Source organism: Mycobacterium sp. pUA109, assembly GCF_041287095.1.
Lineage (GTDB): Bacteria > Actinomycetota > Actinomycetes > Mycobacteriales > Mycobacteriaceae > Mycobacterium.
The window spans coordinates 1-87,936 of sequence record NZ_JBGGKS010000025.1 but is presented as its reverse complement, the minus strand read 5'-3'; the positions used below and the strand labels follow the sequence as shown (position 1 = coordinate 87,936).

Here is an 87,936-nt window from a genome sequence, read left to right as displayed (position 1 = left end):
CGCGGCGCTCACCAGACACCACCGCCCCAAGATTTGCCAGAACCTCCCCACGTTGCACTAACCACTTGACAATGCGTCGAACTTCTCCTGCGTGAGCGCACTTTCGCCGCTTGGCCGGGGGATTTTTCGGACCAGGGTGCGCAGTTGTACGCCGCAACGCCGCAAAACCCGTACAACTGCGCACGTTCGCGGCCCGGCGGGACGCCCCCTAGCGGGACGGCCCCCTAGCGCGGCAGGCCGAGCACCCGCTGGGCGATGATGTTGCGCTGGATCTCCGAGGTGCCGCCGGCGATGGTGCCGGAAAAGCTGCGCAGGTAGCGGTCGAACCAGCTGCCGGTGGCGTGGTCTTCGTTGAGCGGCATGTAGGTTCCGGAGCTGGCCGGGTGCACAAGGCCGGCCGCGCTCGCGCTGTCCAAGGCGTGCTCGGCGGCGCTTTGCACGGCCTCGGAGCCCAACAGTTTGAGCACCGACAACCCGGGCACGTCCTGGTCGCCGCGGGCGGCTTGGGCCAACGCCACCGAGCCGAGCAGCCGCAGCGCCTGGTTATCCATCAGCAGGGTGGCGTACTGGTCGCGTTGCAGCGGCCCGACCGGGCGGAAGTCGTGGATCAGGTCCCGCAACCGGTCGGCGAAACTCATCCACAGCAGCGTGCGCTCGTGCCCGAGCGACCCGTTGGCGACCCCCCACCCGCCGTTGAGCGGGCCCACCAGATTCTCGGCCGGCACCCGGACGTCGGTGAAAAAGACCTCGTTGAAGTCGATGTCGTCGTGGTCGCACGCCGAGGCGAACGGACGACGCACCACGCCCTCGGCGTCGGTGGGGATCAGCAGCACGGAAATCCCCTTGTGCTTGGGGGCGTCGGGATCGGTGCGCACGAAGGTCAGCAGCACATCGGCGTCGTGGGCGCCCGAGGTCCACACCTTCTGCCCGTTGACGACGAAGTGGTCACCCTCGAGCACCGCCCGGGTCTGCAACGAGGCCAAATCCGACCCGGCGCCCGGCTCGCTCATCCCCAACGATGCGGTGATGTCGGCCCGCAGGATCGGCGCCGCCCACCGGTGCTTTTGCTCGTCGGTACCGAACGACAGCAACGAGGCCGCGATGATGCCGACCCCCTGCGGGTTGAAGCTTTGGTAGATCCGCCGCCGCGACAACTCCTCTTGGTGCACGTACTGCTGCAAGATGGTGGCGTTGCGGCCGCCGAATTCCGGCGGGTTGCCCGGCAGCAACCAGCCGTGGTCGAACAGCAGCCGCTGCCACCGTCGGGCCCATTCCGGGACGTGCGAACACGACCGGGGACGCTCGGCGGCTTCGGCGGCGCTGGGCAGGTGCTCGTCGAGGAACGCCGCGAACTCGGCCCGAAAAGCCTCGACATCGGCATCAAAGGTGAGCTGCACGGCACTCCTCGCCAGTTCGTATTCCCACAGGTCCGCACCGCGGCAGCCGGTTCTCGGCGGCGGACCGGAAAAACTTCGTGGCCCGTCTCAGTCCATTCCGCTTCCCCGGACGCGATCATGAGAATACTATTCTCATGACTGGAAAGTTACAATCTCTGACACACTGTCTGCGAGGGGGTCTAGGACCACAATGGCACGACGTTCTCCGGTACAGTTCAATCATGTTCTCCCCGCCCCGCACGGATCCGAGCCCCCGGTGACCAGCCCGAGCGAAGAGCCGGCCTGGAAGCAGCGCGCCGTCGAGCGCTCCATCAAAACCGCGAAACTGCGGGCCGCCCAGCGGGTTCAGCGGTTCCTCGATGCCGCCCAGGCGATCATCATCGAAAAGGGCAGCACCGACTTCACCGTCCAAGAGGTCGTCGACCGGTCCCGCCAGTCACTGCGCAGCTTCTACCTGCAGTTCGACGGTAAACACGAGCTGCTGCTGGCACTGTTCGAGGACGCCCTGAGCCGCTCGGCCGACCAGATCCGGGCCGCCACCGCCAATCATTCCGATCCGCTGGAACGACTCAAGATCGCCGTGCAGTTGCTGTTCGAGTCCTCCCGGCCCGACCCGGCGGCCAGACGTCCGCTGTTCACCGACTTCGCGCCGACGCTGCTGGTATCACACCCCGCCGAAGTCAAGGTCGCGCACGCCCCGCTGGTGGCCCTGCTCACCGAGTTGATGGAGGAGGCCAGCGCCGCCGGTCAACTCCGCGCCGAGGTCAATCCCCGACGGATGGCCGCCATGACCATGCAGACGGTGATGTTCAACGCGCAGTCCAGTCCCAACTCCGAGGACCCGGCCGCGCACCCGCTCACCGCCGACGAAGTGTGGGATTTCTGCGCCAACGGCTTCGCCGGCCGCTAACCGAGAGCTAGCCTCTCGTCATCGAAGAGCCCGCCTCGCGGGCTATGGATAACCGTTCTTCTCCCCGGCCCCGCGCGGCGGCACAGACCCCTGCGATCGCCCGATCGCCGGGCGCGCGTCGCTGGGTTACCCGTCGCGATCCGCCGCGCCGTCCGGCGCCACGCAACCCGTTGAAGAATAATATTCTCATTTTTGAAGAGTGTAAGCTGCCATAAATCGATTGCGGCATTGACACCCGCTGGGCGCGGGTGCCAGAGTCGTGACGAAACGATATGCAGCCCTGCGGAGAACGTGATTCCGGCGAGAGGTATACCCGTGACAGTCAGCGCGACCAGCGACGTCCACTTCGATCCGTACGACGTCGAGATCAACGCCGATCCTTACCCGATGTTCCGGCGCCTGCGGGACGAAGCACCGCTGTACTACAACGAGCAGCATGACTTCTACGCGCTGAGCCGGTTCGCCGACGTCAACAAGGCCCTCGTCGACTACCAAACGTTCAGCTCGTCTCGGGGCGCCATCCTCGAGTTGATCAAGGCCAACACCCCGATTCCGCCGGGGCTGATCCTGTTCGAGGACCCGCCGGTGCATGACATTCATCGCAAGTTGCTGGCCCGGATGTTCACCCCCCGCAAGATCAACGAACTCGAATCCAAGATCCGGGACTACTGCGCGCGCAGCCTCGACCCGTTGGTCGGCACCGGGCGCCTCGACTTCGTGGCCGACCTGGGGGCGCAGATGCCGATGCGGGTGATCGGCATGTTGGTCGGCATCCCCGAGGAGGACCAGGAGGCCATCCGCGACCGGTCCAACGACAACATGCGCACCGAAGCCGGCAAGCCGATGACGATCGCGTCGGAGGGCTTCGACGACGGATCGATCTTCGCCGACTACATCGATTGGCGGGTGAAGAATCCGTCCGACGACATCATGACCGAGTTGCTCAACGTCGAGTTCGAAGACGAGTCCGGCACCACTCGGCGGCTGACCCGCGACGAGTTGCTGATGTACGTCATGCTGGTGGCCGGGGCCGGCAACGAAACCACCACCCGGCTGATCGGCTGGACCGGCAAGGTGCTGGCCGAGCATCCCGACCAGCGCCGCGAGTTGGTCGCCAACCCCGCGCTGGTTCCGCAGGCGATCGAGGAACTGCTGCGCTTCGAGCCGCCGGCGCCGCACGTGGCCCGGTACGTCACCCGCGACGTCGAGTTTTACGGCCAGACGGTGCCCGAGGGCAGCGCGATGATGATGCTGATCGGTGCCGCGAATCGGGATCACCGCCAATTCCCGCCCGACGGCGACGTTTTCGACATTCACCGGGAGGCCCGTCAACATTTGACCTTCAGCGTCGGCACGCATTACTGCCTGGGTTCGGCCCTGGCGCGGCTGGAGGGACGGATCGCGTTGGAGGAGATTCTCAAACGCTTCCCGGACTGGGAGGTCGACCTGCAGAACGCGACGCTGTCTCCGACATCCACCGTCCGCGGGTGGGAATCTATGCCCGCCGTGGTCGGATAGATCAGTTACGAGTGAGGAATTGAGGTATTGATGGCCGGGCGAGTTGAGGGCAAGGTTGCATTCATCACCGGGGCGGCACGCGGCCAAGGCCGTAGCCACGCGGTGCGATTGGCGCAGGAGGGCGCCGACATCATCGCGATCGACATCTGTAAGCCGATCGACGAGGGCATGCTGATTCCGGCGTCCACGCCGGAGGATCTGGCCGAGACTGCCGATCTGGTCAAGGGTCTCAACCGTCGCGTCGTGACGGCCGAGGTCGATGTGCGTGATTTTGACGCGCTCAAGGCCGCGGTCGATTCCGGCGTCGAGCAGCTGGGTCGGCTGGACATCATCGTGGCCAACGCCGGGATCGGCAACGGTGGCGACACGCTGGACAAGACCACCGAAAAAGACTGGCAGGACATGATCGACATCAACCTGTCCGGGGTGTGGAAGAGCGTGAAGGCCGGTGTCCCCCACCTGTTGGCCGGCGGTCGCGGCGGCTCGATCGTGCTGACCAGCTCGGTCGGCGGGCTCAAGGCCTACCCGCATTGCGGCAACTACGTCGCCGCCAAGCACGGCGTGGTGGGCCTGATGCGGTCCTTCGCGGTCGAGTTGGGCCAGCACATGATTCGGGTCAACTCGGTGCACCCCACGCACGTCAACACCCCGATGGTGATGAACGACGGCACCTTCAAAATGTTCCGGCCCGACCTGGAGAACCCGGGTCCCGACGACATGGCCCCGATCTGCCAGCTGTTCCACACCCTGCCGATTCCGTGGGTGGAGCCCGAGGACATCAGCAACGCGGTGCTGTTCTTGGCCTCCGAGGAGTCGCGCTACATCACCGGTCTGACCCTTCCCGTCGACGCGGGCAGCTGCTTGAAGTAGCCGCGTCGGGCGTTGATTCTGCGTCCACCAAACGAAAGTGTGAGAGGACCCCGGGGTGGACGCAGAGTCATCGACGGCGACGGCAGGCCGCGCTGCTATGCAGCTAGGGTTCATCGGCCTGGGTCACATGGGTGCCGCGATCGCGCGCCGGCTGCACGACTTGGGGCATCAGCTCGTGGTGTTCGACCTGCGCGACGAGATGGTCGACGCATTCGTGGAACTCGGTGCCCGGGCCGCGTCCTCGCCGAAAGAGGTGGCCGACCGCGTCGACACCGTGCTGGCGAGCCTGCCGTCGTTGGCGGCGTCGGTGGACGTCGCCACCGGCGCGGACGGGGTGATCCACGGCTCCCAGGTCAAACGGTTTGTCGACCTGTCCACCGTGGGCAGCCGGGTGGCGACCCAGATCCACGACCAGCTCGCCGAACGCGACATCGCGTCGATCGACAGCCCGGTCAGCGGCGGCATCCGCGCCGCGCGCAACGGCACCCTGGCCGTGATGATCTCCGGGGCGCCGCGTGAGGTCGAGGCGGTCAAGCCGATCCTCAAAACGATCGGACGCACCTTCTATCTCGGGGACAAACCGGGCCTGGCGCAGACCATGAAGCTGGCCAACAACATGTTGTCGGCGACCGGCCTGGCCGCGACCGCCGAAGTGGTCACCATGGGCGTCAAATCCGGTTTGGACGCCGCGGCGATGATCGAGGTGCTCAACGCCGGGTCCGGGGCGTCCATCGCCAGCCGGGACAAGTTTCCGCGCGCGATTCTGCCGCGCACCTTCGACTTCGGGTTCGCCACCGGGCTGATGGTCAAGGATGTGCGGTTGTTCGTCGACGAGGCCAAGGAGCTGGGCCTGTCGATGGAGATCGCCGAAGCGGTGGCGCGGCTGTGGGAGGTGGTGCTGCGGGACGCGGGCCCGGAGTCGGATTTCACCTCGGTGATCAAACCCATCGAGCGGGCGGCCGGCGTCATCGTCGGCGAGTCGTCGCAGGCCGCCGGTTAGCCCGGCCCCAACCGGAATTCGCCGCTGGTGGGGTGGCGATACCAGCCGCCGGCGGCGTGGCTGCCGCCGTCGACGTGGATGGTCTGCCCGGTGATGTACGCCGCCATCTCGGAGGCGAGGAACACCGCCGCCCCGGCGATCTCGTCGACGGTGCCGACGCGTCCCATCGGGACCCCGTCCCCGGCGGTGGCCAACCCATCCGGCGACAGCCGCCGCAGGCCTTCGGTCGCGGTGATGTCGGGGGCCAGCGCGTTGACCCGGATGCGGTGCGGGGCCAGCTCCACCGCGGCGGTCTTGGTGTAGTTGATCACCCCGGCTTTGGCCGCGGCGTAGGCGGCGTACCCCGGTGCGGCGCGCACCCCTTCGATCGAGGTCACGGTGATGATGCTGCCCGGTGCCCCGGCCGCGACCAACTGGCGCGCCACCCGCTGGCTGCACAGCAGCACATGCCGCAGATTGGCCTTGTACAAGGCGTCCCAGCCGTTTTCGCTGGTCTCCAGCAGCGGTGAGGAGAACGTGCCGCCGGCGTTGTTGACCAGGATGCTCACCGGCCCCAGTTCGGCGGTGGTGCGCTGCAGCGCGGTGTCGACCTGGGCGGCGTCCCGCACATCGGTGACGACGCCCAGCGCGCCGATCGCGTCGGCGGCCGCGGCGCAGCTGTCCGGGTCCCGCTCCCAGATCGCGACGTTCGCGCCGAAGGCGGCCAGGCCGGCGGCGATGCCGCGGCCGATGCCCGCGCCGCCGCCGGTGACCACCGCGACGCGGCCGGTCAGCAGGATGTCGGATGGATCGATGCCCATGGCTGCCTACCGGGTGGCCGCCGGCTTCGGCTGGTAGCCAGCCGGTGCGCTGCCGATCACGCCGTCGGTTTCCAGCTCGGCGATCTCGGCGGCGCTCAGCCCCAGCTCGGCCAGCAGCTCGTGGTTGTGCTGCCCGAGCAGCGGCGCGGGTGCGCGGTGGAAGCGGTCGGCGCCGCCCGACAGCCGCATCGGTACGGTGCTGTGTGGGGCGGTGGCGTTGACCGGGTGGTCGACGTTTTCGAAGAAGCCGCGGAAGGTCAGCTGTTCGAGCTCGGTTTGGCGGTGCGGCTGCAGCACCTTCGCGACCGGCACGCCGGCGGGCCACAGCGTGTCGACGATTTCGTCGCGGCTGCGCCCCGCGCACCAGGCCGCCAGTTGCTCGTCGATGAGATCGTGGTGTGCGCGCCGCCCGTCGGCGCCGGCCAGGCGTGGATCGGTGGCCCAGCCCGGCCGGCCCAGCGCCGCAACGAGGCCGGACCACTGGGCGTCGGTCGCCACCGCGATCGCGACCCAGCTGTCTAGCCGGCCGAACTCGTCGACGTCGGCGCTGCGGTACAGGTTCTGCGGCGCGGCCGTCGGTCCGCGGTTGCCGTCGCGTTCCAGCAGCGCACCGTAGGCGGAGTGTTCGACGATCTGTTCGGCCGCCACGTTGAGTGCGGCGTCGACCATGGCCGCCTCCACCAGCGTGCCCTCGCCGGTGCGGCGCCGGTGCTCCAGCGCCAGCAGCAGCGCGTTGACGGCGTGGATCCCGGCGTTGGGGTCGCCGACCGAATACGGGTCGCAGGGGTTGCGGTCCGGGTAGCCGGTCAGCCAGGCCAGCCCGGCGGCGGATTCGATGACATAGGCGAACGCCGGGTTGTCGCGCCACGGGCCGTCCAGGCCGAAGCCGGGCATCCGCATCAGGATCGCGTCGGGCCGGATCGCCTGCACCGCCGCGAAATCCAGCCCGATCTGGTCGAGCACCCGGGGCGTGAAGTTTTCCACCACCACGTCGCAGCTGGCGATCAGCCGCGACAACACCTCCCGTCCGCGCGGGTGGTGCAGGTCCAGGGTCAGGCCCTTCTTGTTGGTGTTGAGTGCGGAAAAGATCGGCGAGCGCTCCCACCACTGGTCCACGTCGACCGGGATGCCGGCGATCAGCCGGGTGCCGTCGGGTTTGCGGGTGGACTCCACGTGGACGACGTCGGCGCCCAGCATCGCCAGGAAATGAGTGCAGGACGGGCCGGCCCAGAACGTGGTCATGTCCAGCACCCGTAACCCGGTGAACGGCAACGTCCGCGCCGCGGCGTCCGGGCGGGGTCGGGCGGGCGGCGGCGCCTGCCGGTAGACGGCGGTGTGCTCCCCCAGCCGCGGCGCCGGCTGCGGTGGCCGCAGCCGATCCGGGTGCAGCCGGTAGGGCGGCGCGGGCTGCAGGAACCCGTCGCGGGGGTTGGTCACAAAGGAGCCGCGATCGCGGAAATGGTCGAGGGTGGCCAGGTTGGCGCCGTTGCCGACCGGGGCGTTGGGGATGCGGAACGCGGTGGCCAGGTCCCGGATCTCCGCGACGCTGTGCTCCCGCATCCAGGCGTAGAGGTCCGCGGCCCGCTCGTTGGCCTGTTCGGTGATCGACAGCGGCGAGTTTTCGTCGATCCACTCGTCGTGACCGGTCATCGCGCACAGGTCGAACCACTGTTGGGCGGTGCCGCAACCGATGTCGATCAGGCCGTCGCGGGCGCGGGCCACCCCGGGCACGGTCGGTCGCCGCGCATCGCGCCACGGCCGCCCCAGCATCTCGAAAAAGGTGACCGGATAGTAGGTCAGGCCCAGGATCTGGGTTTCCAGCATGGACAGGTCGACCAGCTCGGCGCCGCCGCCGCACCGGGACGCCAATGTCGCCGCGCTGGCGTACGCGCCGGTCAGGTACTCCCCGACCTGGCCGCCCACGAAAACCGGTGCCCGATCCGGTGTTCCGCGGCCCAGCCCGACGATGCCGCCGGACCAGGCCTGCAAGGTGAACTCGGTGGCCGGGCGGTCGTGCCACGGCCCGTCCAGCCCGAACGGGGTGATCGCGGTGACGGTCAAGTGCGGGTGGCGGCGGTGGATCTGCCCTGGGGCGAAGGCCTCCCGCTCGGCCAGGCCCGGCCCCCGCGACCACACCACGGCGTCGGCCCCGGCCAACAGCGTCTCGACGAACGCGGCGTCGGCGTCGGGGTCGGCGACGACGCTGCGCTTGGAGCAGGCCAAAAAGCTGAACAGCGCGCCGTCTTCGGTGATCGGCGCACCGGAGGCCGACCAGCGCCGCAGCGGATCGCCCTGCGGCGGTTCGACCTTGATGACCTGCGCGCCGCCGTCGGCGAGCAGCTTGGTGCAGTAGCCGCCGGCGATGCCACTGGACAGGTCAACGACGATGAAACCGTCTAGCGGTGCCACCGGCTAGCCGTCCTGCTCCCGGCTGGACTTGCTCAACCGGAAGTCGGGGGGAAATCTGCTGTCGTTGTCCTTGACGGCGTTGTTGAGTCCGCTGTCGATGGCCGCGTCGAGCATCAGGTCGTCGGTGTCGGGCGCCACCCCGCTGCCCATCGACTCGAAGAAGGCGGACAGCAGGCTGCCCATGTATTCGCCCTGGTGCTGCTTGTACACCTCGAAGAACACCTTTTGCATGAATACCGTGTCGACCGGCCGGTTCCGGGCGCAGGCCAACGCGTACTTGTCCACCTCGGCTTCGAGTTGCTCCCGCGGCACCACCTTGTTGAGGAAGTTGCATTTCTCCATGTCGGCGGCGGTAAACGGGCGCCCGGTGAACACCATCTCGGAGAACTTGCGCAGCCCCATCATCTGCACCCAGGTCCACATCCGCGGGCCCCAGCCGTAGTAGCGGAACGACGGATGCCCGAACAGCGTGTCGTCGCTGGCGATGACCAGGTCGGCGTCGGCGGCCTGGTAGAAATGCCAGCCGTAGCAATAGCCTTTGGCCTCCACGATGCTGATCTTCTTGAGCTCTTGCAGCGGGCGGTTGCCGGCCTGCACGTTGGCGTACCAGGCGCTGATGGTGGCACCGTTGCGGAAGGTGCCCTTGGGCGGATAGGTGACGTCGGCGCCCTCCAGGCGCAACTCGGCCAGCCGCAGCTCCGGGGAGTCGACGCCCTCCATGAACTCGGGAAGGTCGGCGCCGCTGCCCAAATCGTCGCCGACCCCGCGGATCACCACCACTTTGACGTCGTTGTCGACGCTCGCCCCGCGCAGCAGGTCGGCGTAGCGCAACCGGGCCGCGGAGGTCGGCGCGTTGAGGTAGTCGGGGCGATTGAACGTGATCGTCGCGATCTTGGTGGCCGGATCCTTGTGGTAGAGGATGATCTCCTCCGGCGACGGGCGGTCCGAACCGGCCATCTCAGTTCCCCTCCCAGGACGGGCTGCTGGTCAACACCTCGTGCCCGTCGTCGGTGATGAGCACCGCTTCGCGGCCGAACACCGCGCCCACGCCGTGTTCCCACACGTAGCCGGTGACGGCGAGCACCATACCGGGTTCCAGCCGCTCGCCGGCGGCGGTCTGCGGCAGGTCCGCCGAGACCACCGGCGGGTCGAATCCCATCCCCAGGCCGCGGGCCACCGGCATCGGCGGCAACGCCTCCCCGTGGTAGGCGTCCAACAGATCGCTGGCCGGCACCCCGGGTCGGCACGCGGCGGACAGCTTGGCCCACAGCGCATCCCAGCGTCGGTACAGCCCCGCAGCGCCCGCCGGCGAACCCACCGGCCAGGTGCGGCCCACCTCGCCGGCGTAGCCGCCGCCGAGCACCCCGGCGGACAGCGCCACCAAATCGCCGGGCTGCACGACGCCGTCGGTGTTGCCGCGGCGCCACGGATGCTCCCGCGAGGTCACCCACGCCACGTCCTGGGTGGACGGGGTGCTCACGCCGCCGGCGGCCATGGCCTCCAGCAGCACCCCGGCCAGCGCCTGCTCGGTCACCCCGGGCCGCAGCTCGGCCACCGCGGCGGCCAACCCGGCTTCGGCGATCCGGATCGCCTCCCGCATGGCGGCCACCTCGTCGTCGGTCTTGATCCGCCGCGCGGCCCGCATCGCCTGCTCACCGTCAACCAATTCGGCGTTGGGGAACACCAGCGGCAGCAGCTGAGCGAAGCCCGGTGACAGCGCGTCGGTGCCGACGCGCTGTGCGGCCGCCAGCCCCTCGATGCCTTGCAGTTTGGCGATGGTGTTCATCGGGTTCCAGGAGATCCCGTACAGGTTCTCGTGCGGAATGTCGTCGGGCACCCCCTCGTCCCAGGTGGACAGCAGGTGAATCGCCCCGGTTTCGCGGATCACGATGCAGGTCGGTCCGAACGGCCGGGTGCCGGCCACCCACAGCTGCGGTGTGCCCGAGACGTACCGCACGTTGGCTTGCCGGCCCAGCACCAGCACGTCGAGATCGTGGGCGGCCATCTGAGCCAGCGCGCGCTCCCGGCGCCCCAACCGCAGCGCCCGATCGTCGGGCAGAACCTCAGTACTCATAGGGCGCATAGGGGTAGTCGGTCAACGGGATCCAGCCTTCCTCGGTGATGACGATGATTTCTTCGCTGCGATAGCCGCCGGTGCCGTCCTCCCAGACCACCGGCTCCAGCACCAGCACCATGCCCGGCTCGAACACGAAGTTCTCGTCGAACTCGGCCCCCAAATCGGTGCCGATCATGGGTGTTTCGGCGGCGTTGACGCCGATACCGTGCCCCAGGTAGAAGTGCGGCAGCCACGGCTGGGTGCCGCCGTTGGCCTTGGTTGCCGCCCGGCCCAGGTCGGCCGCGGTGGCGCCGGCCCGGGTCACCTGCAGCACCGCGGCCATGATGTCGCGCCACTGGTGGAACTGGGCCTGCTGGCGCGGGGTCGGGTCGGCGCCCACCACCCAGGTGCGGCCGAAATCCGAACAGTAACCCTGATACGTGATGGACACATCGGTCCACAACACGTCCCCGGCGACCAGTTCGCGCTCGGTGGACAGCAGCGGCAACGCCAAATCGCCGTGCGTGGTCCACACCCCGTCGGCTTTGCGCTTTGGCATCACCTGCCAGATCGGTTCGAGCATGCTGGCCATCGCGCCCAGTTCGAACGCGCGGCGCATGAAGCTCGCCGACAGGTCGACCTGGCGGATGCCCGGCGCCAACGCGGCCTGCACGTCGACCATCGCCGCGTCGGTGATCCGGCAGGCGGTGCGGATACAGGCCAGTTCGTCCACCGTTTTCACCAGCTTGGCCGCGCCGATCACCTGGGCGGCGTCGGCGGGCCGGCCCCCGGGAAACAGGCGCTGCTGTGCCCGGCGCATGGCCCCGGTGAATTCGTCGACCGCCACCGCCTTTCCGGCGCCGATCAGCTCGGCCAGCGTCGCCGCGAAGTTCTCCACCCCTTCGTCGAACTCCAGGTAGACCGCGCCGTGCAGATGGTCGGCGGGAATGCCGGATTCCGATGCCGCGCCCTCGCGGAACGGCAGGAACAGGTGCGGGTGCGGGTCCTCGGCGAGCACCACCGCCACCGGCCGCTCGACATAGGACAACCCGGCGTCGCCCAGCGGCCAGCTGGCCCCGGTCGCATAGACCACGTTGTTGTTGCCCAGCAGGATCAACGCGTCGATGCCGCGCTCGGCCATCGCCGAGCGCAGCCGCGCCCCGGTTTCGGCGCGCATCCGGGTCAGGTCCGGGCGGTCCGGGATATCGAGGCCGGCCGCTGCCGGCTGTACAAATGTCGTCATCTACACGCCCAAGAATTCGGTGATGTTGCGGTTGACGATCTTGACGGCGTTCTCCGGGCCCACCGCGGCCACCACCGCGGCCAGCGACTTCTCCGAATAGCCGAACGTGCTCTCGTTGTGCGGGTAGTCCGACGACCAGAACACCTTGTCGACACCGATCTGGTCAATCAGCCGCAGCCCCAACGGATCCACCATGAACGAGGCGCTCATGTGGGTGTTCCAGTAGTAGCGGATGTCGTGGGCCAGCTGGTGGCTGAACATGTGCCGGTACGACGCCAGCAGGTGCTCGGCGTCCTGAAGCGCGGTCGGCACCCAGGCGATGCCGCCCTCGAACCAGCCGACCCGCAGCCCGGGGTGGCGGTCCAGGATGCCGGAGAAGATGTACTTGGCGAACTGTTCCCGAAACGAGTCGACGTTGACCATCATCCCCACCACGACGCTGTTGACCTCGCACGGGGTTTTCGGTGGGGTTTCGCCGATGTGGTGGGTGATCGGCAGGCCGGCCTGTTCGATCTCGTCCCACACCGGGTCCATCGCCGCGCTGCCGAAGTCGATGATGTTGCCGTCGTCGTCTTTACCCGGGTTCAGCGGCAGCAGGAAGGTTTTCAGGCCCAGCGACTTCAGCTCGTCGAGGGTGCGTCGTGTCCCCGCCGGGTCCCACCAGTTGATCAGGCCGACGCCGTAGAAGTGGCCGCCGGAGCGTTCCTGCAGCTCGGCCATGTACTCGTTGTAGATGCGAAAGACCCGTTCCCGCAGCTCTTTATCCGGGAAGTGGAACAGGGCCAGCACCGCGTTGGGGAAGGCCAGCTCTCGGTCGACGCCGTCCTCGTGCAGTTCGCGGATGCGTGCCTCGATGTTCTTGCTGGCCGCCCCGGCGAGGTCGTCGTATTGCATCAACACCGCGGAAAAATCGCCGGGCAAAAACGACTGTCCCTTGCGGCCGACCATGTAGGCGCCGTCTTCGTACCAGATCCGCGGCGCCTTGTCCTTGAGGTCGTCGGGGAAGCGTTGGTAGAAGATGTCATCGGCGATCGAGATGTGGTTGTCGGCGGAGAAAACCTCGGTGCCGGCCGGCAGGCCGACATCGACTCCGGCGTGGCCACGCCGGTCTTTCGGTGCGCCGTAGCCTTCCGGCGGGTAGAGCATGGTGCTGGATTGACTGGTCATCGTTGACTCCGTGACGTGGTTACCAGGTGACCGGCAGTTCGTACACGCCGTAGGCGAGCCGGTCGTTTTTGAACGGGATTTCCTCGAATCCGACGGCGAGTTTCAGGGTGGGGATCCGCCGGAACAGGGTGTGGAACACCATCTGCAGCTCGACCCGGGCCAGCTGCTGGCCGACGCACTGGTGCGGTCCGAAGCCGAATGCGAGGTGTTGGCGGGCCGGCCGGTTCAGGTCGAGCACCTCGGGGTCCGGGAACTCCGCGGGATCCCAGTTCGCCGGCGCCAAATCGATGATGATGCCCTCGCCGGCGCGGATCACCTCACCGCCGATCTCGATGTCCTCCGCGGCGACCCGGCGCTGGCCGTTTTGGATGATCGACAGGTAGCGCAGCAGTTCTTCGACCGCGTTGGCGATCACCGTCTCGTCGTCGCTGTCCCGGATCACGGCCAGCTTCTCGGGTTCTTGCAGCAGCGCCAGAATGCCCAAACCGATCATGTTCGCGGTGGTTTCGTGGCCGGCGATCAGCATCCCGGTGCCCAGCTGGGTGGCCTCCTTGAGGCTGAGCTCACCGGATTTCACTCGCTCCCCCAGATCCGACACCATGTCCTCGGTGGGTTCGGCCATCCGGGCCTCCAGCAGCCGAATCAGATACTTCGACAGCTCCGTCGCCCCGGCGGCGGTGTCCTTGGCCGTCGCATACCGGGAGACCCCCATCGTCGCGTGTTCCTGGAAGAAGCCGTGGTCTTCGTAGGGCACCCCGAGCAGTTCGCTGATCACCAGCGACGGGATGGGCAGCGCCAGCGCGGTGACCAGCTCGGCGGGTTGCGGACCGGCCAGGATCGCGTCGAGGTGTTCGTCGATGATCTGCTGGATCGCCGGTCGCATGGCCTCGACCCGGCGAGAGGTCAACGGGCGGGACAACATCCGCCGAAACCGGATGTGCTCGGCGCCGTCGGCGGTGAACACCGACCGGGGCCGCTTGTCCACCGTGGCCAGCATGCCCTCGTTCCAGTGCGGGAAACCGTCGCGGCGGTCGTCGACACTGACCCGCGGGTCGCCGAACAGCGTCCGCGCCGCCTCGTAGCCGGTGATCAGCCAGGGCGTGGAACCGTCCCAGATCCGCACCCGGCTCAACGGCTTGTCGGCGGCCAACGCCATCACCCCCGGCGGCGGCGCGAACGGGCAGGCCGACGCCCGCTCCATCGGGTACTCCGGGATTGCGGCGGAGGCCTCGGCCTCGGTGTCGGTCAGCGTGTCGGACACTCTCACTCCTCGATGTGGATGGCTCGGGTCGGGCAGCCCGCTTCGGCGCGGCGGACCTGGTCGGCGAATTCGGCCGAGGGCTCCTCGGTGAGCAGCACGACGACCCCGTCCTCGTCGCGTTGGTCGAACACCTCCGGCGCGTGCATCACGCAGTTCCCCGACGAGGCGCACACGTCTTGGTTCACAGTCACTTTCATTTGCGGCTCAGCTCCGATGTGACGGGCGCCAGCCACAGTCCAACGATCGCGTCGATGAGGTTGGCGCCGGCGATCTGCCAATTGGTTTTGCGCGCCGAACCGCCGGCGGCCAGCGTGCGTTCCCAGTCGGCGCAGGTGTGCATGAGCAGGTTGCGCCCCATGGCGTTGCGCGCCGAGCGGATCTCGGCCGGCAGCTCCGGCAGGCAGCGGTCGATCCGGTTGATCACCTCGACCAGCGACGGTGAGCTCAGCGCGTCTTTGACCACGATGTCGTGGTAGGCGGGATCGGTCATCACCTGCGCGGCGAACCGCGCGTACCAGGTGGGGTTGCCCAGCTCGGCGAGGTGATCGGTGAGCGGACGCACCAGGCACGCCACCCAATCCCGCATGTCGGCGGTGGCGTCGGCGGTCAGGACGTCGGCGACCATCTGCTCCCGCAGCCGCTCGATGGGCGCCCGATGCTTTTGTTCGATCGCCCGCACCAGGTCGGTCTTGGTGCCGAAGTGGTAGCCGACCGCCGCGTTGTTGCCCTGGCCGGCGGCCTCACTGACCTGCCGGTTGGACACCGCGAAGACGCCGTGCTCGGCGTAGAGCCGCTCGGCGGCGGCCAGGATGGCCTCCCGCGTGGAGTTGGCCCGCTCGGTGCGCGCGTCCTTGCTCGCGGTGGTCACCCGCCCAGTCAACGCCCCACTCCCGTTTAAGTCAAGTGATTGATTTAATTCTTGGCGCTTTTGCGCCGGATCGCCTTGCCCGCCGACGTACCGCCGTCGACCGGCAGCACCGTGCCGGTGACATAGCGGGAGCGGTCCCCGGCGAGATACAGGGCGGCCTCGGCGACGTCGTCGGGAGTGCCCTCCCGCTGCAGCGGCCGGTCGGCGCGCATCGTCTCGCGGAGCGCGGCCTCGTAGCGGGCGACGGCCTCGTGGTCCATATTCGCCGCCGAGGACGCCAGGATTGGGGTGGGGATATTCCCCGGCGCGATGGCGTTGACCCGAATGTCGTAGTAGGCCAGTTCGATTGCCGCGGACTTGGTGAACTGGATGACCGCCGCCTTGGAGGCCCGGTAGGTCATCACCCCGCCGCCGGCCTGGATCCCGCCGATCGAGGTGAGGTTGATGATCGACCCGCCGCCGTGCTTGGCCATGTGCCGGGCCGCATCTCGGGTGCCGGCCATCACGCCGAGCACGTTGACCGACATGACCCGGTGGAAGTCGGCCAGGTCGTCGTCGAGGAACCGGCGGTGCATGGTGCCCGAGACGCCGGCGTTGTTGACCATGACGTGCAGCCCGCCGAACTGCTCGACGGCGGCGTCGACCAGGGCGCCCAGCTGCTCTGGATCGGCGACGTCGGCGGCCTGGAACAGCGCGTCGTCGCCCAGTTGCGCGGCCAGTTCCGCGCCGCGATCGGGGTCGACGTCGGCGATCACCACCCGGGCGCCCTCGGCGACAAACCGCTCGGCCAGGCCCCGGCCGATCCCGGACGCGCCGCCGGTAACGATTGCGACCTTGCCCGTTAGCTCGTTGACCATCTACGCCCTTCCGTCCGGCCGCCCGACGCGACACGTCGACTCAACCCGCTGCGCCCGCGTTCAGTCAAGCGACTGCTTTAACTGACCCTGGACATCCGGTGGTCGGCGGCATAACCTACCCATGCGAATGGCGTTTCCGGATTACGAGAAGGTGATTTCTATGACGGTGCAGGATGTGTTGGAGGAGATCCGTAAGGTCCCCGGCACCGGTGACGTGATTCCGATCATCGATCCGGCTACCGAAGAACAGCTCACCGAGTTCACCGACTGCGGACCGGAAGCCGTCGACGAGGCGGTGGCCCGCGCGAAAGCGACCGCCGAGTCGGGGGTGTGGTCGGGTATGGCCGACTATGACCGGGCGAAGGTGCTGTGGCGGGTCGCCGACCTGATCGACGAAAACGCCGAGGTCCTCGCCGAACTCGAATCCGTCAACGCCGGCATCCCGCCGTCGCAGGCCGAGATCATCACCAAGGTCGGCTCGGAGTGGTTCCGCTACTACGCCGGCTGGTGTACCAAGATCGACGGCATCGCCCGCGATGTCAACACCGGCGGGTTGACCGGCATCGAATCGCATCAGCACGTCTACACGCTGCGCGAGCCCTACGGCGTGGTGGGGCTGATCTTCCCGTGGAACGGCCCGGTGTTCAACTTCTGCGCCAAGCTGGCGCCGTCGCTGGCCGCCGGCTGCAGCAGCGTGGTCAAACCCGCCGAAGAGACCCCGCTGTCGGCGCTGGTGCTGGACCGCATCCTGGCCGAGGCCGGCGTCCCGGAGGGGGTCGTCAACCTGCTGCTGGGCTACGGGCACACCGCCGGCGCGGCGATCACCGCGCACCCCGACGTGGAGAAGGTGGCCTTCACCGGGTCGACCGAGGTCGGCCGGGAGATCGTGAAAGCCTCGGCCGCAAGCAATCTCAACAAGGTCACGCTGGAGCTCGGCGGCAAATCGCCGGTGTTGATCTACGACGACGCCAACCTGGACCTGGCCATCCCGATGGCGGCGTTCGGCACCTTCGTCCACTCCGGCCAGGCCTGTGTGTGCGGGTCGCGGATCTTCGCCCAGCGCGGCGTCTACGAGCGGGTGGTGGAGGGCATCGCCAACATGGCCAACAGCATGTTGCTGGGCGGTCCCACCGATGAGGGCGCCATGGTCGGACCGCTGATCAGCCAAAAGCAGCTCAACCGGGTGTTGGGCTACCTGGAGCAGGGCCGCGCCGACGGCGTCGAGCTGGTCACCGGTGGGCAGCGCCTGGACCGCAAGGGCTACTTCGTGCACCCGACCGTGGTCACCAACGTCGACCCCGATTCCAGCCGGCTGTTCCAGGAGGAGATCTTCGGGCCGGTGGTCACGATTCTGCCGTTCGACGACGACGACGAAGCCATCGCGTTGGCCAACAACAGCACCTACGGTCTGGCCGCCACCGCCTGGACCAGCGACCTGGGTCGCGCGCACCGGCTGGCCAAGCGGCTCAAGGCCGGAACCGTCGGGCTGAACTGCCAGATGCAGTTCGACCACTCCATGCCGTTCGGCGGCTACAAGCAGTCCGGCTGGGGTTACGAGTCGGGTAAAGCCGGCATCGAGACCTACCTGCAAACCAAGATCGTCTGGGCCCAGATGTAGGGGGTGCCTTCTGGCGCGAGCGTGCCCCTTCGGCGCGAGCGTGCGTGTCCCCGGTCGACACGCCGTGCGAATCACCGGGTTTGCGCACGCTCGCGCCGAGGCCGTCGGCGAGACAACCCCTTCGGCGGGCGCACCTCGCTGACTCTGCGTGTACCAGGCAAAAGTGCGGGTAGACCGCGTGGTACACGCAGAGTCAACGCGAAGACAGAAACTCCAGCAGCAGTTCGTTGACGGCCGCCGGCTGTTCGATCTGCGGGCAGTGTCCCGCATCCTCAACCACGGCCGAGCGCGCACCGGGGATCTGGTCGGCGATCTGCTTGGCCCACCCAACCGGTAGCAGCTTGTCACCGCCGCCCTCGATCACCAAGGTCGGCACCGAGATCCGGTGGTAGGCGCGCTGACTCGACGCGGCCGCCGGCGGCTCCAAGCCGGGCCGACGAAACCGGGCCGCGGCCAACGCCTCCCACGCCCCGGGCGCGACACTGGACTCGTAGCGGCGCCGCACATACTCCTCGTCGGCGGGATAGGCGGGGTCGTAAAACAACGCCTCGACGATGCGCTGCATGGCGGGAAGCGTGGCGTCATAGTCGTAGAGCGCTTCCATGTACCGGTTGCGCTGGATCTCCCCACCGCCGCAGATCGTCACCATGCTGCGCACCGGCAGCCGCGGCGCTTCGGCGGTGGCGTCGACGAGCAGGTTGATCGCCCCCATCGAGTTGCCGACGAAATGCGCCGCCTCGACGCCCAGCACCGCGCAGAACCGGGCGATGTGCCGGATCCGCATGCCGCGGCCGTCGGTGAAGTCGATGACCTTGGCCGACTGGCCGAACCCCAACATGTCCGGGGCCAGCACCCGGTAGTGCTGCGCCAACGCGGGAATGGTTTGCTCCCAGCCGAGTTCGGCGCTGGCGCCGAACTCCCCGCCGTGCAACAGCACCACCGGATCCCCCTGGCCGGCTTCCAAATAGCTGGTGGTCAGGCCGTCGACGTCAACGCTGCGGCGATACATCCGATCCGCCTAGATCGTCACGCTGTGCGAGCGGGCAAAGGTCAGCACCTGTGTGGCCAGCAGGTCCAGTTGGTCGCTCACCGTGGTGTCGATGAGTTCCCCGGCGTGATCCCAGATGCGGTCCGCCGAGTTGATCGCCACCCCCAGCGGTGTGGGCCAGGCCCGCAGCGCGTGCCCGATCACCCGCAGCTGGCCCAGGGTGCCCACCGCGGCCTGCCAGCCGTAGGCGCAGCTGATGCAGCCCCACGGCTTGTTGTCCAGGTAGACGCGGGAATCCTCGCGCATGTCCTCGATGTAATCCAACGCGTTCTTAACCAGCCCGGAGATGGCGCCGTGGTATCCGGGCGAGCCGACGACGACAGCGTCGGCTCGCCGCAGCGCGTCGATCAACCGCGTTGCCCGCTCGGTGCGGGCCGGCTCGTGCGGGTTGTACATCGGCAACTCGATGTCTTCCCCGCTGAACAGTTGGGTGCGCCCGCCGCGCCGCTCCACGGCCGCCAGGCAATGCCGCAGCGCCCGTTCGGTTGACGAATCTGCCCGCAGGGTGCCGCCGAGGGCCACCACCAGCGGACCGGTTTGTTCAGTCATCACGCTCTTCCTCACTTGATGGCAATGGGATTGACCGGGGACCCGACCGCGCCGATAACGCGCAGTGGTGGGGCCACCAGCTGAAACTCGTAGACCCCGTCGGCGGCGCAGTCGGCGGCCAGCGCGGTGAGGTCCCAGAATTCGCCGAGCATCAAACCCATGTCGCGCAGGCACAGCATGTGCATCGGCAAGAAGGTGCCCTCGACCCCGGACACCGGGTCTTCGACCATCAGGTTATCGGCGGCGACCGCGGCGATGTCGTGGTCGTGCAGCCAGGCGGCGCACCGCCAATCCAAGCCCGCGCCCGGCTCGGCACCGTCGCCGGTGCTCAAAAACCGCGCCCACCAGCCGGTTCGGATCAGCACGATGTCGCCGCGGCCGATCGCCACGCCCTGCGCCCGGGCGACGTCGTCGAGTTCCTCGGGGGTGATCGGGGTGCCGTGTTCCACAAAGACGTCCACGCCGCGATGCCGCACCACATCCAGCAGCACCCCGCGCGAGGTGATGCCCTTGCCGTCCACCTTGTCGATGCCGCAGTGGTAGGCGCCCAGGCTGGTCACCGAGCTCGCCGGGAAGCCGTTGTACAGCTGGTCGTCGTAGTACACGTGCGACAACGCGTCCCATTGGGTGGCGGCCTGCAACGACATGATGATCATGTCGTCGTTGAACCGAAACGGGTTGTCCACGAAGAACTCGCTCAGCTGCTGGGCCACCGAGTTGCGGGCCCACTCCGGACCGTAGCGGGCCAGCGTGTTGACGTCGCCGCCGTCCACCGTCATCACGTGCATCGGGTTGTGCCGGAACTGGAAGGCGCCCTGCGGGCCCGACGAGCCGAAGTCCACCCCGAGCGGAAACACCTTGCCGTGCCGGACCAGGCTGGCGGCGTGGGCGACCTTGTCCGCGGTGATGAAGTTCAGGGTGCCGAGTTCGTCGGTGTCCCCCCACCGCCCCCAGTTGCGCACATCTTTGGCGACGCGCCGAAAATCGGTCAGGCTGGCCACGGCGCCCGCTCCAGCTCGCGGGCGGCGAGCGCGCCCAGATTGCCGCCGTCAACCCACACCACCTGGCCCGAGATGTAGCTGGCGGCACCGCTGTTCAGAAACGCCAGTACGGCGGCCTGTTCGGCGGGCTCGGCGTCCCGGCCCAGGGGTTTGTCGATGTCGTCGAGGAACCGCTGCCCGTAGGCGGACCGCAGCTGGTCGAGGATCGGGGTGTCGGTGACGCCCGGCCCGGTGCAGTTGATCCGGATCCCCCGGGCGCCCAGCGGTGCCGCCTTGACCATGGTGTACAGGATGATCGCTTCCTTGGACAGCCGGTAGCCCCCGTCGGCCAGCGCCTCGGGGTGCCGCTGACACCACGCGACGCCGTCGGCCAGGCTCGGCGTGTGCAGCAGCCCGGCCACCCGCTGTTGATTCTCGCGGTAGCCGGCCGCCGCCAGCGACGACACGCTCACCACCGACGACCCGGCCGGCATCACCGGCAGCACCGCGTCGGTGAACTGGCGCAGGCCCAGGAAGTTGATGGTGACGACCAGCAGCGGGTCACCGATTCCCGACGACACCCCGGCCACGTTGAACAGGGCATCGACCGGGCCGCCCAACGCGGCCACGGCACGGTCGATCGAGGCGGCGTCGGCCAGATCAACGTGATGGAACTCGGCGAGCTCGACTTCCGGGGCGCACCGATCCAAGCCGACGACGTGCGCGCCCAGTTCGGTGAGCTGGCGCACCAGCTGCGCGCCGATGCCCGACGCGCACCCGGTCACCACCGCGCGGCGCCCGTCGTACCGCCACAACCGGTCGATTTGGCCCATGGCTAGTTGGCTCCCCGGCTCAGCCCCGCTGCTCCTTGTCGCGTTGCGCGGCCTGCACGCGTCCCTCGTTCATTTCCGCCATCGCCTCGGGAATCTCGCTGGCGGTGAACTTCCCGCCCCGGCCGGTGGGCAGCCCGCCGAACGAGTAGCTTTCGTCGAAGGCCGGCGCCGACGATTGCGGCCGGCGCGCCTCCACCTTCTCGATCACCGGCGCCAGCCGCTTGGCCTTGTCGGCCACCGCTTTCGCGTCGCGCTCGATGAACTCCGGCAGCACTTCCTTACCCATCAACTCGATGGATTCCATGGTGCCTTCGTGGCTGCGCGGGTTGAGCAGCAGGATGATCTCGTCGACCCCGCTTTCCTCGTAGCCGCGCAGGAATTCCCGCACGGTGGCCGGCGAGCCGATCGCGCCGCGGCCGGGTCCGTAGGCCAGCGTCGGGTCCTTGGCCACCTCCTCGAGGTAGCGGTCCCACACCCCGGTCCGACCCGGGGTGTGCACCCCGGTCATGTAGTAGTGCATGATCCCAAACGAGAAGAAGCCGCCGCCCTGGCCCAGCCGTTGCAGCGCCTGCTCATCGGTGGGGGCCACCATCATCGACAGATCGCCGCCGATCGCCAGGATGTTCGGGTTGATCTGCGGGGTCACCGGAACACCGGTTTCCTCGAACTGCTTGTAGTAGCCGTTTACCCGCTCGGTCAGCGGGCCGGGGCCGGTGTAGGCGAAGCTCAGTGCGCCGATGCATTTTTCGGCGGCCATCTGCACCGACGACGGCCGGGTGCAGGCCACCCACACCGGCGGGTGCGGTTTCTGCAGCGGTTTGGGGATGACGTTGCGGGCCGGCATCTGAACGTGCTTGCCGTCAAAGCCGGTGAACGGCTCCTCCACCATGCAGCGGATCGCGACCTCCAACGCCTCTTCCCACTGGGCCCGTTTGTCGGCGGGGTCGATGTTGAAGCCGCCGAGTTCACCGACCGAGGAGGATTCACCGGTGCCGAATTCGACGCGGCCGTTGGAGATCAGGTCCAGGGTGGCGATGCGCTCGGCGACCCGGGCCGGGTGGTTGACGACGGGCGGCAGGTGCATGATGCCGAAGCCCAGCCGAATGTTCTTGGTGCGCTGGCTGGCCGCCGCCAAAAACATCTCCGGGGCGGTGGAATGACAGTACTCCTCCAGGAAGTGGTGCTCGGTCAGCCACACCGTGGAAAAGCCCGCCTTGTCGGCCGCCTCCACCTCGTCCAGGCAGTCGGCCAGCAGCTCCCGCTCATCGTCCGGCGCCCAGGGCCGCGGCAGCGCGAACTCGTAGAAAAGTGAAATCTTCACCGGTTACCTCCCATAGAAGTGGTGTGAGTCGGATCAGGAAGCGTGCCGGCGAGGTGCTTCGCCGCCACGTAGCCGAAGGTCATGGCCGGCCCGATGGTGGCGCCGGCGCCGGCGTAGCTGCGCCCCATCACCGGCGCCGAGACGTTGCCCACCGCGTACAGCCCGCCGACCACGGTGTCGTCGGCGCGCAGCACCCGGGCGCATTCGTCGGTGCGCAACCCGCCGGAGGTACCCAGATCCCCGAGGATGATCTGGAAGGCGTAGTACGGCGGCTTGCCCAGCGGGTGCAGATTGGGGTTGGGCAGGGTCGGGTCGCCGTAGTAGTTGTCGTATGCGCTGTCGCCGCGACCGAAGTCGTCGTCGTGGCCGCCGCGGGCCAGCTCGTTGAACCGTTGCGCGGTGCGCTCCAGTTCTCCGGGGGGCACGTCGATTTGGGTGGCGAGCTCGGTCAGCGAAGCCGCGGCCTTCACCACGCCGGACTCCAGCCACGCGGCCGGCAGCTTGCGCCCGGTGGGCACCGGGGCACCCGGGATCTTCGGCAGCGGCAGGTGCCCGGCCACGACGTAGCGGTTGAACGACCGGTGGTCGGTGATCAACCAGCACGGGATGTGGGTCACCCCGGACTTTTGGCCGTCGATCATGGCGTGGGCGAAGTCCATGTACGGGCAGGCCTCGTTGATGAACCGTTTGCCCTCACCGTTGACGATGAACTGCGACGGCATCATCCGCTCGTTGAGCATGAACTGCAGCCGGCCGTCCGGCCAGCAGATGGCCGGGAACCACCACGCCTCGTCGAGCAGTTCGGTGGTGCCGCCGACCTTTTCGCCGACGCGGATCCCGTCGCCGGTGGCCGCCGGGTTGCCGAAGCTCCAATCGTGCTCGAGCACCGGCTGGTATTGCTGGCGCCAGGCCAGGTCGTGGTCGAAACCGCCGCTGGCCAGGATGACACCGCGCCGCGCGCGGATCTGCTGCGGCGCACCGTCGCGCTCGACCACCGCGCCGATGACGGTCCCGTCGTCGGCGGTGAGCAGTTCGGTCATCGGGGTGTTCAGCCACAGCGGGATGTCGCGGTCGCGCATCGCCAGCCGCAGCCGCGCCGCCAGCGACTGGCCGATCGCGGCCATCCGGTCCCCGAACACCCGGGCCCGAAACATCCGCCACAGCAGCTTGACCAGCACCGCCTTGCCCCGCCACGACTGGCGGATCTGGTAGAACAGCCGAAGGTCTTTGGGCCCCAGCCAGATCCCCTTCGGCGCCAACGCCAACGGCGCCAGCAGGTGCTGTTCTTCCTCGCCGAGTGTGCGCAGGTCGATGGCGGGGACGTTGATGGTGCTGCCCAGCTCGGATCCCCCGGGGACCTCCGGGTAGTAGTCGGCGTAGCCCGGTTTCCAGACGAACTCGAACCACGGGCTGAGCTGCTCGAGGAACTCCATCATCGCCGGCGCGGCGTCCACGTATTGCTGTAGCCGGGCGTCGCTGACCAGGCCGCCGGTGATCTGGCGCAGGTATGCGACGACGTCGTCGGGGTCCGGGACGTAGCCTGCCCGCCGCTGCGCCGGTGCACCCGGAACCCAGATGCCACCGCCGGACAGCGCGGTGGAACCCCCGAACTGCGCGGCCTTTTCGATCACCAGGGTGTCCAGCCCGGCGGCGTCGGCGGCCAGGGCGGCGGTCATGCCGCCACCGCCGGAGCCGACCACCAACACGTCCACCACGTGCTCGCCCGTCATGCCGGCACCGCCGTTCGCACCGCGAAGCCGGCGATCAGCTCGGCCGCCGTCCGGTAGTAGCGCAGCACGGTCCGGTAGCCGCCGCTGGCCGCGAGCGCGGCGAAAGCGGCTACCCAGCTGCGGATTTCGTGCGCGGAGTTGCCGCCCTCCTGCGCGATGAAGGAGTTGGACCACTGGTCTAGGTCGGCGAGCTGCCCATTGTCGATGATGGAAAGGAATCGCTGATCCCAGTCGGGGTTCAGCGGGCGTTGCGGGCCGCGTCCGGCGGCCAGGTCCCGGGCGGCGTCGATGACCACGGTCTGCCGGGCCAGCCGTTGCTCGGCGGTCATCGGCCGCCCGCCCACGATGCGCTCCAGCACTTGCGGCGGGGCGGTCTCGCGGGTCGGGATCGGCGGATCATGGGACAGCCCGCCCGATCCCAATAGCAGCACCCGCTTGTCCAGGCCGGCCAGGTAGGTGCCCACCGCGGTACCCAACGCCCGGGCACGCCGTAGCGGGCCGAGCGGCGCGGCGACCGCGTTGAGGAAGATCGGCACCACCGGGTGGGCGGTGGCCGCACCGAACAGCTTCTCCAGCGGCTGCACGGTGCCGTGGTCAACGTCCATGCCGGCCGAGATCGCGACGTCGACGTCGTTGTCCAGCACGGCTTTTGCGCAGTCGGTGGCGATGTCGGCGGCTACGTCGAGCGGGCCGGCGTGGGTGCCGTAGTCACCGATCCCGGTGGCGGCGGTGCCGATGCAAAACGGCGGCATCAGCTTGTAGAAGAAGCCGTTGTAGTGATCGGGCGCGAAGGTGACGATCAGCTCCGGGTCGAAGTCGGCGACGAACTCCCGGGCCTTTTCCAGCGCGGCGTTCACGTCCTGCAGCACCTCAGCCGACGGTCCCGGCAGATTCAGCAGTGGGCTGTGCGACATACAGCACAGGGCTAGCGCCATCGTGGGATTCACCGCCTTCCGGGGTCAGGGCCAGCGCGTGCAGCAGCGCGGCGCTCAGCTCGGGGGCCAACTGGGCGATCCCGGCGCCGGCGATGCACCGGTCGGGCCGCAGGAACAGCACGGACTCGGCGTGGGCGTCGAACCAGGATTTCAGCTCGCCGATGGCGTCGCCGACCACCACCACGTCGGGGTCGTCGTGCCCGGCCCAGTGCAGCTGGGTGCGCGGCCGCAGCTCGATGAACCGCGCGCCCAACGCCTTCCAGCGCGCGAACGCGTCATCCCCGAGCAGGCGGCGCGGGTTGTTGTTCCAGGACACCACGGCGAACCAAGTGCCCAGCACGTCGTCGAGCAACACGTTGGTGCGGTCGCGGGTGTCGACGCGGGGCTGGATGAACAAGGTGCCCACCGGCGAGTCGTCGCGACGCGGCTGCGGGTGCACCACCGCGCCCTGCTCGTAGCGCGGCATCGGTTTGAACCGCATCTCCAGCACATACTGTTTGAGCGTGGGCACCACCGAGGCGGCGCGGATCGCGAGGTCGCGGATCGCGGCAACTCGGCGATTGGTCGGCGAAATGACCCGCCCCACCAGGGTGGACAGGTCGATCATCGCGCGGGCGTGTTTGCGGCGTTCGACGTCGTAGCTGTCCAGCAGTGCATCACCGGCCCGGCCGGTGACTACCGCGGCCAGTTTCCAGCCCAGGTTCGCCGCGTCGCGGATCCCGCTGTTGTATCCCTGGCCTTGCCACACCGGCATCAGGTGCGCGGCGTCGCCGGCCAGCAGCAGCCTTCCGCGCCTGAAGGCGCCGGCAATGCGAGAGTGGTGGGTGTAGACCCGGTGCCGGATCACATCGACCCGGTCCGGGTTGGGCACCAACGGCGCCAGCATGCGGGCCAGGAACTCCGGCTGCTGCACCTGCTCGTCGGACTCGTCGGCGTGAATCATGAACTCGAAGCGCCGGATTCCGTGCGCGATCGAGATCGAGGCGTAGGGACGTTCGGGGTCGGCGCCGACCTCACTGTTGGGGTGGCCGAGCGGGTCGGTGGCGATGTCGACGACCAGCCAGCGGGTCGAGGAGGTGGTGCCGTCGAAGGAGACGCCCATCAGCCGCCGGGTGGTGCTGCGGCCGCCGTCGCAGCCCACCACGTAGCGGGCCGCGACGCTGGCGTGGTCCGGCAACTGCACCGTCACCGCGTCGGCGGATTCGGTGCAGGAGGCCATCGGGGTGCCCCAGCGCACCTCGACGTGCTCGAACCGGTCCAGGCCGCGCAGTAACTCGGCGTCGACCAGGGGTTGGACGAACCCGTTGCGACGCGGCCAGCCGAACGGGGCCCCGACCGGCGCCATCTCGGCCAGCAGCCGACGTTTGGCGTCGACGAACCGCAGGATCTGGTTCGGGACGGTATGCGGCAGCACACCGTCGATCAGGCCGATGCCCTGGAAGGTGCGTAGCGACTCATCGTCGAGGCCGACCCCGCGCGGATAGTCGATCAGGGTGTCGCGCTCCTCGAGCACCACGGTCCGAACACCCTGCAAGCCCAGGATATTGGCCAGCGTCAACCCCACCGGGCCGGCACCGACGATGACGACGTCGGCCTCGGACTGGCTGGCGGACACGGTCAACGTCCCAGCAGGAAGTCGAGGTGCAGCCGGTCGAACGTCGCGGCGTCCTCGTACTGCGGCCAGTGCCCGCAGCCGGGCATCACCTCGAACCGCGCCCCGGGGATCATCGAGGCGATGCGCCGACCCTCGGCCACGTCCGCGGTCGGGTCGTCGCTGGTCCACAGCACCAGGGTCGGCGCGGTGATCGCGCCGTATTCGGCCGGACCCAACAGGTTACGGGCCCGGATATCCGGATCCTGCAGCGCCATAATGTCTTTCATCGCTCCGACGAATCCGGGTTGCCGGTACACCCGTTGCCGGCTGGCGACCAGGTCGTCGTAGTCCTTGGATTTGTCCGCCATCAGCCACTTGATCCGCGCCTGCACGGTCTCCCAGGTCGGGTTCTCCGCGGCCGCCATGGACAGCGTGATAATCCGCTGCATCACCGCGGGGTCGGCCTGGGAGCCACCGGCGGTGTTGAGCACCAACTTCTCGATGCGGTCCGGGTGGTCGACGGCGGCGCGGGCCGCCACCCAGCCCCCCAGCGACTCGCCCGACACGCTGGCCCGTTGCGCACCGATGACGTCCATCACCGTCATCAGGTGCTCGACGTAGTGGCCGACCTCCAGCGGGTGGCCCGGCTTGTCGGTGTAGCCGTGCCCCAGCATGTCGATCGACCAGGTCCAGAAATGCTCGCTGTGCGCCGCCAGGTTGCGCACGTAAGCCTCGGCGTGGCCGCCGGATCCGTGCAGCAGCAACAACACCGGCTGGTCCGGGTCGCCGGCGCGCAGGTATCGGGTGCGCACGCCCCGGGCGTCGAGGTAGCCCTGCTCGAACGCCACACCCTGCAGATCGCTCCAGACGCTCTCGTGCTCCGGCACCGGATTCCTTTCTGGCCTCAACAGCGGAAATGCCGCTCTCGTATTGAACCAATCGTGTGTGCTAAAATCGCACATTGATGTGCACTATGTATAGAGCATCACTCTCGGAGGGGCGTATGTCAAGGCATCTGCCCACGCCATGACCGGTTCCCAGACGTTGGCGCGGGGGCTGGCGGCGCTGCAATCGGTGGCGGCCGCGCCGGCCGGTTTGTCGGCGCAGCAGGTCGCCGACCAGGTCGGGGTGCATCGGACCATCGCGTATCGACTGCTGGCCACGCTGGCCGAGTTCCGGTTCGTGGCCAAGGGGGACGACGGCCGGTACCGCCCGGCCGCCGGTCTGGCGGTGCTCGGCGCCTCATTCGACCGCAACCTGCGCCAGTTGAGCCTGCCGACCCTGCAGGCCCTGGCCGACGAGCTCGGTACCACGGTGTCGCTGCTGGTCGCCGAGGGGGATCAGCAGGTGGCGGTCGCGGTCATCGTGCCCACCCAGGTCGCCTATCAGCTGGCCTTCCATGAAGGCAGTCGGCACCCGTTGAGCCGCGGCGCGGCCGGGGTCGCCCTGCTGGCCAGCATGCCGCCGCAACCGCAGGAACGGGACCTGGTCAGCCGCGCCCGACACCAGGGCTGGGTGATCACCCACGGCGAGATCGAACCCAACACCTACGGCCTGGCGGTGCCGGTGCACCGCGACCCGCCGTCGCCTCCGACCTGCATCAACCTGATCTCGCACCGCGAGGACGTCGTACGACGCGGCAAGGATGCAGTTCTCCAGGCCGCCAAGCAATTATCGGCGATTCTCAGCTGAGCATCGCGATCGCAGAGAGGACCTTGCCTATGCCTTCTTGGGACCACGAAGTCGATGTCGTCGTATGCGGCAGCGGCGCTGCCGGCCTCACCGCCGCCCTGACCGCCGCCGCCCACGGCGCCTCGGTCGCGCTCTACGAGCGGGCCGCGACCGTCGGCGGCACCACCGCGGTCTCCGGTGGCATCGCCTGGATTCCCGCGCACCACCGCCTGCCGGGGGCGGAACTCGGGGTGCACGACGCGCTGGCCTACCTGCGGGCGCAGTCGTTCGGCGCGATGGACGACGCGCTGGTCGACACGTTCGTGCGCACCGGAGAGTCGATGCTGGACTTCGTTGAGGCGCACAGCGGGCTGCGGTTCGAAGTCGCCGCCGGCTTTCCCGACTACAAGCCGGAGCTACCCGGCGGTCAACCCGGCGGCGGCCGGTCGCACAGCCCGGTGCCCTACCAGCTGAGCCGGCTCGGCGAATGGGCCGACCGGATCACCGCGTTTCCCGCGGACTGGTCCAATGTCGGCTTCGACGCCGAGACCCGAGCCCGGTTGCACGCCGACGTCGACGACGGCTCCGGCGAGCTCTGCGTGGCCGGCACCGCGTTGGTCGCCGGGCTGCTGGAAGGCCTGCTCGAGGCGGGGGTGGTGCCGCAGACCCGCTGCCGCGCCGTCGAACTCGTCACCACCGCGGGCGCGGTGACCGGTGTCCGGGTCGAGCGGGACGGCACGGTGTCGCAGGTGCATGCACGGCGCGGGGTGATCCTGGCCAACGGCGGCTTCGAATGGGACACGGCGCTGGTGGAGGCCTTCCTGCGCGGCCCGATGCACGGCGCGGTCTCGCCACCCAACAACACCGGTGACGGGCTGCGGATGGCGATGGCCTGCGGCGCCGACCTGGCCACCATGGGCGAAGCGTGGTGGGTGCCGATCGTGCAAATCCCCGGCGACACCATCGACGGCCAGCAGCGCAGCCGCAGCGTGCGGTTGGAACGCACCCGCCCGCGCAGCATCATCGTCAACCGGGCCGGGCGACGCTTCGTCAACGAGGCCTGCGACTACAACTCGATGGCCGGCGCATTCCATTACCTGGATCCGCGCGACGGCTACGTCAACGACCCGGCCTGGATCGTGTTCGACGCGCTGCACCTCAAGCGGTACGGGTTTTTGGGGGTGGCGCCCGGCGAGCCGGTGCCGGACTGGTTTTCGATGTCCACCGACCTCACCGAGTTGGGCGCCAAGACCGGGATCGACCCGTATGGGCTGGCCCACACCCTGGCCGAATGGAATCGCCACGTCGCCGCGGGCACCGATCCCGACTTCGGCCGCGGCGCCAGCGCCTACGACGGCTACTGGGGTGATGACGGCAAGACGCTGGGTCCCATCGACACCGCCCCGTATTTCGCGGTGCCGGTGTCGGTCGGCGCGATGGGCACCAAGGGCGGGCCACGCACCGACCGCGACGCCCGAGTACTGCATGTCAGCGGTGCGCCGATCCCGGGGCTGTTCGCCGCCGGCAACGCGATGGCCGGGGTGACCGGACGCGCCTACGGCGGGGCCGGCGGCACCATCGGCCCGGCCATGGTGTTCGGCTACCGGGCCGGGTATGCGGCCGCGACCGGAGGGTCGGTGGGTTGACGAGTCCGACTGGCTCGAGCCCGGCATAGCTTGTGCCCCCAGCCGTTGGAAGTGCGCTGGCGCGGTCGAACGCGGGACCCTCGTTTGGGTCCGGCGCGCGCATTGCCACACGCAGTCAAAAGTACAACGATGTTGCAATTCCCGGGTTCAACTGGCTAACATCCCGCTAGCTAGATGCCCACCACTTGTCCGTCCCTCAGGAGGTCTAGCTGTGCCGAACGTCAACCTGTACTCGCCCTCCGGCGGCGTCAGTTCCCGCTACCCGGTGGCTGACACCGCCCTGGACGCGGGCGTGGCGGCCCGACGCGACCTGGCGTCGGTGACGCGCTGATGGCCGCGCCGACCGATGCCGACCTGTACTACGACCCGTACAACGTCGACCTCAATCTGAACCCCTATCCGGTGTTCGCCCGGATTCGCGAAGAGGCTCCGCTCTACTACAACGAGCAGCACGACTTCTACGCGCTCAGCCGGTTCGATGACGTCAACAAAGCGGTCATCGACCATGAGACGTTCATCTCGGGGCGCGGTGCGGTGCTGGAGGTCATCAAGTCTGGGATGGAAATACCACCTGGGACATTGATTTTCGAAGATCCGCCGATCCACAACATCCACCGCAACCTGCTGTCGCGGATGTTCACACCGCGGAAGGTGTTGGCGCTGGAGCCGCAGATCCGCGAGTTCACCGCGCGCTGCCTCGACCCCATCGTCGGTACGGGGAGGTTTGACTTTGTCAACGATCTCGGTGAACAGATGCCAATGCGGGTGATCGGCATGCTGCTGGGTATTCCGGAGGACCGGCAGCGTCAGATCACCGACCATGGTGAGGAGGTGCTGCAGGGAGAGAGGGTCGACGCGCTGGCCACCGGCGAGGTGTTCGCGGAGTTCTTGGACTGGCGCGTCGAGCACCCGTCCGACGACATCATGACCGAGCTGCTCAACGCCGAGTTCACCGATGAGACCGGCACAGTGCGCAAGTTGCGCCGCGAAGAGCTGCTGCTGTACTTGACGGTGATCGCCACCGCGGGGTCAGAGACGACCACGCGGCTGATTGGCTGGGCGGGCAAGACGTTGGCCGAGCATCCCAACCAACGCGGGCAACTCGTCGAGAACCCAGCATTGATCCCGCAGGCCATCGAAGAGATCCTGCGTTGGGAACCACCTGCGTTGCAGATCGCCCGCTATGTCGCACGCGACGTCGCGTACTACGGCAAGACGGTGCCCGAGGGGGCGGCAATGCTCCTGCTTGTCGGTGCGGCCAACCGTGATCACCGCCGGTTCCCACCAGACGGCGATGTGTTCGATATCCACCGGGAGCAGCGCGCACACATGACCTTTGGTGCAGGCGCGCATTTCTGCATGGGTAACGCGCTGGCCCGGCTGGAGGGCCGCATCGCACTGGAGGAGATCCTCAAGCGCTTCCCGACCTGGGAGGTCGACTGGCCGAATGCGGTGCCGTCGCAAACAGCCGCGGTGCGCGGCTGGGCGGCCATGCCCACATTCGTTTCCTAACCCCCGATACCCCAGCTCCGGAGGCAGAAAATGACCAAGCCCGAGGTGGTTTTCGATCCGTTCTCAGCCGAGTACTTCACCGATCCCTACGACATCTACCTGCGAATGCAGGACGAAGCACCGGTCTATTACAGCGAGGAGTTCGACTTCTACGCCCTGACCCGGCACGCCGACGTCGCAGCGGCCCTCAAAGACAACGAGACGTACTCGTCCACCCGTGGTTGCGATTTGGCGATGGTGCAATCCGAAGAGGGGCCGCCGAAGTCGATCATCTTCATGGATCCTCCCGAGCACCGGGTCTTTCGCAGCTTGGTCAACAAGGCGTTCACCCCGCGGGCTATCCAGTCCCAGCGCGAAACCGTCGAGGACCTGGTTGAGCACTACTTGAGCCGGGTCGACCCGGACAACTTCGACGTCATCCAAGACTTTTCCGGGCCGTTCCCGGTCGAGGTGATCACCCGCATGGCCGGAGTGCCCGAGGAATTCCGCCAAAAGGTCCGCGAGTGGATCGACATCTCCCTATCCCGCCAGCCGGGCAACATCGGTCAAACCGACGCCGGGATGCGGGCGAACATCGAATCGGGCATGTACTACTACCAGCTGGCCCAGCAGCGACGAGCCGATCCACAAGACGACATGATCAGTCGCCTGATCGCCGCCGAAATCCTGACCGAGGACGGCCAACTGCGCAAGCTCGACGATATCGAAATTGCTGGGTTCACCGCACTGCTCGGCGGCGCCGGCGCTGAGACCGTCACCAAACTGCTCGGCAGTGCGGTGGTGACCTTCGCGAAGAACCCGGACCAGTGGCAGAAGCTGCTCGATGACCGCAGCAAGATCCCGGCCGCGGTCGAAGAGATGCTGCGGTTCGACGGCCCGGTGCATTACAACGTGCGGTTCACCCTCAAGCATGCTCACCTGCACGGCACTACGATCCCGGCCGGCAAACCGGTATTCCTCATGAAAGCCGCGGCCAACCGCGACCCGCGCGCGTTCACCGACGCCCACGTCTTCGACATCGACCGAAACCGGAGTGAATCCCAAAACTTGGGCTTCGGCTACGGCATCCACAGCTGCCTGGGTGCTGCGTTGGCCCGGTTGGAGACCACGATCGCGCTCGAACGGCTGTTGGACTTCATGCCCCGCTACCAGGTGCAGTGGGACGGACTAGAACGTGTCCAAATGCAAAACGTAGGCGGCTATCACCACGTGCCGGTAAAAGTGTTGCCCTGATGAGCAAACCATCGAAGGAGGTCGACGGGGACTGATGACTCCTGAGCAAATCGTACGCGCGGAGATCGCCGCATGGGGCCGCAATGATGTCGACGAAGTCATGAGCCACTTCGCCGAAGATGCTTATTTCGACATCGGCCCGTCCTATCCACGGCTATCAGGCCGCGACGCGATCCACAAGATGATGAAAGCGTTCTTCGACGGCGGGACTTGCGTAGACCTGGAAATCCGACACCTTGCCGTCGACGGGGATGTGGTGATGATGGAGCGCTTTGATCACTGGATCGTGGACGGGAAGCAGATGAGCTGGCCGGTGATGGGGGCGTATCAAGTGCAGAACGGAAAGATCGCGGCATGGCGGGAATACTTTTACCCGCCGAGCGAGTCCTGAGGGTTTGTCGTCGGCTCGCGCCTAGACAGCCGTGCCATGACGCCTGACTAACTAGCCACGGTGTGAGTCGGAGCTTTGGCGGTCTCCCTCGCGTTCGCCGCCGTCCCGACCGTTGGCAGGGCAATCTCGACTCGCTGTAGATGGGGCGAGAGGCGCGTTGCTGGCCAACACACCTTTTGCATACTATTATCTAGTGCACTATGGAATCGCAGGCTAGAGTAAAGGTCGACGACGTTCCCCGGCTCCGTCGGAACGCATTGGGCCAGCAGCTGTCTTTCGCGTTGTACGGCGCGGCCAATCGCATGGCGCGTCTTCACAAGCCCCTGCTGGAGCCGATCGGGCTGACGTTTCCGCAGTACCTGGCGATGCTGGCGCTGCTCGACAACGCTGCGCAGACGGTCGGCACGCTCGGCGCCTGTCTGGATATGGACACCGGCACCATCACACCCCTGGTGAAACGACTCGAGGCCGCCGGGATGGTCACCCGTGTGCGTGACCCAGCCGACGAACGTCGGGTGTTGGTGAACTTGACCGAGCGGGCGCGCGCGCTCGAACCGGAGATCCGTGGCGTCAACGCCAAGATTAAATCGGCCTGCCAACTGACCTGGGAGGGTATCGACGACCTACGGCGGGCTCTCGATGATCTCGCACATCCTGGCGTCGATTGATCGCCTCACAAAACAGCTGCACAAAGAGCGCCATGACGAACAACGCTGCGCGATTGGTGTTCTGAGCGTCCCGTTGGCCCTTTCAGTGAGGAAGATACGAGTAAATGTCGAATAACCCTGCGACCGTCAGTTTTCCGTCTCGCATAGGCGTGTGGTGGAACAGCGAGCAATGGCCAATCCGCGACGCTCAGAACATCGCCCGCGACATCGAAGCGATGGGATACGGGTCGCTGTTCCTGCCGGAGGGAGGCGGCAAGGACGCGCTAGTCGAGTCGGCCGCTTTCCTGGCCGCCACCGACCGGCTGATCGTGGGAACCGGCATCGCTAACATTCACGTCCGCATCCCGACACCCGCGGAGACCGGGGCACGAACCCTCGCCGCCCTACACCCAGGGCGGTTCATCCTCGGCCTCGGGGTCAGCCACGCTCCCTTCGTCGAAGACATGATGCACGGCGCCTATCACAAGCCGTTGGCGACGATGCGCACGTACCTGGAACGAATGGATACCGTCCCCGCAGAGATCGAACCGTGCGACAGACCGCCGCGCTTACTGGCAGCCTTGGGACCGAAAATGATCGAACTGTCCGCGGAACTCGCCGACGGAGCACACCCCTACCTCGTGACACCCGACCAGACCCGCACGACCCGTGCCATCCTCGGCCCCCATAAGTTGCTGATACCTGAACAAGCCGTAGCCATCGGGGGCACCGCCGACGACCAACTTCAACGGGCGCACGACCACATCGGGTCCTACATTCCGCTGCAGAACTACCGCAACTCGTGGCTGCGACAGGGCTTCAACGACACCGATTTGGTGCCCGGCGGATCCGACCGACTGGCTCGCGCCCTCGTCGGCATGGGCACACCCCACGAGGCCGCCGCATCAGTCACCGCCCACCTCGGCGCCGGCGCCGACCACGTCGTCGTCCAAGTTCTCGGAGGCAGCATCGCAGCGGATCCACGGCCATCGCTGCGTGAACTCGCCGAAGCCCTGCGATTATGAAAGGAACGCAGAGCCTTCGGGAATCGCCGAAAGTGACCTAAGTCAGCACCCTGCGGTGTTCAACGGAGAATTGCTGGCATCGATTCCCATCCCCGCACCACCGGGGAGATTGCCAACTTGGCTTCGTTGAGGTCGACATCCCACTCCGGGAAGCGCTTCAAGATCTCCTCCAGCGCGACCCGTCCCTCGAGGCGGGCCAGTGCTGATCCGAGGCAAAAGTGGATGCCAGTCCCGAACCCCAGGTGCTGACGAGGCTCACGGTGGATGTCGAAAACGTCGCCATGGGGGAATTGGCGATCATCACGGTTGGCTGCGGCGAGCATCAACAGCATGACACTGCCCGCCGGTATTGTCTGGCCGTAATACTCGACGTCATTGGTGACATACCTGGCCATATTCGGTCCCGATGGCTCGTACCGCACGAACTCCTCGATGGCCTGCGGAATCAGTGAATGGTCCTCGGCTAGTTGGCGACGCTGCGTGGGATTCTCGGCCAGCACCTTCCCCATCCAGCCGATCAGCCGGTTCGTCGTCTCGTTGCCGGCGCCAACGACCAAGCTGGCATAGGCGCGCAGTTCACTGGGCGTTAGTCGGCGCACGGTGCCGGTCTCATCCTCGAATTCGACGTTCGACAGCTCAGTGATGATGTCATCCGACGGGTGCGCGGCCCGCCAATCGATGTACTCGGCAAAAGCCTCCCCGGCGTCGATTGCCTCCGGGGCGACGTTTATCGGTTGACCGGCTTCGGCGGAACGGAGGTTGTCGTCCCAGCGTTTGCGGACGGCTTCTTGATCACCTTCGGGCATCCCCAACAACATGCCGATCACCCGCATCGGCATCTTCGCGCCAAGATCGGCCACGAAGGCGAACCGGTTGCCGCCGACCAACGGATCCAAACAGCGCGCACAGAACTCGCGGATCTGGGGCTCGAGTTCGGCGATCTTACGCGGTCTGAACATCCGGGATAACAGCTTGCGGTGGATGTCATGGATTGGCGGATCCTCAAAGATCATGAAGCCCGATGGGATGTCCATATTGGCCTTGACGGTTTCCAACACGTCGCCCCGCGCCGAACTCAAGTTCAGATGGTCGCGTGCCGCCTGGTGGACATCCGCGAATCGGCTCAGCGCGTAGAAGTCGTACTCGTTGTTGTAGTACAGGGGCGCTTCCTCGCGGAGCCGGTGATACATCGCGTAAGGTTCGGTATTGAGTTCAACGTCATATGGATCGTAATGCACATCGCTCGTGGCACTAACCGTCACAGACGCCGCCTCTCAAAAGTGCTGCGATTTCACGCGAATCACCCCTCGGAAACCGACAGAGGTTAACGACGCGCGTTGGATCAGCGTGCGCATATGACGTCGTCATCACGGCCCGCTCAGTCGTTCAGTCGATAGAGGTTGATCGCGTTTTCGCTGAGGATCTTGCGGGCATCCGCTTCCGACGTGAGATCGACGATCTCGTTGATGGCGTTGGCGGTGTAGCCGAATGTGCCTTCGCTGTGCGGATAATCCTGACCCCACATCACGCGGTCGGCGCCAAGGTAGTCGAGCAACTTCAGGCCGATCGTGTCGGTCTGGAAGGTGGCGAACATGTTGTTATGCCAGTAGTGGCTCGGCCGGTGTTTCATCGGCCAGTCGAAGAGTTCGCGGTGCGCACCGTAGGTGAGCTCGGCGTCCTGCAGCGCACCCGCGATCCAGTTAATGCCGCCCTCGGCGAACACCACCTGCAGGTTCGGATGACGATCGAAGATGCCGCCGAAGATCAGGCTGCCGAAGGCCCGCCGGAACGGCGCCGCCTGCATCAGGAAGAAGGTTCCGAAGCCACCCCGACCACCGGCGGACGGCACCTCGCCGATGTGGAAATTGACCGGCAGGTTGGCCTCAGCAGCGCATGCCCAGAAGCGGTCCATCTCCGGGCTGTCGTAGTCGATCACGTTGCCTTCGGTGTTCTTGCCCGGGTTGAACGGAATCAAGAAGCTCTTGAGACCGAGATCAACGATCTGCTGAACCGCCTTTTCGGCATGATCGGGATTCCACCAGTTGCTACAGATGCCGACACCGTAGAAACGACCCGGATTCCGCTTGTCGAGTTCGGCCATGTACTCGTTGTAGGTGCGGTACATGAGTTCCTGCATCTCCTGGTCCGGGTAACGGATGAACGCCATCAGGCTTTGCGGATAGACGATCTCCTTGTCAATCCCCTCGGCGTCCAGATGCTGGTTGCGGACGCCGAACTCGAACCCATCGTTGAGAACCGAACGCGCAAGCGCCGTGTCCACGTCGGCGCTCTCCGGGTAGGCCTGCATCACGTCCGGGAAACCGACTCGCCAGTAGCGGTCGAACCACACGCGCGGCGCAGCATCGCGCCGTTCCGCCGGGAACCGTTCGTAGAAAATGTCCTCGGTGAGTTCGACATGGTTGTCGGCCGACACCAGCGTGAGATCGGCGGGCAGCTTCGCGCCCTCCCGCGACTGGCCGACCCGGTCGACGATCATTCCCGCGTCGGCGGCGAGTGGATTTTCAAACGTCAGGCGTTGGTCGAGCATGGCAACCTCTCCGTCGAATTCGTCGCAGCGCTTCAGCGCGAAGGGTTTCCCAGCGCGGGCCTAGCCGAGATCTCGAACCGGGATCTAACGGCCGGGACGATGTGATCGTAGCCACACCCCGCCCCATAGTGCAACGCTGTTGCAACTTTAGCTCGGCGTGGCAAATCTCAGTCATGCTTGCCCTGCGAACGCGAAATGACCGCCCCGTGGCACCGCCTGCCGTGCGCCGCCACTAGACGATGGCCGTGCCACCGTCAACGATAAGCTCGGTGCCGTTGATGTATCCGGCTTCGTCGGACGCCAGAAAGACAATCGCCGCCGCGATGTCGTCAGGTCTTCCGGCGCGCTGCACGAGGTTCCCGGCGCTCACCTCGTCGCGTAGTTCCAAGGCGATCGATTCGTAGTCGACCTGATCGGGTGGTGGCAGCACTCCGCCGTGGAACATCTTGACCCAGATCGGTGTCTCGATGGGACCAGGTATGACACTGTTGACCCGGATCCCGGTACGGGCCTGCGAGCATTCCACGGCAAGCGCCTTCGAAAAGGCCAGCACACCAGCCTTGCTGGCCGCATACGCGGTCGCACCGGCGGTACCGTGGATCACGCTCGACGACGAGATATTGACGATGCTGCCGCGTCCGGATCGGATCAGCAGCGGCAGCGCATTCCGGCACCCGAAGAATTTGCCGTCGAGATCTACCTGGAACTGCCAGCGCCATTGCTCATACGACATGTCGCCAATCCCCGCGAGGGCGCAGACCCCGGCGACATTGGCCAGGATGTCCAGCCCGCCAATCCTGGAGTCCACTTGCCGCATCACCTCCGCCCATTCGGCCTCGTCTCGCACGTCGAGGTGCAGATAGTCAGCGTGCCCGCCGGCGGCTTTAGCCTTCTCGACGACGAGGTGTCCACCCTCGTCGTCGATGTCGGTGACGACGACCCAGGCACCTTCAGCTGCCATCCTCACCGCGGTCGCGCCGCCGATGCCACCGGCGCCACCGGTCACCAGCGCGACCTTGCCGTCCAGTCGATTCACCTGTGTCCCTACCAGCCCGCGGCCTGACCGCCGTCGACGAAATGGTCGGCACCGGTGATGTACGACGCGGCATCGGAGGCGAGAAACGCCACTAGGTTCGACACTTCCTGCGGCTGCCCGCATCGCTTCATCACGACGGTGTCTTCGATCGCCTTGACCGCCGCGGATGACGGTGATCCGTGCGCCAGCATCGGCGTTGCTATCGGTCCCGGCAAAACACAATTCACCCGAACTCCTTGGCCGCCGTATTCGACCGCGGCCGCTCGGGTGAGTCCGCGCACGGCAAATTTTGCGGCTGTGTACGCCGCGTTGGGGACATGGCGGACGTGGGCAAACCCCGCCACCGACGCAATATTGATGATCGATCCCGCGCCCGCATGGACCATTCCGGGCAGCACCGCCCTCATCCCGAAGAACACGCCGTGTTGATCCACCGAGACGGTCCGCAGGTAATCGTCCACGGCGAGGTTCGCCGTCGATTCGACGGGGCCCGGCACCCCAGCGTTGTTGACCAACACATTCACCGCTCCCCACCGGTCTGCGACGCGACCGACAACCTGAGTCCACTGGTCCGGATCCGTGACGTCCAAGGGAAAGAACGCGGCAGCGTCGCCAAGCTCATCTGCCAGCTCCACACCCAATTGCTCATCTATGTCAGCAATGGCGACACGGGCCCCGAGTCCGACAAAGGTCCGCGCATGCTCAGCGCCCATCCCCTGCGCCCCGCCGGTGACGATGGCGACTTTGCCCTCCAGTGTCAGCACCGCGCGAACTCCTTGTGGTGGTGAGTGTGTCAGCTGTGGGTGCGACTCGACCCACGGTCACCGGACCCGCCGTCCGGACATATCGGCGTAGCCAAAACCCCGGCGGGGCTACGACCCAACTGGCTGCGACGCGGTGTAGGGCTTTACCTCCCATTCGCGAGGATCATTTGCCGCGATCGGGAGTGCGTTCTCGGGGGTGCCGGCGGTGACCTCGCTCCAGCGCGCGGCGACGCCCTCCAGCGTGAGCGGATCTTCGGAGAAGCCGGGGGTCTCCGCGAGATACACCCGGTTCACCATCCCGCCGACACCGTTGATCGTGTCGCCGGTCACCGGGCAGCTTTCATGGGACAAGAAGGCGGCGACGGGGGCGACCAACTCCGCCGGGAGGCTGGTCTTGCACAGCTGGTACATCGGCGAACTCTCGTTCTGTTGCGCGGTCACCATGCGGGTGAAGGCCCCCGGGCTCAACGCATTGACCTTGATGCCATACGCGTCTCCCTCGGCGGCCAACGCGCGCGTGAACGAGAAGATGCCGCCCTTGCTGGCACTGTAGGCGACCAGAAGCGGCGCGCCGCCGAACGCCGCCGAGCAGGTGTTGACAATGCGGCCGTAGCCGTTCGCCTTCATATGCGGCCAGGCGGCGCGACACGTCCAGATCGTGCCCATCAGGTTGATCTCGATGTGCTGCTGCAGGTCGTGCGCGGTGATCTCCTCGAACGGGGCCGCAATCGAGATCGCGGCATTGTTGATGAGGATGTCAACCCCGCCGAACGCGTCGATCGCGGTCTGGATGAGCGCGGCGGCACCGTCCTCGGTGGCGACCGAATGGGTGTCCGCGACCGCGGTGCCCCCCGCGGCGCGGATCTCCTCAACGACCGCCTCGGCCGAGGCGACATCCGGGTAACCCGGCGCCACCACGCGGTTGATGTCGTTGACAACGACATTGGCCCCCCGTGCGGCGAGCAGCAGCGCATGGGCCCGGCCGATGCCGGGATTCCCGCCGGCGCCGGTGACGATCGCCGTCCGGCCGTCGAAGCGAAGTTCGGTCATGGCATGCCTTTCGTGGCTCTCAAACGTATTGCCGCAGCGCGATAAAGCTCTTCATGGTGTCGTGGTCTTCGAGCTGGATACCGAGCGACCTGGTCAGCATCGCCATCGTGGTGTAGGTACCGGCCAGCGCCACGATTTCCATCAGTTCAGTGTCGCTATAGTGCTCGGCCAACGCCGTCCAGGTTCGGTCACTGATGGTGAAATCGTGAACGAGTTCCTCAGCGGCACAGGCGAGAAGCTGATGCACCGGCGAGAGCCCCACCCCGGTGTGGGCCGCCTCGATTTCATCGTCGGACAAGCCGGCGGTGTGCGAGATCAACTCATGATGCGCGGCCTCATACACTTCGCCGGTGAGTGCGCAGATCCGCAGGATTACCACCTGCCGATCACGCGGCGGCAGTTCCGACTGGGCGACCACCTTGGTGAGCATTGGTAGGAAGACGTCGAACAGTTGCGGGCTGCGCATCATCACGCGAGTGAAGTGCAACGCATCCCACCCGTGCATTTTGCACTTTTGTTCGGCGGTCAGATTCTCCGGCGCGATGGGAGCAATACGGGGCGTGCCGGTAGCAGCACTGGGGGTCATTACTCCTCCTTTCCTTACCGGGTTACGGACCGTTATGCGCAAAAGCCGCCATCCACGGTGATCGCCTCTCCGGTGAGAAACCCTGGGGCGTCGTCGCAGAGCCACACGGCCACCGCGGCGATCTCCTGGGCCTCGGCCACCCGGCCGACGGCACTAGCTGCGACCAGCTGTTCGATTACCTCGGGCGACATCGCCTGCCGGAACATCGGGGTGTCAACCGTGCCAGGGCAGATCGCGTTCACCCGCACCCCGTGTCGACCGTATTCCCGCGCGGCCGTCCTGGTCAGACCGATGACGCCATGTTTGGCGGCCGCGTAGGCCGGCATCGTGGGAGCGGCCCGCACTCCCGCCACCGATGCACAGTTGACGATCGAGCCGCCGCCGGCCTTGAGCAGCGCGGGGATCTCATACCGCATGCTGGACCATATGCCGGTGAGATCGACCGCGAGCACACGGTTCCAGTTCTCCATGCTGCACTCCGACGTGGTCGCAGGCTCGCCGTCAACACCCGCCGCGTTGAAGGCGGCGTCCAGGCGCCCATAGGTCTCCACGACCTGCGCCACCGCCCGTTCCACGGCCGCGTCGTCGGTGACATCACAGTGGACGTAGGTGCATTCTCCCCACTGCCGTAGTTCCGCCTCGGCCTCGCGGCCGGCCTCCTGGTTGGCGTCGGCCAGCGCGGTGGCGTAACCGCGCCGCACGAATCCCTCCGCGGCCGCACGACCGATGCCGGAAGCCGCACCGGTCACCAGAGCGACACCACGTTTCGTGTCTGTTGTCATGGCTCCTCACCTGTTTGTCCTCGGTCCCGCGCCCAGTGGAGCGCGGCGCGGTCGTTGAGTACGGAAACAATGGCCGTTGGGGTCAACGCAGGGCTAGTTCGTGACGGCCTAGTGCCGAATCGGGGTGTGGCTCGGCTGACCCCGAGGCCAGTCGGTCGATGACCACCGCACCATCTCGGATCACTACTTTGAGGGCCTCGGTGGGGCGTGCCAGCAGGTCCGGGTTCTCAAGCGGATCACCGTCGATGACGATGAGGTCCGCCAACGCGCCCGGTTCGATCACACCGACCCGCTCGGGCGGATCCACCAACAGCTGACCGGCGTTGCAGGTTCCCCAGCTGAGCACATCGGCCGTGGTGAGGCCCTCGACCGCGCTGTAGTAGGCGAACTCGCGACCGTAGTTGCCGACCTGATGATCCAGCGGATCGTCGTCCATCAGATCGCGAAAGATTCCGCTGTAGTCGTCGCCGATCAGGATTCGCACTCCCGCGTCCTGCGCCACCGGCAGCATGGTTCGCACGTGGTCGTACTGCTCCTGCGTGACACCGAAATCGGCGGCATAGCCGAGTTCGAGCAGGCTCCGCGGGTAGATGAGGCTCGGTACCCAGAAGGTCCCCGCCTGCACCATCGCCTCGATGACTTCCTCGTCGATCTCATCCCCGTGGTCGATCAGGTCGAGCCCGAGTTCGATGCACTCCAGCATCATCGCCTTGTCGGAGACGTGGGCGCGCACTTTCGCGCCGCCTTCATGCGCGGTGTTGATGATCGCCGCGATCTCGTCGCGGGACATATTGCGCGTGGTGCGGTGCGGCTGGCCGTGGCCGGCGCTGGCGAAGATCTTGATCGTCTCGACGCCGCGATTGATCTCCTCGCGGACCAGGGCGCGCATGGCGTTGGGACCATCCGCGCAGACGTCGGTGCCCGGTGTCTCGTACCGCTTCCACCACCGTCCGCCGTTGTTCATGTCGCCGGTGGTGCCGAGGTGATGCCCGCACGCCCGAATCCGGGGACCCGGGATGATGTCATCGGCGATGGCCATCTTGAGCTGCGCATCGATATCGTGCGCGCAGGAGGCGCCCGCATAGCCGGTGAACCCACTCTCCAGCAGTACCCGACAGGTGCGGACCCCGATTGCCATCATGACGCCCGGCGGTAGCTCCTTGCCGGGCCGCTCGGTGGCGGCGATCGCGATGCTGAATTTGTAGAAATCGGGGTGCAGATGGCTGGTGATCAGACCGGGCATCAGCGTCATGCCTCGCACATCGATGACCTCTCCCGAGGCCGGCTGCGGGGCGGCATCCACAGCTTGGATCCGGTTGCCGTCCAGCGTCACGCTGTGCCGGCCGGGGAGCGGTTTTTGGCCATCGAAGACCCTCGCATTGGTCAGTGTCAGCATCGCCATCCCTTCGTTGAAACGCTTGGTCGAGCTAATCGCTCGCTCGGCCCCGTCGACTCAGCCGCCATTCGGGCGGGAACTGTTCGTCGTTGTCCCGGACGGAGTTGGTCAGCCCCCGCTCGCGGGTCTTGTCGTCGAGTTCGAACGAATCCGGATCGGGCATGAGTTGATCCAGGGTGGATTCGAGCATGCCGGTGAGGATGCTGCCCATGTACTCGCCCTGGTGTTGTTTGAAGATCTCAAAGAAGGCCTTCTGCGCGAACACGGTGTCGGTGGGTCGGGTCCGCGCGCAGGCGAGCGCGTACTTCTGCGTCATCGACTCCAGCTCATCGCCGGAAACCACTGCGTTGACGAAGCTGCACTCGTACATCTCTTTCGCGGTAAACGGCCGACCGGTGAACACCATCTCCATGAACTTGCGGACACCCATCGTCGTGCACCACTGCCATTGGCGCGCCGCGAAACCCGCGTAACGCCATGCGGCGTGGCCGAACAGCGCGTCGTCGGAGGCGACCACAATGTCGGCATCGGCGGCCTGGTAGAAGTGCCAGCCATAACAGTAGCCGCGCACTTCGAGGATGCTGATCTTCTTGAAATCCTGGAGGCTTCGCATGCCCGCGCTCGGGTCGGTGTAAAACTGCACGTGTGAGGCGCGGTGTCGATAGGAGCCCTTCGGCGGGTATTTGACGTCCGCGTCGTCGGGGACCCTGACGGTGTGATTCATGGTCACGTCGCCCCGGTCCGCCATGATGTCCAACAGCTCCGGAAGATCCGCGCCGCTGCCCAGATTGGGACCGTTTGCCCGGATTACCAACACCTTCACGTCATCGTCGATGCTGGCGTGATGAATCAGGTCGGCGTAGCGGTGCTGCGCATCGATGGTCATCCCGTTAAGGTCGTCGGCGCGATCCAGGGTGATCGTCGCGATTTTGGTCTGCGGATCCTTCTCGTACAAGACGATGTCCTCCGCGGGCGGTCGGCCCCGATCCTCGGTCAATGTTCGGTTTCTCCTGTCAGTTTCCCGTTGCGGTGGACACCGCGGCATCCGGCTCGCGGTCGATGTGGGAGGAAATGAACTCGGCCAAATCCACGAGCTTGACCTTTCCGGTCCCGGTCCTCGGGACGTCGTCGTGCGAGACGAACACGATGCGGCGGGGAACCTTGAAACTGGACAGGGTTTCGCGCAGCGCCGCCTTGAGTTCGCCTTCAGACACGGTGGCGCCGTCGGCGGGAACGACGGCGGCAGCGACGATCTCACCGAGTTCGGGATCCGGAAGGCCAGCAACAACGGACAGATCGACTTCAGGTAACGCGTTCAATGCCGCCTCAACTTCCAAACGCGACACGTTGGCGGAATTCGTCTTGATCATGTCGCCGGTGCGCCCGACGAAGTACACGAAGCCGTCCGCGTCTTGCCGGACGAGGTCCTTGGTCGGATAGAAGCCGTCCGGGGTGAATACCGTGCGGCGATCGGTCTTGTAGAGTCCGGTCATCAACGCGCCGCCGCGCAGTTGCAGTTCACCGACCTCACCGACGGGTAGCGGTGCGCCCGTGTCCGGGTTGACCACCCGGCGTTCAATTCCATTCACGGCGCGGCCAGCTGCGCCGGCTTTCGACTCGGGCAAGCGATGGTGCACCGGCTCGGCGCTGTGGGGGCCAAAACTCTCGGACATGCCGAGCAGGTCGGCCTGAAGATTCCGCGGGATGACCTTGCCGGACTCGTCCCGCAACGGTGCCCCGGTGACTCGCACACCGTCGAGGTCGACGCCGCGCGCCGCCGCCGCCGCACGCAACTTGGCCGACATATGCCAGACCACCACGTTGCTGACTTCGCATCGCTCAATAGTGTCGAGCACCGCATCGATATTCGGGCTCGGCGGATACACCAATGTTCCGCCGGTGCTGAGCACCTGCAACGCCGTCATGATGCCGCCCATCCAGAACGCGGGCAGTAAGCACAGCGTGCGGTCGTTGCGCGTCAGTCCGAAGTACGTGGCCAGGGCCGGCGGCTGGCGTGCCACCGCCCACTGCCCATGGGTGACCGCCTTGGCCATCGCCGTGCTGCCCGAGGTGTACACCACGAATGCCTCGTCGCCGGAAACCACTTCGCGTTCCACGGCGGCCAACAGCTCTTCGTCTGGCGCGTCAGGTACATCCGCGCATTTCAGCAGATCGTCAACCTCCTGCGCCCAGGGCAGACCCGTCACGTCATCGAGCCACACCGACCGCAGATAAGGCGCATCCGCAACCCGGAGCGCTCCGGCACTCCCGTCGCTCAGCCCGGGGAGGGCTGATATGAGTTTCTCGCCGTAGTCATGCCGCAGGAAACGACGAGCCCCGATCAGCAGCTGGGCGTCGCTGGTCCGGACTATCTGTGCGAGTTCGCTGGGCGTCGTGAGGGTGCTGATCGGCGTGACCAGTGCCCCGATCCGCAGCGCACCGTAGAACACGGTCAGCCACAGGGCACTGTCGGGAGCCAACAGGCCGATTCGTGTCCCCTTGCCTGCCCCCACCGCGAGCAACGCCCTGGCCATCCGGGCCGACCGTCGATCCAGCTCCCGGTAGCTCAAGGTCTCATCCGGCGCGACCAGAGCGTCATGTTTGGGGCGCGCGGCGACGACTGCGGCGAACAGGGCGGGAAACGTGGTCGGCGATTCCGCGGTATCCATGTCAGAAGCTGACGATCGAGTGGGTGCCGTCCCAGGTTTCCGCGGCCGCCCGCATCGCCGTGAACGCGTCGGCGCGCGCCGGGCTGTTCTCGAGTAGCTCGACCATGAATCCAAGGGTCGGGGACGTGTCGACCCAACATGTGCGACTGCCATCGAGTTCTCCCTCGAACGCAAGCTCTGCGCCTGCGTCGAGGTAGATGTCGCGCTCGGTCTCGTAGTCCTCACAAATCAAGGCCATGTGGTGCAGGCCGGACTGACCGCGGGAGAAGAGATCACGGAAAACACCTGGCTCATCGTTGTCCTGACAGACCAGCTCGATCTGCACGTCACCCGCATAGGCGATCGCGGCACTGACCGGCGGGAACGCCGCGTCCTTGCCCCGGTATCGGCCGCCGGTGAAAGGGACTGCGCCGAACCGGAAGAAGGGACCGACGCCGGCGCCGTGCACCCACGAGTTGATGGCCGCATCCAGATCGGTGACCACCCAGCAGATCTGCATGAAGTTCCGGTTCGGAAAAGGGGCCGTGACCATCGTTTTCATATCCTTAAGCCAGGACTGTGTGTCCTCGCCTTCATCCGATCAGCGGAAAGCGTTCGTCGTCGAGTGCCTGCCACGGCCGCATACCCGCTGAATCGAAGTTCGGTGTCGGCGACCCGTTCCAGCAGACGTCGGCCGGCTGCGTGGCCAGCAGGTAGCCCCACCGGGGCCGGTCCATGGTGTTCAAGCTCGCACCGTGGATGGTGAGGTGGGTGTGCACCGAGATGTCGCCCAGCTCATAGGTCATCTGCTCGCTGATTCCCAGGTCACGAAGCTCCGGGAAGACGTCTAGCGCATCACCGCCACCATAGGTGGTGTAGTCCCCCAGCACCCCGGCTCGATGTGACCCGTTCACGAACGACATCGTGCCCGCCTCGGGCCCATAAGATTCCAACGGGAACCAGAACGTCAGGCCGCCGGAGCGGTCGACGGCGAACGTGATGAAGTCCTGGTGATAGGCGGTCACGCCATTTCCGCCATGCCGAGAAGGCCTGCCGCTGGGCAGCTTCGGCACGAAATAGTCTGCGTAGTACCGAACGCCGACGGCCGAGCCGTCGGCCGTGCGGCGCCTTTGCAGCAGCTTCGCGTTGTTACCCACAGCGTCGATCAGCGAGCGCATCACCGGGTTCGTCAGGCCGTCACTTTGCCCGACGTTGAAGTAGGAAACGGTGCTCTGCTCGGCATCGTCGTCGGCGGCCTGCTTCGTGTCGCTGGTGCTGTCGGCGTCGTCGCCCATCCGTTCACGGGCGATGGCTAGGATCGTGCGCACCACGTCGGGATCGACGAAACTCTTCAGCTTCACCCAGCCGAACTCGTGTAGATGATCGATTTCCTCCACGGTCACCGTCCGGCACGGCGGTCTCAATGCTGTCGCGCTGTCCACGTTTCAGGCCTTCTCGTGATTTGGTTAGATGAACCGGCCCGGGCCGGTACGGAACGCGTACAGGCCGACGACCTTGTCCTCGGGCAGCGTGTAGGGCGTTGCGACTTCGTCGGTCGTCGGACCGATCTTGGCGGCGACCTCCGCTAGCTTGGCGCGGTCAAGTCCGTACACATCGATCGCGTTTTCGCCCAAGTACTTTCGCGTGTATTTCGGATCGATATCGGAGAACGTGAACCGGATGGCCTCCTTGGTGTCCGGCCAGGTCCCTTCGGCGTGCGGATAGTCGTCGCCCCACATGACCTTGTCCGTGAGGTCCTGCTCGATCCCCAGCTTCGCCTCCCAGTTGGACATGAAACTCGCCCCGACGTAGCAGTTTCGTTTGAAGTATTCGGACGGCGGCATCGATAATCCGGCCCGGACCCACTCACCAGTCCGGTTGTGGTAGAGCCCATCCATGTCGGCCAGCGCGCCAGCCGCCCAATCCATCCACTGCTCGGTAAGCACCAACTTCAGCTTCGGATGCCGTTCGAACACTCCGCCGAGGATCATGACCCAAAGTCCGCGGCGAGTGCGGAACAACGTCTCCATCATGTACATTGCCTGCGCCCCTTGACCCTCGTAGGGGTAGTGCTCACCGCCGCCGCCATGCGTGTTGAGCGTCATCCCGGTCTCCTCACACGCCGACCAAATGGGCTCCCACACAGGATCGTTCAGCATCGGGATGTCACCACGCGGCGCCGGCAGGTTGATGCCCTTCAAACCCGCCCCGGCCGCCCACTCGACCTCGCGGACACACGCCGCCGGATCGGAGATCGGGATGTGGCCGATGCCAACATGACGGTCTGGGGCCGAGGAGACGAAATCCGCCAGCCATCGGTTGTAGATGCGCACCCCAAGGTCTTCGAGATGGTTGTACTTGGAGTCGCCCCAGCTGATGAGTCCGGTGGTCGAGAACGGGATCGATTCCCCATTGAGACCGCCATGGAAGATCACCGAGGCGGCAACGCCCTGCTCGTCCATGTCAGCGAGGCGGGCGGCAGGATCCTGGAGGCCCGGCACGAAGCTGTGGTCGTAACTTCTCTTCAGGAAGCCCAGGTCAACCTGGTCGGCGTTGCGGATACCGGCGGTCTTGCCGAATTCCTGGGCCTGGGACTGATCGAGGGACCAGTTCTCGTCCGAGCCGGAATTTGCGGCCTCCGAGGACCGCAGCGAGAAGAACCCGTGCTGCTCCATCTCGGCGACGAATCGATCGAAGTCATCGAGGTACCGCGGCTCGCAGTACTCCCGCAGCTGGTTTTTGAGCGACGGCCCGACGTGACTGTCGATCGAGACGACGATGTACGGCTCCTCCGAGCGACTGTCGGCATCGGTGCTAATCGTTTCCTGCGCCATGCTTTCCCTCGTCAATCGAGACCCGATTCAAGGCCTTCCGGTGTGGGCAGTGTGATGCTACCCACACGACTGCATATTATGCAACACCGTTGTACTTTTAGTCCCGCGTGGCAAAAGAGCTGCCGGTGGGTGCATGGCGTTTACAGTGTTGGTATGGCATCACGCGCCCAGGAACGAACTCGCCGGCATGTCCTCGATGCCGCCCGAGGGTTCGTCGAAGAGCACGGGGTCGAGAGCCTGTCCATGCGTCGGCTTGCCGACGAAGCCGGAGTCAGTGTTCGTACCCTCTATAACCACTTCGGCGATAAGGACGGTCTGCTGACCGCACTCGTGCAGCGCTCGTTGGACTCTATGGACATTGCGGTTCATCATCTTTCGTCAACCGATCCGATCGAGCGGATCTGGGAGGCCGTCACCTTATCGATCGACAAAACCGTTGCCGACGTGCCCAAGGCCGTCGTCCGCGCCGTCCTCATGGACGACCGGCTGCTCAACGAGATCAACCTTCGCTGGACGGGTTGGGATCTCATCGTTGGCGAAATCCGATCCGCCACCCGCAGTGGCGCGCTCCGCGGCGACATTGACCCCGGCGTGCTGGCCGATCATGCCGGAATGGTGCTGTTCCAGCTGCAGCGGCGTTGGACCGCGGGCGAGATCGACACCAGCCAATTGCGCGATGGCGCGCTACATGCCTTCGATATTTGCTTGCTCACCGTTGCGCGCCCGCGGGCACGCGCCCGGATCCTGCAGCATGCCCAATCACTCAAATCTGTCAGAGCGACACGCGCCAAGGCCTGACGGGTAGTTGGACAAAGCCAGACTAGCGAGCCCGGCGAAACAGCATCGACATCGACGCTGGCGCGCAGCGCTCTCGAACTCGTGCGCGCTGGCGTCGATCTCGACGTGGCGCCTAGCGGGTCAGGACTTATTGAGTCGGGCCACGATGGCGGCGAAGTCGTCGGTCTGAAACGACTGATCCTCGGCCATATTCGCGAAATCCAGGGTGGCCAGCACGGCCCGCTCCAGGTGGATGTTGAGCAGCCGCTTGGTGCTCTCCACCGCCTGACGCGGCAGCTCGACAATCCGTTTGGCGCACGCGATCGCCTCGGTCAGCGGATCCTCCACGACGTGATTGGCCAGCCCCAGCGCCGCCGCCCGTTCGGCGCTGATCCGGACGCCGGTCAGCGCGTACTCCTTGGCCAGCAGCAGGCTCATCTGCAGCGGCCAGGTCAGCGGGCCGCCGTCGGCGGCCACCAGGCCCACCTGCACGTGCGGATCGGCCAGATACGCGGTCTCGGCCATGTAGACGATGTCGCTCAACGCCACCAGGCTGCAGCCCAACCCCACCGCGGGGCCGTTGACCGCGGCGATCACCGGGGTGCGGCAGCGCGCCATCCCCAGCACGATCTCGCGGCCGTGCACAATCGTCTTGGCGCGCAGGTCATCATCGCGGCGCAGCTCGTCGAGGTAGGCGAAATCGCCGCCGGCCGAAAACGCGCGCCCGGCCCCGGTCAACACCGCGGCCCGGGCGTCGCGGTCCTCGTCCAGCCGCGACCACAGCTGCGCCAGCCCGGCGTGCAGCGCGTCGTTGACCGCGTTCAGCGCGTCGGGGCGGTTGAGCGTGATGATCCGCAGCGGACCATCGGTGCGCACATCGATTTCAGCGGGCATGTCGTACATAGTCAGACTCCCAATCCCAGGATTCGGCCAGCGATGATGTTCTTCTGAATTTGTGCGGTGCCGCCCATTACGCTCTGGGCGCGGCTGTACAGGTAGGCGCTGAGCAGATCGGGGTCGTCGACCCCGCCGACCGCCAGCGCGGCGTGACCGACGGACTGCTCCACCCAGGTCATCAACAGCTTGTCCAGTGACCCTTCCGGGCCGTGCGAGACGCCGTCGAGTTGTTCGGACAGCCGGCGACGCACGTGCAGCCGCAACATCTCGGTCTGCACCGCCGCCCAGGCCAGCTCCTCGGGCGCCTCGCCGGGCACCCGAGCGGCCAACTGGCGCACCAGTTTCCCGTACCGGGCGGAATATCCCAGGGTCGACGGCTCGCGTTCGTGGCCGACCACCGTCATCGCCAACGCCCAGCCCTCGCCGGGCGCGCCGATCATCTGGCTGGCCGGCACCGTCGCCCCGTCGAACAGCACCTGCCCGAATTCGGTGGTGACGCCGTTGATCATGCGCAGCGGCCGCTGCTCGATGCCGGGCTGGTGCATGGAGATGATGAACGCCGAGATGCCGCGGTGCCGCGGCGCGTCCTTATCGGTGCGGGCCAACAGCAGACACCAGTCGGCGACGTCGGAGTAGCTGGTCCAGATCTTGTGGCCGTGGATGACGTAGTCATCGCCCTCCGGGGTCGCGGTGGTGGTCAGCGACGCCAGGTCCGAGCCGGCGCCCGGTTCGGAGAAGCCCTGACACCACCGTTCGGTCCCGTTGATCATGCCGGGCAAAAACCGTTGCTGCAGTTCGGGGCTGGCGTGCCGGCCCAGACCGACGACCAGGTAGCCCAGGCTGGGCCGCGGCGGGGCACCGGCGCGGGCCAGCTCCTCGTCGACGATGACGTCATAGACCGGGGGCAGTTCCTGGCCCCCGTAGGCGCGCGGCCAGGACAGCCCGAAGAACCCGGCGCCGTACAGCGCCTGATGCCATTCGCCTTGGCGCGTCCAGTACTCGTCCTCACCGGCGGACAGGAAGGTGCCCGCCCGCTCGGTCAACCAGGCCCGCAGCCGGTCGCGGAAGGCGGCTTCCTCGGGTGAATCACGAAAGTCCACTGTTGATCTCCCTCAACGTCACGGGCCACAGCCCCGTCGATACCAGTGCGCGCCGCAGATAGACGTGGGCTAGGCATTCCCAGGTGTTGCCGATGCCGCCGTGCACCTGGATGGCGGTCTCGCACACGGTCCGGGTGGCGCGCGCGCAGTACACCTTGGCGATGCGTGCGGCGGCGATCGCCTCGGTGCCGCCGAGTTCGTCGACCGCCCAGGCGGCGTGCCGCAGCACGCTGATCGACCCTTCGATCAGCGCCAGCCCTTCGGCCAGCAGGTGTGCGATGGCCTGGTACGAGCCGATCGGTTTGCCGTATTGCTCGCGGATCTTCGCGTAGTCGCAGGCCAGTGCGTGCGCGCCGCGCGCGGTGCCGACCAGGTCGGCGCCGGTGGCCACCAGCGCCAACGTCTGCCAGCGCAGCGCCGCCTCAGGGTCCAACCGGCCCACCGGCTGCGGCGGTCCGCTCAGGTCGGCGCCGGTTCGGGTCAGGTCGGCGCCGGCGCGCACCGCGCCCACAGCGGCGGTCAGCACCGTGTCGTCGTGCAGCAGCACGGCGTGTTCGGCGCCGCGGGCGTCGATCGCGGTGTCCCCCACCGCGATCGTGGCCGCCCCGATGTCGGTGTCCAGGTGGCGGGTCAGGTCGTCGGCGAGCACCGGACCCAGATACGGCACGTCGACCAGGCCGCGACCGAACTCCTCGGCGACGATCGCCACCTCCACACCGGAGGCCCCGTCGGAGCGCAGCGCGCGCCACCCGGTTTGCGCGACGGCTTTTTCCAGCCGCGTCCGCCGCGCCTCGTCGTCGAGGTCACCGACCGACCCAGGACCCAGATCGTCGGCCAATTTCGCTGCGGCGTCACATAATTGCCGCTGCTCAGCGTTCAGCCGGACATCCATACCGCTCCTTTAGTACTCGGCGTAACAGTTTTCCGGACGGCAGCCGGGGTATCTCCGGGACAAACACCACCCGGCGCGGCCGCTTGTAGGACGCCAGCCGCTCGGCGACCAACGCCACCAATTCCGTGTCGGTGACCGGTGCGCGGGTGGTGACCGCGGCGACCACGGCTTCCCCGTCGGCGGGATCGGCGACCCCGAACACCGCGCAGTCGGTGACGGCCGGATGGCCGTGCAGCACCGTCTCGACTTCGGCGGGCGCGACCTGAAAGCCGCGCACCTTGATCATTTCCTTGCACCGGTCGGTGATCCGCAGCCACCCGTCGGCGTCGAGGTAGCCGACGTCGCCGGTGCGATACCACCCGTCGCGCAGCACCTCCGCGGTCGCCTCGGCCGGTAGGTAGCCGGCCATCAGCGAGTCCGCGCGGGCCCAGATCTCCCCGATTTCACCGGGCGGCACCGGGTTTCCGCTGTCCAGCGCCACCACCTGGACCTGCACCCCGGGCACCGGGCGCCCGACACTGTCGAGTCGCGGACACCCCGGCGGACTGCACGCGATGACCGGCAGCTCACTGGTGCCGTAGGCCGGCACCCAGTGCACACCGGTGCGCGCGGTGACGGCTTCGGCGACGCTGGCGGTGACCGGGGTGGCACCCCACATGATGTAGCGCAGCGACGACAGGTCGAAGGACTCCAGGTCGGGGTGCGCGGCGATCGCCAACGCGATCGGCGCGACGGCCATCTCCACGGTGATCCGGTCGGATTCGATGTGCCGCAGCATCGTGGTGACGTCGAACCGGCGGTGCAGCCGCAGCCACGCCCCGGTGTCCAGCGCGGTGATGATGTTGAGCAGCCCCAGGATGTGCGACGGCGGGGTAACGACCTGGATCCGGTCGGCCGCGGTCAACCCCAGCGCGTCCCGCCAGTGCCGCACCGCCGCGGCCAGCGACGCGTGCGTGTGCCGGACCGCTTTGGGCTGCCCGGTGGTGCCCGAGCTGAACACCAGCAGCGCGTCGGCGTCGGTGCGCGGGGGCTTGCCCGCCGGCGGTCCCGGCGTGATCGGCTGGTCCAGGTGCCACATCGGCATCAGTTCGGCCAACACCGGATGATCCCCGACGGCGTGGCCGGGGCGGGTCAACGCCAACGCGTGCGCGACCTCGGCACGCTTATAGGCCGGGCTGAGCAGCACCACCACCGCGCCGAGGCGCCAGATGGCGTGCAGGGCGACGACGAATTCCGGCCGGTTCGACGCCATCAGCGCCACCCGGTCGCCGGTGGTCACCCCGCGCGCGGCCAGGATGCGCGCCAGCCCGCCCGCCAACGCGTCGAGCTCCGGCAGCCGATACTGCCGGTCCTCGAACGCCAGCACGGGACCGGACGATCCTGACACCATTTGAGAAGATCCTATCGTTTTGAGAGAATAGTATTCTCTGTTGTGAAGAACGCAAGCGCGGGAGGGGGCGGCCGGTGGCGATCACCCACGTGTTCCAGCAGGCGACGGTGACCCGGATCATCAAGGAGACCGCCGACGCCCGGACCTTCGTGCTGGCACCGCAGGAGGCCCCGTTTAGCTACCGGGCCGGCCAGTACTGCACCTTCCGGGTCCAGGTGGACGGCGAAGAGCTGTACCGGTCGTATTCGATGTCCAGCGCGCCGGAGACCGATACCGAGCTGATGACCACGGTCAAACGCGTTCCGGGCGGCAAGGTCTCGAACTGGATGCTGGACAACGTCGTCGAGGGCGACGAATTGACCATGACGCGGCCGGCGGGAACGTTCTGCTTGGATTCCGCCGCGGTGCCGGTGCTGGGTTTCGCCGGCGGCAGCGGGATCACGCCGCTGTTGTCGCTGGCCAAAAGCGCGCTGGCCGGCACGGACCGCAGCGTGCGGCTGCTGTGCGCCGACCGCGACGCCGGGTCGGCGCTGTTCGACGCTGCCCTAGCCGAGTTGGCGGCCCGGCACCCCGGCCGGCTGTCGGTGCGGCGGCATCTGGACGCCGACGACGGGTTGCTCGACGCCGCCGCGGTGCGCGAGTTCGTCGGCGCCGACACCGGCGCCGACTGCTACGTGTGCGGTCCGGAGGGTTTCATGACCGTGGTGCGCTCGGCGTTGCCCGGCCCGGGCCGGGTCTTCGTCGAGGACTTCGACATCCCGACGCCCAAGGCGCCCGCTCCCACCGCCGCGACCGCCGAGGCCACCGGCACGGTGACGATTCACCTGGAACGCAAGAAGGTGTCGGTGCCACGGGTGGCCGGGGAAACGCTGCTGGAAAGCGCCCGGCGCGCCGGGCTGGCCCCGCCGTTCTCCTGCGAGGCCGGCAACTGCGGAACGTGCATGGCCCACATCAGCGAGGGCAGCGCGACCATGCGGGTCAACGATGCGCTCGACGACGATGAGGTGGCCGACGGCTACATCCTGACCTGCCAGGGCGTGCCGGACACCGCGTCGATCACCGTGCACTACGAGTGAGGGTGGCGCGCTAGGACCCGAAAACGACGGGGACGGACAGCGGTCCGCGAATGGCCGGGGCGTCGCGCCAACGCACCGGGCCGGCCAGCACCGGCCGGCGGGCCAGCACCTGCGGCAGCGCCGCGGTGATCTCCAGCCGGGCCAGCGCGGCGCCCAGGCAGTGGTGGGCGCCGTAGCCGAATGACAGCGGCGCGGGCCCGGTGCGGTTCAGCCGGAACCGGTCGGGGTCGTCGAACACGGCGGGGTCGCGGTTGGCGGCCGCGACGGCGACCAGCGCGGTCTGACCGGGCGCGATCTCGACCCCGGCGATGCGGTGGTCTTCGGTGGCGGTGCGCACCACGGCCTGCGCGGGCGCGTCGAGCCGCAGCAGCTCGGTGACCAACGCGGGGTCTTCAGCGTCGATGCGGTCGGCGAGCCGGGTGCCGTCGTCACCGGGGGTCAGCAGCCGGGCCAGGCCCGCCCCGAGCAGGTTCGCGGTGGTTTCGTGGCCGGCCACCGCGATCAGGATCGCGGTCATCACCACGTCGTCGAGGTCGAGGTCCGAATCGGCGGCGATGAAGCTGATCAGGTCGTCGCCGGGGTGCGCGCGCCGGTCGGCGGCCAGCGGCAGGAACTCGGTCATCAGCTCCGCGGCCGCCGCGGCGCCGGCCCGCACGTCGTCGGTGTCGGCCAGGGTGCCCAGCATCCGGATGATCACCGGCGACAGCTCACGCAGCAGCCGCGAGCAGCCGGTGTCCAGGTTCAGCCACTCGCCCACCACCGCGATCGGGATCGGCAGGGCGATTTCGGCCATGAAGTCGAAGCCGGTGTCGGGGGCGGGGTGGTCGATCACCGCGGCGACGATCGCGTCCACCCCGTCGGCGAGCCCGGTGATAAACGAGCGGGTGAACACGTCGTGCACCGCGCCGCGCAGCCGCTGATGCGTGGCGCCGTCGGCGAACAGCATGGAGCGGCGGGTCAACTCCTGGCTGGCCGGGTCCATCACCAGCCGGGCGGCGGGATTGGCCAGCGGATCGCTGGTCCACCCGGTGCCGCCCAGCACCTCGCGGGCCACCTGGTAGCCCAGGACCAGCCAGCCCTGCGCGGTGTCGTCCCACACCACGTCGCCGGCGCGGCGGCGGGACCGATAGAACGGGTAGGGGTCGGCGGCGTCCCACGGCAACCGCGGCGCCGCCAGCTCAGCGCTGGTCATGCTGGTCCATTCCGTGGGGCAGGCCGCGGTCGCGGACCCAGGCGTCGTGCTGTTTGCCCACCGCGGTGATCGGTGCGGCGACGCCGTCCATGTCATCGACCGTGGACCGCACGTGGAAGGTGGCCTCCAGCGCGGTGAAGATCGCGTTCATCGACAGGTTGATCCGGGCGAAGAACACGAAGTCGGGCGGCACCAGCATGCGCCGCAGCGGGTGATCGGCGGCCCGCACGTCGACCAACGACCGAATGGACCGCTCGGCGGCGTCTTTGGTGTAGGTGGCTGGTTGCGGGGCCAGCAGCTCATAGGTGATCGCGGTCCACCACTGGTAGGCCTCGTCCGCGGTGAGCGTGGAATCCTCGGCGAGGAAACCGCTTTCGGCCATCAGATCGCGCAGCTCAGTCCGGCGACCGTCCAGGACGGCCCGCAGCATGCGCACGATGTGGTGACGGTGGTATTCGGGCAGTACCTTCACGCAGCCGAAGTCGACGAATCCGACCCCGCCGTCCAGGCCGAACCGGTAGTTGCCCGGATGCGGATCGGCGTGAAACAGGTTGGCGTGCCGGTAGGAGCCGGTGACCATCCGGCCGATCACCTCGGCCCAGGTGTTCTTCAGGTCCTGGTCGGCCTGTTGGGCTGCGGCCCAGTCCAATCCGTCCAGATAGGTCATGGTCAGCACCCGGCCGCCGGAGGCCTCCGGGATGACCTCCGGCACCCGGATGAACGGGTGATCGCGGTACAGCTGGCTGAACGCGGCGATGTTGGCGGCCTCGTGCCGGTAGTCGATCTCCTCGGAGATCCGGGCGGAGATCTCGCGGGCGGCCTGCCGCATGTCGGGCATGGCGCCCGCCGCGGTGGATACGAACCGGACCACCGTGGTGAGCAGTTCGGTGTTGGCCAAGTCGTCGCGAATCGCCTCGGCCACACCGGGATACTGGATCTTGACCGCCGCCGGCCGACCGTCGGGCATCACCGCGCGGTGCACCTGTCCGATCGAGGCGGCGGCCACCGGTTCGTCGGTGAACTCGGCGAACACGTCCGCGACGGGCCGCCCGAGTTCGGCCTCTAGCACGCTGCGCGCCAGCGCCGGATCCATCGGCGGCGCGTCGGCCTGCAACCGGGTGAGGGCTTGCTGATACGGCGAGAGTTCACCGCCGCCCACGGCGCCGGCGTCGACCAGGGAGAACATCTGGCCGGCCTTCATCAGCACCCCTTTGGAATGCCCGAGCAGTTGGGCGTAGCGCTGCGCGGTGCGTTCGTGGAACCGCTCGACCGCGGTGGCGTCGCCGGTCTTCTCCCGCAACGCGGCGACCATACGGCCCCCGGCGGCACGCGCGGTGAACCCGGCCAGCGGCATGGTGCGGCGCACCCGGCCGCGCGGCACCTGACCGTCGGTATTCACCATCGCCACCTCCCCGGCCAGCTGCTAAAGTACTTACTTTCCGATACTAAGTGAACACTTTGGGGCGGTCAATGGCGGAAGTGACGACGCGGGACCGACTGGTCACCGAGGCGATGCGGTTGTTCAGCGAGCAGGGCTACCGGGCGACCAGCGTGGCCCAGATCGAAGCGGCCGCCGGCCTGGCTCCGGGCTCGGGCGCGCTGTATCACCACTTCAAATCCAAGGAATTGCTGCTGGAAGCCGGCATCGACCGGCAGCTGGACCGGCGCCGCGCCATGCGCGATATCCGGGCGCTGTTCGCCGGGCTGGGTGATCTGCGCACCGAGCTCACCCTGCTCGGCCGGTATCTGCTGACCGTGCTGGACGAGGAGAGCCAGCTGCTGCAGATCGCCGCCCGCAGCCCGGCAGAGCAGTCGACCCGGCTCAACGACGCCTACGCCGCCCTGGTCGACGGGCTCTACGCCGAGCTCGCCGACTGGATCCGCGGCTGGGCGCCACGGCTGAGCGCCGACGCCGCGAAAACCGTTGCCGTGGTGGGCGCTAACGCACTGCTGGGCAAGCGCGCCACCGGGGCGCTCTTCCACGCCCCGGCCACCGAGATGCCCGACGAGGCCTTCCTCGCGGAGTGGACCACGATGCTGGCGCTGCGCGTCGAGTCATCCCCTGCTTGACGCGGCCCCCGCGTTGACGCTGCCTGTACCAGGCGGGTCACTCGGACTTTTGCCTGGTGGACGCAGCGTCAACGCGGCCTGGCTAGGTCACCGAATCTGTTGCGCGAGTTCGGCGATCATTTCGCGGGTGCGACGTTTGGAGGCGATCAGCTGGTCGCGGTTGTCGCCGATCGGCAGCAGCCGCACCGACAGGTCGGTCACCCCGGCATCGGCGAAGCGGCGGAACCGGGCCAAGATGGCCTCTTCGTCGCCGGCGGCGCACAGGTCGCCGACGTCGCGGGCGTCGCCGCGTTCGAGCAGTCGCTGGTAGTTCGGCGAGACCTCGGCCTCGCCGAGGATCCGGTTGGCCCGCTCCCGCGCCGCGTCGACTTCCGTTGCGGCGCACAGGCAGACCGGGATACCGGCGACGATGCGCGGAGCGGGCCGCCCGGCGTTGTCGGCGGCCTTGGTGATGCGGGGCGCGATGTGATCGCCGATGGCCCGCTCGTCGGCCATCCACAGCACGGTGCCGTCGGTGAGTTCGCCGGCGATACCCAGCATCACCGGGCCCAGCGCCGCGACCAGCACCGGCAGCGGCGCCACCGCTCCCAGGTCGAGCGGGTTGTGCACGGTAAAGGTGTCGTTCGCCACGTCGACCGGTCCCGGGCCGGTCAGCGCGGCGCCCAGGACCTGCAGGTAGTCGCGGGTGTAGGCGGCCGGCCGCTCATACGGCAGGCCGAGCATGTCGCCGATGATCCAGTGGTGGGACGGGCCGACGCCGAGCGCCAGCCGCCCTCCGGCGGCGGCGTGCACCGATAACGCCTGGCGGGCCAACGCGATCGGATGCTGGGCCTGCAGTGGCACCACCGCGGTGCCCAGTTCGATCCGGCTGGTCCGGGTCGCCATCAGCGCGACGGCGGTCAGCGCATCGAAGTCGGTGGGCACCTGCGGGATCCACGCGGTGTCCATCCCGGCCGCCTCGGCCCACTCGATGTCGTCGAGCAGCTTGGTGACCTTGCGGGCCGAGTCACCACGTTCCGCCCCGATCATCACTCCCAGACGCACGGTTCCTCCGTAAAGCCGACTCTGCAATCACTGATAACGTACTTGCAAAAAAAGAGAATGCCAATACCGCTGCTCGAAGGAGAGATGATGGCGATCCCCCCGAACGCGTTCACCGACCGCACGCTGGTGATCTCCGGCGCCAGCCGGGGCATCGGCTTGGCCATCGGGCTGGCCGCGGCCCGGCGCGGCGCCAACGTGGTGCTGTTGGCCAAGACCGATCAGCCCCATCCGCGGCTGCCCGGCACGGTGCACACCGCGGCCGCCGAGATCGAGGCGGCCGGCGGCAAGGCGCTGGCCGTGGTCGGTGACGTGCGCCGCGAGGACGATGTCCAGCGCGCGGTCGACGCCGCCGTGCAGCGCTTCGGCGGCGTGGACGTCTGCGTGAACAACGCCAGCGCGATCGCCACCGAGCCCACCGAGAAGCTGTCGGCCAAGAAGTTCGACCTGATGCAGGACATCAATGCCCGCGGCACGTTTTTGCTGACCAAGGCCTGCCTGCCGCACCTGCGTACGTCGACGAACCCGCACGTGCTGACGATCGCGCCGCCGATCAACCTGAGCCCGTACTGGTTGGGCGCCCACCCGTCCTACACGTTGTCGAAGTACGCGATGACGTTGCTGTCGCTGGGCTGGGCCGCCGAGTTCGCCGAGGCCGGGATCGCGGCGAATTGCCTGTGGCCCGAGACCTATATCGCGACGTCGGCGGTGACGAATCTGGCCGACGGCGACCAGCTGGCCAAGTCGTCGCGCAGCCCGCGGATCATGGGTGATGCCGCCGCGGAGATCCTGGCCCGCCCGGCCGCCGACGCGACCGGCAACTGCTACATCGACGCCGATGTGCTCACCGCGGCCGGCGGCTACGACCTGGCCGACTACGGCGGCGGGGACCAGCCGATCCGGGACCTGTTTTTGGATTAATCCCGCACCGCGGTGACGTAGCTGGCGTCGGTAAACGGCATCTCGCCGTCGGCGAACGGGGTCAGCCCATAGCGGCGGAACAACTCGGCGTTGCCGGCGCCGACCGTGCGCCAGCCGCGGCGGTTCAGGTAGTCGGCGGTGTCGTTGCGGTCGCCGAAGTACAGCAGGTCGGTCACATCGAGGTTGGCGCCGTCATAGCCCCATCCGGCCCACAGCTCGGCGGTCTGCTGGCTGCGCTCCCGGATCCGGTCACGGTCGGCCTCGGTGAGGTTGGCGACGGATTCGGTGCCCAGCCGGCTACCGGGTGCGCTGAGCCGGGTGATGTTGTCCAGCAGGCGGTCTTGGGCGTCGGGCGGCAGGTAGCCGAGCAGCCCCTCGGTCAGCCAGGCGGTCGGCCGGCTCGGGTCAAACCCCTGCGCCTGCAGCGCGGTCGGCCAGTCCTCGCGCAGGTCGATGGCCACCGGCCGTCGATCGGCGGCCGGGGCGGCGCCCAGCTCGGCCAGCGTGCGGGTCTTGAACTCGATGACCGCCGGCTGGTCGACCTCGAACACGGTGCTGCCGTCCGGCCAGGCCAGCCGGTAGGCCCGGGTGTCGAGGCCGGACGCCAGGATCACCACCTGGCGGATGCCGGCCTGCATCGCCGCGGCGAAGAAGTCGTCGAAGTATTTGGTGCGCACCGCCAGGTTCTCCGACATCCGGACCAGGTCCATCGCCGGGTCGTCCCCCGTCCCGGCCAGCTCACCGCGGGCGAATTTGGTGAAGAACTCGACACCGACCGCGGTGACCAACGGTTCGGCGAACGGGTCGTCGATCAGCGGCCGGGGCTGGGTGCTCGCCACCGCCCGCTGCGCGGCGACGGCCGTCGCGGTCGTCCCCACGCTCGACGCCAGATCCCAGGTGTCGCCTTCGGTACGCGCCATCTCATTACCTCCCAGTGAGCCATTGGCGGTCTGTCTAGTTAGTTAGCTTAACAAATTAGATGGGCGGCTGCAGGAGCGGGCGTCGCGGCGAGGGCGAGTCTGCCCTCAGGGCGTCGAGGCTGAACCGGCGGCATCGAGCCTGTGCTCAGGGCCGGATATTCGGCGGGAACAGGCGCTCAGTACAGGCTCAGCGCCACCACCGCAGGATCGGCGCCCGCCCGGCGACGCCGACAGCCCGTGCCCCTCAGCGGTCCCGGTGGTCGTCGACGACGATGCGGGCGCGCGCCACCCCCTTGCTCGCGCCGTCCGGCGCCCGGCCCAACATGCCCGCGCCCGCCGAGGAGACCGGCACCGGGGCGCCGCCCATCGGGAAGGTGGTCGTCGGGCCGCGCAGTTCGGCGGCGTTGAGCACCCCGGCACGGCCCAGTGGCCGGCCGCCCTCCTCCGGGGTGAAGGTGCTCGCCGGCCGGGTAAAGCTGGCCAGCGCCGCGCCGGGGTAGCCGCCGCCCCCGACACCAACGCCCCCGGCGCCCGAGCCGGCGCCGAGCCCGCCGGCGACCCCGGCCCGCCAGGGTTCGGACGCCGCTTCGGTCGCGGCGACATCGGCGGCGGCCACGTCGGTCGGGCGCACCGCGGAGAAGGTGCCCAGCAGCGTCTGCGGCATGCTCGAAACACCCTGGAAAACTTGCCCGGAGGCCTGCCCGACGGAGTTCAGCGGTTCGGTCGCGCTGGACACTAGCTGCGACCCTTGCTCGAAGACCGAACTCAGCGGCGCCGTCATCTCCCCCGGCGATGCCGCCGCCTGCGCGCCGGCCGGCACGGCCTGGGCCGGGGCGCCCACCGCGTCACCCGGATTCGCCGCCGCTTCGGCCACGGCGGTGGCCGCGCTGGCCGGCGCGGCCGGTGAGGCGCCCATCGGCGCCACCGGGGGCGGCACCGCCAATGCGGCCGTCAACGCACTCAGCGCACCCGAATACGTCAGCCCCACACTGGAATTGTGCGGCCAATGCTCGCCGAAATACTCCATATCCCGTTCGATGATGGCCGGGGTGTTCTGCCCGAGAATATTGCTGGCCATCAACGCCGCCCACTCGTCGCGGTTGGTCTGACAGACCACCGACGGAATCACCGCCGGGCGCGCGCAGGCGTAGGCGTCCAGCGCGGCCTGCACCACCGACACCTTGTGGGTGGTCCATCCCACCATCGTCTGCAATCCGGCGTTGAGGCCGGTCGCGCTCACCGTCGAGGCGGCCCCACCCAATCCAATCCACTGGGTGGCGGTCGCGGCGGTGTTGACCGCCGACAGACCCATGGACAGTTCGTGGCTGATGGTCTCGGTAATCCACACCAGTTGGTTGGCGATCGTCGAACCCGGGCCCGGGCCGGCCTCGAGGATCGCCGCCACCACTTCCGGCGGACCCATCCACCGGGGGTCGAGCGCCATCGGCCCGTTAGGGCAGGAAGCTCGACAAGTTGGTGGCGCTGGCCAGCTCGTTCAGCAGGTAGCTGATCGACGACAGGCTTTGGCCGCCGGCGAACGCCACCCGCTGCCCGACATGTTCGGCGGCCGCTCCCAGATAGGCGGCCCCCGCGGCATTGAGGGCCGCGGCGAACGCCGCGGAATCCGCATCCGCCGCCAGCGGCACCACCCCGGTGAGTGCTGCGGATCCGGCCGCGGTGATGGCGGCCATCTCCCCGCTCAAAATGGTTTCGGTCAGCGCCGATATGTCAACGGCCGCGGTATTCACATCCAGCAACGACATCGTGCCTCCCCAGGTCGAATGCCCCGGAATTTTCCGAGTCTAAGCCGTTCCTCATCCCCTGTCGATACACCTTTGCGCTGCCCCCGCGTCACGTCGGGGCCCCGACCAGAACGCCCTCGATCTCCCCGTCGGAGGTGACCAGCAGGCCCCGCCCGGGCGGGAGTTGCTGGGCGCTGATCCGCCCGAAAACCTTGACGTTGGTGGGGTCGTTGTCCATGAACAGGGTGGGGGATCGCGACGCGGTCAAGCGCTGCAGGAACGGGTTCATCACCGACACCCCGGCCCAGTTCCCGGGCAGCCGGGAGGCGATCACGTGCAGGCCGATCTCCCGGCTGCGTTCGATCAACCCCCACAGCGGCGCGGTCGCGGCCGGTTTGCCGATCCCGCCGTGCGGGCGCAGTTCCTGCTCATCGTCGAGCAGGACGAAATGGTGGGCCCCTTGCCACGCCGACCGTTGCAGCAACTCCTGTTGGGTCAGCCCGGCGGGCGGCAGCCGATCACGCAGCAGCGCGGCCAATTCGCCGATCACCTGGTCGATGTCATCGGCCGTGTAGGCATAAGCCCGCACGTGCGGGCCGACCACCTTGCCGATCAGCGACGTCTTGGGATCCAGGATGGTGATCTGTGCCTGATCGGGGCTGAACCGGCTCAGGACGGCCTGGCCGAACGTCGCCAACGTGGTTGTCTTGCCGCATAATTGACGTCCCATCACCAACATGTTGGGCACCGACCGCGCGGGCAGCGCCACCGGCTGCAGGGCGGTCTCGCCGATCGCGAACGGGATGTTCAGCGGATCCGCGGCCGCCGCGGTCCCCGAGTAGGCGGTGACAATGCGGGTCAGCGGGATCCGCTCGGGCAACCGGGCCAGGGTTTCGACCTTGTCGGTGCCGGCGACCGCGCCGACGACCGGGCCCACCTGCCGGGCGCCGAGGCGGCGCCCGTCGGCGCCGGTGATCTCGGGCAGTCCCACCAGCAGCTCGTAGCCGTCGCGGGTCAGGCCGAATCCCGGACGGTCCAACGTGTTGCGGGCCGCCTTGCGCTGCTCCATCGAGGTTCCCATCTGTGACTCGTCGGGGTTGGACAGCCGCAGTTGGATGCGCACGTTGGAGACATTGAGCAGGGCTTGCTTCTGCCCGACGAACCAGGCGGTGGCGCTGGTGGCGACGTGCATGCCGTAGGACAGGCCCTGCCTTGCCACCGCGATCGCGCGGTCACCCACGGCGGGGTCCTTGTCGTAGAGGTCCCCGAAGTTGTCGATGACCAAAAAGACGTCGCCGAACTTGTCGGCCGGGTCGGTGCCAGCACCACCGCCCGCCCCGAACCGCCGTTCCCGGAACTCGGCGATATCGATCTGGTAGTGCTTGAAGGCCGCCTCCCGCGCCCGGATCAGCCCTTCGATGGTGGCGATGGTGCGGGACACGCCTTCGCTGTCGGCCAGGCTGACCACCCCGGCGACGTGCGGCAGGGTCTCCACCGGATACAGCGCCGCGCCGATGCAGAAGAACGTCACCCGATCCGGCCGGTACATCAGCGCCGCGGACATCATCACCGTCATCAAGGTGGTGGATTTGCCGCGTTGGGCGGTCGCGACCACCATCAAATTGTCGAGTTCGGCGTCGATGACGTGCACCCGCTGCGCATGCTCGTCGGGGATGTCGACGACGCCCAGCGGAAACAGCAGACCACGGTTCTGCCCGTACCCGACGTGCCACGGCTGACCCCGCCACCGTCCCACCAGCGCATCCACCGGCTCGCTGGCTTCCAGCGGCGGCAACCAGATCCGGTGCGGCGGGCGGGCCGGATGGGCGCTCAACGACTCCCGGATGACGTCGACGACCTTCTTTTTGCGGAACCCGTCCGGATGGAACACGAACTCGTCGGGTTCCTCGGTCTCGTCGACCACCGTCAATGCCGCGCTGTCGGCCGCGCTGAGCGGCTGGTACTCCCAGGTCAACGGCCGCGGCTGCGAGAAGCCCACCGCGACAGTCTTGTTCACCTGCGCCGTCTTCTTCGGCAGCACAAACGGCGCGGAGACGTAGAAGCAGCGGAACTGCTCCAGGTCGCGGGGCCCGACCTTGAGCAGCGCGTACCCGTTCTCCCGGGACGGCAGGTGCAGCGCCGCGTCGCTGCCGATCACGTCGCGGGAGTCTTCGGCGGTCTCGGCGCGCAACGCTACCCGGAACGCGATGTTGCTTTTCGCCTTGCTCAGCGACGACAGGTCCAACCGCTGGCCGCCGAGGGTGAAGAACACGTTGCAGCCGCGCCCTTCCTGACCGATGTGGATGACCAGGTCAATCCACTCCTGGTGGTGGATGAACAGCTCCAGGTACTCGTCGATGATGACCAGCAGGATCGGCACCGGTTCTAAATCCCGTCCCGCCAACCGCATTTCCTCGTACTCGTTGGCGTCGCGCGCGCCGGCGTCCTTGAACAGCCGGTACCGCCGTGCGATCTCGCCGTTGATCGCCTTGCGCATCCGGTCGGCCAGATGCCGGTCGTCCTTGCCCAGGTTGGACAGGGAGCCGGCCACGTGCGGGAACCCGTCGAGGTCCTGGGCCGCAGACTCAAACTTCATGTCGACGAAGATGACGATGAACGTCTCCGGTGAGTGAGTCAGTGCGATCCCGCTGCACAGCGACAAGAAGTATTCCGATTTGCCGGAGCCCGAGGTGCCGATCACCACCGAGTGGAACCCGAAACCGCCGAAATCCTTGGCGCGCAAGATGACATACTGCAGCTCCCCGCCGGGTTTGACCCCGACCGGCACCATCGCCCACTTCGGGTCGCCGCGGCCGCGGCTTTCGGCCCACAGCCGGTCCACATCGAGCTGGCGCGGGTCGGTGACGCCCAGCGCGCGCAACAGTTCCCCGCCTTGGCTATCGGTGGTCGGCAGCTCCCCGGCCGCCATCGGGGACCACCGCGCCAACGCCCGCGCATAGCGGTGCGCGGTGCTGTCGGCCACCATGTCGGCGACCGCGTAAAACGCGTCGCGGTGCCGGAGCCGGCCGTCGGCCAGTTCGAAGCGCTGCTCCGCGTCGGCGAAGCCGACCCCGGTGCCGGGGCGGGTGGCCAGCCGCAGCACCGTGATCCCGGCCATCCCTTTCTGCCCGGTGACGCCCTCCCATTGCTCGGGGGTGCCGGCGTTGTCGTCGACGATCACCCAGTGCGGGCCCAGCGCGGGCCCCGTCGCCGATTCGATCGGGGAGGGCATCGAGGTGGGGCTGGCGCCGGTCGGCGGGGTCCACGGTCCACGCCCCTTGCGGTGCAGTTCGGCGTCCAGCGCCTCTTCGAGTTCGTTCGGCGCGGTGAACACCAGCCGCCGCAGACCACAGGCGTCGAACATCTCGTCGTGTTGGTTGTGCGGCAGCCACACCAGCCACGACCACAGCTGCGGGTGCCGGGTGACCACCATGAGTTTCACGTCGTGCGGGCTGTGGTAGACCGCCAGCGAGCACAAGATCGCCCGCATCAGGTCGTGCAGTTCGCCGGGGTCGGCACCGACAAAGCTGAAGCCGGGTTTCGAGCGCAGGCTCACCACCTTCCCGATACCGCGGATCTTGCTCTGCTCCAGGATGAAATCCCGCAACGCCCCGCCGGTGACCGGTTCGAGTTCTTCGCCGATCGGGACCTCCGGCCACTGCAGCGACACCGCCGAATCGCTGGTTGCCTGCACGCCGATGCCCAGCCGCACATCCAGAAAGTCGGGGTCCTCGGGTCGGCGCTCCCACATCCGCGGGCCCCCGATCACGGTGTCCAGCTTCTGCGGGTCGCCGTGCACGAAAAGCTGGCTGCGGCGCTGCTCTTGGGCGGCCCGCTGCACCTCGTCGCGGTCCTCGTCGAGTTGGCGCAGGTAGATCCGGCGCTGTTTTTCCTGTTCGCCCCAGCTGATCCGGCGGCCGCGGCCGAACCGGCCGGAAAACATCAACGCGCCGAAACCGGCCAGCCCCATCATCGGGAAGAACCCCGACTGCAGCGACCGGACCCCGGAGGTGTACATCACCACCAGGGTGCCGACGATGCCGACCAGCAGCGCCGGGATGGCGATCATCAGCAGGATGTTGCGCGGCTCGCGTTCCGGCAGGGCCAGCGGTGCGGCGACCGCCACCCGCGCCGGTGGGACGACCGGTACCGGCCGGCGGGCGGCGCGCACGAATCCGCGTTTGGACATGGCTAGCCCCCCGTTGTCTCGGCGCGCGAGACGGGGGCCACCGCGCCGTGTCCGGCGATGGTGTCGTGGGCCAGCAGGGCGGTGTCGCGGCTGATCGCCGGCCCGGCGGCGAAGGTGCGCACGATCGGCCAGGGGGCTTGCACGGCGCTGCGGGGGTCGAGGTCAAGCGCCTGCAGCGTCTGCTGATCCCATTGGATGCCGTACCGAACACCTTGTGGCGACACCCAATACAGGCTTTCGCGGGTGTCGGCGGTTGCGACACCGCTGGTGGTCGCGACGAGGTTGGCCGCGCCGGGCAGCACCAGCGTCCGGTCGGCCTCCACCGAATCGGGTGCCCGATCGTCGCGTACCAGGGTCACCATCCGGGCGTCCATGCTGGTCGGTACCGGCAGCCCCCGCCCGGTGAGCACCGCGACCGCGGCTTGCGGATCGCTGGACTGTTTCTGCCAGCCGACACAGGTGACGGGGTTGGCGGTGGTGTCCACAAACTGCAGCCGACCGCGCGGGTAGTAGTCCACGTCAAGCACGTCGACGACCGGGATATCGACCAGCTTGTCCGGGCCGACCAGCCGCGGAGTCGGGTAGCCCTGCGCGTCCGAGGTGCGCAGCAGGTCGGCGACGAAACTGGTGATCTGCTGCACGCCGCCCGGCAGCAGGACATAAAAGCCGCTGACGGCGCCGTTGGCGTCGCGGGTCTGCAGGACGGTGCCGACGGTGGCGTCGCGGACCCAGCCCGAGGGGGTGCCTTTCTCCGGGATCTGTGGAACCACCAGGGGTTCGGTGGCCGGCAGCGCGTCGAACAGGGCGTTGGAGAGCGCGATCGGGTGCGTCACCGCCAGGTCGAGACCTAGGTTGAAGGTCACCGACCGGTCGGTGGGGTCGATCGCCGACCGGTGACCGCCCCAGATGACGTAGGTCGTGTCTTTATGCCTGGCGAGGATGGCTTGGGCGGGACCCATCGGCGCGGCCCGGCCGAACACCGACAACTCCCCGGCGATCGAGGTCACCGTCGGCGCCGCCCCGCTGCCGGCGAAGGCCGCGGTGTCGCACACCGACCACGCCGACACCGGACCGGCGGTGACACCGAGATCATCTGGGACGCCCGGTATTCCGATCATCGGGCCGGTCGGATATTTGGCGATTTCGCGGGCGGTCACCCAGGTCGGCCTGGCCGCGCTGCCGACCGCCAACCGCGCCGAGGTCAGGTTGAGCGCCGGATGCAGCCGTCCGTCGATCTTCGCGTACACCTGGCCGGTGTCGCGGTCGCCGACGATCGCCGACTGGCCCACCAGGCCGGCGGGCTTCATCAGGTGCAGCAGCGCCATCCAGCCGACGCCGATGAGCACGAAGACCATCGACAACACCAGCGCCGCCTGCTGTTTCCGGTCGTCGTGTTTCATCCGGACCGAGAATCGGGTGATCGCGGCCCGCAGCCGCCGGTTGTAGAACAGGTGGCCCGAGTTCTGGTCTCGGTTCGACAGGTTCAGCGGCACGGTCAGTATCCTTTCGGCGGACGCCTGGAATCCGCTTGCTGCACCAGCGCAACAAGATTCGCACCGTCGGCGGTCACGCCGTAGCGATGCATCACGTAGTTGATCGACGCGCAGATGTTGGCCACCGGGTCGTAGATGTTGGTCGAGGTGCCGGGCTGGTGGTACTGGGCGAAGGTGGCCGGGAGGGTCTGGGTGAGGCCGCGGGCGTAGCCCAGCCGGTGGCCATCGGGCTGGAGGGGTCCGGGCGCGGTGGCCGGTTCGGTCGCCACCGCCAGCGCCCGTCCCCCCGACTCGCGGGCGATCAGGGTTTCGTAGCCGCGCAGCCAGTTGCGCCGCGCGGCCGGGTCGGTGATGCCGAGGCGATCCAGCGCGTGGGCGATCCGGTTCCGCGCCGTGCCGGACGGCGCCGCCCGGGCGAAACGCACCGCCCGCACTGGGATGGCGTGCGCCGCGACGCGGTGGCGTTCGGCGGCGCGGTGGCGGTGCGGGTAGGTCAGCCGCCGCATCCGCCGGGTCAGGTCGCGGGCGCGGCATCGGGATCGGCGGACGTGGCGTCGTTGTCCGCGAAGCCGAGCCGTCATGCGGCGCAGGGCTTCCCGTTGCCCGAGCGCGGTGTCCGCGGCGGGCATGGTGTCGGCGAGGGCGTCGTCGAGCAGCGCTCGGGTGGCCCGCCGCCCCAGCTCACGCTCGGTTCGCGCGCGGGTCAGCAGCGCCGCCGCTTCGGTGTCGACGGCCGCCATGCCGGTCAGGCCGGCGGCCAGCCGACGGGTAAGGGGTGCCGCGGCTCCAGTCCCGTCGCGGGTGACGCTTCGCACCAGCCGGTCGGCATGGTGGTGGAGGGTCTGCGGTGTCTGCGCGGCCGGTGGCGCGACGTCGTCCCCGGCGTAGAGGCGGTGGCCGCGAATCAGCAGCGCGACGCCGTCCCGCATCGGGTCGGGCATCATCGCGCGCCGCCGCCGTAGCGGGCCCGGTAGTCGGCCTCGGCTTCCTCCCGCAGCGCCGTGAACGCGAGGTTCAGTCGATCCGTCAGCTCGTCATGGGTGTAGTCGGTGACGACCCCGGGATGCAGGGACAGCTCGATCAGCCTGCCGTCGGCGTTGGCCACCGCGCGGATATCGCCCAGATCGACGCTGTAGGTGACGGTCTCGGCCTCCGCGACCAGTGCCTCCCACTTGTCGGCCGCCTCGCTTAATTCCCGCAGAACTGCTTCGACGAGATCCTTGTCGCTCAGTTCGGCGGGATGGTCCGCCCCGGACACCATGCCAGTATCCGACCCGCCCCGACCAGCGTCAATTCATTGTCCAGCTAATCGCCGGGCGGCAACCTGTCCAGCACCTGGAACCACGAGAAGTGGTAGTTGGCGGAGACGGTGTCGCCGGCGGCGAGGCCTTCGGTGGCGGCCAGCAGCAGACAGTTCAGCAGCAGGGCGGCATCGACGTCGGGGTACTGGGTCAGCAACTGGTAGCGCGCGGTGTCGAGGTGCACCCGCAGCAGGTCCATCTCGGAGTCGGCCACGGCGCTTCCCGCCGCGGCGGCCTCGGCCGCGGCGTGCACCAGCCGCGGCAGGTCTTCGCGCGCCTGGGTGGCGTCGCTCAGCTGGCGTCCGAGGTCGCTAACCGCGGGGAGTTCACGCGACTGCAGCGCGGACTCGATCGGGGCGAAATCGGTTGTCCAGCCGAGCCGATCGCCCGGAGCGTAGGTGGTGAACAGCGTGGTGGGCCCCAGCAACGCGGCCACGGTGCCGCCGCGACGACCCGGTTCCCGCAGCCGCACCTCGGCGGGCAGCGCGATCCCGGGTGGTATCCATCCGTGCGCCAGGTCGGTGACCAAGACCGTGGTGCCATCCGCACGGTCCCCGACGGCCCAGCACAGCTCCGGTTGCTGGCGCGCGACGAACGCGAGTAACCGCTTCAACCGGGTGTGGCCGGACTCCGGTTCGGCCGGTGTCGGCTCGACGTCGGCCGCGGCGTGTTTTGGGGTGAGTTTGTCGGTCCGGTCCTCGCCCGGGCGCCGGGCGGTCAGCTTGTCGGTCCGCGCGGTCAGTTCCTCGGTCGGGCCGTCGCCCCGCCGCGGCGTCTCCGCTTGGCGGTCGGTGACCTCGTCGGCGCCGGGCGGCGGGGCCAGCGTGTCGGTCGACGCGTCCTTGGCGCTATCGGTGTCCAGCGTGTCGGTGGTCACCTCCCGCAGCGTCCGGGTGGTCAGCTCCTCGGTCGGCTCAACGGTCAGCGGCGTGGTGCCCAGCTCCGCGGTGCGCTCGACGGTCAGCGGCGTGGTGCCCAGCTCCGCGGTGCGCTCCACCTCCAGCGGAGTAGTCACCAGCCCCTCGGTGCGCCGTTCCCCGGTGCTGCGGTCGGTGACCGGCTCGGGTTCGGTGACCTCCGGCTCGCCGCGCGCTGGCGGCGGGCGCAGGACCGTGGTGGTCCCCTCGGCGGCCCCCCGATCGTCGGGGGCCGGCCTCTCGTTGCGCATCGCCCGGACCGTCGACTCGACCCGCAGCACCGCGAATTCGCGGGCGGCCTTGATCACTCGCTCTTCTTCGGCTTGCCGGGCCACGGCGGTCAGGTTGGCTTGCCGTAACTTCTGGATCCGCTCGTTCGCGGAGTTGGCGATCCGTTGCAGATCGGCGTTGAGATACTCTGCGACCGCGGCGTTTTGGGCGGTGATCTCCGCTAACTCGGCTGGCCACAGGCCACCCAGCACCCACGGGGTGGAGTCGATGGGCGGGCTGAACGCCGGCGTCGCCAGCGATTGGCGGGCCGCCTTGCGGAGACGCCGCCGAGCCGTTCGCCGACCGAAGATCCCCACCCGCGCCAGCGTACCGTCACCCCGGAACTGGGCAGTTCAGCTTCCGACGGCCCCCCACTCGGTGAATTGTGGGGGCGATGGGGCGTGAGTAGCCTGGCAGACATGGCTGAATCGGTGCTTCAGCAGCAGCTCGATGAAGTGCGCGCCCTGCTGCAGCGGGCCCGCGGGCTGTTCGGCTCCGCGCCGGTGGAACCCCCGACCGGCATTGCCCCCGACCCGGACGCGGCGCACCGCTGGGTGCACTAGATCGCAACGGCACCGACCCCAGCGCGGGCATCCGGTCAATGCGTACCGGCCCGTGGGCGCAGTTGATGCGCCAGCAGCTTCTCGGTGGCAACCTCAAGATCCCGCGGGGTGGGCACCGCCGCGGACGGCGTGTGCCCGGCGGCCACAATCTCGCCGCGCACCTGTAACGCAGCCTTGAGGTAGGACACCTCGGCGACCAGCAGGATGCCGTGCGCCAAGGTCTCCGCGTCGGTGTCCAGCGCCGCCTCGCTGAGCGCCACGCTGTGCAGGCACCCGCCGCGGCTGGACCGAAACAGGATGTGTCCGCTCGGATGCGAGGTGTCGAACTGGGGGTTGGCGTCGGTCATTGACGGTCATCGACGATGCCGTCGAAGCGATCCCCGGCGTCGGCCTGCTGTTGTTGCCACAGGCGTACCGATTTCAGCAGGTTCGCCGCGGTTTCGGCGTGTGCGTCGGCCTGCCGCTGGTAGCACTGGCGGCGCTGCTCGAGCAGTTCGATGCCGGCCTGCCGCAGCCCGCTGAAGATCGGCCCGAGTGACTCCAGGCTTTCTTCGATGGCCGCATGCGTGGACGGGATGGTACGGAGGTACTCGGCGGTCTGCCGGTGGTGGGCAGCGGCTTCGGTGAGGTTCGCCGGCACCACATGGATTCGATCTGCCATGTTCTACCTCCTGTTACGCGGCCAGCGCGGTAGCCGGCCGTCTCGTTACGTGGCGACGGTCCGCGACGGCCTCGTCGGGATGGGCGGCTCGCTGGTCGTCGGGCCCGGGGCGGTCGGCGCGACCGCCGTCTCCGGTGCCGGCGGATGCTGCCAGCCTAAAAAACTTGGTCCATTGACGTTGGCGATGCGCTGAATCTGACCGTCAAGCAGCGCATTGCTGTGCCCGACGGCGAGCGCGTGGCGGTCGGTGAACATACCGATGTCGCCGGGGGCGAGCTGCGAGGGGTCGATCGGGTCGGTGACCGCGGTGCCCGGCGGTGGAATGGTTATGCCCTGCTGGCGGAACGCATCTGCGATAGGAGTTCCGTCCGCGGCGGCCTGGATCGCCGCGGCGAGCTGCGGGCTGGCGGCGGTGACGGTCTCACCGTCGGGCAGCGTGACCGTGGTGGGGCCCGCTACCGGAGCCGACTCCGGCGCGGCGGGCTCGTCGTCGGGTGGGCCGTCGGGATCCTCCTCCGGCGCGACGTCGTCCGACATGTCGTCGGGTAGCAGTCGGTCGTCGCCGAGATCCTGCGGTGGTCGTTCCGGTGCGGGGCCCGGCGCCAGCCCGGGCACCGGCAACCCGGCCGGTAGCGCGCCCCCGCTCGGCGCGGCCAGGCCGGGTAGCGGTTGCGGCGGCGCCGGGGCGGCGGGCGGCGGCGCCGCCGCGCCGGCCGCCGGTAGCCCCTGGCCGACGGCCACGGGATCGTCGGGCGGCAGCGAATCCACATCTGGGTCCGCGGCGACGTCGGGCACGGGCGGGTCGTCGGGTGCTGCGGCGGGCGGCGACGGGCCGGTTTCCCCCTGCTCCCCGTCGCCGCGTTGCGCGGCGTACAGCGCGGCCAACGCCGCCGCCAGCGCCGCCTTCGACGCGTCGCTGTCGTTTGCTGCGGCCACCACGGCGAGGATGTCGTTGAGCTTGCCGATCAGGTACCGCTGGAATTCGCGGGCTCCTAGCGGCGTGTCCAATTTTCGCGTCTTGACCGCGTTTTCGATGTCGTTTTCCAGCTGCTCGAGTTGCTTCTTGCCGCCCTCGGTCGTCTTGTGTGCCTGCAGGATTGCCTCAAGCATGTGCCGATCGAATTCGGCGACATCGGAGTTCAGCCGCGCCAGCGCGGCTTCGGCGTCTTTCATCGTCTCCGCCGCCGCACCGCGTTGCCGGTCATCGGCGGGCGGTGCAGACCCCCTCGGTGCCGGCGGGTTGGGCGCGGGGCCCGGCGGCGGCGTGATCGGCGCCCCCGTGCTGGGCTCGAACAGCCAGGGTCGTTGCTGGTGGATCTTGGCGAGAATCGCGTCGAGTTGTTCGGGTGTCGCCACCACCGCTAAGGACGGCACCGAGGCGATGGCCACCTCGGTGGAGGTCAACCCGGCTTGCCAGGCGTCCTCTTGCCCGGTGCAGTTTTGCACGTGCTGCACCGCGGTGCGGACCTCGTCAGGCGTTGCCATCGGCTAGGTCAACGTCAGCGCGCGTGGCGCACGCCGCGCATCAACCCCTCCATGGCGGTGACGGTACCCAGCGGTGATGCGCCCAACAATTCACCAACCGACTGGCTGCCCGCGTCAGTCCCCGTCCGGGGCCGAGTAGGCGGCGCGCAGCGCCTCGACCCGGTCCCGTTGCGCGATGTCAAGTTGGTGGGCTTCGGCGACCACGGCGAGGATCTCTCGCTGTTTGGCGATCAGGAACCTCTGAAATTCCCGCGCACCCAACGCGGTATCGACGGCGAATCCGGCCGGATTGGCCACGCCGTCGTCGATCTCGACCGCCACCGCGTCGAGTCGCTTGGCACCCGCCACGGTCGCGGCGTGCGCAGCGGTGAGGGCCTCGGCCAAGGCGCGATCCGCCTGGGCCGCGTTGGCCCGCTGCGTCGCCAGCGCGGCCCGCACCGCCTGGAGGGCGGCCGCCGAGGAGCCGATCTGCTGGGCCATGTGCCCACCGTACGCAGCTCACCGGACCGGCAACAATAACCGGGGGGGCTCACACCGGGCGCCGGATCTGCACGTGCGCACCCAATGGGCTGATCCGCACCGAGGCACCGGCATGCGGCGCCTCGACCACCAGGTTGTGGCCGATCGCCAACTGCACATGCCCGGCGTTGGGAAACACCAAGTCGCCGGGCCGGACCTGGCCGCGTGGCACCGCGATGCCCTGGTGGATCTGCTGGTAGGTGGTGCGGTCCAGGTGCAGTCCCGCCTGCCGGTAGGCCCACTGCGTCAGGCCCGAACAATCGAACTGGTGCGGCCCGGCCGCGCCCCACACATAGGGGCGGCCCAGCCGCGACAGCGCGGCCCGCACCGCGATCCCGGCCCGGCTGTTGGCCGGCGGCAACCGCACCCCGTGCAGGCCGGTGCCGTGCCGGTGCAGCACCCGGTAGTGCAGGCCGCGCAGCGCGGCCCGGTGCCGTCGTGCCCGCTGGCGCGCCCACAGCAGATGGGCCCGTTGGGCGCGCAGCCGCGCCACCCGGCGTCGCAGCAACTCCCGCTGCGCTAAGGGCGTATCCGCAACGCTGGCCGCGTCGGCGCGGGCCTCGTCGACGAGGTGTTTGGTGAGCGCGCGGACTGTGGCGTGGTCCTGGTGGGCTCGGGCGAGAACGCCGGTGATCACCGCATCGGTGCGGCCGGAGGACTGCAGTGCGGCGCGGCTGTCGGCGACCGCCAGCCGATAGCGGTCCTGGCCCCCGCCGGTGTTCAGCTCGGCGGCCCGCGCCAACACGGCGTCGTAACCGGCGGTGCCCGCTTCCAACGTCACCGGCCGGGGGTTACCCGCAAACAGCTGATGGGCATGGCTGAGGACCGCCAGCTCACCGCCGGTCACCGGGTTCCTCCCACCCCAGGCCCGGGTCGGCGTCGGCGAATGCCCGCACCCGGGGCAAGGCGCCGGGTGGGATGACGCCCCGATTGCGGATATCCCACAGCTCCTGGGTGCTGACACCGAGCAGCGCCGCGATGACGGCCTCGGGCAGCGGCGACTGGGTGCAGGCCCGATCGAAACGGGCCCCCAGGCTGGTCGGCATCCGTGCCAGCAGGGCGCTGCGGATCCCCTCCAATGCGTGTAGGTGCCCCAGGAGTCGATCCGCCGAGTCCGCACCCGCGTTCACCGCCACCCGCCAGGAGTTGGCGGCCAGCATCTCCGCTTTCACGCACTGCGCGATCACAGAGAGAATATACGTCTCATATTCGTCTGCTGTCTGTTCAGGCAGTCGATCGATCACCGACCGCAACGCCTCGAGCTGGGCTTCGGCATAGCCTTCGAGCACTTCGGTGTCACTGTGCCGGTCGACGACCACCGCGCCGACGGACCGCACGGAGCGCGCCGCGGCCGGCTCGACGGCAACCACCTGGGCAAGTTCGGCGTCGGCGTCCTCGGCCACCAGCAGCCGGGCGTAGGTGCCGGGCGGCAGGCCAAGTCCGTTCTCTACCTTCTGAACTGTGCCCTTGTGCGGTTTTCGCGCGCCGCGTTCCAGGTAGCTCAACCCCATGATGCTGACGCCCGTGGCCGCCGCGAGATCGGCCAACGACAGGTCACGTGCTTCGCGCAGCGCTCGCAGCGCAGCCCCCGCCGATTCACGGCTCACCGTGGCGCCCCGGGCATAGCTCGGATGGTACACAGACCGTTGCTCACGCCATCGTTTATATGTTTTCATCCCGTTTCGCTTGCGCAGTCCGGCGAACTACGTATACAGTTTCATATACGTTTCTAGGGACGGAGGCGGGCCCGATGGCACACCCCTGCGCGACCAACCCCGATCTGTGGTTCGGCTACTCCGACGACGATGACGGCGACGGCGCCGCCAAGGCACGGGCGTACGAACAAGCCGCCACCGAAGCGCGCCTGTTGTGTTTGCGCCGCTGCCCGTTGGCGCAACAACGCCGCTGCGCGCACCACGCCCTCGAGCACGGGGAGGAATACGGCGTGTGGGCCGGCGTCAAGCTTCCCGGCGGCCAGTACCGCAAGCGGGCGGACCTGGCCCGTGCCCACGAGGCGCTGCGCCGGATCGCCGCGGGTGAGATCACCGCGCGGCAACTGCCCGACAACGCCGCGCTGCTGGCTCGCCGTGAACATGACCGGATCCCGGTCGCGGCCACGGTGTTTCACCTGGCACCGGCTCCGCCGGGCCCGCGTTCGGCCGCGTAGGCGCGCGGCCTGAACTCCGGCCGCGCGCCGGCGCTAGCGCCACCAAAATTGGTGACACTTCCCTAACCGTAGCGCCGCTATGGTTAGGGAACGCCGGTCGGGCGGGACCCACGGGGGCCTCTTCGCGAAGGGAGTCGGGATGACGGTCATCGAGGTTGTCCGCCCATCGCGCGGGCCCGCGCCGGCCTCGCATCGGCGCGGTTCTGACCGGGTCGTCGTCACCAGCGACGGGGTGCGGCTGTCGGTCCGCGACTACGGACCACAGGGCGCCGCCCACACCGTCGTGCTGCTGCACGGCTTGTGCCTGGACCAGGAGTCCTGGGCCATCCAGGTCGCCGAACTGACCGACCGCGGTGGCGAGGCGGTCCGGGTCATCACCTACGACCACCGCGGCCACGGCAATTCCGCCGGCGCGCCGATGCGCACCTACCGCATCGCGCGGCTCGCCGAGGATCTCGCCGAGGTGCTGGCGGCCCTGCGGGTGACGGGCCACGTCACGCTGGCCGGCCACTCGATGGGCGGCATGGCGGCGCTGGCGTATCTGGGGCAGCCCGGGCACCGCCGACCCGTCGACCCGGATCACCTCGTGCTGGTGGGCACCGCGGCCGGCAAAGTGGCCGAGCGCGGCATCGGCCGCCTGCTAGCGACCCGTGCCATCGACGTCGCCTACGGGCTGGTCCAGCATGGCCCGCGGGCGGCCACCGACGCGGCCGTTCGCGCGGTCGTGCAGCCGCTCTGCGGCGCGCTGACCCGCTACGGCGGCTACGGCGCCACCGCCCGCGACGCGCTGGTCGCGGTGTCGGCGGGCAGCATCAACGCCACCCCGTTGCCGACCAAGGTGGGATTCCTGCGCGGACTCAAAGAACACGATCAGTACCGGGTGCTGGGCACCATCACCGCCCACACCACCGTCATCAGCGGCGGCGCCGACAAGCTCATCCCGCCCGCCCACGCCCGCGAACTGGTCGCCGCGATTCCGGGCGCGCAGCATCTGCACCACCCCACCGCCGGGCACATGCTGCTGCATGAGGTGCCGGGCGTGGTGTGCGATGCCCTCGGCGGCGGCATCGCCGCGCTGATGACCGCGAGTTAGGGCGCGCCGACATCAGCAGGCGTCCGGCGTAGCCGCGACGCGGATGACGGTTCTCCCCGGACGCCGGTAGGCGGGGTCGAACGCCTTGGGCGCGTCGGCGAGTGGAAGGACCGTCCCGACGTTCAGGGACAGCCGACCGTCGCGGACCCTGCGCTCCAGAGCGGCCAGTTGGGCGCGGTCGGGTGCTACGACGAAAAAGACCGCCCGCGCCTTGTCGGGGTGGACGCGCGGCGGTTCGGCGATGGTGACGAGCGTTCCGCCGGCACGCACCAATTGAGCCGAGCGATCGAGAATCTCACCACCGATCACGTCGAACACCGCGTCGACCTCGCCGATATCTTCGAGTCGGTCCGCCTGCAGGTCCAGGAAGGCGTCGGCGTTCAGCCCCAACACCGCCTCCCGCTGACTGGCTCGTCCGCTGCCGATCACCCTGACTCCCGCCTCGTGCGCGAGTTGCACCGCGATCGACCCCACGGCACCCGCGGCACCGTGGATCAGCACCGTCTGCCCGGCTTCGAGCCGGGCGTGTTCGAACAATCCCTGCCACGCCGTCAAACCGGAGACCGGCAGCGCCGCCGCGACCGTGTGGTCGATACCGGCCGAGAGCGGCGCGAGGTTGCGGGCCTCTACCGCAACGTATTCGGCCAGCGTGCCGTTGCGAGTCCAGTCGGTAATACCGAAGACGCGTTGACCGACGGTCAACCCAGTTGTGCCGTAGCCTAATTCGGCGACAACGCCGGAAACTTCATGACCGGGGATGGTAGGCGTGCGGTCCCGTCCGGCTCGGTCAGTCCACGTTCCGGGCCAGTCCAGCTCCCCCGGCGTGACCGCCGCCGCATGCACACAGACGACGACGTCGTTCTCGGCGGCGTGCGGATAGGGCATGTCGACCAGGGAAAGACCCGAAATCCCGGCCGAGCGGTCCTGCGTGACGATCGCTTGCATCGTTTGGTCCTCTCCTTCGACATTCCCATCACACCGGAGGTCAGTCATCGAGTCCAACGAATGGTTTTGATACTTCTCATCTGCATTGTTGATAGAACGAGGGTATGGAACTGCGCCAGCTCGAACACTTCGTCGCCGTCGCGGGCGAGCTGAGCTTCTCCCGCGGCGCCCACCGTGCTCACGTCGTTCAATCCGCGCTCTCCACGTCGGTCGGCAAGTTGGAAAAGGAACTCGGCGTCGAGCTGTTCGACCGGTCCCGCCAACAGATCAAGCTCACCCCGGGGGGTGAACTGTTCCGCGAGCACGCCAGCCGTGTCCTGCACACCGCCCGCATTGCCAAGGATTCCGTCGGCGACTTCCGCGGCCAACTCACCGGGACGGTCGACCTCGGTGCCCTCATCACGTCTGGTGCGCTGGACGTTCCGAAGGTGCTCGGACAGTTCCACCGGGACTATCCGTTTGTCCAGATCCGGTTGCGACAGAGTCAATCCGGTTCCAGCGCATACCTGTCAGCGATCACCGACGGATCACTCGACCTGGCGCTGGTGTCGGCCCCCGACCGCTTTCCGGGGCGTGTTCAGATGCGACTGCTGCGCCAGGAGCCCATGGTCTTCGTCTGCCGCGCCGACCATCCACTCGCAGCACGGGATCACGTCGCCATCACCGAACTCACCGGCGAGGATCTCATCGGTTTCCCACCGCAATTCGGGCTCCGGCGCATCGTCGACGACGCGTTCGCCGCCGCCGGCGTCACCGCGCATACACCGCACGAAGTGGCGCTCGAGTACTCGATCGCGGCCGACCTGGTGCGGCACGGCATCGGCACCATTTTCATGCCGGCCAGCGAGGCGGCCCGCTTTCCCGACCTGCGGGCGCTGGCCGTGCGGCCCGCGGTGATGTGGGACATCTACCTCGCCTCTGCCGAGCAGTCCAAGCTCGGGCCGGCGACGGCCAAGTTGGCCGAGATGCTGCTCACTCTGGCCGCTCACTGACCGGCCTTGCCGAGGCTGAAGCCAGGGTCGCTGGCATCCGTTGACAACGACCCTCTTGTCATTCTCGGCGCAGCCGATAGTTATGCGATCTCACTCCCCTGAACTGGACTTTCAATGTGTTGGACAAACGGTTGAGGTGCGGCTCGTGTGACACCACCGTGACACATCGGGCTTGGACAGGTGAAGCATGTTGGCCCGTGCGACCCCCGACTCACACTGATACGAACCGTCTACAGGTAGCATTATCTGCAAACGTTTCGTATCAGCCGTTCAGCGGAGAGGAGGTAGCGCCGTGGAAGCCCTGACCCCGAGTTCCGCGAAGCGCGCCGGCCTGTCACGCAGCGGGCTCTACCGCGGCGCGCGTGCCGGTCGGCTCGACCGCATCGCCCGCGGCATCTACCTCCCTGCAAAGGCGTCCGCCGCCGACTGGGATCAGATCGAGGCCGCGACACGTCGCCCGGAGGCGACGATCTGCCTCACCTCCGCGCTCGTCTACCACGATCTGACCGACGCGATCCCTACCGTGCTGGACGTCGCGATCCCCCGCGGGGCGAGGACACCGGCCAGCACTGGCGCGATCGCGTGGCACCACTTCGATCGGGCCACGTTTGAGATCGGACGCGAAGAGATCAGGATCCCGGGATCAGATCAAACGATCGGGATCTACTCCCCCGAACGGTCCATCGCCGACGCATTCCGCCTGCGCGGCGACGTCGGATACGAACTGGCGCGCGACGCGCTGCGGGAGTGGCTACGCCGGGGCGGCAAACCGGCCCGGCTGATCGCGATCGCGTCACAACTACCCCGGGCGAAATCTCCTGTCCTTCAGGCGTTGGAGATCCTGGGATGACCTCCGGCGACGCAGTGTTCCGCGAGATCCGGGCGGCCGCACGTTCCGCAGCAGCGAAAAGCGGGGTCAGCACACCATCTCGGCAGCGGCGCTCTTCGAGCCGCCGGCTCAGTGGGCACACGGCAGAGAACGACTCGGCGTAGAACCGGAATCCGGTCGCTTTCGGATCACTGTTGGCCCCGGCGTGATCCGCCTGAGCTGGGCAAATCCGGTCCGCGCCGAAAGATCAGCCGAACGCGAGGTGGATCGGCACCGGTTCGACGTGGCGGTGGAAGAAGACCACATCAAGTCCGGCCGGGACGAAACTGACCCACCTGGCCGTTCGATCACCGAATGGTCACGTAAGTCGCGTGCTGCGATGTGTCGCACCTTCGCCGAACTCGACTACACGCCGTTGGTGGAACCCGGGCGAGTACCGGCGATGATCACCCTGACCTACCCCGGAGACTGGGAGGCCGTCGCCCCAGATGGCGCCAGCGCCAAGCGACACATGGTGTTGCGGCGGAAGCGCTTTCAGCGCGAATATGGAGAACCGGCCCGCTACATCTGGAAGCTGGAGTTCCAGCGGCGCGGCGCCCCGCACATCCACTTGTGGATGGCACCACCGATGTCGCTGGGCCGATCAGGTCACAGCTTCGCCCAATGGCTGTCCGACACGTGGGCACAGGTCGTCAACCACCCCGACCCGGAGCAGAAGGCGCGGCATCGCCTGGCTGGCACCGCCATCGACGTGCGCAACGGCCTCAAAGCGTGCGATCCGAAATGCCTGGCGATCTATTTCACCAAGCACTCGTCGCCAAACATGGACGGCGACAAGGAGTATCAACACATCGCACCCGGACAGTGGCGGCAGCCTGGCCATGGCCCTGGCCGGTTCTGGCGCGTCTACGGACTCAGGAAGGCCGTCGCCGTTGTGGAGGTCGCTCAGCACGCGTACCTGACCGCTCGGCGGATCGTGCGGCGCTGGTCACGTAACCAGCGGTATACGGCGATCCGGCCAGCCGCTTCCCCACCGCCGTCGTGCCACGCATGGCGATGCGCCAGGTTCCGCGTGTCGACGGCGCTACCGGGGTTGTCGAGTACCGGCGTGTGCGACGACGACGCACGCTTTGCAATCAGGGTGGATCGGCCGCTACGCCCTGGTAAATGACGGACCGAACTTCGCCGCCCAACTCGCCCGCGCAATGGCGTCCGCATAGAGCAGTACGCTCCGAACCGTGCTTCTGGCTTACATCGACGAGTCGTACGACAAGGTCGAGTACTGGCTCACCGCGCTCGTCGTGCCTGCTGACGACGCTCTCCAGCTCCAGAACGACCTTGACGCAGTCGTTTCGGACGCGGCGAGGAGTTATAGCGTTTCTCCAGATGCCGAGCTTCACGGAAGCCATATCCGCGGCGGGAAAGGCGACTGGGCGGGCATGAAGGAGATGATCCGCGCCCGGATCAAGGTCTACTCCGACGCCCTCGAAGCCATCGCGGCCTGCGACGGCCTGGAGTTGGCATTTCGCGGAATCGACATACCGAAGCACAAGGCACGGTATGGGTCGGCAGCGTGGCATCCACACCGAGTGGCGCTTGACTTCCTGTGTCAGTCGTTGAACGGCATGGCGTTGGGGAAGAGCACGCACTTCTTGGCCATCGCCGACGAGATCGACCAAGCGGACACCCTGCGCGCCAGTTATTGGCACTTCCAGCGGCTCGGAACGCTCAGCCCGTACACCGCCAAAATCGACAGAGGCGTCGATGCGCTCCACTTCGCGCCCTCCAAGCACAGCCGCCTGCTCCAAGCCGCTGACCTGGTGTCGTACCTCAATTTCAGGATGCGGCGGTCTGGTATCACCAATCCGCTGGCGCGGCAGGCCGACGCGGACTTGGCGCAAATCATCGCGCCGAAGAGATGCGTGTGGAACCTTTGGCCGTAGATGCACAACAGCCCCGCCTGGGGCGGGGCTGCGGCTCACAGAATCCTTTCGGAGTTCCAGGAGCCATCATACCGGACCTGCTGGCGTACACAACCGCCGTCGCCACCGTGATACGGCTGGCTGCACGGCAGGTAACCGCTCAGACCACTGACTGGGCCCTGCTGTGTCACCGCGGAGGAATATGCTCGGCGCGCCACCGGGTGGCGCAAAGGAGCGACGAATGAACGGTTTCATGCGCGGATCGCAGCTGGCAGAGCTGCTCGGACGTGGTGCCCGGGCCGCGTTCGACGAACTTGAACGTCTCGACGCCGACCTCTTGCTAAGTGAGAACGTCGACGTAGTGGTACACGATCTCCTCACGCGGCACATGCTCGAACCGGTCTCGGTCGACTGGACCGTCGCCAGCGGAATCCCGGTGCAGGAAACGACGATCGAACGCACCGTCCGAGAGTTCGGAGAACAACGCGACTCGCCCCGCGTGTCTGTGCCGCCTGGCAGGATACGCGCGTGAAGACGTATCGACTCGAAGCTGGTGACGATCACGTCCAGAAGCTCGCCCACGAGAACGATCCGGTCAGGGCCGTGATTGAACTCGTCTGGAACAGTCTCGATGCCGACGCGCATCACGTCGTCGTGGTGCTGCATCGGAACGAGACTGACGTGGTGGTCGGGGCCGAGGTCACCGATGACGGTCATGGCATGGCTCCGGAGGACATCGCCACCGAGTTCAAGTGGGTCGGCAACTCATGGAAGAGGACTGCCCTGCGCAGCAAGGGCGAGCGGCGACCGCTGCACGGCCGCTTCGGCCAGGGCCGGCTTCGCGCCTTCGCATTGGGTACGCAGGTCACCTGGGAGACCGTCGGCGACAGCATCGACGGGAAACGGGTGCAGACCCTCATCCGAGCCCGTGCAACCAGCCGCACGGACGTTGAGGTCACCGATCCGATCGAGACTGGTGCCGACACGGGGACGCGATTCATAGCTGAGGGCAAGGAGTCCCTGGATCCTCTCGACCGCGATACTGCCGCGGAACGGATCGGTACGACCCTTGCGCCGTACCTCATCACCAATACCGGGGTCGAGGTCACCTACGACGGTCAGCGCATCCAGCCGACAGACAACATCGCCCGCGACACCTTGCTTCCGGTCGAGTGGGAACACGACGGCACCCTCCGCCACGCGAAGTTGCGCGTCATCGAGTGGACCAAGGCCAAGGAACGGACGGTCCATCTCTGCGACGCCGATGCTGTCGTCGTAGACACGCTCGACACCGCACCGGGCCCGGACTTCACCTACTCGGCCTACCTGCTCTGGGACGAGATGCCCGAGCACCACGACCAGTGGCCCCTCGCCCGGATGGAGACGACGCCGACCGTACTCGGCGGGCTCCTCAAGGAACTGGATCAGGTGCTTGACGACTACCTCGACGCCCGGCGCGCTGAGTGCCGTCGCGAGCTTGTCGAGGAGTGGAAGTCCGGCAACGTCTACCCCTACGAAGGCGAGCCGGCCTCGGAGGAGGAGAAGGTCGAGCGAGCCACGTTCGATGTGGTCGCCACGTCGATCCGGCGCCACATCCCCAAGGAGAAGAACAAGAAGCGCCTCACGCTGGGGCTGCTCAAGGACTCGATTCAGCAACGCCCGGGCGACGTAGGTGCGCTGCTTGACGAGTACGTCGGCCTGCCGACGGAAGAACGTGAGCAGCTCGACCGGCTGCTGCGCAACACCGGCCTCTCGCGAGTGATACGGGCGTCGACTGACGTCACCAACCGCCTGGAGTTCCTGCACGCCCTTGAACTGATGGTCTTCGACCCCGAGGCTCACAAGATGGTCGGAGAGCGCGAGCACCTGCACCGCATCCTGGAACGCGAACTGTGGGTGTTCGGCGAGCAGTACAACTTCATGGTGAGCGAGCGCGGCCTCACTGCGGCGCTGCATCGGCACCTTGGACTTCTCGGGCAAGGCCGTGCCGATAAGACCCCGGTCAAGCGGCTCGACGGCACCGTAGGTCGCCTCGACCTCCTGCTATCAGCCGCGGCCACCGAGCACGATCGCAACAGGCACCTCGTCGTCGAGCTGAAGGCCCCCAAAGTGGTGGCGAGCCTGACCGAGCTGAACCAGATCAAGTCGTACGCGAAAGCGGTCGCGAAGGACCCGCGATTCGCCAGCAGCACAACACAGTGGGACTTCTGGCTCGTCACCAGTGAGATTGACGATGACGTGCGGCAGGAGGCCAGTCAGCGCGGCCGCGAGCAGGGCATGGTGTTCGAGCCAGACCTGCCCGAGGCCCCGGGTGCCCGAGTCAGGGTCTGGGTACGGGACTGGGGACAGATCATCAACGACGCCAAGCACAGGCTCGACTACTTCCAGAAGAGCCTGCAGCATGACCCGTCGCTCGAAGACGCGCGAGATTACCTCCGACGCAACCACGGCGATGTCATACCCGAGGGCCTACTGACAGAGGGTTCTTCGGACGATCAGCCGCACGCAACCGAGATTCACACACCAAAGACCGGACAAAAACCGGACGAATCAATCCAACAACCGAGTGCATGAATCATGTCTATGCAGGTCAAACCTGGTGGCCAGGGCCGGGATCGAACCGGCGACCTTCCGCTTTTCAGGCGGACGCTCGTACCGACTGAGCTACCTGGCCGGAAGGCACCGTGTGCCTCGCCGTATCGGCGACCCTGACGGGACTCGAACCCGCGACCTCCGCCGTGACAGGGCGGCGCGCTAACCAACTGCGCCACAGGGCCTTGCTGTACTGCTCGCTCCGCGTTGCCGCGTCGCTGTACCCCCTACGGGATTCGAACCCGCGCTACCGCCTTGAAAGGGCGGCGTCCTAGGCCGCTAGACGAAGGGGGCCAGAACCGAATCTCTCCGGGGTACTCGCAACGCGATTACGTTGGGAGCCACGCTAGCTTAGGTTACCGCGTGCCCAATCCTCAAATGCGCCCCCGGTTCGGCAGCCGGTAGCACCCAGTATTCTGTGCTTCACGCCCCTATAGCTCAGTTGGTAGAGCTACGGACTTTTAATCCGCAGGTCCTAGGTTCGAGTCCTAGTGGGGGCACACAGAGGCTGGTATGACCTCGGCTGATGCTTGGGCTGCCGCGCAACCACCCCTTGGGCGTCCGCGGCTCGTCAGGTTGCGGGTTCCGCCGGCTCCGACTGCGGCGGCGTCTCCGATCCGCCGCGTTTCGCCATCCGGTGGGCGGTGAGCAGGATGTGGTCATAGCGCCCCGGCGATGGGTGGCCGTCCCAGCCGGCGGCGATGAACTCCGTAACGAGCACCTCGGCCAGATCCCGCAGTTTCACGTTGGCATCCTGGGAGCGCCACCGCAGCAGTTCGAAGGCATGCTCATCGCTGATGCCGTAGACCAGCATCAGCATGCCCTTGGCCTGATCTATCACGGCGCGATGCTCAGCGATCTCCGCGACGGCCTCGGTGACCATCTCCTCGCGCTCATCGACCATCGCCGGCGTGACGTCGACATAAAACCCGTAGGCGCCGACGACCGTGTTGGCGTCGTCGTAAAGCTGATCGCCGACCATCACCACGTGCCGTACCTGCCCCGCGGTGTCATAGATCCGGTGCCGGGTGCTGAACGCTTTGCGAGTCCGGCGGATCTCCTCGAGCGTCGCCGCTACCTGTTGGCGGTCGTCTGGATGTTTGTGCTCAAGCACCAGCTCGGTGGTCGGGGTCACGGTGCCAGGCTCATAGCCGTGCATCCGCTGGACCTCGGGTGACCATTCCCAACGCTGGTCATCGAAAAAGAAGCGGAACCATCCCACCCGCTGCCGAGTACCCGCCCCCAACGCCTGCTCAACCATCTCGGCGGACGCCCGTGGCTGATCGGACTCCATGCCAATGCACCCACTTTCCGCGAGCGCCGGCGAGAGCACCGCTGCGCCGCGACCCTCACTGACACCGATTCAGTTGAGCTGGGAACCCTCGTGTGTTCCTCCAGTAACCACTGATCATAGAACCCTACGGCCCGAATGAACGCCGCTCGACCGCAGGCAATTTCGCTGCGCGGGGGTCGCCGCCGAGTGAGTGCTTGTGACTACGGGCGTTCGCACCGCCGGCTCAGCCGGCCCGCACCGCGCTGAGGTAGGTCACGTCGGCGAACGCGGCCGCCAGGTCATCGTCGGGATAGACGAAGCCGTTCTCGGCGTGCAGTTGCGCGACGCTCCGGCTGCCGACATCCCACCCGGCCCGCGTCAGGTAGTCGATGATGTGGCTGCGGTCGCCGTGGTAGACGAGATCGTTGAAGTCGACTTCGAAACCGATCTCGGCCATCTTGTCGTGATGGGCCCGCCACCGCGGGTCGGCGAAGATGCTGGTGTCCGGCACAAACTCCGAGGCCAGTCGGCTGCCCGCGGCGCTGAGCGCGCTGATGCGGTCGAACAACGCGTCCTGGGCGTCGGCCGGCAGATAGACCACCAATCCCTCCGCGCTCCACGCGACGGGCGCTGCCGGGTCGAAGCCGGCCCCGCGCAGCGCGGCCGGCCAATCGTCGCGCAGGTCCACGGCGACGGTGCGCCGCTCGGCGGTGGGCTCGGCACCCAGCTCCCGCAGCGTGGTGGTCTTGAACTCGATGACCTCGGGCATGTCGACCTCGTAGACCACGGTGCCCGCCGGCCACGGCAGCCGATACGCCCGGGCGTCCAGGCCGGCCGCCAAGATCACCGCCTGGCGGATGCCGCCGCGGGTGGCTTCCAGGAAGTACTGGTCGTAGAACCGGGTCCGGACCGCCATCCCCCGCGCCATCCGGTCCGGGTCGAATCCGGAGTTGTCCTCGACCGGGATCTGCCCGTCGACCAGCCGGGTGTAGATGTCCATGCCCACCGCACGCACCAGCGGCGCGGCGAACGGGTCATCGATCAACGGCTCCGGTCCGGCCGCCGCCAGCGCCCGCTGGGCGGCAACCATCGTCGCGGTGGCGCCCACGCTCGTCGCCAAATCCCAACTATCGCTCTCAGTACGCATCACGGGCTCCCATCTCGGCACCTTTCGACAATATAGATCAGCTAAGAGTTGACCCCGCCGGCCGGGGACGCCGGGCACCGTTGACACTGGCACCCTATCCACTACTATTTGCGTATGCATGCAGGTACATCAGAAGATGACCGCTTGCCCGACGATCAGGTGGGCCTGGTCGTCGAGGTGTTCCGGATGTTGGCCGACGCCACCCGGGTGCAGGTGCTGTGGGCGTTGACCGACCGCGAACTGTCGGTCAACGAACTCGCCGACCACGTCGGCAAACCGGCGCCGTCGGTGTCCCAGCACCTGGCCAAGCTGCGGATGGCGCGCCTGGTACGCACCCGCCGGGAGGGCACCACGATCTTCTACAGCCTGGAGAACGAGCACGTGCGCCAACTGGTCACCGACGCCGTGTTCAACGCCGAGCATGCCGGCCCGGGAGTGCCGCGGCACCACCGCGCGAAGGCCGGGCTGCAGGCGGTGACCGAAGCTCCACGAGGAAGGTAAGGACCATGCCACACCACAACCACAGCCACGACGCGCCGCACACGCACGAACACCAGCACGGCGAGTTAACCCATTCGCACCCGCACACCAGCCACGAGCATGAGCACGTCGAACACGAGCACGCCCACACCCACGATGATGGGACCGAGCACACCCATCGCCACGTGCATCAAGTCGGCCTCGAGGAGGTGCACTCGCACGCTCACGCGTGAGCCGCCCGCGAAAGTGCGGTCACGCAGGGAAAGTGCGACGCATTGTCAAGTGGTTAGTGCAACGTGGGGAGGTTCTGGCAAATCTTGGGGCGGTGGTGTCTGGTGAGCGCCGCG

Annotated in this window: 83 protein-coding genes, 4 tRNA genes and 1 pseudogene; 28 read left to right on the top strand and 60 right to left on the bottom strand. The window is 67.6% G+C overall.

Annotation, left to right across the window (positions count from 1 at the left end):
* Nucleotides 1-224: 224 nt before the first annotated feature.
* Nucleotides 225-1,397, bottom strand: a complete 1,173-nt coding sequence (locus tag ACAG26_RS23645) for an acyl-CoA dehydrogenase family protein (RefSeq protein ID WP_370485514.1) — start codon at nt 1,395-1,397, stop codon at nt 225-227.
* A 190-nt stretch (nt 1,398-1,587) separates the two neighbouring features.
* On the opposite strand from ACAG26_RS23645, the gene ACAG26_RS23640 reads away from it, so the two are divergent.
* The 4 genes from ACAG26_RS23640 (at nt 1,588) to ACAG26_RS23625 (ending at nt 5,695) form a co-directional block, all read left to right on the top strand.
* A complete protein-coding gene (locus tag ACAG26_RS23640; RefSeq protein WP_370485513.1) occupies nt 1,588-2,307 on the top strand; it encodes a TetR/AcrR family transcriptional regulator in 720 nt (239 codons plus the stop codon).
* A gap of 315 nt (nt 2,308-2,622) precedes the next feature.
* The gene (locus ACAG26_RS23635; RefSeq protein WP_370485512.1) at nt 2,623-3,825 is read left to right on the top strand and encodes a cytochrome P450; all 1,203 of its coding nucleotides are present in this window, start codon (nt 2,623-2,625) and stop codon (nt 3,823-3,825) included.
* 30 nt (nt 3,826-3,855) lie between these two features.
* Entirely contained in the window at nt 3,856-4,695 is an 840-nt protein-coding gene (locus ACAG26_RS23630) for a mycofactocin-coupled SDR family oxidoreductase (protein WP_370485511.1), read from the top strand.
* Nucleotides 4,696-4,792: 97 nt separating this feature from the next.
* Nucleotides 4,793-5,695, top strand: a complete 903-nt coding sequence (locus ACAG26_RS23625) for an NAD(P)-dependent oxidoreductase (protein WP_370485510.1) — start codon at nt 4,793-4,795, stop codon at nt 5,693-5,695.
* Here ACAG26_RS23625 and ACAG26_RS23620 read toward each other — a convergent pair.
* The 10 genes from ACAG26_RS23620 to ACAG26_RS23575 are packed head-to-tail and all read right to left on the bottom strand — an operon-like array spanning nt 5,692 to nt 16,356.
* Nucleotides 5,692-6,495, bottom strand: coding sequence for an SDR family NAD(P)-dependent oxidoreductase (locus tag ACAG26_RS23620; protein WP_370485509.1), 804 nt, complete (start codon nt 6,493-6,495; stop codon nt 5,692-5,694). The genes ACAG26_RS23625 and ACAG26_RS23620 overlap by 4 nt on opposite strands.
* Before the next feature lie 6 nt (nt 6,496-6,501).
* Nucleotides 6,502-8,904, bottom strand: coding sequence for a CaiB/BaiF CoA transferase family protein (locus ACAG26_RS23615; protein WP_370485508.1), 2,403 nt, complete (start codon nt 8,902-8,904; stop codon nt 6,502-6,504).
* 3 nt (nt 8,905-8,907) lie between these two features.
* Entirely contained in the window at nt 8,908-9,861 is a 954-nt protein-coding gene (locus ACAG26_RS23610; RefSeq protein WP_370485507.1) for an enoyl-CoA hydratase/isomerase family protein, read from the bottom strand.
* Nucleotide 9,862: 1 nt separating this feature from the next.
* Complete coding sequence (locus tag ACAG26_RS23605; RefSeq protein WP_370485506.1) at nt 9,863-10,978, bottom strand: M24 family metallopeptidase; 1,116 nt, start codon at nt 10,976-10,978, stop codon at nt 9,863-9,865.
* Nucleotides 10,968-12,203 carry a M24 family metallopeptidase gene (locus tag ACAG26_RS23600; protein WP_370485505.1) on the bottom strand — a complete coding sequence of 412 codons (1,236 nt, stop codon included), beginning with the start codon at nt 12,201-12,203 and terminating at the stop codon, nt 10,968-10,970. The genes ACAG26_RS23605 and ACAG26_RS23600 overlap by 11 nt, the downstream gene beginning before the upstream one ends.
* Nucleotides 12,204-13,370, bottom strand: coding sequence for an amidohydrolase family protein (locus tag ACAG26_RS23595; protein ID WP_370485504.1), 1,167 nt, complete (start codon nt 13,368-13,370; stop codon nt 12,204-12,206).
* A gap of 19 nt (nt 13,371-13,389) precedes the next feature.
* Nucleotides 13,390-14,631, bottom strand: coding sequence for a cytochrome P450 (locus ACAG26_RS23590; RefSeq protein WP_370485503.1), 1,242 nt, complete (start codon nt 14,629-14,631; stop codon nt 13,390-13,392).
* A 2-nt stretch (nt 14,632-14,633) separates the two neighbouring features.
* Nucleotides 14,634-14,828, bottom strand: coding sequence for a ferredoxin (locus ACAG26_RS23585; RefSeq protein WP_370485502.1), 195 nt, complete (start codon nt 14,826-14,828; stop codon nt 14,634-14,636).
* The gene (locus tag ACAG26_RS23580) at nt 14,825-15,499 is read right to left on the bottom strand and encodes a TetR family transcriptional regulator (RefSeq protein ID WP_370485501.1); all 675 of its coding nucleotides are present in this window, start codon (nt 15,497-15,499) and stop codon (nt 14,825-14,827) included. Before ACAG26_RS23580 ends, ACAG26_RS23585 begins: the two co-directional genes overlap by 4 nt.
* A gap of 44 nt (nt 15,500-15,543) precedes the next feature.
* Nucleotides 15,544-16,356 (bottom strand): SDR family NAD(P)-dependent oxidoreductase, encoded by an 813-nt coding sequence (locus ACAG26_RS23575; protein WP_370485500.1) that lies wholly within the window; start codon nt 16,354-16,356, stop codon nt 15,544-15,546.
* 160 nt (nt 16,357-16,516) lie between these two features.
* Between ACAG26_RS23575 and ACAG26_RS23570 the strand changes: the two genes are divergently transcribed.
* Entirely contained in the window at nt 16,517-17,974 is a 1,458-nt protein-coding gene (locus ACAG26_RS23570) for an aldehyde dehydrogenase (RefSeq protein WP_370485499.1), read from the top strand.
* A 193-nt stretch (nt 17,975-18,167) separates the two neighbouring features.
* Here ACAG26_RS23570 and ACAG26_RS23565 read toward each other — a convergent pair whose 3' ends face one another.
* Genes ACAG26_RS23565 through ACAG26_RS23525 form a run of 9 tightly spaced genes read right to left on the bottom strand, consistent with a single transcriptional unit; the run spans nt 18,168 to nt 27,851 of the window.
* On the bottom strand, nt 18,168-18,983 hold the full coding sequence (locus ACAG26_RS23565; protein WP_370485498.1) for an alpha/beta fold hydrolase: 816 nt from the start codon (nt 18,981-18,983) through the stop codon (nt 18,168-18,170).
* Between the two features lie 9 nt (nt 18,984-18,992).
* Nucleotides 18,993-19,571: an NADPH-dependent FMN reductase gene (locus ACAG26_RS23560; protein WP_370485497.1), complete on the bottom strand. Its 579-nt coding sequence runs from the start codon at nt 19,569-19,571 to the stop codon at nt 18,993-18,995.
* A gap of 11 nt (nt 19,572-19,582) precedes the next feature.
* Entirely contained in the window at nt 19,583-20,572 is a 990-nt protein-coding gene (locus ACAG26_RS23555) for a cyclase family protein (protein ID WP_370485496.1), read from the bottom strand.
* Entirely contained in the window at nt 20,560-21,384 is an 825-nt protein-coding gene (locus ACAG26_RS23550) for a coniferyl-alcohol dehydrogenase (protein WP_370485495.1), read from the bottom strand. Before ACAG26_RS23550 ends, ACAG26_RS23555 begins: the two co-directional genes overlap by 13 nt.
* A gap of 19 nt (nt 21,385-21,403) precedes the next feature.
* Nucleotides 21,404-22,705: an LLM class flavin-dependent oxidoreductase gene (locus ACAG26_RS23545; protein WP_370485494.1), complete on the bottom strand. Its 1,302-nt coding sequence runs from the start codon at nt 22,703-22,705 to the stop codon at nt 21,404-21,406.
* Entirely contained in the window at nt 22,702-24,435 is a 1,734-nt protein-coding gene (locus ACAG26_RS23540; RefSeq protein WP_370485493.1) for an FAD-binding protein, read from the bottom strand. Before ACAG26_RS23540 ends, ACAG26_RS23545 begins: the two co-directional genes overlap by 4 nt.
* Nucleotides 24,432-25,349 (bottom strand): 3-carboxyethylcatechol 2,3-dioxygenase, encoded by a 918-nt coding sequence (locus tag ACAG26_RS23535; RefSeq protein ID WP_370485492.1) that lies wholly within the window; start codon nt 25,347-25,349, stop codon nt 24,432-24,434. The genes ACAG26_RS23540 and ACAG26_RS23535 overlap by 4 nt, the downstream gene beginning before the upstream one ends.
* The gene (locus ACAG26_RS23530) at nt 25,306-26,991 is read right to left on the bottom strand and encodes a bifunctional 3-(3-hydroxy-phenyl)propionate/3-hydroxycinnamic acid hydroxylase (RefSeq protein ID WP_370485491.1); all 1,686 of its coding nucleotides are present in this window, start codon (nt 26,989-26,991) and stop codon (nt 25,306-25,308) included. Before ACAG26_RS23530 ends, ACAG26_RS23535 begins: the two co-directional genes overlap by 44 nt.
* Nucleotides 26,988-27,851 carry an alpha/beta fold hydrolase gene (locus ACAG26_RS23525; protein WP_370485490.1) on the bottom strand — a complete coding sequence of 288 codons (864 nt, stop codon included), beginning with the start codon at nt 27,849-27,851 and terminating at the stop codon, nt 26,988-26,990. Before ACAG26_RS23525 ends, ACAG26_RS23530 begins: the two co-directional genes overlap by 4 nt.
* Nucleotides 27,852-27,990: 139 nt before the next feature.
* Between ACAG26_RS23525 and ACAG26_RS23520 the strand changes: the two genes are divergently transcribed.
* The 7 genes from ACAG26_RS23520 to ACAG26_RS23490 all read left to right on the top strand — a co-directional run bounded on the left by ACAG26_RS23520 (nt 27,991) and on the right by ACAG26_RS23490 (nt 35,089).
* Complete coding sequence (locus ACAG26_RS23520) at nt 27,991-28,656, top strand: IclR family transcriptional regulator (protein ID WP_370485489.1); 666 nt, start codon at nt 27,991-27,993, stop codon at nt 28,654-28,656.
* A gap of 29 nt (nt 28,657-28,685) precedes the next feature.
* Nucleotides 28,686-30,281 (top strand): FAD-dependent oxidoreductase, encoded by a 1,596-nt coding sequence (locus ACAG26_RS23515; protein ID WP_370485488.1) that lies wholly within the window; start codon nt 28,686-28,688, stop codon nt 30,279-30,281.
* Nucleotides 30,282-30,611: 330 nt separating this feature from the next.
* Nucleotides 30,612-31,793, top strand: a complete 1,182-nt coding sequence (locus ACAG26_RS23510; RefSeq protein WP_370485487.1) for a cytochrome P450 — start codon at nt 30,612-30,614, stop codon at nt 31,791-31,793.
* A 30-nt stretch (nt 31,794-31,823) separates the two neighbouring features.
* On the top strand, nt 31,824-33,026 hold the full coding sequence (locus ACAG26_RS23505) for a cytochrome P450 (protein ID WP_370485486.1): 1,203 nt from the start codon (nt 31,824-31,826) through the stop codon (nt 33,024-33,026).
* Nucleotides 33,027-33,060: 34 nt separating this feature from the next.
* Nucleotides 33,061-33,417, top strand: coding sequence for an SgcJ/EcaC family oxidoreductase (locus tag ACAG26_RS23500; RefSeq protein ID WP_370485485.1), 357 nt, complete (start codon nt 33,061-33,063; stop codon nt 33,415-33,417).
* A 200-nt stretch (nt 33,418-33,617) separates the two neighbouring features.
* Nucleotides 33,618-34,085 (top strand): MarR family winged helix-turn-helix transcriptional regulator, encoded by a 468-nt coding sequence (locus ACAG26_RS23495; RefSeq protein ID WP_370485484.1) that lies wholly within the window; start codon nt 33,618-33,620, stop codon nt 34,083-34,085.
* A gap of 104 nt (nt 34,086-34,189) precedes the next feature.
* Complete coding sequence (locus ACAG26_RS23490; protein WP_370485483.1) at nt 34,190-35,089, top strand: LLM class F420-dependent oxidoreductase; 900 nt, start codon at nt 34,190-34,192, stop codon at nt 35,087-35,089.
* A 59-nt stretch (nt 35,090-35,148) separates the two neighbouring features.
* Here the strand turns inward: ACAG26_RS23490 and ACAG26_RS23485 are convergent, their stop codons facing one another.
* The 13 genes from ACAG26_RS23485 to ACAG26_RS23425 form a co-directional block, all read right to left on the bottom strand.
* Entirely contained in the window at nt 35,149-36,351 is a 1,203-nt protein-coding gene (locus ACAG26_RS23485) for a cytochrome P450 (protein WP_370485482.1), read from the bottom strand.
* A 116-nt stretch (nt 36,352-36,467) separates the two neighbouring features.
* Nucleotides 36,468-37,637: an amidohydrolase family protein gene (locus ACAG26_RS23480; protein ID WP_370485481.1), complete on the bottom strand. Its 1,170-nt coding sequence runs from the start codon at nt 37,635-37,637 to the stop codon at nt 36,468-36,470.
* 232 nt (nt 37,638-37,869) lie between these two features.
* On the bottom strand, nt 37,870-38,673 hold the full coding sequence (locus ACAG26_RS23475) for an SDR family NAD(P)-dependent oxidoreductase (RefSeq protein ID WP_370485480.1): 804 nt from the start codon (nt 38,671-38,673) through the stop codon (nt 37,870-37,872).
* Between the two features lie 8 nt (nt 38,674-38,681).
* On the bottom strand, nt 38,682-39,437 hold the full coding sequence (locus ACAG26_RS23470; RefSeq protein ID WP_370485479.1) for an SDR family NAD(P)-dependent oxidoreductase: 756 nt from the start codon (nt 39,435-39,437) through the stop codon (nt 38,682-38,684).
* Nucleotides 39,438-39,545: 108 nt separating this feature from the next.
* Nucleotides 39,546-40,487 (bottom strand): SDR family NAD(P)-dependent oxidoreductase, encoded by a 942-nt coding sequence (locus ACAG26_RS23465; protein WP_370485478.1) that lies wholly within the window; start codon nt 40,485-40,487, stop codon nt 39,546-39,548.
* Nucleotides 40,488-40,506: 19 nt separating this feature from the next.
* A complete protein-coding gene (locus tag ACAG26_RS23460) occupies nt 40,507-41,073 on the bottom strand; it encodes a carboxymuconolactone decarboxylase family protein (protein ID WP_370485477.1) in 567 nt (188 codons plus the stop codon).
* A 32-nt stretch (nt 41,074-41,105) separates the two neighbouring features.
* Nucleotides 41,106-41,855 carry an SDR family oxidoreductase gene (locus ACAG26_RS23455; protein ID WP_370485476.1) on the bottom strand — a complete coding sequence of 250 codons (750 nt, stop codon included), beginning with the start codon at nt 41,853-41,855 and terminating at the stop codon, nt 41,106-41,108.
* Between the two features lie 82 nt (nt 41,856-41,937).
* Entirely contained in the window at nt 41,938-43,251 is a 1,314-nt protein-coding gene (locus tag ACAG26_RS23450) for an amidohydrolase family protein (protein WP_370485475.1), read from the bottom strand.
* A gap of 31 nt (nt 43,252-43,282) precedes the next feature.
* Nucleotides 43,283-44,248, bottom strand: coding sequence for an enoyl-CoA hydratase/isomerase family protein (locus tag ACAG26_RS23445; RefSeq protein ID WP_370485474.1), 966 nt, complete (start codon nt 44,246-44,248; stop codon nt 43,283-43,285).
* 16 nt (nt 44,249-44,264) lie between these two features.
* Nucleotides 44,265-45,920, bottom strand: coding sequence for a class I adenylate-forming enzyme family protein (locus ACAG26_RS23440; RefSeq protein WP_370485473.1), 1,656 nt, complete (start codon nt 45,918-45,920; stop codon nt 44,265-44,267).
* A gap of 1 nt (nt 45,921) precedes the next feature.
* Nucleotides 45,922-46,461, bottom strand: a complete 540-nt coding sequence (locus ACAG26_RS23435) for a VOC family protein (protein WP_370485472.1) — start codon at nt 46,459-46,461, stop codon at nt 45,922-45,924.
* Nucleotides 46,462-46,492: 31 nt separating this feature from the next.
* A complete protein-coding gene (locus ACAG26_RS23430; RefSeq protein ID WP_370485471.1) occupies nt 46,493-47,302 on the bottom strand; it encodes a phytanoyl-CoA dioxygenase family protein in 810 nt (269 codons plus the stop codon).
* 63 nt (nt 47,303-47,365) lie between these two features.
* Nucleotides 47,366-48,733 (bottom strand): amidohydrolase family protein, encoded by a 1,368-nt coding sequence (locus tag ACAG26_RS23425; RefSeq protein WP_370485470.1) that lies wholly within the window; start codon nt 48,731-48,733, stop codon nt 47,366-47,368.
* 153 nt (nt 48,734-48,886) lie between these two features.
* Between ACAG26_RS23425 and ACAG26_RS23420 the strand changes: the two genes are divergently transcribed.
* Nucleotides 48,887-49,531, top strand: a complete 645-nt coding sequence (locus tag ACAG26_RS23420; RefSeq protein ID WP_370485469.1) for a TetR/AcrR family transcriptional regulator — start codon at nt 48,887-48,889, stop codon at nt 49,529-49,531.
* Between the two features lie 120 nt (nt 49,532-49,651).
* On the opposite strand, the gene ACAG26_RS23415 is transcribed toward ACAG26_RS23420, so the two are convergent.
* Genes ACAG26_RS23415 through ACAG26_RS23400 form a run of 4 tightly spaced genes read right to left on the bottom strand, consistent with a single transcriptional unit; the run spans nt 49,652 to nt 53,789 of the window.
* Entirely contained in the window at nt 49,652-50,413 is a 762-nt protein-coding gene (locus ACAG26_RS23415; protein WP_370485468.1) for an enoyl-CoA hydratase/isomerase family protein, read from the bottom strand.
* Between the two features lie 2 nt (nt 50,414-50,415).
* Nucleotides 50,416-51,507 carry an acyl-CoA dehydrogenase family protein gene (locus ACAG26_RS23410; protein ID WP_370485467.1) on the bottom strand — a complete coding sequence of 364 codons (1,092 nt, stop codon included), beginning with the start codon at nt 51,505-51,507 and terminating at the stop codon, nt 50,416-50,418.
* Nucleotides 51,494-52,399, bottom strand: a complete 906-nt coding sequence (locus ACAG26_RS23405; protein WP_370485466.1) for an acyl-CoA dehydrogenase family protein — start codon at nt 52,397-52,399, stop codon at nt 51,494-51,496. The genes ACAG26_RS23410 and ACAG26_RS23405 overlap by 14 nt, the downstream gene beginning before the upstream one ends.
* The gene (locus ACAG26_RS23400; protein ID WP_370485465.1) at nt 52,377-53,789 is read right to left on the bottom strand and encodes a class I adenylate-forming enzyme family protein; all 1,413 of its coding nucleotides are present in this window, start codon (nt 53,787-53,789) and stop codon (nt 52,377-52,379) included. The genes ACAG26_RS23405 and ACAG26_RS23400 overlap by 23 nt, the downstream gene beginning before the upstream one ends.
* A 74-nt stretch (nt 53,790-53,863) precedes the next feature.
* On the opposite strand from ACAG26_RS23400, the gene ACAG26_RS23395 reads away from it, so the two are divergent.
* A complete protein-coding gene (locus tag ACAG26_RS23395) occupies nt 53,864-54,865 on the top strand; it encodes a 2Fe-2S iron-sulfur cluster-binding protein (RefSeq protein ID WP_370485464.1) in 1,002 nt (333 codons plus the stop codon).
* 10 nt (nt 54,866-54,875) lie between these two features.
* Here the strand turns inward: ACAG26_RS23395 and ACAG26_RS23390 are convergent, their stop codons facing one another.
* Together ACAG26_RS23390 and ACAG26_RS23385 are read right to left on the bottom strand one after the other, a co-directional pair.
* Nucleotides 54,876-56,057: a cytochrome P450 gene (locus ACAG26_RS23390; protein ID WP_370485463.1), complete on the bottom strand. Its 1,182-nt coding sequence runs from the start codon at nt 56,055-56,057 to the stop codon at nt 54,876-54,878.
* Complete coding sequence (locus ACAG26_RS23385) at nt 56,044-57,459, bottom strand: ABC1 kinase family protein (RefSeq protein ID WP_370485462.1); 1,416 nt, start codon at nt 57,457-57,459, stop codon at nt 56,044-56,046. The genes ACAG26_RS23390 and ACAG26_RS23385 overlap by 14 nt, the downstream gene beginning before the upstream one ends.
* Nucleotides 57,460-57,527: 68 nt before the next feature.
* Here ACAG26_RS23385 and ACAG26_RS23380 point away from each other — a divergent pair, with 68 nt between their 5' ends.
* On the top strand, nt 57,528-58,127 hold the full coding sequence (locus ACAG26_RS23380) for a TetR/AcrR family transcriptional regulator (protein WP_370485461.1): 600 nt from the start codon (nt 57,528-57,530) through the stop codon (nt 58,125-58,127).
* 87 nt (nt 58,128-58,214) lie between these two features.
* Here the strand turns inward: ACAG26_RS23380 and ACAG26_RS23375 are convergent, their stop codons facing one another.
* Nucleotides 58,215-59,171: an LLM class F420-dependent oxidoreductase gene (locus ACAG26_RS23375; RefSeq protein WP_370485460.1), complete on the bottom strand. Its 957-nt coding sequence runs from the start codon at nt 59,169-59,171 to the stop codon at nt 58,215-58,217.
* 87 nt (nt 59,172-59,258) lie between these two features.
* On the opposite strand from ACAG26_RS23375, the gene ACAG26_RS23370 reads away from it, so the two are divergent.
* On the top strand, nt 59,259-60,089 hold the full coding sequence (locus ACAG26_RS23370) for an SDR family oxidoreductase (protein WP_370485459.1): 831 nt from the start codon (nt 59,259-59,261) through the stop codon (nt 60,087-60,089).
* Here ACAG26_RS23370 and ACAG26_RS23365 read toward each other — a convergent pair.
* The 8 genes from ACAG26_RS23365 to ACAG26_RS23330 form a co-directional block, all read right to left on the bottom strand.
* Nucleotides 60,086-61,009 carry a class I SAM-dependent methyltransferase gene (locus ACAG26_RS23365; RefSeq protein WP_370485458.1) on the bottom strand — a complete coding sequence of 308 codons (924 nt, stop codon included), beginning with the start codon at nt 61,007-61,009 and terminating at the stop codon, nt 60,086-60,088. The two genes, ACAG26_RS23370 and ACAG26_RS23365, sit on opposite strands and share 4 nt — an antisense overlap.
* Nucleotides 61,010-61,253: 244 nt before the next feature.
* A complete protein-coding gene (locus tag ACAG26_RS23360; RefSeq protein ID WP_370485457.1) occupies nt 61,254-62,453 on the bottom strand; it encodes a PPE family protein in 1,200 nt (399 codons plus the stop codon).
* A 7-nt stretch (nt 62,454-62,460) separates the two neighbouring features.
* The gene (locus ACAG26_RS23355; RefSeq protein WP_370485456.1) at nt 62,461-62,772 is read right to left on the bottom strand and encodes a PE family protein; all 312 of its coding nucleotides are present in this window, start codon (nt 62,770-62,772) and stop codon (nt 62,461-62,463) included.
* A gap of 88 nt (nt 62,773-62,860) precedes the next feature.
* Nucleotides 62,861-66,940, bottom strand: a complete 4,080-nt coding sequence (gene eccCa, locus ACAG26_RS23350) for a type VII secretion protein EccCa (RefSeq protein ID WP_370485455.1) — start codon at nt 66,938-66,940, stop codon at nt 62,861-62,863.
* A 2-nt stretch (nt 66,941-66,942) separates the two neighbouring features.
* Nucleotides 66,943-68,433: a type VII secretion protein EccB gene (gene eccB, locus ACAG26_RS23345; protein WP_370485454.1), complete on the bottom strand. Its 1,491-nt coding sequence runs from the start codon at nt 68,431-68,433 to the stop codon at nt 66,943-66,945.
* Between the two features lie 2 nt (nt 68,434-68,435).
* On the bottom strand, nt 68,436-69,374 hold the full coding sequence (locus ACAG26_RS23340; RefSeq protein WP_370485453.1) for a transglycosylase: 939 nt from the start codon (nt 69,372-69,374) through the stop codon (nt 68,436-68,438).
* The gene (locus ACAG26_RS23335; protein WP_370485452.1) at nt 69,374-69,694 is read right to left on the bottom strand and encodes a DUF2710 family protein; all 321 of its coding nucleotides are present in this window, start codon (nt 69,692-69,694) and stop codon (nt 69,374-69,376) included. Before ACAG26_RS23335 ends, ACAG26_RS23340 begins: the two co-directional genes overlap by 1 nt.
* Before the next feature lie 44 nt (nt 69,695-69,738).
* Nucleotides 69,739-71,238, bottom strand: a complete 1,500-nt coding sequence (locus ACAG26_RS23330) for a DUF5631 domain-containing protein (RefSeq protein ID WP_370485451.1) — start codon at nt 71,236-71,238, stop codon at nt 69,739-69,741.
* 102 nt (nt 71,239-71,340) lie between these two features.
* On the opposite strand from ACAG26_RS23330, the gene ACAG26_RS23325 reads away from it, so the two are divergent.
* Complete coding sequence (locus ACAG26_RS23325; RefSeq protein WP_370485450.1) at nt 71,341-71,484, top strand: hypothetical protein; 144 nt, start codon at nt 71,341-71,343, stop codon at nt 71,482-71,484.
* A 35-nt stretch (nt 71,485-71,519) separates the two neighbouring features.
* On the opposite strand, the gene ACAG26_RS23320 is transcribed toward ACAG26_RS23325, so the two are convergent.
* The 6 genes from ACAG26_RS23320 to ACAG26_RS23295 all read right to left on the bottom strand — a co-directional run bounded on the left by ACAG26_RS23320 (nt 71,520) and on the right by ACAG26_RS23295 (nt 75,756).
* Nucleotides 71,520-71,831 carry a DUF2694 family protein gene (locus ACAG26_RS23320; RefSeq protein WP_370485449.1) on the bottom strand — a complete coding sequence of 104 codons (312 nt, stop codon included), beginning with the start codon at nt 71,829-71,831 and terminating at the stop codon, nt 71,520-71,522.
* Entirely contained in the window at nt 71,828-72,145 is a 318-nt protein-coding gene (locus ACAG26_RS23315) for an ESX-1 secretion-associated protein (RefSeq protein ID WP_370485448.1), read from the bottom strand. Before ACAG26_RS23315 ends, ACAG26_RS23320 begins: the two co-directional genes overlap by 4 nt.
* A 45-nt stretch (nt 72,146-72,190) precedes the next feature.
* The gene (locus ACAG26_RS23310; protein ID WP_370485447.1) at nt 72,191-73,630 is read right to left on the bottom strand and encodes a DUF4226 domain-containing protein; all 1,440 of its coding nucleotides are present in this window, start codon (nt 73,628-73,630) and stop codon (nt 72,191-72,193) included.
* Between the two features lie 114 nt (nt 73,631-73,744).
* Entirely contained in the window at nt 73,745-74,110 is a 366-nt protein-coding gene (locus ACAG26_RS23305) for a DUF4226 domain-containing protein (protein ID WP_370485446.1), read from the bottom strand.
* A 49-nt stretch (nt 74,111-74,159) separates the two neighbouring features.
* Nucleotides 74,160-74,996 carry a C40 family peptidase gene (locus ACAG26_RS23300; protein ID WP_370485445.1) on the bottom strand — a complete coding sequence of 279 codons (837 nt, stop codon included), beginning with the start codon at nt 74,994-74,996 and terminating at the stop codon, nt 74,160-74,162.
* On the bottom strand, nt 74,983-75,756 hold the full coding sequence (locus ACAG26_RS23295) for a helix-turn-helix domain-containing protein (protein ID WP_370485444.1): 774 nt from the start codon (nt 75,754-75,756) through the stop codon (nt 74,983-74,985). Before ACAG26_RS23295 ends, ACAG26_RS23300 begins: the two co-directional genes overlap by 14 nt.
* Nucleotides 75,757-75,899: 143 nt before the next feature.
* Between ACAG26_RS23295 and ACAG26_RS23290 the strand changes: the two genes are divergently transcribed.
* Nucleotides 75,900-76,316, top strand: a complete 417-nt coding sequence (locus ACAG26_RS23290) for a WhiB family transcriptional regulator (RefSeq protein ID WP_370485443.1) — start codon at nt 75,900-75,902, stop codon at nt 76,314-76,316.
* A 139-nt stretch (nt 76,317-76,455) separates the two neighbouring features.
* Nucleotides 76,456-77,409, top strand: a complete 954-nt coding sequence (locus ACAG26_RS23285; protein WP_370485442.1) for an alpha/beta fold hydrolase — start codon at nt 76,456-76,458, stop codon at nt 77,407-77,409.
* Nucleotides 77,410-77,421: 12 nt separating this feature from the next.
* Here the strand turns inward: ACAG26_RS23285 and ACAG26_RS23280 are convergent, their stop codons facing one another.
* Nucleotides 77,422-78,354: an NADP-dependent oxidoreductase gene (locus ACAG26_RS23280; protein WP_370485441.1), complete on the bottom strand. Its 933-nt coding sequence runs from the start codon at nt 78,352-78,354 to the stop codon at nt 77,422-77,424.
* Between the two features lie 104 nt (nt 78,355-78,458).
* On the opposite strand from ACAG26_RS23280, the gene ACAG26_RS23275 reads away from it, so the two are divergent.
* From ACAG26_RS23275 to ACAG26_RS23250, 6 genes and pseudogenes are all read left to right on the top strand, one after another.
* Entirely contained in the window at nt 78,459-79,346 is an 888-nt protein-coding gene (locus ACAG26_RS23275) for a LysR substrate-binding domain-containing protein (RefSeq protein WP_370485440.1), read from the top strand.
* Nucleotides 79,347-79,638: 292 nt separating this feature from the next.
* Complete coding sequence (locus ACAG26_RS23270; protein WP_370485439.1) at nt 79,639-80,196, top strand: type IV toxin-antitoxin system AbiEi family antitoxin domain-containing protein; 558 nt, start codon at nt 79,639-79,641, stop codon at nt 80,194-80,196.
* Nucleotides 80,165-81,395, top strand: a pseudogene (locus ACAG26_RS23265) (hypothetical protein). The gene ACAG26_RS23270 and the pseudogene ACAG26_RS23265 overlap by 32 nt, the downstream one beginning before the upstream one ends.
* Before the next feature lie 18 nt (nt 81,396-81,413).
* Complete coding sequence (locus tag ACAG26_RS23260) at nt 81,414-82,118, top strand: DUF3800 domain-containing protein (RefSeq protein ID WP_370485438.1); 705 nt, start codon at nt 81,414-81,416, stop codon at nt 82,116-82,118.
* A 220-nt stretch (nt 82,119-82,338) separates the two neighbouring features.
* Entirely contained in the window at nt 82,339-82,629 is a 291-nt protein-coding gene (locus ACAG26_RS23255) for a hypothetical protein (RefSeq protein WP_370485437.1), read from the top strand.
* On the top strand, nt 82,626-84,671 hold the full coding sequence (locus ACAG26_RS23250) for an ATP-binding protein (RefSeq protein ID WP_370485436.1): 2,046 nt from the start codon (nt 82,626-82,628) through the stop codon (nt 84,669-84,671). The genes ACAG26_RS23255 and ACAG26_RS23250 overlap by 4 nt, the downstream gene beginning before the upstream one ends.
* Nucleotides 84,672-84,694: 23 nt before the next feature.
* Here ACAG26_RS23250 and ACAG26_RS23245 read toward each other — a convergent pair.
* The 3 genes from ACAG26_RS23245 to ACAG26_RS23235 all read right to left on the bottom strand — a co-directional run bounded on the left by ACAG26_RS23245 (nt 84,695) and on the right by ACAG26_RS23235 (nt 84,983).
* Nucleotides 84,695-84,771: transfer RNA gene (locus tag ACAG26_RS23245), tRNA-Phe, on the bottom strand.
* A 29-nt stretch (nt 84,772-84,800) separates the two neighbouring features.
* Nucleotides 84,801-84,874, bottom strand: a tRNA-Asp gene (locus ACAG26_RS23240).
* Nucleotides 84,875-84,910: 36 nt separating this feature from the next.
* Nucleotides 84,911-84,983 (bottom strand) — tRNA-Glu (locus ACAG26_RS23235).
* A 133-nt stretch (nt 84,984-85,116) separates the two neighbouring features.
* On the opposite strand from ACAG26_RS23235, the gene ACAG26_RS23230 reads away from it, so the two are divergent.
* A tRNA-Lys gene (locus tag ACAG26_RS23230) sits at nt 85,117-85,189 on the top strand.
* Between the two features lie 71 nt (nt 85,190-85,260).
* Here ACAG26_RS23230 and ACAG26_RS23225 read toward each other — a convergent pair.
* Nucleotides 85,261-85,983 carry a PAS and ANTAR domain-containing protein gene (locus tag ACAG26_RS23225; protein WP_370485435.1) on the bottom strand — a complete coding sequence of 241 codons (723 nt, stop codon included), beginning with the start codon at nt 85,981-85,983 and terminating at the stop codon, nt 85,261-85,263.
* A 223-nt stretch (nt 85,984-86,206) separates the two neighbouring features.
* Nucleotides 86,207-87,109, bottom strand: coding sequence for an SAM-dependent methyltransferase (locus ACAG26_RS23220; protein WP_370485434.1), 903 nt, complete (start codon nt 87,107-87,109; stop codon nt 86,207-86,209).
* 114 nt (nt 87,110-87,223) lie between these two features.
* On the opposite strand from ACAG26_RS23220, the gene ACAG26_RS23215 reads away from it, so the two are divergent.
* Both ACAG26_RS23215 and ACAG26_RS23210 read left to right on the top strand, forming a co-directional pair.
* A complete protein-coding gene (locus ACAG26_RS23215; protein WP_370485433.1) occupies nt 87,224-87,610 on the top strand; it encodes an ArsR/SmtB family transcription factor in 387 nt (128 codons plus the stop codon).
* A gap of 5 nt (nt 87,611-87,615) precedes the next feature.
* On the top strand, nt 87,616-87,822 hold the full coding sequence (locus tag ACAG26_RS23210; RefSeq protein WP_370485432.1) for a zinc transporter Slc39a7: 207 nt from the start codon (nt 87,616-87,618) through the stop codon (nt 87,820-87,822).
* Nucleotides 87,823-87,936: the final 114 nt, after the last annotated feature.

What these genes read in the sequence shown, in the direction of transcription:
- ACAG26_RS23640 (WP_370485513.1), top strand. Translation starts at nt 1,588, where the DNA reads ATGGCACGACGTTCTCCGGTACAGTTCAATCATGTTCTCCCCGCCCCG.
- ACAG26_RS23630 (WP_370485511.1), top strand. Translation starts at nt 3,856, where the DNA reads ATGGCCGGGCGAGTTGAGGGCAAGGTTGCATTCATCACCGGGGCGGCA.
- ACAG26_RS23625 (WP_370485510.1), top strand. Translation starts at nt 4,793, where the DNA reads ATGCAGCTAGGGTTCATCGGCCTGGGTCACATGGGTGCCGCGATCGCG.
- ACAG26_RS23620 (WP_370485509.1), bottom strand. Translation starts at nt 6,495, where the DNA reads ATGGGCATCGATCCATCCGACATCCTGCTGACCGGCCGCGTCGCGGTG.
- ACAG26_RS23610 (WP_370485507.1), bottom strand. Translation starts at nt 9,861, where the DNA reads ATGGCCGGTTCGGACCGCCCGTCGCCGGAGGAGATCATCCTCTACCAC.
- ACAG26_RS23605 (WP_370485506.1), bottom strand. Translation starts at nt 10,978, where the DNA reads ATGAGTACTGAGGTTCTGCCCGACGATCGGGCGCTGCGGTTGGGGCGC.
- ACAG26_RS23600 (WP_370485505.1), bottom strand. Translation starts at nt 12,203, where the DNA reads ATGACGACATTTGTACAGCCGGCAGCGGCCGGCCTCGATATCCCGGAC.
- ACAG26_RS23595 (WP_370485504.1), bottom strand. Translation starts at nt 13,370, where the DNA reads ATGACCAGTCAATCCAGCACCATGCTCTACCCGCCGGAAGGCTACGGC.
- ACAG26_RS23585 (WP_370485502.1), bottom strand. Translation starts at nt 14,828, where the DNA reads ATGAAAGTGACTGTGAACCAAGACGTGTGCGCCTCGTCGGGGAACTGC.
- ACAG26_RS23575 (WP_370485500.1), bottom strand. Translation starts at nt 16,356, where the DNA reads ATGGTCAACGAGCTAACGGGCAAGGTCGCAATCGTTACCGGCGGCGCG.
- ACAG26_RS23570 (WP_370485499.1), top strand. Translation starts at nt 16,517, where the DNA reads ATGACGGTGCAGGATGTGTTGGAGGAGATCCGTAAGGTCCCCGGCACC.
- ACAG26_RS23565 (WP_370485498.1), bottom strand. Translation starts at nt 18,983, where the DNA reads ATGTATCGCCGCAGCGTTGACGTCGACGGCCTGACCACCAGCTATTTG.
- ACAG26_RS23560 (WP_370485497.1), bottom strand. Translation starts at nt 19,571, where the DNA reads ATGACTGAACAAACCGGTCCGCTGGTGGTGGCCCTCGGCGGCACCCTG.
- ACAG26_RS23550 (WP_370485495.1), bottom strand. Translation starts at nt 21,384, where the DNA reads ATGGGCCAAATCGACCGGTTGTGGCGGTACGACGGGCGCCGCGCGGTG.
- ACAG26_RS23540 (WP_370485493.1), bottom strand. Translation starts at nt 24,435, where the DNA reads ATGACGGGCGAGCACGTGGTGGACGTGTTGGTGGTCGGCTCCGGCGGT.
- ACAG26_RS23535 (WP_370485492.1), bottom strand. Translation starts at nt 25,349, where the DNA reads ATGTCGCACAGCCCACTGCTGAATCTGCCGGGACCGTCGGCTGAGGTG.
- ACAG26_RS23520 (WP_370485489.1), top strand. Translation starts at nt 27,991, where the DNA reads ATGACCGGTTCCCAGACGTTGGCGCGGGGGCTGGCGGCGCTGCAATCG.
- ACAG26_RS23515 (WP_370485488.1), top strand. Translation starts at nt 28,686, where the DNA reads ATGCCTTCTTGGGACCACGAAGTCGATGTCGTCGTATGCGGCAGCGGC.
- ACAG26_RS23510 (WP_370485487.1), top strand. Translation starts at nt 30,612, where the DNA reads ATGGCCGCGCCGACCGATGCCGACCTGTACTACGACCCGTACAACGTC.
- ACAG26_RS23505 (WP_370485486.1), top strand. Translation starts at nt 31,824, where the DNA reads ATGACCAAGCCCGAGGTGGTTTTCGATCCGTTCTCAGCCGAGTACTTC.
- ACAG26_RS23500 (WP_370485485.1), top strand. Translation starts at nt 33,061, where the DNA reads ATGACTCCTGAGCAAATCGTACGCGCGGAGATCGCCGCATGGGGCCGC.
- ACAG26_RS23495 (WP_370485484.1), top strand. Translation starts at nt 33,618, where the DNA reads ATGGAATCGCAGGCTAGAGTAAAGGTCGACGACGTTCCCCGGCTCCGT.
- ACAG26_RS23490 (WP_370485483.1), top strand. Translation starts at nt 34,190, where the DNA reads ATGTCGAATAACCCTGCGACCGTCAGTTTTCCGTCTCGCATAGGCGTG.
- ACAG26_RS23480 (WP_370485481.1), bottom strand. Translation starts at nt 37,637, where the DNA reads ATGCTCGACCAACGCCTGACGTTTGAAAATCCACTCGCCGCCGACGCG.
- ACAG26_RS23465 (WP_370485478.1), bottom strand. Translation starts at nt 40,487, where the DNA reads ATGACCGAACTTCGCTTCGACGGCCGGACGGCGATCGTCACCGGCGCC.
- ACAG26_RS23460 (WP_370485477.1), bottom strand. Translation starts at nt 41,073, where the DNA reads ATGACCCCCAGTGCTGCTACCGGCACGCCCCGTATTGCTCCCATCGCG.
- ACAG26_RS23455 (WP_370485476.1), bottom strand. Translation starts at nt 41,855, where the DNA reads ATGACAACAGACACGAAACGTGGTGTCGCTCTGGTGACCGGTGCGGCT.
- ACAG26_RS23450 (WP_370485475.1), bottom strand. Translation starts at nt 43,251, where the DNA reads ATGCTGACACTGACCAATGCGAGGGTCTTCGATGGCCAAAAACCGCTC.
- ACAG26_RS23440 (WP_370485473.1), bottom strand. Translation starts at nt 45,920, where the DNA reads ATGGATACCGCGGAATCGCCGACCACGTTTCCCGCCCTGTTCGCCGCA.
- ACAG26_RS23435 (WP_370485472.1), bottom strand. Translation starts at nt 46,461, where the DNA reads ATGAAAACGATGGTCACGGCCCCTTTTCCGAACCGGAACTTCATGCAG.
- ACAG26_RS23425 (WP_370485470.1), bottom strand. Translation starts at nt 48,733, where the DNA reads ATGGCGCAGGAAACGATTAGCACCGATGCCGACAGTCGCTCGGAGGAG.
- ACAG26_RS23420 (WP_370485469.1), top strand. Translation starts at nt 48,887, where the DNA reads ATGGCATCACGCGCCCAGGAACGAACTCGCCGGCATGTCCTCGATGCC.
- ACAG26_RS23415 (WP_370485468.1), bottom strand. Translation starts at nt 50,413, where the DNA reads ATGTACGACATGCCCGCTGAAATCGATGTGCGCACCGATGGTCCGCTG.
- ACAG26_RS23405 (WP_370485466.1), bottom strand. Translation starts at nt 52,399, where the DNA reads ATGGATGTCCGGCTGAACGCTGAGCAGCGGCAATTATGTGACGCCGCA.
- ACAG26_RS23400 (WP_370485465.1), bottom strand. Translation starts at nt 53,789, where the DNA reads ATGGTGTCAGGATCGTCCGGTCCCGTGCTGGCGTTCGAGGACCGGCAG.
- ACAG26_RS23390 (WP_370485463.1), bottom strand. Translation starts at nt 56,057, where the DNA reads ATGACCAGCGCTGAGCTGGCGGCGCCGCGGTTGCCGTGGGACGCCGCC.
- ACAG26_RS23385 (WP_370485462.1), bottom strand. Translation starts at nt 57,459, where the DNA reads ATGGTGAATACCGACGGTCAGGTGCCGCGCGGCCGGGTGCGCCGCACC.
- ACAG26_RS23380 (WP_370485461.1), top strand. Translation starts at nt 57,528, where the DNA reads ATGGCGGAAGTGACGACGCGGGACCGACTGGTCACCGAGGCGATGCGG.
- ACAG26_RS23370 (WP_370485459.1), top strand. Translation starts at nt 59,259, where the DNA reads ATGGCGATCCCCCCGAACGCGTTCACCGACCGCACGCTGGTGATCTCC.
- ACAG26_RS23365 (WP_370485458.1), bottom strand. Translation starts at nt 61,009, where the DNA reads ATGGCGCGTACCGAAGGCGACACCTGGGATCTGGCGTCGAGCGTGGGG.
- ACAG26_RS23360 (WP_370485457.1), bottom strand. Translation starts at nt 62,453, where the DNA reads ATGGCGCTCGACCCCCGGTGGATGGGTCCGCCGGAAGTGGTGGCGGCG.
- ACAG26_RS23355 (WP_370485456.1), bottom strand. Translation starts at nt 62,772, where the DNA reads ATGTCGTTGCTGGATGTGAATACCGCGGCCGTTGACATATCGGCGCTG.
- eccCa (WP_370485455.1), bottom strand. Translation starts at nt 66,940, where the DNA reads ATGTCCAAACGCGGATTCGTGCGCGCCGCCCGCCGGCCGGTACCGGTC.
- ACAG26_RS23340 (WP_370485453.1), bottom strand. Translation starts at nt 69,374, where the DNA reads ATGCCCGACCCGATGCGGGACGGCGTCGCGCTGCTGATTCGCGGCCAC.
- ACAG26_RS23335 (WP_370485452.1), bottom strand. Translation starts at nt 69,694, where the DNA reads ATGGTGTCCGGGGCGGACCATCCCGCCGAACTGAGCGACAAGGATCTC.
- ACAG26_RS23325 (WP_370485450.1), top strand. Translation starts at nt 71,341, where the DNA reads ATGGCTGAATCGGTGCTTCAGCAGCAGCTCGATGAAGTGCGCGCCCTG.
- ACAG26_RS23320 (WP_370485449.1), bottom strand. Translation starts at nt 71,831, where the DNA reads ATGACCGACGCCAACCCCCAGTTCGACACCTCGCATCCGAGCGGACAC.
- ACAG26_RS23315 (WP_370485448.1), bottom strand. Translation starts at nt 72,145, where the DNA reads ATGGCAGATCGAATCCATGTGGTGCCGGCGAACCTCACCGAAGCCGCT.
- ACAG26_RS23310 (WP_370485447.1), bottom strand. Translation starts at nt 73,630, where the DNA reads ATGGCAACGCCTGACGAGGTCCGCACCGCGGTGCAGCACGTGCAAAAC.
- ACAG26_RS23305 (WP_370485446.1), bottom strand. Translation starts at nt 74,110, where the DNA reads ATGGCCCAGCAGATCGGCTCCTCGGCGGCCGCCCTCCAGGCGGTGCGG.
- ACAG26_RS23290 (WP_370485443.1), top strand. Translation starts at nt 75,900, where the DNA reads ATGGCACACCCCTGCGCGACCAACCCCGATCTGTGGTTCGGCTACTCC.
- ACAG26_RS23285 (WP_370485442.1), top strand. Translation starts at nt 76,456, where the DNA reads ATGACGGTCATCGAGGTTGTCCGCCCATCGCGCGGGCCCGCGCCGGCC.
- ACAG26_RS23280 (WP_370485441.1), bottom strand. Translation starts at nt 78,354, where the DNA reads ATGCAAGCGATCGTCACGCAGGACCGCTCGGCCGGGATTTCGGGTCTT.
- ACAG26_RS23275 (WP_370485440.1), top strand. Translation starts at nt 78,459, where the DNA reads ATGGAACTGCGCCAGCTCGAACACTTCGTCGCCGTCGCGGGCGAGCTG.
- ACAG26_RS23255 (WP_370485437.1), top strand. Translation starts at nt 82,339, where the DNA reads ATGAACGGTTTCATGCGCGGATCGCAGCTGGCAGAGCTGCTCGGACGT.
- ACAG26_RS23225 (WP_370485435.1), bottom strand. Translation starts at nt 85,983, where the DNA reads ATGGAGTCCGATCAGCCACGGGCGTCCGCCGAGATGGTTGAGCAGGCG.
- ACAG26_RS23220 (WP_370485434.1), bottom strand. Translation starts at nt 87,109, where the DNA reads ATGCGTACTGAGAGCGATAGTTGGGATTTGGCGACGAGCGTGGGCGCC.
- ACAG26_RS23215 (WP_370485433.1), top strand. Translation starts at nt 87,224, where the DNA reads ATGCATGCAGGTACATCAGAAGATGACCGCTTGCCCGACGATCAGGTG.
- ACAG26_RS23210 (WP_370485432.1), top strand. Translation starts at nt 87,616, where the DNA reads ATGCCACACCACAACCACAGCCACGACGCGCCGCACACGCACGAACAC.